Annotated in this window: 87 protein-coding genes and 5 tRNA genes; 16 read left to right on the top strand and 76 right to left on the bottom strand. The window is 41.8% G+C overall.

Going from position 1 to position 101,289, the window contains the following annotated elements; genetic code table 11:
• Positions 1-247: 247 nt before the first annotated feature.
• The 4 genes from PGQ33_RS12335 to PGQ33_RS12320 all read right to left on the bottom strand — a co-directional run bounded on the left by PGQ33_RS12335 (position 248) and on the right by PGQ33_RS12320 (position 4,215).
• Positions 248-1,159 carry a CvpA family protein gene (locus tag PGQ33_RS12335; RefSeq protein ID WP_270205824.1) on the bottom strand — a complete coding sequence of 304 codons (912 nt, stop codon included), beginning with the start codon at positions 1,157-1,159 and terminating at the stop codon, positions 248-250.
• Between the two features lie 9 nt (positions 1,160-1,168).
• Positions 1,169-2,347 (bottom strand): DUF5711 family protein, encoded by a 1,179-nt coding sequence (locus PGQ33_RS12330; RefSeq protein WP_118199588.1) that lies wholly within the window; start codon positions 2,345-2,347, stop codon positions 1,169-1,171.
• A gap of 68 nt (positions 2,348-2,415) precedes the next feature.
• Positions 2,416-3,549 carry a LysM peptidoglycan-binding domain-containing protein gene (locus PGQ33_RS12325; RefSeq protein WP_118199587.1) on the bottom strand — a complete coding sequence of 378 codons (1,134 nt, stop codon included), beginning with the start codon at positions 3,547-3,549 and terminating at the stop codon, positions 2,416-2,418.
• A 66-nt stretch (positions 3,550-3,615) separates the two neighbouring features.
• Positions 3,616-4,215: an HD domain-containing protein gene (locus tag PGQ33_RS12320; RefSeq protein ID WP_117836386.1), complete on the bottom strand. Its 600-nt coding sequence runs from the start codon at positions 4,213-4,215 to the stop codon at positions 3,616-3,618.
• A gap of 193 nt (positions 4,216-4,408) precedes the next feature.
• On the opposite strand from PGQ33_RS12320, the gene PGQ33_RS12315 reads away from it, so the two are divergent.
• On the top strand, positions 4,409-5,209 hold the full coding sequence (locus PGQ33_RS12315; protein WP_118199585.1) for a hypothetical protein: 801 nt from the start codon (positions 4,409-4,411) through the stop codon (positions 5,207-5,209).
• Positions 5,210-5,385: 176 nt separating this feature from the next.
• On the opposite strand, the gene PGQ33_RS12310 is transcribed toward PGQ33_RS12315, so the two are convergent.
• From PGQ33_RS12310 to PGQ33_RS12275, 8 genes are all read right to left on the bottom strand, one after another.
• The gene (locus tag PGQ33_RS12310; RefSeq protein ID WP_022220697.1) at positions 5,386-6,327 is read right to left on the bottom strand and encodes a transketolase family protein; all 942 of its coding nucleotides are present in this window, start codon (positions 6,325-6,327) and stop codon (positions 5,386-5,388) included.
• Entirely contained in the window at positions 6,315-7,151 is an 837-nt protein-coding gene (locus tag PGQ33_RS12305) for a transketolase (RefSeq protein WP_055158468.1), read from the bottom strand. Before PGQ33_RS12305 ends, PGQ33_RS12310 begins: the two co-directional genes overlap by 13 nt.
• Positions 7,152-7,245: 94 nt before the next feature.
• Positions 7,246-7,902, bottom strand: coding sequence for a fructose-6-phosphate aldolase (fsa, locus tag PGQ33_RS12300; protein WP_008370963.1), 657 nt, complete (start codon positions 7,900-7,902; stop codon positions 7,246-7,248).
• Between the two features lie 263 nt (positions 7,903-8,165).
• Positions 8,166-9,266, bottom strand: coding sequence for a LacI family DNA-binding transcriptional regulator (locus tag PGQ33_RS12295; protein ID WP_195255219.1), 1,101 nt, complete (start codon positions 9,264-9,266; stop codon positions 8,166-8,168).
• 67 nt (positions 9,267-9,333) lie between these two features.
• Positions 9,334-9,930: a recombination mediator RecR gene (gene recR / locus PGQ33_RS12290; RefSeq protein WP_270205823.1), complete on the bottom strand. Its 597-nt coding sequence runs from the start codon at positions 9,928-9,930 to the stop codon at positions 9,334-9,336.
• A 16-nt stretch (positions 9,931-9,946) separates the two neighbouring features.
• Positions 9,947-10,297, bottom strand: a complete 351-nt coding sequence (locus tag PGQ33_RS12285; protein WP_022220696.1) for a YbaB/EbfC family nucleoid-associated protein — start codon at positions 10,295-10,297, stop codon at positions 9,947-9,949.
• A gap of 21 nt (positions 10,298-10,318) precedes the next feature.
• Positions 10,319-11,887, bottom strand: coding sequence for a DNA polymerase III subunit gamma/tau (gene dnaX, locus PGQ33_RS12280; protein WP_270205822.1), 1,569 nt, complete (start codon positions 11,885-11,887; stop codon positions 10,319-10,321).
• A 14-nt stretch (positions 11,888-11,901) separates the two neighbouring features.
• Positions 11,902-12,978 carry a 6-phosphofructokinase gene (locus tag PGQ33_RS12275; RefSeq protein ID WP_270205821.1) on the bottom strand — a complete coding sequence of 359 codons (1,077 nt, stop codon included), beginning with the start codon at positions 12,976-12,978 and terminating at the stop codon, positions 11,902-11,904.
• 306 nt (positions 12,979-13,284) lie between these two features.
• Between PGQ33_RS12275 and PGQ33_RS12270 the strand changes: the two genes are divergently transcribed.
• A complete protein-coding gene (locus PGQ33_RS12270; RefSeq protein WP_055249318.1) occupies positions 13,285-14,148 on the top strand; it encodes a methionyl aminopeptidase in 864 nt (287 codons plus the stop codon).
• A gap of 73 nt (positions 14,149-14,221) precedes the next feature.
• Here PGQ33_RS12270 and PGQ33_RS12265 read toward each other — a convergent pair whose 3' ends face one another.
• The 18 genes from PGQ33_RS12265 to PGQ33_RS12180 all read right to left on the bottom strand — a co-directional run bounded on the left by PGQ33_RS12265 (position 14,222) and on the right by PGQ33_RS12180 (position 39,441).
• The gene (locus PGQ33_RS12265; RefSeq protein WP_117835928.1) at positions 14,222-15,661 is read right to left on the bottom strand and encodes an MFS transporter; all 1,440 of its coding nucleotides are present in this window, start codon (positions 15,659-15,661) and stop codon (positions 14,222-14,224) included.
• A gap of 98 nt (positions 15,662-15,759) precedes the next feature.
• A complete protein-coding gene (locus tag PGQ33_RS12260; RefSeq protein ID WP_270205820.1) occupies positions 15,760-17,286 on the bottom strand; it encodes a response regulator in 1,527 nt (508 codons plus the stop codon).
• Entirely contained in the window at positions 17,267-18,958 is a 1,692-nt protein-coding gene (locus tag PGQ33_RS12255) for a sensor histidine kinase (RefSeq protein WP_008370994.1), read from the bottom strand. The genes PGQ33_RS12260 and PGQ33_RS12255 overlap by 20 nt, the downstream gene beginning before the upstream one ends.
• The gene (locus tag PGQ33_RS12250) at positions 18,955-20,178 is read right to left on the bottom strand and encodes an ABC transporter substrate-binding protein (RefSeq protein WP_243000058.1); all 1,224 of its coding nucleotides are present in this window, start codon (positions 20,176-20,178) and stop codon (positions 18,955-18,957) included. Before PGQ33_RS12250 ends, PGQ33_RS12255 begins: the two co-directional genes overlap by 4 nt.
• A gap of 1 nt (position 20,179) precedes the next feature.
• Positions 20,180-22,069: a fructose-bisphosphatase class III gene (locus PGQ33_RS12245; RefSeq protein ID WP_008370998.1), complete on the bottom strand. Its 1,890-nt coding sequence runs from the start codon at positions 22,067-22,069 to the stop codon at positions 20,180-20,182.
• 15 nt (positions 22,070-22,084) lie between these two features.
• A complete protein-coding gene (locus PGQ33_RS12240) occupies positions 22,085-24,598 on the bottom strand; it encodes a hypothetical protein (protein ID WP_117835922.1) in 2,514 nt (837 codons plus the stop codon).
• 36 nt (positions 24,599-24,634) lie between these two features.
• On the bottom strand, positions 24,635-25,798 hold the full coding sequence (locus PGQ33_RS12235; RefSeq protein ID WP_270205819.1) for a class I SAM-dependent methyltransferase: 1,164 nt from the start codon (positions 25,796-25,798) through the stop codon (positions 24,635-24,637).
• 108 nt (positions 25,799-25,906) lie between these two features.
• Entirely contained in the window at positions 25,907-28,513 is a 2,607-nt protein-coding gene (locus tag PGQ33_RS12230) for a histidine kinase dimerization/phospho-acceptor domain-containing protein (protein WP_270205818.1), read from the bottom strand.
• An 8-nt stretch (positions 28,514-28,521) separates the two neighbouring features.
• The gene (locus tag PGQ33_RS12225; protein ID WP_117559421.1) at positions 28,522-29,220 is read right to left on the bottom strand and encodes a response regulator transcription factor; all 699 of its coding nucleotides are present in this window, start codon (positions 29,218-29,220) and stop codon (positions 28,522-28,524) included.
• Positions 29,221-29,454: 234 nt separating this feature from the next.
• Positions 29,455-29,712: a hypothetical protein gene (locus tag PGQ33_RS12220; RefSeq protein WP_022220688.1), complete on the bottom strand. Its 258-nt coding sequence runs from the start codon at positions 29,710-29,712 to the stop codon at positions 29,455-29,457.
• A gap of 22 nt (positions 29,713-29,734) precedes the next feature.
• The gene (locus tag PGQ33_RS12215; RefSeq protein WP_117824392.1) at positions 29,735-30,805 is read right to left on the bottom strand and encodes a galactose/methyl galactoside ABC transporter permease MglC; all 1,071 of its coding nucleotides are present in this window, start codon (positions 30,803-30,805) and stop codon (positions 29,735-29,737) included.
• A gap of 30 nt (positions 30,806-30,835) precedes the next feature.
• Entirely contained in the window at positions 30,836-32,332 is a 1,497-nt protein-coding gene (locus PGQ33_RS12210) for a sugar ABC transporter ATP-binding protein (RefSeq protein WP_055249308.1), read from the bottom strand.
• 137 nt (positions 32,333-32,469) lie between these two features.
• A complete protein-coding gene (locus tag PGQ33_RS12205; protein ID WP_270205817.1) occupies positions 32,470-33,603 on the bottom strand; it encodes a galactose ABC transporter substrate-binding protein in 1,134 nt (377 codons plus the stop codon).
• A 232-nt stretch (positions 33,604-33,835) separates the two neighbouring features.
• Positions 33,836-34,855 carry a substrate-binding domain-containing protein gene (locus tag PGQ33_RS12200; protein ID WP_118219331.1) on the bottom strand — a complete coding sequence of 340 codons (1,020 nt, stop codon included), beginning with the start codon at positions 34,853-34,855 and terminating at the stop codon, positions 33,836-33,838.
• Positions 34,842-36,566, bottom strand: a complete 1,725-nt coding sequence (locus PGQ33_RS12195; protein WP_270205816.1) for a sensor histidine kinase — start codon at positions 36,564-36,566, stop codon at positions 34,842-34,844. Before PGQ33_RS12195 ends, PGQ33_RS12200 begins: the two co-directional genes overlap by 14 nt.
• Positions 36,553-38,148 carry a response regulator gene (locus PGQ33_RS12190; RefSeq protein ID WP_270205815.1) on the bottom strand — a complete coding sequence of 532 codons (1,596 nt, stop codon included), beginning with the start codon at positions 38,146-38,148 and terminating at the stop codon, positions 36,553-36,555. The genes PGQ33_RS12195 and PGQ33_RS12190 overlap by 14 nt, the downstream gene beginning before the upstream one ends.
• Before the next feature lie 197 nt (positions 38,149-38,345).
• Positions 38,346-38,834, bottom strand: a complete 489-nt coding sequence (locus tag PGQ33_RS12185; RefSeq protein WP_008371036.1) for a QueT transporter family protein — start codon at positions 38,832-38,834, stop codon at positions 38,346-38,348.
• 536 nt (positions 38,835-39,370) lie between these two features.
• Positions 39,371-39,441: transfer RNA gene (locus PGQ33_RS12180), tRNA-Gly, on the bottom strand.
• A 169-nt stretch (positions 39,442-39,610) separates the two neighbouring features.
• On the opposite strand from PGQ33_RS12180, the gene pepI reads away from it, so the two are divergent.
• The gene (gene pepI / locus PGQ33_RS12175) at positions 39,611-40,492 is read left to right on the top strand and encodes a proline iminopeptidase (RefSeq protein ID WP_270205814.1); all 882 of its coding nucleotides are present in this window, start codon (positions 39,611-39,613) and stop codon (positions 40,490-40,492) included.
• A 123-nt stretch (positions 40,493-40,615) separates the two neighbouring features.
• Here pepI and PGQ33_RS12170 read toward each other — a convergent pair whose 3' ends face one another.
• From PGQ33_RS12170 to PGQ33_RS12140, 7 genes are all read right to left on the bottom strand, one after another.
• Positions 40,616-41,197, bottom strand: a complete 582-nt coding sequence (locus PGQ33_RS12170) for a xanthine phosphoribosyltransferase (protein ID WP_022220300.1) — start codon at positions 41,195-41,197, stop codon at positions 40,616-40,618.
• An 80-nt stretch (positions 41,198-41,277) separates the two neighbouring features.
• On the bottom strand, positions 41,278-42,156 hold the full coding sequence (locus PGQ33_RS12165; protein WP_270205813.1) for an aldose 1-epimerase family protein: 879 nt from the start codon (positions 42,154-42,156) through the stop codon (positions 41,278-41,280).
• Between the two features lie 263 nt (positions 42,157-42,419).
• A complete protein-coding gene (locus PGQ33_RS12160) occupies positions 42,420-42,752 on the bottom strand; it encodes a DUF3784 domain-containing protein (RefSeq protein WP_117455464.1) in 333 nt (110 codons plus the stop codon).
• A gap of 50 nt (positions 42,753-42,802) precedes the next feature.
• Positions 42,803-43,120 (bottom strand): hypothetical protein, encoded by a 318-nt coding sequence (locus PGQ33_RS12155; RefSeq protein WP_005611085.1) that lies wholly within the window; start codon positions 43,118-43,120, stop codon positions 42,803-42,805.
• A 154-nt stretch (positions 43,121-43,274) separates the two neighbouring features.
• Positions 43,275-44,021, bottom strand: a complete 747-nt coding sequence (locus PGQ33_RS12150; protein ID WP_117455466.1) for an alpha/beta fold hydrolase — start codon at positions 44,019-44,021, stop codon at positions 43,275-43,277.
• 53 nt (positions 44,022-44,074) lie between these two features.
• Positions 44,075-44,410 (bottom strand): DUF3784 domain-containing protein, encoded by a 336-nt coding sequence (locus PGQ33_RS12145; protein ID WP_117455468.1) that lies wholly within the window; start codon positions 44,408-44,410, stop codon positions 44,075-44,077.
• A 128-nt stretch (positions 44,411-44,538) separates the two neighbouring features.
• A complete protein-coding gene (locus PGQ33_RS12140) occupies positions 44,539-44,754 on the bottom strand; it encodes a helix-turn-helix domain-containing protein (protein ID WP_004845965.1) in 216 nt (71 codons plus the stop codon).
• 111 nt (positions 44,755-44,865) lie between these two features.
• On the opposite strand from PGQ33_RS12140, the gene PGQ33_RS12135 reads away from it, so the two are divergent.
• Positions 44,866-45,183, top strand: coding sequence for a hypothetical protein (locus PGQ33_RS12135; RefSeq protein ID WP_040015282.1), 318 nt, complete (start codon positions 44,866-44,868; stop codon positions 45,181-45,183).
• A 158-nt stretch (positions 45,184-45,341) separates the two neighbouring features.
• Here PGQ33_RS12135 and PGQ33_RS12130 read toward each other — a convergent pair whose 3' ends face one another.
• The gene (locus tag PGQ33_RS12130) at positions 45,342-45,758 is read right to left on the bottom strand and encodes a helix-turn-helix domain-containing protein (protein WP_005424130.1); all 417 of its coding nucleotides are present in this window, start codon (positions 45,756-45,758) and stop codon (positions 45,342-45,344) included.
• 159 nt (positions 45,759-45,917) lie between these two features.
• Here PGQ33_RS12130 and PGQ33_RS12125 point away from each other — a divergent pair, with 159 nt between their 5' ends.
• The 3 genes from PGQ33_RS12125 (at position 45,918) to PGQ33_RS12115 (ending at position 48,463) form a co-directional block, all read left to right on the top strand.
• The gene (locus PGQ33_RS12125; protein WP_055195245.1) at positions 45,918-46,238 is read left to right on the top strand and encodes a hypothetical protein; all 321 of its coding nucleotides are present in this window, start codon (positions 45,918-45,920) and stop codon (positions 46,236-46,238) included.
• A 142-nt stretch (positions 46,239-46,380) separates the two neighbouring features.
• A complete protein-coding gene (locus PGQ33_RS12120) occupies positions 46,381-47,214 on the top strand; it encodes a rolling circle replication-associated protein (protein WP_173822866.1) in 834 nt (277 codons plus the stop codon).
• Positions 47,207-48,463: a tyrosine-type recombinase/integrase gene (locus PGQ33_RS12115; protein WP_173822868.1), complete on the top strand. Its 1,257-nt coding sequence runs from the start codon at positions 47,207-47,209 to the stop codon at positions 48,461-48,463. Before PGQ33_RS12120 ends, PGQ33_RS12115 begins: the two co-directional genes overlap by 8 nt.
• Before the next feature lie 83 nt (positions 48,464-48,546).
• On the opposite strand, the gene PGQ33_RS12110 is transcribed toward PGQ33_RS12115, so the two are convergent.
• From PGQ33_RS12110 to PGQ33_RS12090, 5 genes are all read right to left on the bottom strand, one after another.
• Positions 48,547-48,632 (bottom strand) — tRNA-Leu (locus tag PGQ33_RS12110).
• A gap of 68 nt (positions 48,633-48,700) precedes the next feature.
• A tRNA-Tyr gene (locus tag PGQ33_RS12105) sits at positions 48,701-48,782 on the bottom strand.
• A 90-nt stretch (positions 48,783-48,872) separates the two neighbouring features.
• A complete protein-coding gene (locus PGQ33_RS12100) occupies positions 48,873-49,799 on the bottom strand; it encodes a C39 family peptidase (protein WP_173826160.1) in 927 nt (308 codons plus the stop codon).
• Between the two features lie 394 nt (positions 49,800-50,193).
• Entirely contained in the window at positions 50,194-50,949 is a 756-nt protein-coding gene (locus PGQ33_RS12095) for a tRNA threonylcarbamoyladenosine dehydratase (protein ID WP_008371088.1), read from the bottom strand.
• Positions 50,950-51,023: 74 nt separating this feature from the next.
• Positions 51,024-51,686 carry a 4'-phosphopantetheinyl transferase family protein gene (locus PGQ33_RS12090; protein ID WP_118219320.1) on the bottom strand — a complete coding sequence of 221 codons (663 nt, stop codon included), beginning with the start codon at positions 51,684-51,686 and terminating at the stop codon, positions 51,024-51,026.
• Positions 51,687-51,921: 235 nt separating this feature from the next.
• On the opposite strand from PGQ33_RS12090, the gene asnB reads away from it, so the two are divergent.
• The 3 genes from asnB to PGQ33_RS12075 all read left to right on the top strand — a co-directional run bounded on the left by asnB (position 51,922) and on the right by PGQ33_RS12075 (position 54,682).
• Positions 51,922-53,757, top strand: a complete 1,836-nt coding sequence (gene asnB / locus PGQ33_RS12085) for an asparagine synthase (glutamine-hydrolyzing) (protein ID WP_022221050.1) — start codon at positions 51,922-51,924, stop codon at positions 53,755-53,757.
• Positions 53,758-54,119: 362 nt separating this feature from the next.
• The gene (locus tag PGQ33_RS12080) at positions 54,120-54,401 is read left to right on the top strand and encodes a type II toxin-antitoxin system RelB/DinJ family antitoxin (RefSeq protein WP_055155989.1); all 282 of its coding nucleotides are present in this window, start codon (positions 54,120-54,122) and stop codon (positions 54,399-54,401) included.
• Positions 54,398-54,682, top strand: coding sequence for a type II toxin-antitoxin system YafQ family toxin (locus PGQ33_RS12075; RefSeq protein ID WP_118219318.1), 285 nt, complete (start codon positions 54,398-54,400; stop codon positions 54,680-54,682). The genes PGQ33_RS12080 and PGQ33_RS12075 overlap by 4 nt, the downstream gene beginning before the upstream one ends.
• Positions 54,683-54,756: 74 nt before the next feature.
• Here PGQ33_RS12075 and PGQ33_RS12070 read toward each other — a convergent pair whose 3' ends face one another.
• Positions 54,757-55,701 carry an AEC family transporter gene (locus PGQ33_RS12070; protein WP_270205812.1) on the bottom strand — a complete coding sequence of 315 codons (945 nt, stop codon included), beginning with the start codon at positions 55,699-55,701 and terminating at the stop codon, positions 54,757-54,759.
• A 137-nt stretch (positions 55,702-55,838) separates the two neighbouring features.
• Between PGQ33_RS12070 and PGQ33_RS12065 the strand changes: the two genes are divergently transcribed.
• Positions 55,839-55,913: transfer RNA gene (locus PGQ33_RS12065), tRNA-Pro, on the top strand.
• A gap of 114 nt (positions 55,914-56,027) precedes the next feature.
• Here PGQ33_RS12065 and PGQ33_RS12060 read toward each other — a convergent pair.
• Together PGQ33_RS12060 and PGQ33_RS12055 are read right to left on the bottom strand one after the other, a co-directional pair.
• Positions 56,028-56,600 (bottom strand): HD domain-containing protein, encoded by a 573-nt coding sequence (locus PGQ33_RS12060; RefSeq protein WP_181988901.1) that lies wholly within the window; start codon positions 56,598-56,600, stop codon positions 56,028-56,030.
• A gap of 143 nt (positions 56,601-56,743) precedes the next feature.
• Positions 56,744-57,976 carry a replication initiation protein gene (locus PGQ33_RS12055; RefSeq protein WP_117558134.1) on the bottom strand — a complete coding sequence of 411 codons (1,233 nt, stop codon included), beginning with the start codon at positions 57,974-57,976 and terminating at the stop codon, positions 56,744-56,746.
• An 822-nt stretch (positions 57,977-58,798) separates the two neighbouring features.
• Here PGQ33_RS12055 and PGQ33_RS12050 point away from each other — a divergent pair.
• Together PGQ33_RS12050 and PGQ33_RS12045 are read left to right on the top strand one after the other, a co-directional pair.
• Positions 58,799-60,166, top strand: a complete 1,368-nt coding sequence (locus PGQ33_RS12050) for a sodium-dependent transporter (RefSeq protein ID WP_118218722.1) — start codon at positions 58,799-58,801, stop codon at positions 60,164-60,166.
• Positions 60,167-60,382: 216 nt separating this feature from the next.
• Positions 60,383-60,455: transfer RNA gene (locus PGQ33_RS12045), tRNA-Lys, on the top strand.
• A gap of 187 nt (positions 60,456-60,642) precedes the next feature.
• Here the strand turns inward: PGQ33_RS12045 and PGQ33_RS12040 are convergent.
• The 10 genes from PGQ33_RS12040 to PGQ33_RS11995 all read right to left on the bottom strand — a co-directional run bounded on the left by PGQ33_RS12040 (position 60,643) and on the right by PGQ33_RS11995 (position 69,838).
• Complete coding sequence (locus tag PGQ33_RS12040) at positions 60,643-61,257, bottom strand: adaptor protein MecA (RefSeq protein WP_008371107.1); 615 nt, start codon at positions 61,255-61,257, stop codon at positions 60,643-60,645.
• Between the two features lie 121 nt (positions 61,258-61,378).
• A complete protein-coding gene (locus PGQ33_RS12035; RefSeq protein WP_008371109.1) occupies positions 61,379-61,996 on the bottom strand; it encodes a V-type ATP synthase subunit D in 618 nt (205 codons plus the stop codon).
• 12 nt (positions 61,997-62,008) lie between these two features.
• The gene (locus tag PGQ33_RS12030; RefSeq protein ID WP_008371111.1) at positions 62,009-63,382 is read right to left on the bottom strand and encodes a V-type ATP synthase subunit B; all 1,374 of its coding nucleotides are present in this window, start codon (positions 63,380-63,382) and stop codon (positions 62,009-62,011) included.
• 14 nt (positions 63,383-63,396) lie between these two features.
• Complete coding sequence (locus PGQ33_RS12025; protein ID WP_270205811.1) at positions 63,397-65,166, bottom strand: V-type ATP synthase subunit A; 1,770 nt, start codon at positions 65,164-65,166, stop codon at positions 63,397-63,399.
• The gene (locus tag PGQ33_RS12020; protein WP_117558124.1) at positions 65,159-65,749 is read right to left on the bottom strand and encodes a V-type ATP synthase subunit E; all 591 of its coding nucleotides are present in this window, start codon (positions 65,747-65,749) and stop codon (positions 65,159-65,161) included. Before PGQ33_RS12020 ends, PGQ33_RS12025 begins: the two co-directional genes overlap by 8 nt.
• 25 nt (positions 65,750-65,774) lie before the next feature.
• The gene (locus tag PGQ33_RS12015; protein ID WP_008371119.1) at positions 65,775-66,083 is read right to left on the bottom strand and encodes a V-type ATP synthase subunit F; all 309 of its coding nucleotides are present in this window, start codon (positions 66,081-66,083) and stop codon (positions 65,775-65,777) included.
• A gap of 2 nt (positions 66,084-66,085) precedes the next feature.
• On the bottom strand, positions 66,086-66,520 hold the full coding sequence (locus tag PGQ33_RS12010; RefSeq protein WP_008371120.1) for an ATP synthase subunit C: 435 nt from the start codon (positions 66,518-66,520) through the stop codon (positions 66,086-66,088).
• Between the two features lie 25 nt (positions 66,521-66,545).
• Positions 66,546-68,480 carry a V-type ATP synthase subunit I gene (locus tag PGQ33_RS12005; protein WP_270205810.1) on the bottom strand — a complete coding sequence of 645 codons (1,935 nt, stop codon included), beginning with the start codon at positions 68,478-68,480 and terminating at the stop codon, positions 66,546-66,548.
• Positions 68,477-69,523 carry a V0D/AC39 family V-type ATPase subunit gene (locus PGQ33_RS12000; protein ID WP_117835888.1) on the bottom strand — a complete coding sequence of 349 codons (1,047 nt, stop codon included), beginning with the start codon at positions 69,521-69,523 and terminating at the stop codon, positions 68,477-68,479. Before PGQ33_RS12000 ends, PGQ33_RS12005 begins: the two co-directional genes overlap by 4 nt.
• Positions 69,524-69,526: 3 nt before the next feature.
• A complete protein-coding gene (locus tag PGQ33_RS11995) occupies positions 69,527-69,838 on the bottom strand; it encodes a hypothetical protein (protein WP_008371126.1) in 312 nt (103 codons plus the stop codon).
• Between the two features lie 215 nt (positions 69,839-70,053).
• On the opposite strand from PGQ33_RS11995, the gene trmB reads away from it, so the two are divergent.
• Positions 70,054-70,710 carry a tRNA (guanosine(46)-N7)-methyltransferase TrmB gene (gene trmB, locus PGQ33_RS11990; RefSeq protein ID WP_008371128.1) on the top strand — a complete coding sequence of 219 codons (657 nt, stop codon included), beginning with the start codon at positions 70,054-70,056 and terminating at the stop codon, positions 70,708-70,710.
• A gap of 341 nt (positions 70,711-71,051) precedes the next feature.
• Entirely contained in the window at positions 71,052-71,375 is a 324-nt protein-coding gene (locus PGQ33_RS11985) for a thioredoxin family protein (RefSeq protein ID WP_008371132.1), read from the top strand.
• Between the two features lie 60 nt (positions 71,376-71,435).
• Here the strand turns inward: PGQ33_RS11985 and glgB are convergent, their stop codons facing one another.
• Positions 71,436-73,481, bottom strand: coding sequence for a 1,4-alpha-glucan branching protein GlgB (gene glgB, locus PGQ33_RS11980; RefSeq protein ID WP_270205809.1), 2,046 nt, complete (start codon positions 73,479-73,481; stop codon positions 71,436-71,438).
• Positions 73,482-73,661: 180 nt separating this feature from the next.
• Positions 73,662-76,670 (bottom strand): tetratricopeptide repeat protein, encoded by a 3,009-nt coding sequence (locus PGQ33_RS11975; protein ID WP_270205808.1) that lies wholly within the window; start codon positions 76,668-76,670, stop codon positions 73,662-73,664.
• Positions 76,671-77,986: 1,316 nt separating this feature from the next.
• Here PGQ33_RS11975 and PGQ33_RS11970 point away from each other — a divergent pair.
• On the top strand, positions 77,987-79,396 hold the full coding sequence (locus PGQ33_RS11970) for an amidophosphoribosyltransferase (protein WP_195502424.1): 1,410 nt from the start codon (positions 77,987-77,989) through the stop codon (positions 79,394-79,396).
• 285 nt (positions 79,397-79,681) lie between these two features.
• Here PGQ33_RS11970 and PGQ33_RS11965 read toward each other — a convergent pair whose 3' ends face one another.
• From PGQ33_RS11965 to PGQ33_RS11880, 18 genes are all read right to left on the bottom strand, one after another.
• Positions 79,682-81,691 (bottom strand): beta-propeller domain-containing protein, encoded by a 2,010-nt coding sequence (locus PGQ33_RS11965; RefSeq protein ID WP_270205807.1) that lies wholly within the window; start codon positions 81,689-81,691, stop codon positions 79,682-79,684.
• A gap of 28 nt (positions 81,692-81,719) precedes the next feature.
• Positions 81,720-82,187, bottom strand: coding sequence for an RNA polymerase sigma factor (locus PGQ33_RS11960; protein ID WP_270205806.1), 468 nt, complete (start codon positions 82,185-82,187; stop codon positions 81,720-81,722).
• A 119-nt stretch (positions 82,188-82,306) separates the two neighbouring features.
• Positions 82,307-84,598 (bottom strand): hydratase, encoded by a 2,292-nt coding sequence (locus PGQ33_RS11955; protein WP_270205805.1) that lies wholly within the window; start codon positions 84,596-84,598, stop codon positions 82,307-82,309.
• Between the two features lie 11 nt (positions 84,599-84,609).
• Positions 84,610-85,713 (bottom strand): PucR family transcriptional regulator, encoded by a 1,104-nt coding sequence (locus tag PGQ33_RS11950; protein WP_117835936.1) that lies wholly within the window; start codon positions 85,711-85,713, stop codon positions 84,610-84,612.
• Between the two features lie 141 nt (positions 85,714-85,854).
• A complete protein-coding gene (locus PGQ33_RS11945; protein WP_270205804.1) occupies positions 85,855-86,382 on the bottom strand; it encodes a signal peptidase I in 528 nt (175 codons plus the stop codon).
• Positions 86,383-86,412: 30 nt separating this feature from the next.
• Positions 86,413-87,432, bottom strand: coding sequence for a hypothetical protein (locus PGQ33_RS11940; protein ID WP_270205803.1), 1,020 nt, complete (start codon positions 87,430-87,432; stop codon positions 86,413-86,415).
• Positions 87,433-87,436: 4 nt separating this feature from the next.
• Positions 87,437-88,192, bottom strand: a complete 756-nt coding sequence (locus tag PGQ33_RS11935; RefSeq protein WP_270205802.1) for a sortase B protein-sorting domain-containing protein — start codon at positions 88,190-88,192, stop codon at positions 87,437-87,439.
• 13 nt (positions 88,193-88,205) lie between these two features.
• Positions 88,206-88,955 (bottom strand): hypothetical protein, encoded by a 750-nt coding sequence (locus PGQ33_RS11930; protein WP_243000055.1) that lies wholly within the window; start codon positions 88,953-88,955, stop codon positions 88,206-88,208.
• 12 nt (positions 88,956-88,967) lie between these two features.
• On the bottom strand, positions 88,968-89,480 hold the full coding sequence (locus PGQ33_RS11925) for a hypothetical protein (RefSeq protein WP_270205801.1): 513 nt from the start codon (positions 89,478-89,480) through the stop codon (positions 88,968-88,970).
• Between the two features lie 15 nt (positions 89,481-89,495).
• The gene (locus PGQ33_RS11920) at positions 89,496-90,530 is read right to left on the bottom strand and encodes a DUF5979 domain-containing protein (protein ID WP_270205800.1); all 1,035 of its coding nucleotides are present in this window, start codon (positions 90,528-90,530) and stop codon (positions 89,496-89,498) included.
• A 28-nt stretch (positions 90,531-90,558) separates the two neighbouring features.
• The gene (locus tag PGQ33_RS11915; protein WP_270205799.1) at positions 90,559-91,425 is read right to left on the bottom strand and encodes a class C sortase; all 867 of its coding nucleotides are present in this window, start codon (positions 91,423-91,425) and stop codon (positions 90,559-90,561) included.
• Positions 91,426-91,458: 33 nt separating this feature from the next.
• Positions 91,459-92,328, bottom strand: a complete 870-nt coding sequence (locus tag PGQ33_RS11910; protein ID WP_270205798.1) for a class C sortase — start codon at positions 92,326-92,328, stop codon at positions 91,459-91,461.
• A gap of 88 nt (positions 92,329-92,416) precedes the next feature.
• Positions 92,417-93,859, bottom strand: a complete 1,443-nt coding sequence (locus PGQ33_RS11905) for an isopeptide-forming domain-containing fimbrial protein (protein ID WP_270205797.1) — start codon at positions 93,857-93,859, stop codon at positions 92,417-92,419.
• A gap of 109 nt (positions 93,860-93,968) precedes the next feature.
• On the bottom strand, positions 93,969-98,858 hold the full coding sequence (locus tag PGQ33_RS11900) for a SpaA isopeptide-forming pilin-related protein (protein ID WP_270205796.1): 4,890 nt from the start codon (positions 98,856-98,858) through the stop codon (positions 93,969-93,971).
• A gap of 12 nt (positions 98,859-98,870) precedes the next feature.
• Positions 98,871-99,071, bottom strand: a complete 201-nt coding sequence (locus tag PGQ33_RS11895; RefSeq protein ID WP_008371181.1) for a hypothetical protein — start codon at positions 99,069-99,071, stop codon at positions 98,871-98,873.
• 615 nt (positions 99,072-99,686) lie between these two features.
• Positions 99,687-99,914, bottom strand: coding sequence for a hypothetical protein (locus PGQ33_RS11890; RefSeq protein ID WP_270205795.1), 228 nt, complete (start codon positions 99,912-99,914; stop codon positions 99,687-99,689).
• A 34-nt stretch (positions 99,915-99,948) separates the two neighbouring features.
• Positions 99,949-100,188, bottom strand: a complete 240-nt coding sequence (locus PGQ33_RS11885; protein ID WP_195502434.1) for a hypothetical protein — start codon at positions 100,186-100,188, stop codon at positions 99,949-99,951.
• A gap of 34 nt (positions 100,189-100,222) precedes the next feature.
• Positions 100,223-101,134 carry a hypothetical protein gene (locus PGQ33_RS11880; RefSeq protein ID WP_270205794.1) on the bottom strand — a complete coding sequence of 304 codons (912 nt, stop codon included), beginning with the start codon at positions 101,132-101,134 and terminating at the stop codon, positions 100,223-100,225.
• Positions 101,135-101,289: the final 155 nt, after the last annotated feature.

Here is a 101,289-nt window from a genome sequence, read left to right as displayed (position 1 = left end):
TTTTATATTATATCAAAGTGTTTCATGTTTGTCAACAACTTTTTTAAATTATTTTTTGTCGCTTTTTATTTTTATTAGCGACAACCTCTATATAATATCATGTGTATTTTGTTTTGTCAACACATTTTTTGAGGTTTTTATTTTTATTTTCAAAGGCTACCTTACATCCCTTATTATAAATAAAAACCCATCACTTTTCCGTGATAGATTTTTATGATACCATTATCAGTTTCTATTGTCAAGCCTTTTATCTCAACATTGTTGCAATTTTCATAATTATATTATTATCATATAAAAAACTAAGGATCTGATCTTCTCTGATCATTCCCATTGCCTGCTTTCCTATCGTTGTTGTATACAGAAGCGTAATTACGATAAACAGGATCCCTACTATAATAAATGAAATCGTCGACCCTACCAGAACTCCTGCCAGCCTGTTCAGAATTCCCAGAACCGGAAGTGCTGTCACAAAATCAAGCGCAAACACAACCGCTCTTATCACAATGGTTGCAAACAGGAATGTTACCAGAAACGCGACAATCTCGATAACCAGCTTTGCAAAATATTTGCTTACATATTCCGCAAATGTCGTTACCCCAAGCTTCTGATAAACTTCACTGTTATTATTTTCCAGAAGAAGATTCTTAAATACATCCGGAAGATCTGCCCCCTCGATTGCCACTATCTGCATTTGCTTTGGAACCTCAGCCTCCATGATTGACTGCTCTGCCTCTTCCGTTGGCACATGTCCATCGAAGATATTTGGTGAAATTCCATACTGCTGCAGCATCTCATCTGACACATTACCATTTACAATATCTTCCACGGTAATTCCTGCTGCTTCCAATGTCTGCTCAGATACACCTGCCGCCGAGAGGATTCCCCGTACCTGCTCTTCCGTAAATCCCGAATTTGTATCCGCTTCTCCCGTGAAGGCTTTTGTCATCGTTTTTATACACTGCTGTTCTACCATCTCATCAATCGGTGTAAGCGAATAAATTGCCTTGCTGACATACGGCGTTGCAAAATACACAACCGCCAGTGTAAGGATCGTCGCCCCAAGCGATACAGCAATCCTGACAGCACCTTTGGCAAATCCTACAATGGCTCCTATTGCTATAATGCCCCCGACAATTACCAATAAAATATTTACTTCCATACTCTACTCCTATTTTACAAGCCGTACCTCTGCAAGTCCGTCTGCATTCATCACCAGGTACTTATTGATTCCGAAAACCGGAATTACTTCTTTTATCTCATATTCTGTCGTTCCTTCAAATTGCTTCACACCAAGCTTGGAATAAATCAGGCAAGAAGTCCCATCATACATGATAACATTTCCATCTGCAATCTTTACATTTCCATATTCCCCGGTAAATGTTTTAGATAATTTCTGATTTCCTTCCATATCATACAGGCGAAGCTCATATTCTCCGCTTTCTTCTTTCAGTATGAACCCAAGATATTCATCGTCATGGAAAAAGCTTTTAATCTGCTTATCCAGCTTTACTGTTTTAGAAAGCTTCGGCTTGTCCGTTTCCTTATAGATCATAAACGACTGATCTCCGACCAGTACAGACTTCTTCTCATCTATAAAAAACGAAGTCGGAACAATTGTGTTTTTGTAAACATCATCAGCAACCTGATATTCTTTGTTTGCTTCTTCTGTATTATCAAAATTCAGGTATCCGACTCTTGTTGCCTCGACACCATCCGCTACACACAAATATGAAATCTGAAGTCTCGTTCCGTTCGGCGAAAGTGCGATTCCAATCGGGTATCCGGTTCCGGTAAGTGAAGCTCTGTGCTCTACCAGTACATTTCCTGTCGCATCATAGCACACAACCATTGGTGAATTTTCGTTATTTAAAATCGTACTGACAATTCCATTTTCCGCAACAGCTATCTTCTCGATCGGATAATTCGTATGGATTTCTCCCTTCGCGCCTTTTTCATCCATAACATAAATATCATTTCCACCGCGCTCTGCGACCGCCATCGCTTTTCCCGACACATTGATAACCGGATCCTTAATCTGATAAGACTGGTTCCACTGCTCTACACCTTTTTTATTGATATACGCAATTCCATCCCGTCCATATTTGAGCATTCCGTCTGCATATTGCAAATATTTCAGATCACTTGATTCTGTCTCTTTATTTTTATAGCTTTGCAGAGTCCGTAAGCTTGTATATGTCTGCAATTTCACAAGCAGATAGCTGCTGATCAGTGCAAACACAAACGCCAAAATCGTTACCGCCGTCTTTATTCTCTTTTTTACTTTGTACGCCTTTATCTTCTCTTCCAGGTTTTCGTCCGGATCACGTACCTTTACTATCACATCCATAACCTGTCCTTTTCCTGTCGTTAGTTTGTTGTTAGTATACCACAGTTTTTATTCATATGTACAGAAAACTACGGCAGAATCAATTTCTGTCCGATAAAAATCAGGTTTCCGTCCGACAACCCGTTCATTCTGCAGATCGCATCTACATGTCCACTATCCCCGTATACTTTCTTGCTGATTTTGGCTAGCGTATCGCCTTTTTCTACAATATAAATATCTTCACTCATTTCCTGCATTGCGCTCATCGAAGAATCATCGACCTTTTCTTCCTCTGTCGAAGCAGAATCAGAGCCCTCTCCCTGCTGTGGCATCGGATCCTGCTGTTCCTCTGTCTGCGGATCATTCGTCTGCTCTGACTGAACGGTATTCTCATTTTGTTGCTCATTTGCTTCTTTTACTGTGCCACTGGTTTTCTGCGTTTTTTCCTCGCCCTGCTTCATGATCGAATTACGTATAAATTCCAGGGATGACTGGACACTTTTCATTTTCCCATAATTGTTCAGGGTTGTCACGCCCATAATCAGAACCACAATTACCAGAAACACGCTCGCCACGTATGTCAGCCTGGAAGTTTTCTTCTGCTCCTGCGCCTCAAATCTTTCTTTTACAAGGTTGCGAAAATCTTTTGCAGCCTTATCTTCCACAACTTCGCTGGGTGTCACGCCAATCTTTTTCCGTGCCGTAATCATATAACTCTGCATTGCAGCATTTTTTTCATAATAAACATAATGCCCGCCAATCTGCATCAGCTCTTTATATTTGTAACAATAATACTGTTCTTCCACCTCTGCATTATCTTTTAATATAAAAATAGTATTTCTTTCGGAAAAATATTTTTCATGGGTATTGAATATCTTCGTATCTATCACCATTCGCGCGCCCGGTCTGCAGAGCATCCAACCAATCATCGTACCCTCTTCAAAATATTCCTTTTTCTCCTGCTCTGCTTTTTCAAAATTCTCCTGTGAAATGATTTCATTTTCATCATCGGAAAATTCCATGCAGATCGCGCCAAAAATATAGAGACACTCCTGACCTTCTGTTACTTCTTTTTTACCGACCAGAAATGCACCTGCCTGTTCCTTATCTGCTTTATCACAAATCTGATTCAGAAATGTATCTACATAATCTTCCACGTAAATCTTCGGAGTATCACTCACATTTCCTATCTGACGTACATTTTTTGGAAATTTGTTTTCCATAATACTCTCACCTCATTCTGCATATTTTGTAGTTTAGGCTATCGTATCATATGGAAAGCACACTTTTTATCGCTTTGTGTCTACTAAATAGGAAAATCGTTCGACAATCCTGTCCATTCCCCGTTTTTTCTTTACCGGATCGCTCTCCTTCCGCTGTGCAGTCTCAAAACTGCCGCAATACTTGTCAGCAAGTGTCGTAATCCATCCTTCTTTTGTCCGCGGCACAGAAAAAAGTGTGACCGGCCACATATGGTTGATGATAATATCCCGTTCGATGCTATTCAGATCAAAAAATTTCTCTGCGTTCATGAGCGCTCTTTTCGGATGCGTCATCCCATGAAAATGATCCCCTGTCCGCTTTGCATGGGTATGCCAGTCGTACAAAAACAAATCATGCAGCATTCCCGCACGCGCTGCTGACCTTGCATCCAGTCCAAGTGCCTTACACCAGATATAATTATAGTAAGAAACATGAAGACAGTGCTGATAACAGTTTGTCACTCCATGATGCGGATAAAGCTTCATTCTCAGCACTACCGGATGGGTTGCGATATCTTTGATGCATTCATAAAACTGCTCAAATTCTGCATCCTGCTCCTCCGGTGTTTTATTTTCCTTTTTTAATTTATCATTTAATTCAGTTATCGTTTCCTGTAATTTTTCCATTTTGGGTATCCTCTTTTTTCTGCCGTGTTCCTTTTCCCGGCGTACTTTAAGTATACCAAAATTTCTTTTGTTCCACCTCATTCTTTTCTAAAGAATTCCTTATGATTTTGTGATGTTTCTGTGATTCATATTGTTTCTTTCAAATTCCTGGTATAAAATAGGGCGAAACAAAAATGAGGAGGCTGATTGTAACATGAAACAAATTTATGAAGACCTGTCAGACGATACTGACTTTGATATCATTGATCTGGATGACGTACCGGATCGGGATACCGTAAAAAGGCGTAAAAAGAAATCTCAAAGAGATGTAAATAAAACCAACAAAAGCGAGGAAGTAAAAAAGAAGGAACACTCTTCCTCCGAAGATCCTTCAGAGGATTCACGAAAGGAGCGGTCTAAAAAAGCCCGGAAACGTACTTCCGGAAACTCTGGAAACGGCAGTTCAAAAGCTTCCGGGAAAAAGCGTTCCACTCCATCCGCTTCGATCATCACCACTCCGGTGAAAAAGACCGTGCAGACAGGCGCAAAAATAACCGGCAAACTCCTGCAGACCGGAGCCCGTGGCGTAACGCTTCTGATGATCGCCGTAATTGCATTTAATATTTTCAAGAATTTCTGGAGCTGTTATCCAGTATATGGTTCACTTGCCACAGCGGTAAATGCCAAGAATTATACGCTCGGTGCCTTCCTTGGCGTCGCAGCATTTCTGCTGATTATGGAGATTATTTTCTTCCTGTGGGCGCTGACCGGACCATGTGCTTATGGAGACAGGGGTACAAAGCGTGTCGATACCGGACGGGGGCTTTTCTCTTTCCTGTTCATCGGTATAACTGTAATTGCTGCCGGAATATTCTGGAATCTGATTCCTTCTTCTCCATCACCACTGACCGGTCTTGCCGGCGGTCTGCAGCTGTATGGAAGTCTGAAAGGAATCCTTCTTCCATTATGCGGAATTGGACTTGTAAGCTGTATTATACGGAAAATATTTTCCTAGAACGGGAAATATGCCACTCTCAAAATATAACTGGTTATAGTGCCACTGGTCTGGTGCTGTATCCTTCTCACTCCCACAGCGGATCAAGAACTTTCCTTTCATCCATAACAAAAATGCCAGTCCCGATTTACACCGGTTCTGGCATTTTTATTATAGATTCTCAGAATCCTTTTTTATTATTTTACAAATGCTTTTACTTTTTCGCAGATGCTGTCTGCATCAAGTCCGTATTTCTTGATCAGTTCAACTGCCGGACCAGATTCCCCGAACGTATCCATAACACCAATCTTCAGAACAGGTGTAGGAAGTTTTTCAGAAAGCACATCACATACAGCACTTCCAAGTCCACCGATAACAGAATGTTCTTCTACGGTAACAACTTTTCCTGTCTCTTTTGCTGCTGCAACAATAAGTTCTTCATCAATAGGTTTGATCGTATGGATATTGATTACTTTTGCATCGATTCCGTCTGCTGCAAGCTTTTCAGCTGCTGCAAGAGATTCGCTCACTTCAAGTCCTGTTGCAACGATTGTTACATCTTTACCTTCGCGAAGTACGATTCCTTTTCCGATCTCAAACTTATAATCCGGATTATCATTGATTACCGGCACTGCAAGTCTTCCGAAACGCATATATACCGGTCCCTGATGTTCATATGCTGCAAATACAGCTGCTCTTGCTTCTACATCATCTGCCGGGCTGATCACTACCATACCTGGGATTGTTCTCATAAGAGCGATATCTTCGTTGCACTGATGGGTAGCACCATCTTCACCAACGGAAATACCTGCATGTGTAGCACCGATCTTAACATTGTTCTTCGGATATCCGACAGAGTTACGAACCTGTTCGAATGCACGTCCTGCTGCAAACATTGCAAATGTACTTGCAAACGGAACTTTGCCTGTTGTAGCGATACCAGCTGCAACTCCGATCATGTTGCCTTCTGCGATACCACAGTCGATAAATCTTTCCGGGAATGCTTTCTTAAACATTCCTGTCTTTGTAGCTCCGGCAAGGTCAGCATCAAGTACTACTACATCATCATGCAGTTTTCCAAGTTCAACTAAAGCATTACCATAGCTTTCTCTTGTTGCGATTTTCTTTACTTCTGACATAATGCTTCACCTGCTTTCTCTAAATCTTCCATAGCGATCTTATATTCTTCATCATTCGGAGCTTTTCCATGCCATCCAGCCTGGTCTTCCATGAAAGAAACACCTTTACCTTTTATGGTCTTGGCAATAATAGCTGTCGGCATTCCTTTTGTTTCTTTTGCTTCTTTGAAAGCAGCTGCAATCTGATCAAAATCATGTCCATCGATATTGATTACGTGGAAGTTGAATGCTTCAAATTTCTTGTCGATCGGGTATGGTGAGTTAACTTCATCAATACGTCCGTCAATCTGAAGGTTGTTATTATCTACAATTACTACCAGATTGTCCAGTTTTCTGAAGCCTGCTAACATAGAAGCTTCCCAAACCTGTCCTTCCTGAATTTCTCCATCTCCGAGAAGTGTGTATACACGATAGTCATCATTACTCAGTTTTGCAGAAATAGCCATACCTACTGCTGCTGAGATTCCCTGTCCCAGAGATCCACTTGACATATCAACACCCGGGATGTGCTTCATATCCGGATGTCCCTGAAGGTAAGATCCTGTATGACGAAGTGTCTTGAGGTCTTCTACCGGGAAGAATCCTCTGTGTGCCAGTGCAGAATAGTATCCCGGAGCTGTATGTCCTTTGGAAAGAACGAAACGGTCGCGGTCTGCTTTCTTAGGATCCTTAGGATCGATATTTAACTCTTCAAAATATAAATATGTGTAGATGTCTGCTGCTGACAGAGATCCGCCCGGATGTCCGGATTTGGCAGCGTGTACTGCTGTCACGATGCTCTTACGGATTTCATTTGCAGTTTTCATAAGTTCTGACTTGTTCATGAAAATATGCCTCCTGAAATAGTTTATTTTTAGTCACTTTGTCGGAAGCGCAGATTAGTGCTCTTCCGACAGTAAATTATTCCGATTGTAAATTTTATTCTCCGAATACTGCTTTGTAATCAGCCTGGAATTTTGCGATACCAGCATCTGTAAGCGGATGATGTGTCATCTGTTCAATTACTTTGTAAGGAACAGTTGCAATATCAGCACCTGCAAGTGCACATTCTGTAACGTGCATTGGGTTACGGACGCTCGCGCAGATGATCTGTGTATCAATATCTCCGGCCGCTGCAAACATCTCAGCGATTTCTTCGATCAGTTCTGTTCCACGTACAGAAATATCATCCAGACGTCCAAGGAACGGCGATACATATGTAGCCCCTGCTCTTGCTGCAAGAAGTGCCTGGTTTGCTGTGAATACCAGTGTTACATTTGTCTTGATTCCTTCAGCTGTAAGAGCTTTACAAGCTTTCAGTCCTTCTACAGTCATCGGAATTTTAACTACCATGTTCGGATGGATCTTAGCGATTTCTCTACCTTCTGCAATCATACCTTCTGCATCAGTAGTTGTTGCTTTTACTTCTCCACTGATCGGTCCGTCTACGATAGATGCGATCTCTGCGATAACTTCTTTAAAATCACGTCCCTCTTTTGCGATCAGTGACGGATTTGTTGTAACTCCGCAGATAACTCCCATATCGTTAGCTTTTTTAATGTCTTCCACATTTGCTGTGTCGATGAAAAATCTCATTTCGTTTTCCTCCTTATGAACATGAAAATTCGTATTTCCCGTTATCAGGAATCTCTCTTTTTATCTGATTGCCTGACTTGGTTAAATTATATCGCAATTTACTCTGACAGGTCAATAGCCATATGTTTTTATTAGTAATTTTTCACATTAATATTAACTATTTTATTAGTAATTTTTTGATACCGTTTTTGGATAATTCTTTATTTTATAGCGTTTTCAGAGACATAAACTATGAAATATTACTAATATTTTTTGAATTTAAACTAATTTTTCCCTTTTTTTGTTTTCGCATAAGACGTCGTTCCACGAACGATCAGACGAGGTTCATATTCTACATGGTAGGTGCTGATCGGCTGGATCTCTGAATACTGGCTGTTCTGAGAAAGAATCTTTTTCATAATGATATCACAGGCATCCCGCCCTTTGAAAACGACAAAATGCTCGATCGTTGTCAGCGACACCTTATGCATCTTCGCAAACAGTGTATTATCACATCCCATTACGGAAATATCTGCCGGAACTTTATATTTTTCTTCGTGAAGTGCATCCAGGATTCCAAATGCGATCATATCATTTAATCCGACGATCGCAGTAATATCATTATGCTCTCTCAAAAGCTCTTTCGTCAGATCATATCCGATCTTATACTCCGAATCGATATTCGGGATGCTCATATCGATCGACTCATTTGCTGCCTTGATGATCACATTGCCTTTTAATCCAACAGCATCAAATTCTTTCAGAAATCCTTCCACCCTTTTGGATCGCTGCTTCTGTCTGGTTGTAAGAGGTGGCGCAATATACGCTACTTTCCGATGCCCCAGATCCAGAAGATGCTTTGCCATCATCCTTCCGAGTTTGGAATTATCCAGTTCCACTGCATCTACATTCAGATGCTCATTCTGGTTATTGATAATTACGATCGGAATTTTTTCTGCCAACTCTTCTATCGTATCCATAAAACAATGGCTTGGATTGCAGGTATAGATAATGCCAAGCGGTTTCAGCTCATGCATCATCCTGAGATACCGCTCTTCCATCTTCAGATCCCTCTGGGTATTGCACACAAACAGTCCATATCCCTGCTCCTTTGCACGGGATTCAATCCCCTGAAGCAACATAACATAATAAGGGTTCGTGAGGTTGGAACAAAATACGACAATCAGTTTTTCTTTCCTGCTTTCTCTGCGTGTCTTTCTTTTCGGTACTTCGTATCCCATCTCTTCTGCGATCTGTTCCACTTTACGGATCGTTTCTTTTGAAAATGATACATTATATTTTTTATTCAGGATCATGGATACCGTTGCCTGCGACACACCTGCCGCATGTGCGATATCCGAAGAGGTTACTTTCTTCTTTCTCATATCTTTACTTCTTTCAAATGCATACGTTTCCGGCACTCCTCGCAGTCCTTAAGTCACGTTAAGTCACCTAAAGTGCTGTACGTCCTTCCAGTGCACGCAGAAGCGTCACTTCATCAATATATTCCAGATCGCCGCCGACCGGCACGCCGCTTGCGATCCGACTGATCTTGATTCCTGTCGGCTTGATCAGTTTGCTGATATACATCGCAGTAGTCTCCCCTTCCAGGCTGGAATTGGTTGCGATGATCACTTCATCCACATCCCCCTGAAGGCGCTCCATCAGCTCTTTTAGCCGGATATCTCCAGGTCCGATCCCAAGCATCGGGGAAATTGCGCCATGAAGTACATGGTACACACCGTTATATTTTCCAGTCTTTTCATAAGCTGCAAGATCTCGGGAATTTTCCACAACCATGATCGTCTTATGATCCCGCTCCTCGCTGGCACAGATCGGGCATAATTCTTTGTCAGTAAGCGTGCAGCATTGCTTGCAGTATCTTACATTATTTCTTGCATCTACCAGTGTCGCTGCAAGCTGTTCTACCTGTTCCTTCGGCATATTAATGATATGAAAAGCCAGCCTTCCGGCTGACTTTGCTCCGATACCAGGCAGTCTTGATAATTCTTCGATCAGTTTACTGATCTGACTGCTGTAATAATCCATCTTTTACACTCCCGTTCTAGAACATTCCCGGCATTCCGCCAAGTCCGCCAGTCAGCTTGCTCATAGCGGAAGTATTTGCCTCATCGACCTGACGAAGTGCTTCATTGACTGCTGCCATGATCAGGTCTTCCAGCATCTCTACATCATCCGGATCCACAACTTCTTCCTGAAGTTTTACTTTCTGGACTTCTTTTTTACCGCTTACGGTCACTTCTACAGCTCCGCCGCCTGCAGTTGCTGTAAAACTTTTCTCTTCCATCTCTTTTGCCTGCTCTTCCATCTGCTTCTGCATCTTCTGAGCCTGCTTCATTAAATTTGCCATATTTCCCGGCATTCCGCCTCCTGGAAATCCTCCTCTTTTTGCCATAACTATAAATCCTCCTAATTATTATTCATCTTCAATCGTGATCTCCATATTGATCACTTTTTCTATATCCACAAAACTGTCTTCAAAATGGCGTCCGTTCTCCACCTGACGCACATCAATCTCCACAGTCTTGCCGATTTTTTTCTCAATCAGATCTTTTAATTCCTGCTTATGTTCTTCGCTTCCTACCACGCTGGCGCTGATCTCATCCGGCAGAACGATCAGAAGTCTGTCCTGATTGTCCACGCTGAGTCTTGCCTGCTTCAGATAGCCTCTAAGCATTCCTGATGCTTCGTTTGCAATCTTCCGGAAATTGGATGTCACCTGCTTTACATCTTCCTTCAGTGCTTTCGGAAGCTGCGGTTTTGGCTGTGGCTTCGGTGCTTCACCATTTACATAAACAACCCTCTCCTGTGGCTGCGCAACTGCAAAACTTCTTTCTTCTACCTGTTTTTCCAGTGCACGGATCCGGTCCAGAAGACTGTCCTTCGTACTCTCCATCTGCGGTTTGCAAAGCTTGATCAGTGTTACTTCCAGAAGCACTCTTTTCTGTGTTGCATATTTGAGCTGATTTGTCAGCTCGGAAAAAATACGGATATACCGGAGCAGCACCCCGGATTCGATCATCTGTGCTTCCTCTTTCAGCTGCGCCAGATTCTCCGTCGATACATCCAGCACATCTTCCATATTATCCGAAGTCTTCACCAGAAGAAGGTTGCGCAGATACCAGGTAAAATCTGCCGCAAGTTGCGTCAGTTCTCTACCCTGCATCACAAGCTCTTCTACGGTAGCAAGTACCTTTCCCACATCCTGGCTGATGATCTGTCTGAGAAGCCGGCTGAACACATCCGTATCCACCGCGCCAAGAACCTCAAGAACATGATCGTAGGTCAGCTTCTGTCCGAGGTAAAACGCAATGCACTGATCCAGAAGACTTAGTGCATCTCGCATGGATCCGTCCGCCGCTTTCGCAATATAGCGGATTGCTTTTTCTTCTACCTCAACTTGTTCTTTTTTCATCAGTTCATCCAACCGCGCTGCGATCGTATCGATCGTAATACGCTTGAAATCGTAGCGCTGGCATCTGGATAAAATCGTGATCGGAATCTTATGTGCCTCTGTCGTTGCAAGAATAAAGATTACATATTCCGGAGGTTCCTCCAAAGTCTTTAACAGAGCATTAAATGCACCTATTGAAAGCATATGCACCTCATCGATGATATACACCTTATATCTTCCCTCCGTCGGACGGTAGGATACCTCTTCCCTGATCTCACGGATATTGTCCACACCGTTGTTGGAAGCCGCATCGATCTCAATGACGTTCATGGAAGTACCGGCTGCAATATTTTTGCACATGGTACATTCCCCGCAGGGACTTCCGTCTACCGGATGCTCGCAATTGACTGCCTTTGCAAAAATCTTCGCTACTGTTGTCTTTCCGGTTCCTCTTGTGCCACAGAACAGATATGCATGTCCGATCCTGTCCGCCTTTATCTGATTCTTCAGCGTTGTGATAATATGATCTTGTCCTTTTACGTCTTCAAATTCCGCAGGACGGAATTTACGATACAGGGCAGTATATGACATGTTAAATTACTCCTTTACTCATCACCAAAACTGATTCCGACAATCTTGGCTTCTTTGATGATATCCGCTTTCGGATCTACCATCTTCAGCTTTCCGGCAACCTCTCCAAGCGGAACCTTGCGGATGTTGCCGTTCTTGATTCCTACCATATATCCGTAGTCCTCTTTTAAGATCAGGTCTGCTGCTGCTGCTCCAAGTCTGGTTGCAAACACACGGTCATACGGACACGGGCTTCCACCTCTCTGCGTATGTCCCGGAACCGTGATACGAACCTCCTGATCCATACGGTTCTGGATCTTCTCTGCAAGCTCATATGCCACAGACGGATAGCCCTTCTTTTCCTGTTTTTCTTTTAATTTTTTCTTCGGAAGGGCTGCATCTTCTTTTGTGATCGCGCCTTCTGCAACCGCGATGATCGTAAAATGCTTTCCTGCCTCTGTACGGCTCTTGATCGCACGCACTACGTTATCCACATCATACGGGATCTCCGGGAGAAGAATAATATCTGCTCCGCCTGCGATTCCGGCATGAAGTGTTACCCATCCTACTTTATGCCCCATAACCTCTACAATAAATACACGGCTGTGTGAAGTTGCAGTTGTATGGATTCTGTCAATTGCTTCCGTTGCGATATCTACCGCACTCTGAAAGCCAAATGTCATATCTGTTCCCCACAGATCGTTGTCGATCGTCTTCGGAAGTGTAATCACATTCAGTCCTTCTTCTCTTAACAGATTCGCAGTCTTATGGGTTCCATTTCCTCCCAGTACTACCAGGCAGTTCAGGTTCAACTTGTGATAAGTATGCTTCATCGCTTCGACCTTATCGATTCCATCCGGTCCAGGTACGCGCATCAGTTTAAACGGCTGTCTGGATGTTCCGAGGATTGTTCCACCCATCGTCAGTATTCCCGAAAAATCTTTTGCTGTCAGCATCTCAAAGTTCGAATAAATAAGTCCTTTATATCCATCCTGAAATCCATAAATTTCCACATCGTTTCGTTTTGAACAAAGTCCTTTTACAACACCTCGCATGGCTGCGTTCAGTGCCTGACAATCCCCACCACTGGTAAGCATTCCAATTCTAAACATAATTGCCCATCCTTTCCCTGTTCATCTTTTCCAGATCAGTCTGTTATTTTCAGTTATAATCCCTTTGTATTATAACCGATTCCTGAGTCCTATACAAGCAATAGTTCTGCTGCAAAACTGATACATACCGCATCCTGGTCTGTCATTTTGAATCACATCTGGCGAAATGCACAGCACAGATTGACTTTTTGTTCCGGAATGGATATATTATAGAAGTGAAACAGTTAGTGCAGGCATACATCTGATTTTTTGTGATCACATCAGACTCTGCACGTAAAAATTTATAAAAGAAAGTCAGGTATTCTCATGGAAAGAAATGAATTGTGCTGGTGTGGCAGCGGAAAAAAATACAAAAAATGCCATCTTATGATCGAAGAAAAGATCGCATATCATGCAGATAAAGGAGAAATCGTTCCGACAAGAGATATGCTCAAGACCATTCCTCAGATTGAAGGAATCCAGAAAAGTGCAGATCTCAATACTGCCGTACTTGATCATGTAGCTGCCCATATCCACGCAGGCATGAGTACAGCCGAAATTGATAAATTAGTTTATGACTATACAACCGAACACGGCGGAATCCCGGCACCGCTTAATTATCAGGGATTCCCAAAGAGTGTGTGTACTTCTATTAACAACGAGATCTGCCATGGTATTCCGGATGAAAATATTATTCTGGAAGAAGGCGATATCATCAATGTGGATGTATCTACCATTCTGGACGGATATTTCTCAGATGCATCCCGTATGTTTATGATCGGCAAGGTCAGCGAACGTGCCGAAAAACTGGTTCGTGTCACACAGGAATGTGTCGAACTTGGACTTGCGCAGGCAAAACCATGGAACCATCTCGGAGACATTGCAGATGCGATCAATTCACATGCAAAAGCAAATGGCTATTCTGTTGTAGAGGAAATCGGCGGACATGGTGTTGGTCTTGAATTCCACGAAGAACCTTGGGTAAGCTATGTTACACCAAAGGGAAGCGAAATGCTTCTGGTTCCGGGTATGATCTTTACCATCGAACCAATGATCAACGAAGGCAGTCCGGAATTCTTTGTTGATGAAGACAATGACTGGACGGTTTATACCGAAGATGACGGACTTTCTGCTCAGGTAGAATACATGGTCCGCATTACGGATGATGGCGCTGTCGTTATGACAAAATAATTTTCTATTACAAAAAGGACCGGATGGCGAACTGCCATCCGATCCTTTTACTATTACTATTTATCTTATATTTCTAATTCTGTTTTGCGTTTTTTCTACGTTCATCCAGTTCTTTTCTAACTGTCGGATATACCTTATCGATTCCCATAAATAAATACCAGATGATTAAAACAACGACTGTGATAGCCAGTGGCAGATATAAGAACAGACTCTTAATTGCAAAGATCGCACTGTCCGGCTGAACAGCTGCCGTTCCATTATAATTTCCTGCCGCAAGGATCCATCCAAGTGCTGCCGTCCCAAGACCTGTTCCGATTTTCTGTCCAAAGCTGGTTACACTGTAAGTAAGTCCTTCTTCTCGGATTCCGTCTTTCCATTCACTGTAATCCACTACGTCTCCAACAATTGCGAACAGGCAGGAATACAATGCCGCATGACCAATTCCCTGTAAAACCAGTCCTCCATAAATCATCGGAAGATTGACCGGTCCTGCAATTTCAAGAATAAGTCCTGCTCCATAGAACAGGAAGCCCACAAATAATGCTTTGATCTTTCCAAATTTTTTTGCAAAAATAGGGATCAGCATGATCGTAAGGATCGTTGGGATATAGTTAAATAATGTCATTGTACTGTTGATCATCTCATTGCCAAGTACATATTTTGCATAATAAATTCTTGATCCACCGGTAAGTCCGAGTGATGTATAAATAATTGCAAATGCTAATGTGATCAGAATAAAGTATTTATTGCTGCAAAGAATTTTAATAGTCTTAACCGGATGTTTTTTCTTCTTTTCAGTCACTTCCGGTTTGATCGGTTTATATCTTTCTTTTGTTCCGGCAAATGTTGTAATAAACATTCCAAGTGCTACGATCGCATAAATAATACTCATGCAGGTCCAGCCCTTCTGGCCGTTTCCAAGGAAATGTACCAGCGGAATCGTAATCACATTGATTACCAGCTGTGCGATCATTGTAAATTCAAACCGGATTGTATTCATTACATTTCGGTCATGCTGCTCGGTTGTTACCAGCGAAAGCATGGTATTGTAAGAAAGATTTGATGCAGTAAAACAAACTGCTGCAAGGAAAATATATACAAGCAGCATATAAATTGCTTTTCCGTTTGCTCCGATATTCGGAACTGTAAAAATCATAATCAGACTGACAACAAGCGGAGGTGCACTCCATAATACCCACGGACGAGCCTTTCCCCATCTGGTATTTGTCTTATCGATAATAACACCCATAAAAAGATCGGATACTCCATCAAACAATCTTGCGATCAGCATCAGGGTTCCGACTACTCCTGCTGCAATTCCTGCCACATCTGTACAGTAAATCGTCAGGAATGAAGCTACCGTTGTCCACACAAGGTTTGCTCCGATATCACCAACTCCGTAACAGACTTTTTCTCTGGTGGAAACCCGCATACCTTCTGCTTCTTTTTTGACTGCTTTACTTTTTGTTTTTTCTTTAATTACTCCGACGGAAATTTTTTCGACTGCTTCCATCTTACTTCCTCCTCTTCTCAATTTCTGAACCTACTATAGCAAATTCAGATTTTTAAAAAGGAGAAATTTTTTATAAAAAGAGGAATTTTACAAACTGATTATGTATTCATCCTCCGATATTCGTTCGGAAGCATTCCTACTTCCTGTTTAAACACCTTACTCATGTACTTGGGATCCGAAAAACCTGCCATTGAAGCAATCTGATTCAGCTTTAATTCCGTATCCAGAAGTAATTGTTTTACATGTGCGATTTTATATCGCCTTATGATCTCCGTAAAAGAAGAGCCTGTTTCTTTTTTTAACTGTGTACCCAGATACTGTTCGGTAACATGCAGTCTCCTGGCTGTTTCCTCCAGATTGATTCCGTCACTGTAGCATTCTTTAATAATAGAAAGAGCTTTCTGTACCAGAAGCTCTGCCGAAGTCTGTTTTTTTTCATCATTTTCTATGCAGACAAATAATTCCAGCATTGCATCCATGATTTCTTCCCAGAAAACAGCATTTAAAATCGTATGTAATATTTTTTGGACAAGCAGATCTTCATCCCGTAATGTTCCACACTCTTTTGCAGTATTGATCACAGCGTAAGCAAAACGGATACAAACCTCTCTGATTTCCTGCGGGCTGTGGACTTCACGTAATCCTGCCTCCATAAATTGCTGAAAGCACCGGGTAAACGCAGGATAATCCAGATGGATTACCGCACTCCTTGCCTGATTCTCCAGATCTGCCGGATAAGTAAAACGCTTTGTCCTCAGTTGCGCGATTTTTTTGCACTTGATCAATACCCGGTTGCCAAGTATTAAATGCCATCCGCATGCTTCGGTCAGCGCATTTTCAATCTCCACCAGTTCTCCCAGCCCTTGACACTCTTTTCCCGCAAATGCCCCATGATCATGGATTCTCATAGAAAAAGCCGGTACTACCGATTGCTTCAAATACTGTATAAAATTTTTTTTTGCTTTCACATCATAAAAACAGATAAAAACAGACTGCCTCTTCTCTCTCCATAACCAGCACATTTTTTTGTCCGGATTATGTTCCCGGAATTCTTCTAAAAAAAGCTCTGCTTCTTTTTGTTCGGAATCATAATACTTTCCCATAAAAAGATACATACAGTAAATTTGTTTTCTGCTGGAGAACCCATATTTCTCCAAAAGCGTCTCCTCTAACCTAGAATCCTCTTCATACTCGCCTTCTAACGCATCTTTTATGACCGTTTCAAGTGAAAGAGAATTTTTCCCTCTCTGTTCTACGAATATCTCTTCCTTGATTTTAGAAAGGGTGTTCTTCAGTTCCGTAAGATTAACCGGCTTTAGCAGATAATTTTCTATTCCGAGTGCAATTGCCTTTTTTGCATAATCAAAGTCAGAGTATGCCGTAAGAATCACAACCTTAGTCATACTTCCTCTTTCTCTTGCTTCTTTTAACATCTGCAGACCGTTCATATCCGGCATCTGGATATCAAGCAGGATCAGATCCGGATCCTGTTCTTCAAGAAGAATTAAACCTTCTCGCCCATTTTCCGCGCTTCCTACCACCTGGTATTCCGGACTGATTTTATTCAAAATATGTACAAGTCCCTCACGAATCGGTCTCTCGTCTTCAATGACTGCTATCCGCATCGTCATTTCCTCCCTGTATCGGAATAAATAAATGTACTTTCACGCCACCCGAAAGAATATTTTCAAAATAAACTGCTGTATCTTCTCCGTAATAGAGTTCCAACCGCTTTCTCACATTGGAAATTCCGAGATGATTCTTTATCTTCGTTCCTTCATTGAGTTCTTTTAATCTGACTTTCTCAATACACTGCCCATTATTTACAATGATCAGATGTAATTGTTCTTCTGCCTTCGCAGCTTCGATGGTAAGCCGGTGTTCGCCCTTACATCCGCGGAAACTGTACTTGATCGCATTTTCCACAAAAGGCTGAAGCAGCATTTTATGAATTTTATAAGTTTCCAATTCCTCCGGTATTTTAAATATCAGCTCGATTTTTTCTCCTAATTTTTCCTGCTGCAGAAGAATATACTTTTCCAGCCATACCTTTTCCGCTTCGATCGTTGTCAGTTCCCCTGCATCATTAATGGCATAACGCAGGATTTCGGCAAGCGCCACTAACATCTCACTGATTTCATACTGCTCATTTTCAATGGCTTTCCAGTTGATGGTATCCAGGATATTATATAGAAAATGAGGATCGATCTGTGCTTCCAACGCTGAGATTTCTGCATTCTTCTGCTCCAATGCAGATTGTTTCACCTGACCGATCAAATGATAGATCCGTTCAGTCATATCATTGAAGCCTTCCGATATCTTCTGTATTTCTATACTGTCATTTTCTTTGATTGCAAGCTTCTCCCTGAAATTATCTTTCTCCAGATTTTTCATCGCATCTACAATCTCATTTACCGATACCATGACTGGTTCTGTAACTTTATAGATCAGAAATACAAAAACAAGCAGCACTGCCACTGCCAGCAGCAACCAGAATACGATCTGTTCTCTGATTGCTCTCTGATATTCACTCAGCGACTGGCACAATACGATTTTCCAGCCGCTCCGGGTATTTGTAATGGATTTTTGACTGACCCTTTTCGTCTCTAAAATATCTTCCGTCCTGCCCAGTAATTTTTCATTTTCCGCTCCGACGATCCTTCCGTCATCTATCAGATATATTTCCGATCCTTTTCCAACATCCAGCACGGAACTCAGTTCATCTGCATCGACTGACAGAATCACTTCTCCCAGATCTTCACTGATATCCCAGTAATTTACTACCTTACGGCTGATATGAAACATCCTTTCTGGATTTTCATTCTCTTGATCCATCGTATAAGACAGCATCTCTTCTGTCTCCGGAACTGCAACCTTTTCAATCCAGGAACTGTTCACCGAAGAAGAAGAAAGCCTGTCATAAAAGATTCTTTTTCTATCTGCCAATACCAGCTGAATCCCGTCCACACCCTGATTTCTGTTACAGATATGTGAAAATTCACTTCGCATATTATAGGCATCTGTCTCCATAATATCAGCAGATTCTTTCGCGGTAACCGCAAGATTTAAAAAGTCTTCAGCCGTAGTGATATCATACAGAATCGTCTCATACTTATCCAATGTCATATTCAGACACTGATTTGACTTCTGAAGATCTGCCTCTGCCTGATTGTTCATATTATCAAGGGTGCTTTTTTTCAGACGCGCCTGCGATATCACTGTAAAAATAGTGATCGGAATGCATGCCGTAATAATAAATGCAGGAATCAGAATCTGTCTCAGATTTTTCTTTTTCATTTCTCTGCTCCGATTTTCTCTATCTTTTCTGCACTTTTATTCAATATTGTCTGCGGATCCTCTTCCTCCACCAGTATCTGTCTCAGAGTATCGGAAAGGGTCAGGGAAATCCGTGGCCATTCCGGAGAAATCTCACGAATCCCGGCAGCCTTATACATTTTTATAAATGTTCTCTTTTCCGGATCTTCGGCAAATTGTTGTTCCATAATATCCTGACGCGGTGCAAGAAAACCAAATGCATCAATATATTCTTTCATTCGGTCTTTATCTGCCAGAAACTTTAAAAAACGGATTGCATACTCTTTCTTTTCATTCTCCGCTACTGCCAGAATTTCTCCTCCGGCTACCGAAACCGATGTCTCTCCTCCCGGAATCGGTGCAACACCGAATTCCAGATCCGGATTTCCTTCCCTGATACTGTCAATCGCCATAGAGGAATTGAACATGATCCCAATTTTTCCTTTTAGAAACTGATTTGTCAGATCTCCCATGGTAAGAGAAATGCTCTGCAAACTCAGACTTCCTTCTTTTTCCATCTGATCCAGCAGAAGAAATGCTTTTTTACTGTTTTCTTCTGCAATTCTATACACGTCCCCTCCCATTGACCATAAGATCGGCAGAAATTCATACATACTTTCTTCTGTCTGTAAAGCAGTGATCGCAAACCCTTTTACATCTTCATTGCTGATCTTCGCCGCTGTCTCTTGAAATTCTTCCCAGCTTTCCGGAACTTCGCATCCATTTTCTTCCAGGAGTTTTTTATTATAGAACATCCCTGTACAGTTCACACCAAAAGGCTGCCCATAAATTCTTCCATCTATCGTACATGGTTCCAATGCTTTTTCGTTATATTCCTTTAATTCCGGAATAGCATCTGTAAGATCAGCAAACGCTTTCATATGATGTAGAAATTGAAAGTCCGAAGAGTCCACTACGGCAATATCCGGCATCTTTTCTTCCGACATCGCCAGGGCAAGCTGTTTTTTAAAATCTTCATCCGGAATATAAGATACTTCTATCTCAATATCCTCCTGCATCTTATTAAACTGCTCTACCAGCTCTTCCAGATGTCTCTGATTATCCGGTATATCCCAGTAATGCCATAATTCAATGGTTTCTTTCTCTTTCGCTTTTGTTTCTTCCTTTTTCCGGCATCCTGCACAGCTGCATAAACTAACTGTCATGACAACACATAAAGCGCATGCAAAAATCTTTTTCACTCTATTCCAACTCCCCTTCACGGTATGCACGGAGCAGCATTTTAAGTGCCTCAATATCCTCCTTGATCTTCTTTCCGCTATCTGTATCCCGCACCATCAAACGTTCTTTTTCGGTCTCGACCAGTTCTGATTTTGACTCGATATCCTTATTTTCCGTAAGTGCCGCATACACACTCAGGAAAGGCTGGTGGGATTTGATCCGGATACCATGGGAATTGAAGATCAGTGTATACCCGGCAATTCCGGTAGTCTTATGGTAGCTCTTGCAGAAACCTCCATCAATGACCATTAATTTTCCATTCGCACGGACCGGATGCTCTCCTTTTGAAGTTCTGACCGGTGTATGCCCATTAATGATATGAGCACGCTCGGAATAAAGGCCAAACTCATGCAGAATCATATTGCAGACCTTTTCTTCTTCGTAAAATTTATAATATGGATTTGATTCTTCATACCATGTCGACTCATCCAGCACATAAGTACGCTCAAAGGTTTTCGTATTTCTTCCGGAAAGTGGAGACTTTCTTCCGCACCACAGATACCACATAAAGTCTCTGTCTTTTTCTTTCGCCTCCTTCGACCAGGCTCTTCTGGCAACATGCTCTGCATAGTCCAGATATTCTCTTCCTCGATAGCATCTCTTCCCAAATACAACGCCGTCAAAGTTTCCGCTCTCATCCAGCGGCACACAGCCGTGATACAGAAGATTATCGTTGAAGATCCGGTACATACTTCCTTTTTTATACAGGAAATCTATATGCTGTCGCAGACGGATACTGTTCACAAAAGCCATCTGAAGACCTTCCATTACATTTTCTTCCTCTTCGGTCAGCTGATAGACTTCTTCCACGCTTTCAGCTGCAAAACTTACAGTTGGAAATTCTTCCTTCTTGATCTTATATTCTTTTCCGCCAATTTCAACAACCTGACGTTTCACATCCACTTTATGAAGCAGCAATTTATCTTCCATCTTGTAATCCGGATTACGCAGGATCACCTGGCCTTCCAGTTTAAAAAGAAGTACAGAAATTGCTTTCAGTGCCGCTTCCATCGGATCGATCTGCGGGTATATCTTTTCTGCAAATAAGGTCAGATTTCGCAGACTGATCCCATAGCTATTCTCCATGATCTTCATATTATCATATTTCAGATTGTTACGGATAACTGTTGCGATACAGGCTCTGCTTCCTGCCGCTGCCCCCATCCACAGGATATCATGATTTCCCCATTCAATATCAATGGAGTGATAAGTCGTAAGCAAATCCATGATCCGGTCTGCACAAGGACCTCTGTCAAAAATATCTCCGACAATATGTAGATGATCGACTGCCAGCCGTTTAATCAATCCGGCAAGCACCTCGATAAATTCATCTGCATTCTGTAGTTCAAGGAGCGTATTCAGGATATTGCGGTGATACACCAGCTGATTATCATCTTCATCCTTCTGTACATGGATCAGTTCATCCAGAATATAGGCATATTCTTTCGGCATCGCTTTTCTTACTTTTGAGCGGGTGTATTTGGATGAAAATAATCTTGCGATATCGATTAGTTCTCCTAAGATCACACGATACCACTCTTCATTATTTTTTCCTTCCTTTTTTATCATTGCAAGCTTTTCAACTGGATAATAGATCAGCGTACAGATTTCTTCCCGGTCCAGATCTGATAAAGTATCTTCAAACAACAGATCTACTTTTTCCCGAATCACACCGGAGCAGTTATTTAATATATGGCAAAATGCCTCATATTCTCCATGCAGATCACTCATAAAGTGCTCTGTCCCTTTTGGCAGGCTGAGGATTGCTTTAAGGTTAATAATCTCTCGGCAGACCGCCTGCTCAGTTGGGTATTTTTCTGCCAGAAGTTCTAAATATTTCTCGTCTCTCATTTGCGTCCTCCAAATTTATTTTACATAACCAAAAAATACATTTCCGCTGCCGCTTACCATTTGCGCCATCTCTTCAGGCGTAGCCGAATGACGTTCTCCGTCTGCCGGATCCAGATAAGCATACTTCGCATCCGTGTATCCGATGACCAGTACCGCGTGATCCACACTGAGCATTGCGATCACCGGTGTCTCATGGCTGATCGTATAGCGGATTTCTTCCGGTGTACATCCGGTCAGATCAAACCCTTCTCCACCGGTTGCTTCTGTCAGGATTTCTGCCGGCGACTTTCCGTTTTCCAGCTCTGTTGATGCATTTATATCTTCTGCGCCTTCCAGCTTCAGGATCCGGTTCAGGCACGCTGCAAGTGTACTTTCACCTTCTCCTGTCCGGAACTCATCCATATTATTTACTTCATAAATATCCGGCGTATTTCCGGACTCCCATACATATTCCTGTGATGAAGAAATGACCACACCTTTTATCTTCTCCGCTTCCTGGATCGCATAAGATGCTTTTTCATACACCCCCTGCAGACTGCCAAGTGCATATACATAATACTGATTCTTTACCTTCGGTTTGTCAAAGCTGACAACCATCGGTTTATCAAACAGTACCTGCTTTGGTTTTAAAATTTTTGCTTTGCTGTCTTTGATCCCATTTTCATAAGTAAGACGAACCAGAGTTCCCCGCAGATCATCATTGTAGGTCTCAACTGTGATATTGCTCTCTTCCTTCTCCTGATTGTTGGTAATATAATCTGCCGTTGTTGAAATATAGGTATTCTCATTTCTGTTTACCCGATTAAGTGTCATCATATTGTCTGCCACATAGCCATCCAGAATGTAAAAATCCTGTACCTCATAGGTCTTGGCTATCTCCTGTTTCTGCGTGATGATATCCACTTTATACATCGGGTACACACTCTGTCCGGATATATTGGTTCCTGCATCGCTTCCACGCAGCGTGCCATAGGCAAAATCATTCCGGATAAATCCGATCGGTTTGACATATTCGTCTCCTTCGGATGTAATATCAAAGGATTTTCCCGTCTTCAGATTCAACACGATAATCTTCTGCGACTCATTGATCTTTCCGCCCTCACTCTGGTAAGCAAGCAGATGTCCGTCTGGTGAAACCTGATACTGCCCTTCCTCCAGATCTTTCACCAGCACCTCTCTGGTGTTGTCCTTCAGATTCACAAGATACAATGTACCATCTATCATTACATAAAGATTCTCATCAGAATTGCTGTAATATACAAATTTACCCAGATCCTCTTTCATCAGATAATATCCGTCTTCACTAGGGACAAATGCTTTTTCCGTAACGGAATTTTTTTCTGCGTCAAAATAATAGACTGCTACACCTACCTGCCCTTCATGTACACCGCGATTCATATAACCCACTACAGTAAATGTGGTATTGCCTTTTTCATCTACTGAAATCAGGCGGATATCATGCAGGTCGCATAATGTACGCACATCCATGTTTTCCGCATCTGCGAAGCCGAATACCAGTGACATTTCATCCTCTTTTTTATCATAATGCCAGAGCTGGTTATCCTCTATAAATGCTACAATGGTTCCATCTGTATTAGTCTCATACTCCAGGTCCGTCGGCGCAATCCCAACAAGAACACCTTTCTGGTTCAGCGCAGTTGTCTTACCATCAAATCTCTGATTCATCGTGCGATCATAATCAAGCAGATACTGTTGTGCATCTTCCCCGGTGCGGATCCGGAAGAATTCCTTTACACTGTAAAGCCGATCAGCATAATCAGTATCCCCGGTGCACTTTACCTGGTATTTGAGGACAAGTGATGTGTAATTCTCATTGCATTCCTTAATTTCCCAGTATACATTTCCCGATACCTGCGGTGCAAGCGAACCCCATGTCACCTGTGACTGTGTCGATGCAAGTGTAACCTCCTGATAGGTGGAGCTGTCCTCACTGGAATCTGTTTCCAAATAGCTTTCGACCTTATCACCCTGATTTTCGAGTGCCGCATTGTGGAAATCATTTGCGAAATCCAGGCTTTTCTTATAGTTGCAATCTGCCGAATTCTTGATCCTGGTATAAAAATAAATATTTTGATTATCCAGGTACAAGGTTACTTTCAAAATCCTCTCTTCTTTCAGGATCTTCGTATTCTTGAAATTTAAAGTTACTGTATCCTGAACATCTTTAATGGTTCCCTCCTGAATACATTTTTTCCCATTCAGTGTATATACCTGCCAGTAAACCTTCTGGATCTGGTTATCATATTTTGCAATGTTCATATCCAGCTGGTTATTTGTGACGGGTGTCAGTGTATCACGCATTGAAGTAAGCGTCATATCGCTTTTATATCCCGGCAGTGAGTTCACTTCATATCCTTCTGTCGTAAAGGATATTCTTGGCAATGTCGCACCTCCCATATCTGCACTCATATCAGTGTTGCCTCTGTTCGTCACATAACTGGATACGATAACTGCAAGAATAAATACAGTAGTCAGTACCCCTGTCTTTATTGCTATCTTTTTAAACATTGTAATTATAGTCCCCTTTATCTTAATCTGCTAAATTTATACTCCTTTTTCTCCCTCTTCATTCTGCTGATCCAATAATCTCCCCAGCATTGGATCGATGTGAAGCATTTCTTCACATGTGCGGATTGCCTCTGTATTTTTTCCTTTATTTCCCGTGTAAATGGCCCGTATCAAAATATTCTTCGGTGTATGCTCCATATCGATAAACTCCAGGATCTGTGTGTCATATCCCTCCCTCTTGAGATATTCTGCACGCATAGCATCCGTGACAAGAGCTGCCATTCGCTCTTTGATCAGTCCGTAAGAAAACAGCGGTGCAAGTGTTTCATTTGCAATCTGACGGTTCACTTCATGCTGACAGCACGGAACCGAAAGAATGACCTTCGCTTTCCAGCCAACTGCTTTTGCAAGTGCAAAATCGGTAGCGGTATCGCAGGCATGCAGCGTCACGACCATATCCACTTCATCAGAGCCGGTATAATCTGCAATATTTCCTTCCATAAACTTCAGTTTTCTATAGCCATATTTTTTTGCAAGCTGGTTGCATGCATAAATGACATCCGTCTTCAGATCCAGTCCGATGATCCGGATATCATAACCTTTTAACTCATGCAAATAATAGTAAATTGCAAATGTCAGATAGGATTTACCGCATCCAAAATCCAGAATCGTTACTTCCCTGTCCTTCGGGAGCTCCGGAAGAACATCCTCGATAAACTCCAGGAAACGGTTGATCTGGCGGAACTTATCAAACTTTGTCCGCACGATTTCCCCTTCTTTTGTCATAACTCCCAGATCCTGTAAAAATGGAACTGCTTTTCCTTCCTCCAGGATATAATGCTTCTTCCGGTTGTGTGACAGATCAATCTCTTTGAACCTCCCGGTCTGAAGCCGTCTCTGAATCGTCATTTTCCCTTTTTTGCTGACCAGAACCTGATAGAGGAATTTTCTCGTCTCCATCTGCATCTGTTTGAATTCCTGCATGGCATTTTCAATATATCCTGCTGCTTCTTCATTCAGATTGTGGTGAAATACCTGGTTGTTCCGGTGCTCTTCGCACTGGTACAAAATATTGTCTTTATGCTCCACAGGGCGGATCTTAATCTTTACAATTCCGCCTTTTTCACGTGGATTGCTGATTATTGCTGATAAAAATTCTTTATTTAAACTCTTTTTTAAGATATTATTCAATGATTCCATTTTAATTTCCCCTTACATTTTAGGTTATATGTACGAATCCAGTTTTTATTGTAAAGCGAAATAAAATAGAGCGCAAGGGAAATTTCCCTTACGCCCCATATTTACCTGTTACTGTTCGACTTCCTGATAGACATCTTCCGTTTCTTTTGGAACCGGGAAACGGATCAGTACCTTGAACAGATCTCCGTCGAGATATAACTCGAATTTTCCCCCTTGAAGCTTTGTCAGATTCTGTGCAATCGAAAGACCAAGCCCGCTTCCTTCCGTGCTTCTGGATACATCTCCGCGGATAAATCTTTCTGTCAGCTCATCTGCCGAAATATTCAGCGGCTGCTCTGATACATTCTTGATCGTAAACTGTACTTCCTCACCTGTCTGAACCAGATCCACGTAGACCCGGCTTCCCTCCATTGCATATTTTGCCGCATTGTTAAATACATTTGCAAGAACTCTCCACATTCGTCTGCCGTCTGCGTAGATTGTTGCCGGTTCGGTCGGAAGATTCATGATCATTTTCAGATTCCTTGCCTCAAATTTTTCTTCAAACTCTGCACTGGTCTGGTTAACCAGCTCAACCAGATTCAGATTCATCATTTCCAGGCTGATATTGCCACTGCTTACCTTGGAAGCTTCTACCACATCCTCGGTAAGTGTCTTCAGACGATATGCTTTTTCTTCCAGAACCTGAAGATAATTCCGGATCTTCGGATCCTCAAAATCCTCTCTCTTTAAAAGGTCCACATAATTAATGATTGATGTAAGCGGCGTTTTGATATCATGGGATACATTTGTGATCAGATCCGTTTTGAGGCGTTCATTTTTTACGCTCTCTTCTACCGCCCGGTCCAGTCCATCTCCGATCTTATTGATGCTGACTGCTGCTTCAAGCTGTCCGCCTTTGAGTCCATTTAACGGAATCTGATAGTCAACCTGACCGTCTGCGATTGCTTTTACCCCTTTGATGATCCGCGCTCTTCCGATGGCTCTGCGCATCAGGCAGAAAAATGCCCCCGCCTCTGCCGCAAGCATTACGAACAGCCAGATTCCCGGCTCCCACATGGCGATCGCGATCCAGTGAACTACAACCAGTACTCCAAACAAAATCGCAGCTTTCCAGACCTCCCCCAGATGCCGGATTCCAATCCGGACGTATTTGATGATCAGACATAAAATACTGTTCTTCCACAAGGTCTTTGCCTTGATCCTTCTTACCATTCCAAGCCAGAAAGTAAGTCCTGTCATGCAAACGCTTACCGCAACAATCCCTGCAAAAATCAGTACCGATGTGCCATTGAAACCATCTCCGCTAAACCAGACTCCGTTCAGCAGACCGTAACTTAAACTGATTTCCCCGTAAATACATATCACCATAACTGCAACCGACAAAAGAATAAAGAGTTCTGTCTTCATTTTATCGACCCGATTTAACACAATGCCTTCTTCCCGGTTTGATCTGCCTGCAACAATTGTCAGCCATGCCAGAATTACAAGCATTGCAAATCCGGTTGCAATCGCAATCCAGAAGGTAAATCTTACCTGCGGTGCATACTCCTGATAAATCTTGCTCTCCTGATAAAAGTCATCCTGGATTGGATAGGAAGTATCTACCGCGAACACGCATTCGTAATTATCCATCCACATATTGCCACCGATCAGTGATTTCCACTGTGATCCGTCCATATCAATATCACTCTGGTACTCAGTAAGCTTTGGTGTGGCAACCGCATATACTCCCAGCTTTTTCATACTTTCCAGATTCTTTTCCCATTCATCAAATCTCTGATATGCAAGACGGTTGGTATAAACTTTTTTATTGTCCAGATCTACAATCATATATGCAAGATTGGTATTACCTTCTTTATATTCTTCCGTTACATACTGCCACGTCAAAAAATTATCCCGTACACTGTCCACAGTATTTCCAAGCATGGACATCGCATCACTTAACTTGCCGTTCCATCTGGAATCCTTGTTCACAACTTCCAGAAGATTCTTCGCGCCCACCGGTGCACAGTTTTCGGAAACTTTTTCTCCGTCATACCGCCAGCACTTTGTGTAGACCTGGCGATTTTCACTGTCCAGAATATTGCGGTAAATACTTGCGGAGTTCTCGATCCAGTCATTGATCAGAGAATCGATCACTTCTCCGGTGCTTTCCAGTGAATATTCATCTTTTGCCTCATCCATATTACCAAACTGAAGGTTCCCGTTTTTAAATTCTCGACGAAATTCTTTTTCATAGTAATAATGGTAGGTTCCGTCATCCTTCTGGCAGACGATGATCTCATCATCATTGTCTCCATCTGCCATCTTGGTCCCGTCTGCGTAGTACATCTCCTGATCGTTTTCCCAGTAATTCACAAGATCACCAAGACGGTATGCAAGCCCATTTACATTTTCATTTGAAATCTTACGATCTGAATCATATTCTTTCAGATCTACAATTCTGTTTTCATCATATTTTCCTTCTGTTTCAAAATTGCTGTCGTATCCTTCCGCAGCTGTAATATCATTTGCAGCACTCATCAGCTTGTCGGTAAACCCTTTTGACTGTTCATACTTCTTATGTGGCTTTTCAAACAGGATTCCTGCCAGATTATCGCCCGGATAACTGAATGTAAAAACCAGACATGTGATCATCACCACCGCTAAAATATGCTCCAGTACGATCAGGATTCCTTTACATGGTGCGCTCTGATACCATTTGTTATTCATAAGACCTCCTAACCGATCTTCTCTACCTTATATCCGACACCCCATACTACCTTCAGGTAACGTGGCTCTTTCGGATTGATTTCGATTTTCTCCCGGATATGGCGGATATGTACGGCAACGGTATTGTCCGCTCCGATTGCTTCTTCATTCCAGATATTTTCGTAAATCTGATTGATAGAGAACACCTTTCCCTGATTTTTAACGAGTAACAGTAATATATTGTATTCAATCGGTGTCAGCTTCACTTTTTCGCCGTCCACAGTCACTTCTTTCAGATCATCCCTGATCACAAGTCCCCCGGTCCGGAACTCACTCTGGTTGTCAGATCTCGCCGTACTTCCAAGCTGGGTGTAACGTCTGAGTTGGGATTTTACCCTTGCCACCAGCTCCAACGGATTGAACGGTTTGGTTATGTAATCATCTGCACCGATATTCAGTCCTAAAATCTTGTCCGCATCCTCTGATTTGGCGGATAAAATAATAATCGGGAGGCTCATGTTTTCCCGGATCTTGAGTGTCGCCCGGATTCCGTCCAGCCGCGGCATCATCACATCCATGATCAGAAGATCAACTTCATTACTTTTCAATACCTTGATCGCTTCGTCGCCATCATACGCCTTCAGGACTTCGTATCCTTCCTGCGTCAGGTAAATATCTATTGCTTCTACAATGTCTTTATCATCATCACATACTAATATTTTCGCCATCTTTTTCACCTCCTCTATACTATACAAGATTAGCAGAGATTTTTTAAGAGATAGGGCGGGATTTTCTTAAGATTTTTTTGAGATTTGAAAATGTGGTGCGAGATGATCTATATTTGTCAGATACAGATTCTTGTGCAAGCACCAATCTGCACCTGACTCATCATATACGCAAAAAACTCCCGGCAAGTTTTACTTTACCGGAAGTTTTCTCTTGTGAGGTAATATTTATGATTTCTACTTTTCGTCTTCTCTGTGATCTGCTTTTATATTGCGGTATCCTGCGATCAGTCCAAACCCGATCAGTCCAACACCAACTATCAGAAACAGAATCGTCGCCACGATCATAACAAGCTGTTCATTACCATGACTTGTGGAAATCGCCCTGAACATCTGGTATGCCAGTGTCAGCAGATAAAACCCGGCCATTGCATAAATCGCCAGTCTTGCATTTTTCTTCCATCCGTCATTCTCCGGCATCTTATTCTCGTCCATAACATTTCCCAGCCTTTTCTTTTTATTTTCTTACCAGATATTTTCTCATATCAATTGCACATGCGATCAGAATAATCAGACCTTTGATCACATACTGCATATTCTGACTTACTGCCAGGAACTGCAGTGCAACGAAGATGATTCTCAGAATGAACACCCCTAAAACAACGCCGCTGATCTTACCGGTACCACCTACAAAAGATACACCACCGATTACACAGGCAGCAATCGCATCACACTCGTAGTTCAGACCTGTATTTGCCTGGTTGGAACCGATACGTGCAGATTCAATGAATCCAGTGATACCATACATGCATCCTGCAAGTGTATGTACCAGAATGGTTGTTCTCATAACATTTACACCAGATACATTGGCAGCTTCCGGGTTGGAACCAACTGCGAACATATTCTTTCCAAATGTTGTCTTATTCCACATGAACCACATGAATACAACTACAACACAAGCGTACCATACATAGTTCGGGATCGGAACGCCACGGATCTTTAAGAAACTTCCTGTTACAAAATTCTTAAAGGATTTGTCCAGTCCGGAAAGTGGCTGTCCGTTGTTACCGTTCAGCATAATGTACATCAGAAGAATTCCGTATACGATCAGCTGTGTTGCCAGTGTTACAATGAATGGATGTAAGTGGAATTTCGCTACGAAGAATCCATTTACCCATCCAACAATACCTCCGACTACGATTACGATCAGAATAACCAGTGGTATCGGAAGAACCGGAAGATCCGGGAAAATTTTGGTTGCATAAGTTACTGACTGCAAAAGTGATGCAGAAATACATGCTGTAAGACCTACAACACGTCCGGCTGAAAGGTCTGTACCGGTAAGTACGATCGTTCCTGCAATACCACACGCGATCGGAATGTTCGCTGCAGACAGCGAGATAATGTTAACAATAGATGCCACGCTCAGGAATCTGCTGTTCTGTGTGTAAGTGTAAATAACTGCGATAATGATCAGAAGATAAATCGCATTATTGATAAGTCCTTCTTTCCACGCTTTTGCCTTGTCTGCGGAATCCAGTGCTTTGTATTCTGCATAGCGTGATTTTATATTTGCAAATGCTTTCATCTGGGAAGCCTCCTTCTTTTTGTTTGAAAATTACACATACTTTGCTGCGTAAGTCATGATCAGTTCCTGCGTCGCCTCTTCAGCGTTAATCTCTCCGGCAAGTCTTCCACCGGACATAACCATGATACGGTCACAGATTCCGAGAAGCTCCGGCATTTCTGAAGAAACTACAATAACTACTTTGCCGCGGTTCGCAAGATCGATGATGAGCTGATAGATCTCATACTTTGCACCGACATCGATTCCTCTTGTCGGCTCATCCAGAAGCAGTACTTCCGGATCGGTAAGAAGCCATCTTCCAAGGATAACCTTCTGTTGGTTTCCACCGGAAAGTGCACGGATCTTTGTCTCCTGCGACGGTGTCTTTGTCCGCAGCGCATCAATATATTTCTGCGTATCTTCTTTCATGGATTTTTCACTCAGATAAAATCCTTTTTTGTGTCTCTTTAAGCTGGAGATAACGGTATTTTCACGAATGTTCAGGATGCCGAAGATACCGGTTGCTCTTCTCTCTTCTGTCAGAAGTGCAAATCCGTTCTTGATCGAATCCTGTGCATTCTTATTGCTGACTTGTTTTCCGTCAAGTTTTATCGTTCCTGATTTCCTGGTTGCAATTCCAAAAATTGTCTCCAGAGTTTCTGTACGCCCACTTCCGTCAAGTCCGGCAATTCCAAGAATTTCTCCTTTTCTTGCTTTGAAGGAAACATCATTCAGGATCGAATACATTCCGGAAAGGTGTTCCACTTCAAGCGCTACATCGCCCGGTTTATTTGTCTTTGGCGGGAACTGATTGGTAAGCTCACGTCCAACCATCAGGCGGATGATATCATCCATCTCCAGATCATCTGCTTTCTCTGTTGCTACCCAGGTTCCGTCACGCATGATCGTGATTTCATCTGAAATCCGTTTGATCTCTGCCATTTTATGTGAAATGTAAATGATTCCGCATCCTCTCTTTTTCAGCATCTCAATGATATCAAACAGATGCTCTACTTCCTGCTCTGTAAGGGAAGAAGTCGGCTCATCAAATACGATGACTTTTGCATTCACAGATACTGCTTTTGCAATCTCTACCATCTGTCTCTGTGATACCGGCATCGTACTCATGATCCTTTTCGGATCTACATCAATTTTCAATTCTTCAAATACTTTTTTTGTGTCGTCATAGATTTTTTTCTCATTTACCATAACGCCGCCCACTTTCGGGTAACGTCCGAGCCAGAGATTATCCATGACGTTTCTTTTGAGCGCCTGGTTCAGTTCCTGGTGAACCATTGCAACTCCATTTTCAAGAGCTTCTTTCGAATTCTTGAAATTAATCTCTTTTCCCTCCAGCTCAATCTTGCCACTGTCTTTGTCATAAATTCCGAAAAGGCATTTCATCAGTGTTGACTTTCCGGCTCCATTTTCACCCATCAGTGCATGGACAGTGCCTGCTTTAACTGTCAGGGACACATGATCTAATGCTTTTACGCCCGGAAATTCTTTACAGATATCCGTCATCTGCAGTAAAACATCCTGTTTCATAGCTGTCCTCCTGTCTCTCATCTTCTAATCTCGCATACCTTTCGAACCTGCCACTATGCAGTTCCATCCGGCTGCGTCACAACTTTAGAAAAGGTGGCTGGCCAACCACCTGGCCGCCACCTTTATTTTTTACATTTTTATTTTCCTGAGTATTCCTGGTAAGGAATGAAGATCTTGTTGCTTACTTTATCAGAAATGTTGTAAGAATCTGTTCCATCCATCAGATCTTTTCCATCTGCTGCATTCTTAGCAAGATCTGCGATACAAGCTGCCATACCATCTGCATCCTGTTTAACAGTTGCTGTCATCTTGCCATCTCCGATCAGCTGTTTTGCTGCATCTGTAGCATCAACACCAAATACCGGAATCATCTTTCCGTCTTTGCCTGTTCCAAGGTTGTATCCCTTATCATTCAGAGCAGAGATTGCGCCTTCTGCCATACCGTCGTTGTTGCAGATAACAAGCTCGATCATGTTATTGCTTCCTTCGTTGTACTGGGAAAGGTTGGTTGTCATATAGTTGTTTGCTGCTGTTGCACTCCAGTTACCATCCTGGTCAACCTGGTATTTGTCACTGTTAGAAGCATCGAAATATTCCAGTGCCGGTTTGCCAGCTTCTGTGATGATCTTGTCTGCATCTTCTACAGCAAACTGTGTACGGTAAATAGCTTCTGCATTTCCAAGCTGTCCCATAAACATTGCGTAAGAGATTTTTCCATCTCCGTTGAGATCCATTTCATCAAAATGTTCTACTACATAGTTACCGATCATTTCGCCCTGCATATGTCCTGCTTCCGGAGCGTCTGTTCCTACGAATGCGCACTTTTCATAGCTTCCAAGTACATCGCCTTCTGTCTTGTCATCTTCGATCGCACGGTTAAAGAAAATAACCGGGATTCCTGCTGCTTCTGCTTTTTCAACGATCTGAGAAGAAGCATCTACAGAACCGGATGTAACGATGTTGACGATCAGTGCTGTAGCACCTGTCTGGATCGCTGTATCAATCTGTTCGTTCTGTGTTGTCTGGTTGCTGTTTCCATCATAGTCCTGATATTCAACACCCATCTCGTCAAGTTTTGCATCGAGTGCTGTACGGACAGATGCGATATAAGTATCAGAATAGGTATAGTAGAATACTGCGATATTAGCGTCTGATGATTTCTTATCACTGCTTCCACCATCACTGTCACTCTTACCGGAGCCCCCGCATCCTGCAAGCATTCCAAGTGCCATCACACCTGCGAGCATCGCTGCTACAATTCTTCTTTTCATAATTTCGTTCCTCCTTGTATAACGTTTACTTGATGATACGAGTATAACAAGAAGAGAATAAAATACCCATGTGAAAAACTACGAGGGGTTTGTGAATTTCAACGTTTATATAAATTTTTACTTAATTTCGTCCATAAATGTTTCAAATGCCCAATTCTTTAAAAAGCTGTAGTCCAAATATTTTTCAGACTACAGCTTCTATACTTCCGAGCAGCTACAAACATTCCACCCGTTACTTTTCTTCAAATGAAAAGAGCGCCTTCTGGCTCTTATCATCATACATATTTTCTCTTGTCACCAAAATACTGCTGGTTGCCGTCTCTTTCTTTTCCGGCTTCTGACCATTCAGTAGTGTATTGATCTGCTCAATCCCCAGGTATCCCATCGCATATGGGTTTTGGACGATCAGCGCATCTACATTTCCTTTTTCCAGCATTCCAATGGATTTTACGTTACTGTCAAACGCAACAACCTGCGTCCGCTCTCCTGCGCCAAGTGCTTCTACCGCATCCCCGACTCCAAGTGTTGTCCATTCATTAAATGTCACGATCACATTGATCTGCGGATTGTCAAGCAACATCCTCTCGGTGCCCTCTCTTGCGTCGGTGATCGTAGACTTCACATTGATGGACGCCGTAATATTTGCCCGGTCATCATTAAGAACCGTATCCCGGAATCCCTTTTCACGAAGCTGCCCGTTCTCCGTACTCTTATCAAAATTTACGATTCCGATATTTAGATTTTCCGCCGGATTACCAAGCACTTCTTCTCCTGCCATACATCCGGCTTCATAATTGTCTGTACCAATATAGCATTCCACAGCCTCACTGTTTACCGGACTGTCCACAACCACAATTCTGATTCCTGCCTTTGCCGCACGGTCGATTGCTTCCGCATTCTTTTCAAAATCAATGGCAGAGAACAGAAGTGCATCTACCTGTTCCCGGATCGCCCGGTCTATCATTTCATTCTGCGCCTCATAATCTTCCTCACCGTCTCCATCCGGTCCTTCGCACACCAGATCCAGATTATATTCCGCACTTGCCGCACCGGCTCCCGCATATGCGGACTGCCAGAAAGAAGAATCCATGGATTTTGTCAGAAACACTACTTTTTTCTTCTCGATGACGCTATTTGTACTGCCTTCTTTTCCTTCCCAAAGTCCGTCACCCGTCAGGACAAAAAACAGAATTGCAAGTAGGATCACACCTGCACCAATTGCAATAAATGGTTTTCTTCTACTTTTTCTCATATTCTTCCTCCCTGACCTTCGGCATACGGATCGTCACACAGGTCCCTTCATCCAGCTCACTTGTGATATTCAGTCCATAATTGCTTCCAAAATAAATCTTGATCCGGTCATTTACATTCTTGATTCCGATTCCGGTACGGTCTCCCGGCTCTTTGCGCAGAATCTCCCGGCACTGTTCTTCCGTCATACCGATTCCGTTATCCTCCACCTGGAAAATAATATCTTCTCCGTCCTCAAAAATACGGATCCAGATCTCACCCTCATCGATCATCTGCTTTACACCATGATAAATTGCATTCTCGATAATTGGCTGCAAAGTAATTTTGTTACAAAGATACGAAAGACACGACTCTTCCACCTCAAATGAATAGGTAAATTTGTTCTTATACCGATAATTTTCAATCTTCAGATAACTCTTTGCATGTTCCACTTCTTTTTCGATCGGAATCAGCTCATGCCCTTTACTGATACTGATACGGAACAGCCTTGCAAGTGCCGTAACCATCTCTTCTGCATCTTCATTTTTCCCATCTTCACACATCCATGCAATCGCATCCAGTGTATTATACAGGAAATGTGGATTGATCTGCGCCTGAAGCGCTTTCAGCTCTGTTTTCCGCAGTGTGATTTCTTCCTGTCTGACCTGCTCCATCAGCTTCTGGATCTTCACAACCATGTGTTCAAACGAGTTGGATAAAGTCGTGATCTCTGTAGTTCCCGCCATCGGCTCAAATACAAAATTTTCAGCATTTTTTTCAAACCGGTGCATGTCATCGGCAAGCTGCCTTACCGGTGCTGAGAACAGTTCTGAAAATGCCCATCCGAGAAGAAAGACTGCTCCCATAACCAGACACAGGACGATCAGAAGTCTGGATACCGCACTGCTTACCTTCTCCGTAATCATTTCATCTACATAGCAGACACCTACAATTTTCCAGTCACAGTTCTCCAGATTTTTTACAGTATAGATCGCCTGTTCCTGAATATGTGTCCCTTCTTTTAAATCCATTCCCTTCTCTTCTTTTAACCCGGAATAAATGAGCTGCTGCTGTGGATGATAGATCAGATTGCCTTTTTCGTCCGCAATATAGGCATAGCCGTGCTGCCCGATCCCTACATCATCAACATAATTGGCAATGTCAGAAAAACGGATGTCAATATTTACCTGTATACTGGTTCCGTCTTCTTTCTGAATCTTCTGGTAAACGGTTACAACCCATGGATAATATCCCTCAAACAAAGATTCCACATATGGTTTGGTTATACGCAGCCTGCCATCGTCATCTTCCATTTCGGTACTCTGAACAATGCGATAATTCTCTTTCAGCTTCTGCCCTCTGTTCCAGTAACGCAGAAGCTCCCCATCTTCACCACAGATTGTTACCGCTACTACATCGGAACGGATATTTACCAGATTCTGGATATATTCCTCAGAATGATTATTCTCATGACGCATTCTCGCCACGATCCCTTCCAGTATGATCCGCATATCCTGTGTATAATTCTCAACCGTATTCTGTACCTGTTCACAGCTCTGGGAACTGCTTGTCACTGCACTTTGCTCCATTGCATTCCGGTAAATCTGAACAAAAATAAGCGTTGCAGCCACTACCGAAATCAGGACGATTCCCATTACCATTGCAATAAACACACCGGAAATAGATATATTCCATCCCTTGTGCTGATCTGCTTCTTTTTTACGCCTGTTCATGTTCCCTCCTGTATTTGTTCGGTGATACTCCAGTCAGCTTTTTGAAGCAGTGGCTGAAATAATACTGATCCTTATAACCACACAGCTCTGTAATCTCACCGATCTTCATACCGGTACACTGCAGAAGCTCCATTGCCTTTTCAATTCGTTTTTTCGTCAGGATCTCAACCATTGAACTGCCTGTCGTCTTTTTTATCAGACTGCTGAGATAATTCGGCGACACCCCGATCTCTTCACTGATGATCATAACAGACAGATCCTGTTGGGCATAGCGGTCCTGTATGATCTGCACTGCCTGCTCGCAGATCACCTCGCTGCTCTTCTTTCTCTGATCCATAAGCATTTTTTTAGCCTCCATACACAGCATTTTTATGATCTGAAAATTCTCTGCCATACGTTCCATTTCACGCATCTGCTGCATGGAATATTTTTTCTGAAGAACTTCTACACCACATTCCCCGATTGCCATATAAATAACCTTATATACTGCCGCCCCAATCTCGGTCAAAAGTATCGTACTAAGTACCAGTGTATTCTTGCCTCCATTTCGCAGCTTCTTTTCCAGATCATCCAGATAAATCTCCAGATCCTCTGCCATTCCACCACGTAAAAAATTCTCCATCGTTGCTGTAATTTCCTGTATTTCTCCCTGTTCCAATCCCGATCCGTGCTCTGCATCGGAAATGAAATAGACACTGCTTTTATCCTTTCTGGAATAACTGAGCGCATTCATCGCCTCCAGATAGCTCTCTCTGCATTTTCCAAGAGTATTCACACTCCTGCTTACCCCGACCTGACAGCAATATCCCATAATACGCTCCACACTCTGAACAATTTCTTCTACAATAATATGTAAATACTTACCCATACCTCCCGGAGTCGTCGCGATCAGCGATACCACTCTTCCTTCCAGATGGCAACTTACATAATGAACATATTTTTTCAGGATCATATCAACTGCATTTACACTGCTATAGCTTGTCTGATCCTTTCCATTTGCATCACGGATTCCGGTTACAAGCACCACATACTGCATATTATCCGGCTTCGGATTACGGATCAGCTCACATTCCTCTGCCCGCTCAAGAAGTGCCTCTTCGGACACCCGTTCATTCTGAAAGCTGTCGAGCAAAAGCGGAATAAGGAATTGCGTCTTGCGGATATCCAGCTTCTCTTTTCTTTCTTTTGTAAATTCTTCCACTCGCTGATCCATGGCTTTTTTAATCTTTATCAATTCCGCCTCGATCTCTTTTGCTGAAATTGGCTTCAGCATATAACTTACAATATTATATTGAATTGCCTGCTGCGCATAGGTAAAATCATCAAATCCACTTAAAAATGCGATCTGTACCATCGGGCGAACTTCCCTGACCGCCCGTGCCAGCTCAATCCCCGATAAAAATGGCATCTTGATATCGGTAAGGAGCAGATCTGGTTCCATCTTTTCAACCAGTTCCAGCGCGTCTGCACCGTTTTCAGCTTCCCCGACCACTTCAAAACCAATCTCTTCCCACTTTACCCTGCGAACAAGACTTCTGCGGATTTCCTCCTCATCATCAGCAACAACAACTGTATATTTCATATTTCTCCCTTTTTCACTTACTGTCAAATTTTCATCTGGTTACAGTTTCTCTTTTTATATTATAGAAGATTCATATCCACTTTTCCATAAATATATCTCCACTCAAATTTGTAAAATTCTACGATTGTATACACAACAATAGTATAAAAAACGGACAGGCTGAATAGCTTTTCAGTCTGTCCGCTTTTTACATCTTCTTATGCTGTTTTAAAAATTACATTTTTATAACGATTCAATGCAGTATAAAGGACTAATCCAAGCACACCACATCCGACAACTTCTCCGACACCAACTGTCAACATCATAAACGGAATCGGAAGTGCTACTCCATATCCGTAACGAAGTACAAACGGAACGATTACTGTGTTAGCAATAATCGGTGGTAACGGTGCAAGGAAACGGTTTTTGTTACGAAGCTGATAAGTAAAAAATGCTCCGATCAAAGTTGCAATGCTTCCGAAAATGATATCCGGCAGGATTGCTCCTCCGAGAATGTTTCCAACAATACATCCAACGAAAAGTCCAGGAATCGCTGCTGGTGTAAATACCGGAAGGATCGTAAGTGCTTCTGCAATACGTATCTGTACTTCTCCGAATGAAAATGGTGCAAATACATAAGTAAGCACCACGTAGATTGCAGCGATCATCGCTGCCTGAGTCATAAATGCTACATTCTTGTTCTTCATATGAAATTCTCTCCTCTAGTTTTGTTTTACGAGTGGAAGGTCACGAACACTCGATTCATTTTCGCGCAGCAATGAGTCTGGCATCCATGCTTGCATGGACATCTGACGAATGCCACGGAAGGCACATACTGTAAGTATATGACCTTACGCCGGGAATCGGCGAAACCCTTGTAAGACCTTGTTTTTAGGGGTTTTGTAACGGGTGTTAGTATAGCATGGTGGGGATGAAAAATCAAGGTAAGTACCAAAAAATTTACGACACTGGTAAACATTTCGTTCCCCCCTTGCGTCCTGCTGCCAGATATGCTATATTTAAGACATAAAGAGGGAAACCGCAAGCGGCTACCCGCAAATAGTGTCAACTATTACTAATGTCAGTCGTCAACTATTCCCAGTAGTTGGCGGCTATTTTCGTTTACCCTTATAATCGAGCCGACATTTTAACGTACCAGTCAAAAATGACTAAATTTTTCTCTATAAATCAGGAGCCCGGTCACCACTTTGGCGACCGGGCTCCTGATTTAAAACATAACAAAAGCGGGTGATGGGAATCGAACCCACGTATCCAGCTTGGAAGGCTGGTGTTCTACCATTGAACTACACCCGCGTGACTCTTATTATTATATTCATCATTCAACTGTTTGTCAACAACTTTTTTATTTTTTTTATTTTTTTATATTTTTTTTCGTTATTTTTTTATTTTTCCACTTTTTCTTTCCCTTACTTCATTTTGATGTTATAATGAAGAAACTTAATGTACTGAGGAGGGATTAAATATGAAAATTACAGAAGGCTACATGCCTTATCTTGGATACAAAACCTACTACCGTATTGCAGGCGAATGCTCCGACAATAAAAAACCACTCATTCTGCTTCACGGCGGGCCTGGTTCTACACATAACTACTTTGAAGTACTTGACCGGCTTGCTGATGAAGGTCGTGCAATTATTTCCTATGACCAGCTCGGCTGCGGTAATTCTTACGTAGAAGGACATTCAGAACTCTGGTGTTCTGAAACTTGGATGAATGAATTGATCGAACTCAGAAAATATCTCGGACTTGATGAACTTCATCTTCTCGGACAGTCCTGGGGCGGAATGCTCTCAATCGAATACTTATGCGATCACAAACCAGAAGGGATCAAATCCGTTATTCTTTCCAGCACCCACCCATCTGCCAAATTGTGGGCCCAGGAACAACACCGGATGATTAAATTCATGTCCCAGGAAGATCAGGACGCCATTGCCAAGGCTGAAGCAACCGGCAATTTTGACGATCCGGCATATCTCGCAGCCAATGAACGCTTTATGCTTCTTCATGCCGCCGGCGTACCAAAAGACACCGATCCTGAATGCCTGCGCCGTCCAAAAAAAATCGGAACAGACTCTTATATTACCGCGTGGGGACCAAATGAATATACGCCAATCGGAAATCTCAGCAACTACGAGTACCGTGACAAACTGAAAAATATCAAAGAGCCGGCACTTATCATCAACGGAGCCAACGATCTGTGCACTCCACTGGTTGCAAAGACCATGTATGACAGTATCCCTAATTCACGCTGGGAACTTTTTGATGACTGCCGTCATGTATGCTTCGTTGAAGATACCGACCGCTATTGCAGACTTTTAAATGAATGGATGGAGCAAAATGACTAAACCTGCTTATCAAAAATGCAGATCCCTTTGAAAATACAAATCTGCACTTAGCTCATCATATACGCAAAAGACGCATATTCCCGACAAAATTTTTGTTCAGGCATATGCGTCTTTTTGCACTTTTTACTGCTCTCTGAAAGTGATCTCACCCGTCTCACTGTCCATAGCTTCTACAATCGCAAGTGATTCCAGCGGATATCCAAGGTTGCGGATGATTCTTCCGCCGGACTGGAATCCTTTTTCGATCACAATTCCAATTCCCTCTACAGTTGCACCTGCCTCTGTAACCAGCTGAATCAGCCCCTGCAGCGCACATCCATTCGCAAGGAAATCATCAATAATGAGCACATGATCTTCCTCTGAAAGAAATTTCTTTGCTACAATTACCTGGTTCTTGCATTTGTGGGTAAATGATTCGACTTCTGCTACATACATCTCCCCTTCCAGATTGATGCTCTGTGTCTTTTTTGCAAATACAACCGGTACATGAAAATGCTTGGCTACAATACAGGCAATCCCGATACCAGAAGCTTCGATTGTCAGGATCTTGTTGATATTCTTATCTGCAAATCTCTTCTTGAATTCCGCTCCGATCTGGTCAAATAATTCAATATCCATCTGATGATTCAGAAAACTGTCCACCTTAAGAACATTTCCCTCTTTCACGATTCCATCTTTGACAATACGTTCTTCCAAAAAGTTCATCTTACGTTCTCCTCTTCCTTTAATATTCCATGTATTTTTTTCATTGTATCAGTCTGAGCCATGAAACGCAACCCTCTGCGCTATTTTACCAGAATCTTATAATCCTTTTCAAAAATATCGCCCGGTTCCAGTTCATTCCCCCACTCCCTGTTTTCCAGAATATGGTCAAAATCTTCTCTGTCACTTCTTCCATACCATGGCTCAATGCATACGAAAGGTGCGTGTTTTTTTACCGGAGACCAAATTCCAAAAAGCGGTGCATCAAATTCTACTTCCAGATAAACCTTTCCATCTGCATCCGCAAGACCGATCCTCTGTGCCTGATGATTTTCAATAATAAGTGCATCCTCATCAAATAAATGTTCCTCAAGCTTCAGACATTTTCCGAAAAGATTTAAGATTTTTGTCCGTGGACAAAGTGCACCTTCTTCATTCACGATGCTGCTCGTGAGCGGTCCTTCTGTATCAAATATTAACTGACAATCCTCCTGCTTTTCTCCTTCTTTCAAAGGACAGTTAAATGCCGGATGCCCTCCGATCGAAAAATACATCTTCTTATCATTTGGATTTTCTACTTTCCACATTACTTCCACCTGACGTCCAGAGAGTCTGTATCCTACTTTCAGAATAAAATGAAATGGATATTTTTCCAAAGTACTTTCTGTATCTTTCAGTACAAACCAAATCTCTTCTTCTGTCTGGCTCTCCAGATCAAATTCCATGTCTCTTGCAAAACCATGCTGTGACAGCGTATATGTCTTTCCTTCGTATACCGACTGCTTCTGCGCATAATTTCCTACGATTGGGAAAAGAACCGGTGATGTTCTTCCCCAGAACTTTGGATCTGCCTGCCACAGATATTCCTGCTCTGTCTTATTGTCTTTTAGCGATTTCATTTCTGCGCCTGCTGAAATAACAGTCAGTGTAAGTTCTTCATTTTTCAGTTGATATGCTCCCATTTTTATGCCTCCATTCCTTTCTGTATCTACTTTTCTGCCTCTACGCCGGCAAATTGCGTATTTAACAGAATCCCGGTTAAACAAAAAGCAGGAGAAATGCTGTAAATTCAACGTTTCTCCTGCTTTTCAAACACTGCCGCAGACCGGAATCGAACCGTTTTTCTTAATCTCAAATACTGATAGAAAGGGGCTTTGAAGACTTCATCACGGTTGCGGTGTTCAAAAAGTGTTCAAACGTTTGTCGCATACAAACTAAAAAGTTGTTACTTTCTGCATAGTGTATTTTCTAAAATGATAATTACTACGACATCAACCAAAATAATCCCCAATGCAATATATACAAAAAATGCAGGCAAAATATTTTCAAGCAAGCCCATTGTCAATGCAAGAATTGCTATAATAGACATTCCAATTCCCATTGTTCTGCATAACTTCTTTTCATCATATTTTTCCTTTTCTTCTTTTGAAGCCGTATTATATCCGGAAATAAACCAACTCCCGTGTCCAGAAAGTAAAATAATAGAAAATACAGCAAATATCACAAAGACAATCCACACTATCCAATCAGAACCTGTTGCTAAATCTACTAATTTCATTTATAAGCACCTCCTTAAATTCCGTTTTTCTTAATTCGATAAACTTGAATTTATACCCGGTACTTGTCTCGATTTATAGTCATATCAACCAAATGAAATACAAGTAAGATAATAAAAAAAACGGAAACTATTATTATTCCTGCGCCCAGCTTGATAAAATCAATTATACCGCCAAGACAAAAGAGCATTGCCCATGTCTTAATCCGTTTTCCAGTAACTCTGCATATTTTCTCTGTGTTTAATCCAGTATAATCTCCTGATAAAAACAGCACACTTCTTTCTGTATTCCTTGATTTGATAAAAAATCTTCCAACAAAAAAGAGAACAGTTGCCATCAGTAAATCAATAAATATAATTATTATTTTCATTTTCAACACCTCTAATTCTAAGTTCACAACTTCAAATTGTTTTAATTCTTCTCAGTTCCACCTTCTTTCCCTTCGGACAAGAAGTATCCCTCGCTCAAAGAGCTCGGTCAATTCAAATCTTCTATTGCTTTCAGTCTCTGCTGAAGACTGAAAGTTACCTTCGCTTTACTATTTCTAATAGTTTTCTCACATAATCATTTGCGTGGTTTATTGAAAACTCTCCATGATACATATTAGGAAGAACTTGTATAAAACTATCCTGCAATTTTTCATGAATGATTTTAGCGGATTTTTTCATTGATTGCTTTTCTTTTTCTCCAACATAAATTTGAACGGTTGCTTCACACTCTCCAATGCCATCTTTTAGTGAATATACTGAGTTTTCCTGTAAAAAGGCAATCATATCACTCTTTCTAATAGCACAAGTATCTTTGTAATATTCATCAAACAAATTCGACTTTATTCGTAGTGATTTGAATTGCAATTTTGAAAACCACTTATACTTTATTAAGCCATAGCAACTTCCAAACGCCGGTTTAATCATAGAATATGTAAATTTTGAAGGTATCACAAGTACACTTTCCACTATTGCATACTTACATATATCTTTGCGTTGAGATAAAATTTCAAGCAAAATCTGCCCTCCAAGCGATAGTCCTCCCATCATTAAAACAGAACCGCCCAATTTGCTATTTACAAATTCTATAATATCCAAAGCATTATTCTCTATCGTTGTAAACTGCTTATCACATCCTGCATGACCATCTAATATAGGCAAAACCACATGATAATCTGTTTGAAGTCTTTCAGCAACCTCTTTGTAATTCCACCATGATAAACCGCCTCCGTGTAAGAGGATAATTACATCGCTGTTTTCTTTTCCATATTCTACATAATTCAACCTCTTTCACCTCACTGTAAACTTCCGATTTTCTCAATTCTCCAAACTTGAATTTACTTTAATAAATATTTTTCAAACGCTTTATGATTATCAAAGTGGACTTCTCTAAAAAACAGAACTAACCAAATAATATAGGTTGGTATAGCTATATATGGGGTTAAAAAGCAGGATAATAATGCTCCTGCCAACATTATAATAGCCCACATAAAGCACTGATTTCTTATATCACGAGAGATATGAGCTTTATCATACAATGCCTGTTCTTCTTTAGAAAATGAATTAAATCCTGAAACAAATTTTGCTGCTTTTGCCTTAAAAATCGCAAATAAAACACCTATAATCAGAAATGGTATTACCAAAATTATACACGACCAAAATCCTATATTCATAATACATACCTCCGCTTCAAACTTTGATTTCTCTGTTTCATGTTATTCACAGTATAATTCCATTTTATAAAATATTCAATTAAAAAGGTATGCGAATATTTTTTATTTCCGCATACCCATTTATCACTTTATTCTTTTACATATCGAATTAACTCACCAATTTCACATTCAAAATAGTTGCATAGTTTACAGATTAAATTTGCATCCAGTCTTTGAAATTCATTTCTGCAATATCTATTGAAATTTGACCTTGGGATATCGAGTTCCTTACAAATCATATTCTTACTGATACCTTTTTCTTGTAACAGTTCTTCTATTCTTAATTCTAAATGTCCATAATTCATGTTCCGCACCTCTACATAAAGTATATTTATTAAATCTTTATGTAGTAATTCACTATATAGTGAGGTACTATATAGTCAGTCCCTTGTTAATAACACAAAAGAGGTATGTACATGAAAAAGAAAATCATAGCAACAATCACAATGCTCTGTTTACTGACCGTTCTCTATAATTATCTCAGACTGCCGGACTATCATATTACTAACAGCATATCCTTTAGCAGTGCAGATACCAGAGATACTGAATTGACTGTAATTGTTTACAAATGTTGGGAAATTGATGGATTAATCAAAGACATTGAAAATGAACATAACAAAATCAATGGTACGCCTACCACCTTGGAAATCAAGCTCTATTATCCAACTTATTACTTGCACAATAATAGCAAACCATTCCGAACTACAACCATTGAATATAATAAAAAAGAATAGCACTCTATTACTGCTTTTGAAGTAGTATCGGCTATTCCCTCTCCTTATATTCTTTTGTTCGTATTTTCGCAAACTAACGTTCCGCAAGGATGCCCAGTGCGACGGTTCCTAACAGGGCGGCGGGTCGACTGGGCAAGTGGACGGCTGAAAAGCATTTTCTACTCAACGACATATTTAACGTTTGATTCTCTCCGTCCCTCATATTTCTCCTGTGCCAACAGTTTATCAAGAAATTCTGACACTTCTTCCATGTCTTCACTGTCTATCAAATCCAGTTTTATCAATACATCAAGGTCTGTCTGATTCTTCGGTTGTATTGAGATCGGCTGAGATGTATCCACAACCACTTTCAACTGTTTTGTCTTATTTGCTGTTTCAATATCCGTAGTTAATCCCATAACGTGGCTTTTACTCACGCCGAATATCTGTGATAATTTTTCCCATATAGATTCATCTCTCGGCGTTCCGTTTCCATTTTCATAGTTCGTAAGCATACTTTGTGAAATGCCTAATTCTTTTGCAAGTTCCGCAACGGTTATATTCTTTTCTTTCCGCAATTCTTTTATTTTATTCATAGCGAACCTCCTTTATAAGCACATTATATTTCATCAAATTTTCTCTGTCAATCTTTTTATCGGATATTCAGATATTTTCTATTGACATTCTGCAACGCTTGTTTTATCATAAGATTATCTTAATATCTGATAATCAGATATCTGTAAGGAGGTGAAACGATGATTAGAGGAAATGACTTTATTTTAAATCCAGACAAACTGCAAGAGGAATTTCAGTTAGTAGAAGTTTCCGACTGGATAGACTTTTCTACAAAAGAAAAATTAGGATTCTACTATACAGTTCTTCTTCCAAAATTAAAGTTTGAGAAAGTCAAAGTAGGCATTAAAGCCAACACAGCGATTGTTACCAACGAGGAACTTGAACAAAAAGGGCAGATTCCAGTCTCATTTGATGGCTTACATACTTGGGCTAGTCTCTATAATGGACGTCTTTCTGTCAAAGCAGAAGCTTCCAATATCAGAAAAGTGGAAATGAAATAATTTCCCTACTATGTCAGCCAGTCAGTGCCGGACAACGTCATAGGTGCTGAACTGGCTGACCTCTATACTTGATATATAAAACAACATCTTCCGAAAACAATCGGAACATTCATTACAAAAATTGGGATATGAGGTGATATTCGTGAGCAAAACAAAAGAGTGTTTTGCATACAATACGAAAATCATTGAAACTCCTACTACAAAAGAAGTATATATTTACGAAAACCCTATTTTTATTCACTCGAAAGAAAAGGCAGATTTAACAGACATAAGTAACCGAAAAAAATTTGATGAAATGTCAGCTCATAAGCAATATGACAGTTTAAAACGCAAGCAGAAGCATTACGAACAGGCTCGTTGGGATATTGCCCGTATTGTTGACTGCAACTTTGATAACAGAACAAAATTTGTAACACTGACATTTAAAGAAAACATTCAGGAAATCCTGATAACCAACAGAGAATTTAAGTATTTTATCCAGCGATTAAATTATTATTTGTATCATACCAAAACCCAGTTATTAAAATACCTTGCAACGTGGGAGAAACAGAAGCGTGGAGCAATCCATTATCATGTTATTTTCTTTGATTTTCCGTATATAGCAAAAGAAAAATTACAGAATTTATGGTCACATGGATTTATTAAAATCAATCGCATTGATGTAGACAGCAAAGAAAACAGAGGTCGTTATCTTAGCAAGTATTTTGGAAAAGACCTTGATTTGAAAGAACATAAGAAAAAAGCCTTTTTTAAATCTCAAAATCTGAAAGTTCCACACGAAACAAAAGTCATGCTGACCGAAGACATTTTACATGACTTACAAAAAGAAAATATCGTCTTTCAGAAAGAATACACAAGGCAAATTTACGATACCAACGCTTTCTTATCTACTGGTTCATGCTTAAAGGACAGCAGTGTTATCTACATCAAAATTAAAAAAGAAAATCCTTGCGTAAAGGGGGAATCTTATGGATAATCCCGTTACGTTTTCAGATATAACATTATTGAATACGTTAGCCACCTGTGCTAACATGACCACAGATGAAGTCTTCAAAGATTTTAAAATTATGGCAAATAAAAAAATCTTGAAGAATCACAAATATGAAATTTATTACTCGGAATCAGAAAAAAGCTGGCGTACTTATTTACCCGATGAAACCAAACCTAACAAACGCCGTCCTGTTAAGAGGAAGAGTAAAGAGAACCTTGAAAAAGAAATCATCAGATTTTATATCGAAAAGCAGAAAGCTGAAAACCGTCAGAATGTCACACTAGAAGAATTATATGCTGAATGGCTTTTGTATAAAAGAGATTATACTTCCGTAAAAGCAAAAACAATTCAAGAATATGTATCTGAATGGAATAGATTTTTCAAAGATACAGAACTTGTTAAAATGAAGATAGGCGAAATCAAACCAATCACGCTTATCCGCTTTTTCAGAGAAGCTACAAAAGACCGACAGTTCACGCACAAGCGAGTCAGTAATGCCCGTTCTGTTTTGAATGGAGTAATGAGTTATGCGATCGAAGAAGAAATTATATCACATAATCCTGTCTCTGATGTGAATTTCAAACAGTTTACCTATAAGCCAGTAGAAGTACAAAGTGACAATGTATTTTCTCGTGATGATACGCATAAGTTATTAAATTATCTTCGGTGTATCATAGAGCCATATTCTCTTGCAATACAGTTATCTTTCTATCTGTTTATCCGTGTTGGAGAAACAAAAGCTATCCGTTGGGAAGATATTGACTACAATAACAGGCTTGTATATCTTCACAGACAGGCGACCTGTGAACGTACATTGAATGATGATTTAACATTCTCAAGCCGAAAAGTAAAAGTAGTAAATCAAATGAAAGGAAATACTTCTCATGGATTCCGTAAACAGTTCCTTACAGACGAAGCACTTAAAATTCTTCACAAAGCAAAGGAATTAAATCCAAATGGAATATATGTCTTTGAACCCAACGGCGAGATTATGACAACAGACAGCTTTAATCGCCGTTTGAAGAAATATTGCAAAGAAGCCGGTGTTCCTTATCATTCCAGTCATAAAATCCGCTTTTACAATGCTTCAACAGCTTTTGACGGAAATAATCTTACAACCCTTAGTTATTTAATGGGGCATAGTGAGACAGCTACAACATTGCATTACTTGCGGAATGTCAATAAGAGGAAGAATGACAGGCTTGCTTTTCAGAATCTTGGTATTTCATCATAAAGTGTTCAAAGGTGTTCAAACTTTTTGAAGCAAAAAAATAAGAGAAACGCTGTAAATTCAACGTTTCTCCTACTTTTTACTAATGCCGCAGACCGGAATCGAACCGGTACGGGTATCACTACCCACGGGATTTTAAGTCCCGGGCGTCTGCCAGTTCCGCCACTGCGGCAAGAGATGCTCATACGGTTTTTGCGAAAAGCATACGCGCTCTGCACTGTCTTTTCAACCTCGCATCAATGGGCGGAGGTGGATTCGAACCACCGAAGCAAATTGCAGCAGATTTACAGTCTGTCCCCTTTGGCCACTCGGGAATCCACCCATTTTGTCTCTCGACAATATCTATTTATATCATAAATAAAAGAAAAGCGCAAGGGAATTTATCCAATTCTCCTGCACTTTTTCCAAATTTTTATACCCAGAATGACCACGCTGCATTCATCTGATTTATAATTGTATTCAGATCCCATTTCTTACGGCTGTTGATCTTACTGTTCGGATCATTGATTAGTACCTTGCCCTCCTCTGTCAGCCCGGAAAGGACGATAAAATGTCCCTGGTTTGTAAAATCACCCGGTCCCATACTGCAGATGATCGGATGTCCTGCCGAAAGCTCGGACTTGAGAGTGTCTTCTGACCAGTTTGTAAGCTGTGCAGAGTTTATTCCAAGTTCTGAAGCTCCTGCAGTCATAAGCGTCCAGTCTGTTCCGACTCCATCTACATAATATCCCATATTGACACTCATATCTGCCACATACTTCGGTGTAAATGAAGTATTGCCTGTAAGTCCTGTCGCCACCATGGAAAGACTGGTCGGTCCGCATCCACCCATTCCGATATTCTCGGAACCATAAGATGCATATCCCCATACTTCGCTCCATTGGAAATATACCGGAATATGGTTCTGGATTCTGTAATCTTTCAAATCTACCGCCTGAAGTCCCTGCGCACTGAGTTCTTCCTCTGATCGTGCTGACTGTTCCGGATAATCAATCACCCACTGCAGTGCTTCCTGATGATCAAACAGCCATGTCAGCAGATCATCGGAATACTTTTCTCTGTTCAGAATGATTTCCTTCGTCTCCGGGTTTTTCTTATATAATTCGCCCAGCTGGTCTTTATACTGGTCAGAATCCAGCACCTCCTGGATTTTCTCAGCTTCTATCTCTTCTGGTGTCTTTGTTTCTGTCTCTTCACTTGTCTCTGTCTTTGTCTTGGCAGAGGATGTCTTTTTTGCAGATTTCTTTGCATTTCCACTTCCACAAAGCATCAGGATCACAGCCAACACGATAATTCCTGCTGCTGCAAGAATGCCTGCTTTATATAGCTTTCTTTTCATCCTTCGTACTTCCCGCTTGCGCCTCGCTATTTTTTTCTGGCGCTGCTCCGCTCTTTTCCTATCTTCTCTCATCATATGTCTATGGTTCTTCCTTCCTTAAACGACATCTCGTTAATGTTTGTTCCTTTTTACGCATATTTCAGCCTTACTTTAACATATTTCTTCATGAGAAAACAGTCTTTTCCGACAAGTTTAGAATTTTTTAAGTTTAAAGCTCTGTATAATTACTCTCCAGAGTTACCTCTGTTTCCTGATCTCCGATACAGATCGTATAAGATTTTCCGGAAAATCTGTGAAAAAAAATGAAACAAAAAAACCAGGCATTTGCTGCAAGTTCTGACAGCAAATGCCTGGTTTTGATATGCGCCCCGCAGGGGCGCCCGCGATTTTATTTTTATTTTGCACAGAGGTCCTTCACTACTTCCCCTGCGATAATCAGTCCAACTACAGATGGCACAAATGCCACACTTCCCGGAATATCTCTTCTCTCCGTACATTTATGCTCTGCTCCTGGCGGACAGATACAATGGTTTCTGCAGCTGATTGCCATGTCCTCGATTGGTCTGGTCGGTTTCTCTTCTGAATAAACAACTTTCAACTTCTTAACATGACGCTTCTTTAACTCCCGGCGCATAACTTTTGCAAGCGGACACATCTGTGTCTTATAGATATCAGCCACTTTAAATGCACTTGCATCCAGCTTGTTTCCGGCTCCCATACTGCTAATGATCGGCACATTCATTGCCTGCGATTTCATGACAAGCTCAATCTTTGCAGTCACCGTATCAACTGCATCAACTACATAATCATACTCATCAAACGGAAATTCATCTGCATTTTCCGGAAGGAAGAAGCATTTGTGAATCCGCACATTCACGTCCGGATTGATTTCCAGCATTCTCTCCTTCATAACATCTACTTTGTATTTCCCTACCGTCTTTCTAGTTGCAATGATCTGACGGTTTAAATTGGTCAGACATACCTTGTCATCATCGATCAGGTCAAATGCCCCGATTCCGCTTCGTACCAGTGCCTCACATACATAACCGCCGACTCCGCCGATTCCAAATACGGCAACTCTTGAATTCTTCAGTTTATCCATCGCCTCTTTGCCAAGAAGCAGTTCTGTTCTCGAAAATTGTGTAAGCATCTTCTTCTCCTTCTTCTCTCATAAAATACCTGTAAACTCTTAACCAATCCACTTCTTGTTTCATTGGCTTATTTTCAATCTTTAAGTTCCACAATCATTTCTCTTTTGTAAATATCTGTCATATCCAAAATATTTTCGTCAAAATTCGGATTCGTTGAGCACACCGCAATCCTTGCTCCATCTGTCTGATATTCTTTTAAATAATAAGTTTCCCGGATTTCTTCCGGCTGCCTTAAAAAAACCGGATCTCCCTGCTTCGGAATCTGGATCTCGCTGGTATTCAATCCCATCACAAGACCTTTGCGCGTCGCTTTTAAAAAGCTTTCTTTTAAAACCCAGTAGCGGTAAAACATTTCCGTCCGCTCTGCTTCATCTGCATTCCGGATTCTCTCATATTCAGAAGAACAAAAATATTTTTCTGCCAGTCTTTCATGATAGTTCCGCATGCATTCGATGTCGCAGCCTACCCTCTCTCCGGATACGCCTGCGCTGCACAGAACATATTTCCCAGAATGTGATAAATTAAAGGACTGCCCTGCATCTTGCAGTATCTTGTGTCTCTCCTGTATCTTCATCCAAAGATACCATGCACCCACGCTTTGAGCCTGATCCTCCCTGTGCTTCAGCCGGTCTGCTTTTTCCTGTCTGAACGCCGGAACTTTTTCATAAATTTTTTGATAATTTTTCTCATTAAGCAGATCAGATATATCTGCCAAGAAAGTTTTTACCTTTTCCATTTCCCGGATTCCCCTTTTCTTTGCCGGCTTTTACACATTTATCCGCATTTTTCACTATATAACACCTGTAAAAAATATGCAAGGAATATCCTACTGATTTTATTGGATATTCCTTTCCGGTTTTTTATCCCTTGTTAATCTTATATAGACTATGGTATAATAAATAAATCTACAGGCAAAATTAAGTTACTATAATATTTTTAATATGTATCAATTCAGAAAGGATGTGCAATTTATGTGTGGATTTGCAGGCTATTATGGCGCCGGCGATTTTAATAGAGAAGAAGTCATCGACCAGATGGGTGAACGCATTGCCCACCGCGGACCTGACAGCAAGGGAAGCTTTGTTGATGACTATGTAGCCCTTGGCTTCCGCCGTCTGAGTATCATCGACCTTGAAGGCGGATCTCAGCCGATTCACAGTGCAGATGGCAAACATGTCATTATTTTCAACGGAGAGATTTACAACTATCAGGAAATCCGTAAAGAACTGATTGAGAAACACGGATGTCAGTTCCAGACAAACTCCGATACAGAAGTTATTCTTCAGGGATACAAAACCTATGGCGAAAAAATTGCTTCTATGCTCCGCGGAATGTTCGCATTTGTAATTTACGATAAAGAAACTCACAACTTATTCGGAGCAAGGGACTACTTCGGAATCAAACCATTCTACTATGCACAGATGAATGGAAGCCTTTTATTTGGTTCTGAGATTAAGTCCTTCCTGGCTCACCCACATTTCCATAAAGAGGTCAACAAAGATGCTCTCAAGATGTACCTGATTTTCCAGTACACCCCACTTCTTGAAACCATGTTCAAAGGTGTATTCAAACTGGAACCGGGAACATACTTCACTTATGATGGAAAAGAACTTAAGAAAACAAAATACTTCGATCCGACTTATGCAAAGAAAGACCGCAGCTTTGACGAGACAGTAAAACTCATCGGTGAGACAATTCAGGATTCTGTTGATTACCATCAGATTGCTGATGTAGAAGTAGGATCTTTCCTTTCAGGTGGTGTTGATTCAAGCTACATCGCATCTACTGTAAAACCGATGAAGACCTATTCCGTAGGATTTGAAGTCGGTGGATTCGATGAGACAACCTTCTCCAAGGATCTGTGCGATATCCTTCATATGAGCAATGCAAAGAAAGAAATCTCTTCTGACGAATTTTTCGATGCTCTGCCGGAGGTTCAGTATCATTCCGATGAACCACATGCCAACCTTTCCGCTGTACCGCTGTACTATCTGTCACAGCTCGCAGCCAAAGATGTAAAAGTAGTCTTAAGTGGAGAAGGCGCAGATGAGATGTTCGGTGGATACGAGACATATATCCCAAGCAAATCCGGTGATATGTACCGCAAGATCGTACCGGCATCTATCCGTAAAAAACTCGGAGACTGGGCAAAACACCAGCCAGACAAGAGAGGACTTAACTTCCTCAAGAGAAATGCAACTTCCGTAGAAGATTCCTACATCGGCCAGGCATTCATCATGGACAACGAAGAAGCAGATGAAGTACTCTCTCCTGCATATAAGAGCAAGATGCGCTACCAGGACGTAACCAAACCGTACTTCGACCAGGTAAAAGATCAGGACGACCTTCATAAAAAGCTCTTCCTCGATATGCATCTGTGGCTGCCACACGACATCCTGCTCAAAGCAGATAAGATGACAATGGCACACTCCCTCGAACTGCGTGTACCATACCTCGACAAAAAAGTCTGGGAACTCGCCCGCAGCATCGACAGCAAATACTGCGTAGACGGCATGGAAACCAAAAAAGCATTCCGTACCTCCGCCCTCTCCCACATCCCAATGGACTGGGCAAAACGTAAAAAACTCGGATTCCTCGTACCATTCAGAGTATGGCTCCGGGAAGATAAATACTATAATAAAGTAAAAGAAATGTTCCAGAAAGACTTCGTATCCGAATTCTTCAATCAGGAATTACTGCTGAAATGGCTGGAAGATCATAAGAATAAAGTTGGAAATTATCATAGAAAAATTTATACAGTATATTCATTCTTACTGTGGTATGAACAGTACTTTGTCCTCAGATAGAGCAGTGCCAAAATAAAAGAACACGCAAATTTCATGCTCGCATGAAAATTTGCGTGTTTTTTTATTTTGATAGAGCGATAGCTCGCACAGCGAATGAACCGCCAGGTTCACGAGCTGTGGTGCACTGCTCCTCCCCTAAATCATTCGACCAACAAACCCCTCTTACCTACAACACACATCCATCCAAGGGGAACAGCGCCAGCGCCTTCCCCGCCCCTGGCACCATCCTCTCAAGCGAACAGCGCCAGCGCCTTCGCGCCCCTCTAACAGCAACTCATATATAATGTATTTTTTTGTGCAATATATTGATATTTTCGTGCATTTGCCATATAATATCTATATCATAAAAAGAGGTGATTACTATGGCAAAATCAACAACAAGTAATATCAGCATTCGTATGGACAGCGATCTCAAAGCTGCAGCCGAAGCTCTTTACGAAGAACTCGGTATGAATCTCAGCACAGCTTTCAATATTTTTGTCCGCCAGTCTCTCCGCGAAAGAGGAATTCCTTTCAAAATTACAGAAGGAACTCCAAGTAAAGAAACCGTCTCTGCTATGCTTGAGGCAGAAAGGATTGCAAAAGATCCTAACATCAAAGGATATCATGATGTTAATGAACTTTTTGCAGATCTTGATTCATGACAAAATATGAAATCAAAAATACCACTCAATTTAAAAAAGATTACAAACTTGCAAAACGACGCGGTCTTAATTTAGAACTTCTAAAAGAAATCGTCACCAAACTTGCAAACGGCGAGAGCCTGGATCCTAAACACAAAGATCATCCATTATCCGGCAATTGGGTTGGACACCGAGAATGCCACATCTTACCAGATTGGCTGCTCATCTATCGCTACGATGATGATGTCCTTGTCCTCACTCTTACTCGAACCGGCAGTCACAGCGACTTATTTAATCTTTAAAAAATAGAAGCAACTAGTCAATGGTGTGCTACCACAATTCCCATTTTAACTAGCTGCTTCTATTTTTATTCTTCTTACACCAACCCAAATGACCTCAACACATCCAGCCACATCGTAAGCGTAAACGCACTCAATAACGTCGTCATCATAATCACTCCGGAACTAAGCGTCCCCTCATGTCCCATATTCCTTGCCATAACAAAACAGCTGACCGTCGTAGCAGATCCAAGCATCACCAGAATCGCAATCAACTCTTCATTCCTAAATCCAAGAACTGCTGCTACCGGCAAAAAAACCGCACAAAATCCAACCAGCTTCATAAACACTGCCACAATTGTCGGCTTCATTTTCGATGTCGCTTTCCTCAACTCAAATGTCGCTCCCATCGACATCAGACCCATCGGCGTTGCAGTCGCCCCGACATTGGATACAACCTTATGTAAAATTGTCGGCATCGGAAGCTTAAGTGCAGACCAGACAAATCCCGCCACAATTCCAATAATGATCGGATTCGTTGCAATCCCCTTCAGCGTTTTCTTTACCAGCACCTTATCAAAAGAATTATTCCCCGGTTTAAACACTGAAAGCACCACAACCGCCATAATATTATAAAGCGGCACACTGCCGATGATCATAAGCGGTGCCATTCCCGCAGTTCCGTAAATATTCTGGATAAAAGCAATTCCAAGAAGCGCCGCACTGCTCCGGTAAGTCGCCTGTATAAATTCGCCTTTAATGCTCCGGTCTTTCCACAGCAGTGAAATCAAAGTTGATATCGTAATACTGATCGCCGTCACCATAAAACAAAAAAGAATAAACTTAATATCCCATACTTCCGAAAAATCCACGGTCGCCAGCTGTTCAAACAGCAACACCGGAAGCGGAACCAAAAATACAAACTTGTTCATCTTTGCCGCAAAGACTTCATCCATCCACCCCAGTTTTCTGAATAACATTCCAAGTAACATCATCAAAAAGATCGGAATCGTTGCATTCAAACTGAAAATTAAATTTTCCATAATCGTTCCTCATCCTACTCATTTATATTTGCATATCGTTATTTTGAACTCTTTCCAGAAACCTGTCAACAGCATTTTCTCACATCAAAAGAATGATTGAGATTTAAAACAATTTATACTATAATGAAATAACACTTCGGGGTATGGCTCAGCTTGGTCAGAGCGCACGGCTGGGGGCCGTGAGGTCGCAGGTTCGAATCCTGTTACCCCGATTTATAATTAAATTTTTACTTATCATATATAAAAAATAAGCCGGGACATTCGCCCCGGCTCAGCATGAATATGCAGTATTACATTTCCAATGCAACTATTATGAAAATTTTTTATTAGTCTTTCTGTTTGCTTTCTTCAATCTTCCGCTTGGAATCTTTCCTCACTTCATCCCGAAGCCTTTGGATATATTCCGTAAACTTACATTCTTCATTCCCATATGTCATCTGAAGATCATACTCCAACGGAATCCATGTCGAGATATCCGCCTCATTATGCTGGATCAGCGCCTCCAGCTTATCCAGTGATTTATAAAGCCTCGCCTCCTGTGTCTCCATCGCTTCCATCTCTTCAAATAATGCCTTCCATTCTGCACGGACCGGTTCCGGAAGTATATCCGTCAGCTGCTCCACCTTTTTATTCTCAACCTTTCGGTCCTTATCCGTCTTTTCAAATGCCGGAATATCTCCGGTGATCGCCTCACCCATATCATGGATCAGACACATTTTTATCACCTTATCCATATCCAGCTCCGGAAATTCATCCCCAACCAGCATTGCCATAAACGCCAGCCGCCAACTGTGCTCTGCCACACTCTCCAACCTGCCACTTGAAGTATACGAATGTCTGGTGTTACATTTCAGTTGTTCCGCTGTCTTTAAAAAATCCAGCAATCTTCTTATTTCCATAATTTTCTTCCGTTCCTCCATAATTTAATTTTCCATCATAAAATAAAACAATCGAGTAGGCTGACTCCTACTCGATTCGTATACTTTATCCACTTAACTTGTGTACCATTTAGGTAATAATTCTACTTTTCGCAGAAAATACCCTACTCTTTTTTCACTTTCTCGCGCTCTTCTATGTATTCCTGGTAAAGATCCAGCGTCATCTGCGCTTCTTCCAGCGTCTTTCCTTTGAACTTGGATACTTTTTCGTTCTCATACCACTTTTCTTCGATACATTTTCTGAGCCATCCGACCAGATTATTGATGTATGCCTGCTCCTGTGACAGCTTGAAAGCTTTCCGGATCACATCCGGCTGGTTATCGGATACCTGAAGCAGCACCTTGATCTCCTGGATTGTGATCGGTTCATTTCCAAAAATATCGGCAACTTCTAAAATCAGTTTTTCATTAACCGGAGTTTTCTTTGCAGCCAGTACATTTGGCGCAATCTCTTCGCCCTCTTCTTCTCCGGATGGCATACGCTGAAGGTCTGAATGATGGATACACTTCGGATTCTTCTTCACAAAGAAACGGATTCCTGTAACCTTTCCACCCTTCCCGCTCTTAACCGGCTCATAATCAAAGCAGATCTCGGAATACTCGGATTCTTCCAGCTCTTTTTTCGCAACTTCAAGTACTTTTCTACGGAAATTCCGCCAGTCTTCAAACGGTGCATCCTTAATCTCTGCAAGCGCTTCTTCAAAACGTCCCTGCTCAACAAGACGTTTTACTGCTTTAGATGCATTTGCATCAACTACATTCAGTGTAAATTTAAGCTCTGCGATCGTGTATGGATTCTTCGGCGGTCTCGGTACGATCAGCTGGTCACACTGTTCCCTGTCAAAACGATAATACTGGGTTCTCAGGATTTCGTAAACACGGGTTGTAAACAGGGATTTAAAAGAGCACAATACATCAAGACTCATACGGGTATAGTCTTTTTTCAGGTTATAGATATGAGGTTTCATCTCTTTAGTAAATCTGGTCGTAAACACGCCATCTCTATATTCACATTTATTCACTACATTGAACATGATGAAGTTCTCTTTTTCATCGTCCTCGATACTTACTACATGTCCCAATGTCTCTTTTGATACTTCTTTCAGACGGGAATAGATGGAGTTTCCTGTTATATGAAGATAATTCTTAACATCCTTGGTGGAAACCTTTGCGATCAGCTCACCGTCTTCTACATATGCTTTTGCGATTGCAATATTAAGAAGCTTTCTTTCAAATAATGATGTACTGGATTTACTTTCGATCAGCACATTGGACCGGGAGACCGTATCACGATCCAGCAATTGTTTCTCTTTTGGTTTTTTCTGTGTTTCCTTCATCGCTCATACCCCTTAATTGTTTTCTTCTGTATTATTGTGTACTTTTGAGGTGTATTAAAATCCCCTCTACACCCCATATAATCCCTTATTGTGTACCATTCGGGGTAACCAACCCCTTTATATTGGGGATTTGTGTACCAAAAAGGAACACCCTCCCCTAAAAAGTACCCCATAAAATGGGGTTTCTGCCTTTTTTTACGTTTTGTGTACGTTTAAGGTGTGTATTGTTCTTTTCGTGTACCATTAAGGTACCTTTTTTGATAAAAATTGTGTACCAAAACGGTACGTCTAGGTTGATTATATACAAGAACCCCCCTCTTGTAAAGCCTTTTTTTAAATTTTTTCGACACTTGTGTACAGAAAAGGTAAAATTGCCAACCCTTCAAGTACACTGCGTAACCCCGCAAAGTAAACAACAACCCCCATATATGTACACCTCTTTGCCCTCTGAAGTAAACAACCTCCCCCGTTTCCGTACACAAAATATTCCCCGAAATGCGTCAACCACGGGCTTTTTCAGCCCTCCTAATATAAACAAAGGAACTTTAATAAGCTGTTGTTATCTTTAATATATATATACATGCAAATTTTTACCCCAAAAGGTACACATCTGGCGATTTTGTGTACTAAAAAGGGGAAAATTAAAATTATCAAGTGGTTTCGCCAATGAAAATATAAACAATCATAGACAATTTCCCAGTAATTCAGTATAATTCCTCTGTGGATATTCTGGAAAAAAGTTGTCCACAAGCTTGTCGAAAAATGGGGATAAGTATCATTTTGGCAAGTTATCCACAATTTAATAGAATGAGAGGATTTTTTATGCAACGAGAAAAATTTTCTTCAAGACTCGGATTCATCCTTATTTCTGCAGGATGTGCAATCGGTCTTGGTAATGTCTGGCGTTTTCCTTATATTGTAGGAAAATATGGTGGAGCAGCATTTGTTCTTATTTACCTTGCATTTTTACTGATTCTTGGACTTCCGATCATGGTAATGGAATTTTCTGTCGGAAGAGCCAGTAAAGTAAGTGCGGCGCTTTCCTTTGACCGTCTGGAGCCAAAAGGAACGAAATGGCATTGGTATAAGTATGGAGCTATGGCCGGAAACTATCTGCTGATGATGTTCTACACAACAATTGCAGGCTGGATGGTCCAGTATTTCATCAAGATGATGACTGGTGAATTTGAGGGAAAGGATACTGCCGCTGTTGCAGGTGTGTTTTCCGATATGCTTGCAAAACCCGGAACAATGACTTTCTTTATGATCATTGTTGTTGTTGGATGTTTTGCAATTTGTGGAATGGGGCTTCAAAATGGAGTGGAAAAGATCACAAAGGTTATGATGCTGCTTCTGCTTGCACTGATGTTGATCCTTGCAGTACGTTCTGTAACGCTTGATGGGGCTTCTGAGGGGCTTCACTTCTATCTGGCACCGGATTTCCACAAAGTCGTGGAATATGGCTTATTTGACACGATTTTTGCCGCTATGGGACAGGCTTTCTTCACATTAAGCCTTGGAATCGGCGCAATTGCTATTTTCGGAAGCTATATCGACAAATCCCGCAGTCTTACAGGAGAAGCAGTCCTGGTAACACTTCTGGATACCTTTGTTGCTTTGATCGCGGGTCTGATCATTTTCCCGTCATGCTTCGCATATGGGGTGGATCCGGGAGAAGGCCCGAGCCTGATCTTTATCACACTTCCGAATGTATTTAATTCCATGGCAGGCGGAAGAATCTGGGGAGCCTTATTCTTCTTATTTATGATTTTTGCTGCGGCATCGACCGTAATCGCCGTTTTTGAGAACATTTTATCCTTTGCCATTGATTTGACCGGATGCAGCCGGAAAAAGGCTGTAATCGTCAATATCGTGGTTGTGGCGGTACTTTCCATGCCTTGTGTTCTCGGATTTAATGTATGGAGTGGATTTATGCCGTTCGGAAAAGGTTCCGGAGTACTGGATCTGGAAGATTTCCTGGTAAGTAACAACCTGCTTCCACTTGGAAGTCTGATCTATCTTCTGTTCTGTACAAGCCGTTATGGATGGGGATGGAAGAACTTCCTGAAAGAAGCGGATACCGGAGAAGGATTGAAATTCCCGAAATGGGCGAAATTTTATGTAAGCTATATCCTGCCGCTGATTGTATTATTTATCTTTGTACAGGGATATATCAGTAAATTTATGTAGGATAAGAAAAAAACCACCCTAAAAGGTACACAAAAAAAGATCATGTGTTCGAATTTCGGACGGTACACATGATCTTTTTTATATGTGCCTTGGCACATTCTTTGTCAGCAAAAAAATCTATTTAAAAAAATTTTAAAATTTATGAAAAAAAAGCTTGCATTTTTTATAGCTGTCTTATATAATAAATCTTGCGTTACGGAAAACCGAATAATGTATGCGCTTTTAGCTCAGTTGGTAGAGCAGTAGACTCTTAATCTATTTGTCCAGGGTTCGAATCCCTGAAGGCGCAGTATCAGCACTGTTTTTGATGAATTAGCATCGGGGACGGTGCTCTTTTTTTAGAATCTGTTTCTACAGATGGAGACATATGTAAAAGTAATCGTTTATTTCATTTGTGGAAAGTTACTGGATATGTGGAAAAATAAAGGAAAATCTATTTCGTGTACTAAAAAGGGGACTATTTCAGTCCCCTTCTACTACATCTTGCATAAAATATTGATTGCATCCTTGTTCAGGAGGCATTTTTCATGTTCATTCAGATAAGCTTCAGAAATTGCATCTTTTTCGACCATGCCACCGAATTCACCGGCGGATACGATGCGCTGAGCCTTTTTATTGCCGTCTTCTGTATTCGGGAAGTCTACCATCAGGTAGTAGACACCGTCATCTTTATACAGACGGCTTTCTGATGCCTGGCCGTATCCAAGGATTTTGCAGAAGTCGATTGCATTATCCAGACTTGGAAAGAGAATCTGCCAGCGAACGGTCTCTTTCTCACTGCTGTCAGGCTCAATCAGCATACCGGAAGCTTCAGAACCATCTTTTTGGATGGATTCCAGAGAATTCTCAGCCTGGCAGGAGATCGACAGCATCAGGCTCCGGTCAGGAAGAAATGCACCGTAAAATCCCTGGATTCCATTGTCTGTGTTAAGCCCAAGGACTTCTTTCCCTTTCTTGAGAAGAAGATTCAAAAATTCTTCGGTACGCTCCCTGTCCTGTGTCAGATCTTCCAGTGAGTAGCCAAGTGCGGCAATCTCTGCTTCTGTGATAAGGCAGTTCATTCTGGTGTCGGATACTTTCCAAAAAGTCATATGCTCACCCCCTGATTTGTAAAATCTATTGCTTTTGTAATCTTATTTGTTCTATAAGTTATATAACAAAACGGGTGTAGTGTCAATATATTTTCTATATTTTATGATTTTTTCAGAAATATTATTTGTTTTTCATTCGTTTGATCACTTTCAGTCGGGTAAATTCTTCCCGTTCCTTCTCTTCCAGTGCATTTGTAATCGTATATACGAGATTGTCATACATCGGAATCGTAATATTTTTCAGGGCATTTGCCCTTTTCTGTGTCTTTTTGATACTTGAAGCCAGCCGGTACGCTGCATTTTCTACCTCAGAAAGCTTGAGTGTCAGCTCTTTAACACGGCAGAATGCATCACGGGCGATATCGATGGATTCTCTGGAAGTACTGAATGCATAGGTTGGTCTGGTATTTTCTTTTTCGTACTTCACTTTCGGGATTTCTGTTCCCATAATGCTTCGCGTCTGGATGCGGATAGAATCCTCGATCGGAACTGTATAGGCAAGTTCTTCTACTGTACTGATCCCGTGCTCGATATTCGCCCTCTGAAGGCACTGATAGGCATAGGTGAAGGTTTTATCGATTTCTTCCTGAATATCCTTTGCTTCGTCGATTAAGCCCATCAGCTCGCGGATCAGAATGTTCCGCTTCTTGTCCATCAGCTCATATCCCTGTCTGGCAAGTGTCAGTGAATTTTTCGCAAGTATCAGATTTCCCTTGGTGGGAAATGAACGTGGATCCATAGACTTCCCTCCTTAGCCTTTGTAGTATACGTCAAGAATCTTGGTATCGACACGGTCAAGTTCTTCTTTTGGAAGGATTCTAAGCAGTTCCCAGCCAAGATCCAGGGTTTCCTCGATGGTACGGTTTTCATTCGGTCCCTGGCCGATATAACGCTCCTCGAATGCCTTTCCGAATTCCAGGTATTTCTTGTCAATCGGAGAAAGCTCATCTTCTCCGATAACGGAAGCAAGATTCCGAGCCTCTCCTACTTTAGCATATGCAGAGAAAAGCTGGTTTGCCAGGTCCTGGTGGTCTTCCCGGGTATATCCTTTTCCGATACCGTCTTTCATCAGACGGGACAGGGACGGAAGAACGCTGATCGGCGGGTAGATTGCCTGTCCGTGAAGATTCCGGTCAAGTACGATCTGTCCTTCGGTGATATAACCGGTCAGGTCAGGGATCGGGTGGGTAATGTCATCATTTGGCATGGTCAGGATCGGGAGCTGTGTGACAGAACCATTTACTCCTTCTACGATTCCTGCACGTTCATATAAGGTGGCAAGTTCACTGTACAGATATCCCGGATATCCTTTACGGCTTGGGATTTCTCCTTTGGAAGAAGAAACCTCACGCATGGCTTCGGCAAAGGAAGTCATATCGGTAAGAATGACCAGAATGTGCATATTTTTTTCAAATGCAAGGTATTCAGCGGCGGTCAGCGCAACCTTCGGGGTGATCAGACGCTCGACGACAGGATCGTTGGCAAGGTTCAGGAACATTGCCACATGGTTTGCAACACCGCTCTCCTCAAAGGTTCTGCGGAAGAAATCAGCTACGTCATGCTTGACACCCATTGCGGCGAATACGATGGCGAAATCCTCATTCGTGCTGCCGCCCAGAGAAGCCTGCTTTACGATCTGTGCGGCAAGCTGGTCGTGCGGAAGACCGTTGCCGGAAAAGATCGGCAGCTTCTGTCCACGGATCAGTGTGGTCAGTCCGTCAATCGCAGAAATTCCGGTGCGGATATAGTTACGAGGGTATTCACGTCTGACCGGATTTAACGGAAGTCCGTTGACATCGCGCACCTCTTCAACCGTGATCGGTCCAAGGTCGTCGATCGGTTCGCCGATTCCGTTAAAGGTTCTTCCAAGCATTTCTTCGGACAGACCGATTTCCATCGGATGTCCGGTAAGTCTGGTGTGGGTATTGTTAAGAGACATATTTTCCGTGCCTTCAAATACCTGGATGATTGCTTTGTCCTTGTAGACCTCCACAATACGTCCCATTTTGTGTTCTTTGCCGTTTACGACAAAATCTACGATTTCATCATAAAAAGCATCCTGAACGCCTTCCAGCGCGATCAGAGGGCCGTTAATGCTGCTGAGGCCTAAATATTCAATTGCCATTTTGTTTTCCCTCCTTACGCGTTCTTTTCCATGATGCGGTCATGGAAAGCATCAATGTCTGCCAGATACTGGTCAAGAAGCTGAAGATTGTCATTTGGAACATTGTATTTGATCGCAATGACACGTTCAAAAATATTTTCCTCCTTGAGGACAGACATTGGCATATTCATGGCTACCAGTTCGCGGCAGCGTTTGTATAAATATAAAATGATTTCCATCATTTTGTACTGCTTCTGCAGAGAGACACAGGTATCATCCTTGTGAAATGCATTCTGCTGCAAAAATCCGAGACGGATGACTCTTGCAATTTCCAGAACCAGTTTCTGATCGTCCGGAAGTACATCACTTCCGATCAGCTTTACGATTTCCATCAGGCTGCTCTCCTGGTTCAGAAGTGCCATGATGCGGTTGCGGTAGTCAACGAATTTGGGTGATACATTGTCGTGGTACCAGGCGGCGAGATCGGTCAGATACTCGCTGTAGCTGGTCAGCCAGTGGATCGCCGGAAAATGTCTTGCGTAGGCAAGGCTCTTGTCCAGACCCCAGAAGCAGCGGACGAAACGTTTGGTGTTCTGTGTGACCGGCTCGGAGAAATCGCCTCCCTGAGGCGATACGGCGCCGATAATGGTCACGGATCCGTCACTGCCATTTAAGTTATGCATCATGCCTGCGCGCTCGTAGAAAGCAGACAGACGGCTGGCAAGGTAAGCCGGGAAACCTTCTTCTGCCGGCATCTCTTCCAGACGGCCGGAAAGCTCACGTAAGGCTTCTGCCCAGCGGGAAGTAGAGTCGGCCATGATCGCTACGTCATAGCCCATGTCACGGTAATATTCAGCCAGGGTAAGTCCGGTATAAATACTTGCTTCACGGGCAGCTACCGGCATGTTGGAGGTATTGGCGATCAGAGTGGTTCTGTCCATCAGAGGATTGCCGCTCTTTGGGTCCACAAGTTCTGAAAACTCTTCCAGCACCTGTGTCATTTCATTTCCACGCTCGCCACAGCCGATGTAGATGATGATATCGGCGTCAGACCATTTGGCGATCTGGTGCTGGGTCATGGTTTTTCCGGTACCGAATCCGCCTGGGATTGCTGCAGTTCCACCCTTTGCGATCGGGAACATGGTATCCAGGATACGCTGTCCGGTGATCAGAGGGACACTTGCCGGGAAACGGTAGCTTGTCGGGCGCGCCTTGCGGATCGGCCAGTGCTGTATCATGTTGAGCTGTTTTTCTGTTCCGTCGGAAAGCCGCAGAGTGACAAGTGTATCTTCGATTCGGTATTCTCCGTCCGACGCGCAGCAGATTACTTCACCTTCCACATCCGGCGGAACCATACATTTGTGTACGATCGCACTGGTCTCCGGAACCTCCGCTATAATATCTCCGCCATGAAGATAATCTCCTTTGGCCACGGTGACGTGGGTATCCCATAATTTGTCGCGGTCAAGCGAATCAACGCTGACGCCGCGGGTGATAAATGCACCGCCGCCTACATTTGCGATCTGCTCAAGCGGGCGTTCGATTCCGTCAAAAATATTGTTCAGGATTCCAGGTGCCAGAGTTACAGATACCGGGCTTCCGGAAGCCTCCACGATTTCTCCCGGTTTCAGCCCGGAAGTTTCTTCATAGACCTGAACAGTCGTGATGTCTTTGTCCAGGGAAATGACTTCGCCAACCAGCTTTTCCTTTCCCACATAGACCATTTCCGACATCATGAATCCGGTGTCACCCTTCAGATAGATGACCGGACCGTTTATTCCATAAATAGTTGCTGTCTTATTCAATTCCTGCACCTCCTGCTGCAAAACTGAACTGATGATATTCGTGATCGACTGCAGCCTGGAAGCTGTGATCGATCAGAATATTACGGCCTCGGATTACAGCACGCATACCGCCCATAAAATCATATTCACTGATGGTGATCGTCATGCCGGTACGTTTTTCCAGTTCTGTCTGTTTCTCCTTATCAGAAGGAGAAATATAAATGGTCATCTCCTCGCCATCTGCAAAGCGTGCGGCTTCGCGGATTTTGCTGCAGAGATAGTCCAGATATTCGTCTGTTTTTGTAAAGTCAGAAAGAAGTTCCTTTACTTCATCAAACAGCCTGACTTTTAATTCATTTTGTGTTTTGCCAAGAGCACGTTTCAGTTCGGTTTCGGCTTTTGCCGCAGCTTGATTTACCTGTCTTCTGGCTCTTAAGGTTTCGGATTTGATACGGACCTCAGACTGTGCGGTCGCTTCTTTTTTATGCTTTTCAAATAAAGATTCAAGCGCTTTTTTGTGATTGTCAATGATCGCATTTCCTTCAGAACGGGCTTCAGTCATGACCGTTTCCTGTAAATGCGCTATTTTCTCTTCAAGCGTCATTGTCTCACCTTCTATGCCTTTCTAGTTAAAGTTTCAGTCCAATCGCTTCATTGACGTATGAGGTAATGAAATCCTTTTTACGTCCTGTTCCGTGTCTGTCCGGAATTTCGATCAGAAGAGGCATCTTTCTTTTTAACTTGATCTCATCGATGAGATCCGGAAATTCTCTTCCAAAGCGTTCCGTCAGAAGAATGATACCGATCGACTTGTCGTTCATGGCAGTTTCCAGCGCATCACGCAGCTCCTGCTTTTCATGAACTACGACACCGTCCACGCCGGCAAGCCGCATTCCGGTATAAGTATCCACGTTGTCACTGATCAGATACATTTTCATGATTACAGTCGGCTGATGATCATGAAGGAGATGATAAGACCGTACAGGCATACACCTTCTGCAAGACCTACGAAGATAAGGGATTTACCAAGGACGCTGGAATCCTCGCTGATAGCTCCAAGAGCTGCGCTTGCTGCACTTGCTACGGCAATACCGCCACCGATGCAGGAAAGACCGGTAACAAGAGCTGCTGCAATGTAACCAAGACCGGTTGCAAGGCCTGCGCCTGAGGCAGCGGCGTCTGCCGCATGTACCGGTACACTTCCAAAGAGCATGATCCCTGCTACAAGGAAGGTTCCAAAGTAAGAAAGAACATTGAAGGCAAGTGCACATTTATAACGTCCTTTATTTTTTTCTCCGAGCAGGTAATATCCGAATGGAATGAAAATGCTTAAAACCAGTGCGGCAATGAGAATAAGTTTAGTTGCTAAAGTCATGATAATTTCCTCCTAAAATGAAAAACTAATTTTTTGCAGTACCTGTATAAGGTTTAAATTCGCGGCCGCTGCCTTTGTAGAAACGGCTGAACATCTCGTAATAGACAAGTCTCAGGACCTGGATTCCAACGATCAGTCCTTCGAATCCACATACAAACAGGTTGCCGAGTACGATCACTACCCAGTTAATATGCCCGCTTTCGGCACCGGCAAGCATCAGTACAACCTCCATGATGGAAGCGTGGCTGACTGCGAATGCACCGATACGGATAAAGGAAAGCGTATTTGAAAAATAGCTGAGCAGGGTTTCAAATAATTCAAAGAATGCCTGGGTGACAAACATTGCTTTGCTTTGTTCCATTTTTTCGGTTTTCTTTTTGATCTTGTTCGTCAGCGGCTCTTTCAGTGCGATCAGAAGAAGCGGTACTCCGAACATCACTGCAAGAACGATTCCACCCGGCAGAGAGTGACCTGTCATGAAAAGAACGATGCAGGTAACTGCTGCCCCGTAGAATATCAGCCCTGCCACGCCGTTTGCATCAAACCAGGTTGCTTCGGTATCTTTGGCACGGATGCCGTTGATAATATGGAAAATCATAGAAATCAGGATGATTCCCATACCAAAAGCAATCGATACGATAAATACAGTATTCAGCTTTCCGATAAACGGTAAGGTGGTCATATGATTGATTGGTCGGATCCATTTGGCTTCTATAATGTCTTCAAATCCAAACACACTTCCAAACATAAATCCAAAGAAGGTGGAGAAGATTCCGGCAAGTGATACGATTCCGGCAAGGTTCATTTTCTTTGTGAAATACAGGATCGCACCGCCGATAAAGAGCAGCAGCCCCTGACCGATATCCCCGAACATGGCGCCGAAGATAAAGCTGTACATGATACCTACAAAAATGGTCGGATCCATCTCACCGCTCTTGGGAAGTCCGTACATCTTGATGAACATTTCAAATGGTTTGAAAAGCTTTGGATTCTCAAGCTTGGTAGGAGGTTCTCCAAAATACTGTTCCCGGTCCTCTTCTACTACGATATAAACCTTGTCATCTCCCTGTGCCTCTTTGATAAATGCATTTGCATCTTCTTCGGACATCCAGCCGCAGAGGATGTAGTATTCTTCCTGCTCGTCTGTCTCGGTTCGTGCCGCAAATTTCCGAATATCAAAGTTATCGGAAAAACGTTCCAGCTGAATTCTTGCACCGAGTAGTCTGGAAGCGTTCTTGCGGAACATCTCCTGACGTTTATCCTTCACTGCCTGGATTTCATCGGTCAGATTCTGGACTTCTTTATCCAGGCTCCGGTAAGCTTCCAGCGGGGTTCCGCCAAAGTCTTCCAGCAGATCGACTTTTTCAAAGTGGAGAGACCGCATGATCGAATCGACCTTTCCTGCATCAGCATCCGATACAAAATAAACGCCATAGACATAAGAGGCATCTCTGGAGCCTTCCAGAAATAATGCATCAATATCTTCAAGAAGCGCTTTTTCCAGCCGGTGATAATAATCCACATTGATTTTTCCAAATCTTGTGCGGATGTATTTGTACTGCATGATCTCATGCAGGTCAAAATCCAGAGAAGTAAAAGGTTCCAGGACTTTCATACGTGCCTGGATATTCTCTCTCTTTTTTTTCAGTTCTTCTTTTTGCTGCTGCAGATCCATGTAGTCATGATTGATAGAACGAATCATCTCAAGGATCTCGTCTTCGCTCTGATCAAAGGATGGCTCTGCTGGCATGTCTTTCATATATCCCAGAAACTGTGTCACTTTTGCGAGTGGATCACGGTAAGGGTTCATTTCCAGAAATGGCATCAGATTATCTACTGTCTTGAGCTCCGTGAGTGCATTTTCAAGCTGCATCTCATATTTGGAAAGATACCGGTTTGTCATGCGGTCGATGTCGGCGCGTGGTCCGGTAATGCTCAGGAACTTCATCTTAACAATCATTTCGCTGTTCCTCCTATATAAGTTAATGTCTCACGTGCAGGAAGTCCGTAGCGAACACATTCGAGCACAGTTGTAAGCTTATCAAGCTCCTCCTCTTTCAGAAAAAGATAGGTATTCACGGTTGCGATGGAATAAGGGTTACTTCTTCTGTCTGCCAGGTAGAGACGGTACAGGCAGTCTTTGTAAATCGTTTCGATGGACGCTGGTGTCTGAGTATCCGTGTGACGCAGATAAGGCGTTCTGGTAACCAGCTTTAAAAATTCATCGACAGACGGTGCTTCTACAAGATCCTTCAGCTGATCTACATGAATCCGGTAGTGTACCGGGATCAGCAGTGTGGAAATATCCGGCGGAAGCATGTTGTAATATTTTTTAGCACGGTAGATCCACTGCAGATTCAGCAGGTCGATCTTTGCTCCGGCATCTCTGGTGAAAATTTCCAGTTCCTTATGCTTCAGAATCTTTTTGCGTTTCTTCCACATGGTTGTAAAATAGTACAGATTCAGTGCCAGATCGTAATCAAAAAGGGTAGGGTTCTCCGCATTTTCCAGACGTTTTAACGGTGCATAGTATTCTGTGCCCTTTAAATTTTCCACCAGCTCACCGATATTCCCCGAAGTGATCAGTTTATCGATGGAGAGATCCGAATATTTGTCGAAGAATATTTTCTTATGATCCAGATCAAAAGGCTTCTGATAGTGGTTGAATACAATACGCAGACAATAGTTGATCAGATTCATCTCGTAGCGCTTCAGATAAAGCTCCAGGAATTTTTTCTGATCCATTCCGGAAAAACGGTACAGGCGTGTATAATCACTGTAAAGTGACTGCACAAGAAGCTTCTCGATCTCACCGCGGTGAAGACGGTTTTCGTCCATATCTGCAAGGACATTCCGATATCCGGGATGTTCCTTGAGATAAGCAGCAACTTCGGTTACTGTATGAAATGCGGCGATGTTCTGGAAATCTTCATCAGTGAGCAGTTTCGCCTGCATGGCGCGTACTTTTGTTACGATGCCACTGTATGCAAGTAAATTTCCCATATGCTATCCCTCTATGATACGTCTGACAATTTTCTCGGCATATGCCGTATGCTTTTCTTCAAAATCTTTTTTAAGTTCTTCGATCGCTGTCTGGTTCTTGCGGTTCTGCCTTGCAAGAATCTCATCCATCTGACGGTTTAATCCTTTGTGGATATCGTTCAGCTCCTTTTGGGTGTGATCTTCAAGTTGTTTGTCGAATTGATTGCGTTCATTTTGAATGCGTTCTTCCAGTTCTGATTTCTCCAGTTCCGCGTGTTCCACAACAGCTTCGGCTGCGTGTTCGATTTCGGAGAGCTTTTTAACAATATGATCCATTGTCCGACTCCTTTCTTAGAAATTATTTATACATTTTTAATAATGCATACATATTCTACTACTTTAAATTAGAAAAATCTACTAAATAATAAGAGAATATCATAAGAATATTTTATACAAAACTTATAAAATGTATTTTTGGGTTTTCAAATATTTCAGAATAGTATAAAATAAATAAGGTTATACATATTTTCACTAAAGGAAGAGAAAGATATATGAGGTTAAGAAATGTACCAGGAGCAGATGCTTATCTGACAGCTCATCCCCTTGTAATTAAAAATGAGACCAGATATCGCGGCACCTGGAAAGAGACTTTTCAGAATCCGGAGAATCCGATCCATATTGAGATCGGGATGGGAAAAGGACAGTTTCTTCTGACGCTTGCAAAGGAGAATCCATCCATCAACTATATCGGTATCGAACGTTATTCAAGCGTACTGCTTCGGGCGCTGGAACGCTTTGACAATGACGAGGAATACAAGGATGTCAACAATATTCGTTTTATCTGTATGGATGCGACAAATCTGCCGGAGGTTTTTGCTGTCGGAGAAATTGACAAGATTTATCTGAATTTTTCAGATCCGTGGCCGAAAGCACGTCATGCAAAGCGCAGACTTACTTCCAAGCAGTTTTTTGAGCGGTATGACAAGATCCTTGCCTTTGACGGAGTCGTTGAATTTAAGACAGACAACAGAGAGCTGTTTGACTTTTCACTGGAGCAGGTGGAGTTGGCAGGCTGGGTACTTCTGGCGAAGACCTATGATCTTCACAATGATCCGACACTCAGCAGAGGGAATGTTATGACTGAGTACGAGGAGAAATTTTCCGGGCAGGGACATCCGATCCATAAACTGATCGCAATGCGCCAGTAAGACAATTGAATAAAATGCAACAGGCAGATCATAAAGGCGCTGAGTGCGTAAGATGATTCCTGGCAATATAAGAGACAGCAGATACGGAGCAATCCGCACATCGGCTGTCTTTTTGCATATATTGTAGAAAGAGGAAATCAGGAAGGAACAGATATGCGGAAAAAGCATCATTTTCAGAATTGTATGCGGGGGTTTTGCTATAAGAATCCAAGATTTAATAAAAAGCTGATCTGTTTCAGAAATTCTTTTCAGGAAGTCTATAAAATCTTAAACCCGAAATGTGGATGCCACTAATCCAGTCCTTTTTACATAGCCTGAGATGGCAGAAATGAGGAAAGTGTATGGGTATCGCATTGATCACGAAGGATTATGAAAATACAGTCGGAAAGCAGAGGATGCCGGTAATTGTGGAGTTTTACGCATCATGGTGTCCAAAGTGCGGAATGATGTATCCTGTTGTGGAAAGGATTGCCAGCCGGTATCAGGGAAAATGGATTTTTTATAAGATTGATATTGATATATCGAAAGAGATTGCAGAGTATATAGGCATTGAGATCGTACCGACGTTTGTGGTGTACAGAGATGGAAAAATCTGTGGATATACAACCGGAGTTCTTCCAGAAGAAACTCTGGAAGAACGAATCCGGGAAATGTTAAGAAAATAATTGGTGGAATCAATTATTCGTATGATGAATATTTTGCGCAGATTGCATTGACTTGCTATGTTAAAATTCGAATACAGCAACACCGTATGGCGGAAGATCGTAACCAAATGAATATGGTCTTCCATCACATTCCTGTTTCTTTGCTTTATATACTGCCGGGCGGGCTTTTCCGCTTCCGCCATACTGCAATTCATCACTGTTCAGTACCAGGCGGTACTGTTTGCCGCGCGGTACGCCGACACGGTACTCCGGTCGTTCGATCGGTGTGAAGTTACATACGAATAAAAGGTTCTTTTTTGCGCCCTTTGAATGACGGATGAAGCTGTAAATACTTCGTGAGCTGTCATCTGCATTGACCCACTCAAAGCCTTCCATGCAGGTATCCTGTTCATACATGGCTTTGTTGTGTGTGTAAAGATGCAGCAGGTCACGGTAGAAATTCTGGAGTGCCTGATGCTCCGGCTCTGCAAGGAGATACCAGTCAAGCTCGCGCGCCTCGCTCCACTCGCGGAGCTGTCCGAAATCCTGTCCCATGAAGAGAAGTTTCTTTCCAGGATGTCCCATCATGAAAGCATAACCGACCTTCAGGTTGGCGAATTTCTCAAATCCAAGACCAGGCATCTTATTGAGCATAGAACATTTTAGATGTACCACTTCATCATGTGATAATACAAGAATATAATTCTCGCTGTATGCATAGGTTAAGGCAAATGTCATACCGTAGTGGTCGCCTTTGCGGAAATATGGATCCAGCTTCATGTATTCGGTAAAGTCATGCATCCATCCCATGTTCCACTTCAGGCTGAATCCAAGACCATCATCTTCCGGTTTGCCTGTTACTTTTGGCCATGCGGTGGATTCTTCTGCGATCATCAGTGCGCCAGGGTTACGTCCGGTAGTAACGGAATTCAGATGCTTGAAAAATTCGATTGCTTCCAGATTCTCATTGCTGCCGTATTTGTTGGCGATCCACTGACCGTCTTCTTTACCGTAATCAAGATACAGCATGGAAGCAACAGCATCTACGCGGAGACCATCGATGTGATAATGTTCGATCCAGAACAGTGCGTTGGCGATCAGGAAGTTCTTAACTTCTGCTTTACCATAATCGAAGATCTTGGTTCCCCAGTCCGGATGTTCCCCTTTCTTAGGATCTGCATATTCAAAGGTAGCTGTGCCGTCAAAATCAGCGAGTCCGTGTGCATCGCGTGGAAAATGTGCCGGTACCCAGTCAAGGATTACGCCAATCTTATTCTTATGGAAATAATTGATCATATATGCGAAATCTTCCGGCGTACCATAACGGGAGGTCGGAGCATAATATCCGGTCACCTGATATCCCCAGGAGCCGTCAAATGGGTATTCTGAAATTCCCATCAATTCGATATGAGTATACCCCATCTTTTTTATGTAGTCTGTAGCTGCATGCGCAAATTCACGGTAGCTGTAGAACCCCTCATCTTCACGTCCCGGATGGCGCATCCAGGAACCGATATGTGCTTCATAAATGGAAATCGGTGAGGAATGGAAATCCCATTCTGCCCGGTGCTTCATCCAGACACTGTCACTCCATTTTAAATGGGAGATATCAGCAATCCTTGAGGCAGTTCCCGGTCTCAACTCTGCACTGTTCGCAAATGGATCAGCTTTGTAAAGCTTATCTCCGGTCTGTGTCTCGATACAGTACTTGTAAAGCTGTCCGAGCTGTGCTTCCGGAACAAATGCGGTATAGATTCCAAGCGGTTCCTGACGCTTCATAACGTTTGCATCTTCACTCCAGCCGTTGAATTCACCGATTACGGAAACTGATCTGGCATGTGGAGCCCATACTGCGAAATATACGCCGGATTTTTTGCCATCTTTTACAAAATGTGCACCCATTTTTTTATAGATTTCATAATGGGTTCCCTGTCCGAATAAATATTGATCTAATTCGCCGATTCTGTAATCAGCGGGTTTATCTTTTGTTACAGTTTTTACAGACTTTTTAGCTGTAGACTTTTTAGCAGCAGTTTTAGCAGCTGCCGGTTTTTTTACAGTAGATTTTTTTACGGCCGTCTTGTGGGTCGTGTTGGTCTGTTGTGCTGTTGTTTTTTTTACTGCCATCCCATTCACCTTCTATCAAAGATATTTAGGAATATTATACTAGAAATAGCGATAAAAAGAAAGAGTTTTGGACAACTTATACACTTCTTATGTAAGATGTCTAAAACTCTTTGTTTATAGTTATCGGTTTGGTCTGCATATACAAAAGAACGCGCCGGAAGCGCGTTCTTTGTAGAAATCTTATGATTTAAAATCATCTTCTTTCAGGATGATGTGGTCTGAATTATCAGTGCTTCTTCCAAATACCCGTTTCACAAGATGTTTTACATTTGCTTTCTGGGAATGTGAAATTGCTTCATCCATGATCTCTTTTACTTCTGCAACAGTAACCGCATGATCTTCTCTCTGCATCATATCGATCCGGCTGTATAATGCAAGGATTCCCATTTCATCGATACGGTATCCGTTTTCCTTAGCATAGGTCTGACCGAATGTAACCAGTTCATCATTGATGAATACCGGAAGCTCCAGTCTGGAAGTAAATTTACGTTTGAATTCGCGATGGGATGCAAACATTCTTTCCAGCGGTTTCTTCTGGTCTTCCAGAAGGAAGAGAAGTTCGCCGGTCTGTTCATCCATCATATCATTCAGTTCACGGATGGTTCTGTCATTCATCTTGGAAGCTTTTTCGATGATCAGTGCGCCACCGTTCAGCTTATCGATGATACTTCCGATGTCCTTTTTGTTCAGAGAATCACCGGTTACGATTGCAACTTTACCCTGTTTGAGTCTGCGCTGTTTCTGGATTGCTTTTACAATATCAACTGCGAGGACTGTTTTTCCGCTTCCCTTGCGGCCAAGGATCAGGATGTTGCCTGTGCGGGAAGTTCCATAACGGTTACGGCAACGTTTGTCGTTATCAAGGATTTCAACAAGCTGTTCACTGACACCACGGATCGGTACAAAGTAAGAGAACAGCTGCTTCTGCTCTTCAGTAAGTCCAAGCTTCAGTCCGATCTCACTTGTTGCACTCAGATCGTAACGACCCTGTACAACGAATCCGGTATCGAATTTACCCATGCGTTCGGTGATTTCATCTTCTGACGGTTCTTCGATTTCAAGAACTTCGTCAATATCCGGAGTTGGCTCTGATTTTGAAGTTTCTTTCTTTGGCTCAGGAGCCGGTTTCTCGTCAAATTCAAGATCAAGATAATCATCACTGCTATCTAATTCTTCTTCATCTTCAAAGGAATCAAGGTCTGCAAAATCACCATCATCCTCGTCAGAATCATGATCATCGATATCGAGAGCAGATTCTTTTTCAAAATCAAAATCCTCTTTATGATCTTCATCTAATTCATCATCGATCTGGTAGTCATCTTCGTCTTCATCCTCGTATTCTTCGTCATCGTCATACTCGGAATCATCTTCATCCTCGTATTCCTCGTCGTCGTCATACTCGGAATCATCTTCATCTTCGTATTCCTCGTCATCGTCATATTCGGAATCGTCTTCATCTTCGTATTCCTCGTCATCGTCATACTCGGAATCGTCTTCATCTTCGTATTCCTCGTCGTCATCATACTTGGAATCATCCTCATCTTCGTATTCCTCGTCGTCATCATACTCGGAATCATCTTCATCCTCGTATTCCTCGTCGTCGTCATACTCGGAATCATCTTCATCCTCGTATTCCTCGTCGTCATCATACTCGGAATCATCCTCATCTTCGTATTCTTCCTCGTCATCATACTCGGAATCATCTTCATCCTCGTATTTCTTGTCGTCGTCATACTCGGAATCATCTTCATCCTCGTATTCCTCGTCATCGTCATACTCGGAATCGTCTTCATCCTCGTATTCCTCGTCATCGTCATACTCGGAATCATCCTCATCCTCGTATTCAGCTTCTTCATCGTAAACCGCATCCGATTCATCATCTTCTTCGGAGTCAACGATTTCTTCAAAATCATTTTCTTCCGGATCTTCCTCGTCAGTGTCTGAAGCTTCTTTGGATGAATCTTCCGGGCTTTCAGGCGCTTCATCCTCTTCATCATCAACGAAATCTTCAGCATCTTCATCGGTGATTTCAGGCTCTTCACCATTTTCAAGCTGTTCCATCAGTTTGCGGATATCATCAGAAAGGATTGGTTTTGTAGCTCCAAGAACTTCCTCTTCTTCTTCTTTCTTCTTCTCGCGCAGGGCTTTTTCTTTCTCAGCTTCCTCCTGGCTCTTTTCAAGAATCTTTGCATTTTCACGCTGGGTTGCTTCCCAGTTGGCAAGAATTTCTTCAATCTTCATCTTACCGGTCATCTGTGAATCGTCTGAAGCAGATTCAGGAGCAACTGCACCACTTGCAACGGCAACACCGGCTTTCAGGGCATCTGAAAGGGAAGCACCGGAAATGGTTGTGGAAATATCGGAAGTGCTTCGAATCCGGGTTTTTGGCTGTGACTCAGCTTCTGGTTCGGAAGCATGTGTCCGGGCCATTGGCTCTGGAAGATCCGGAAGATCAATACTGTCTGTGACATGTACATCTTTGCGGACCTTGTCTGCAATTCGTGGATTCGGTGCCGGACGTTCTTTGGATTTTCGGAAGGAAGGTTTTCTCTTGGAAGAATCCTTACGGCCGATACCATCATTTCGATGATCGTATTTTTCCTGCTGAAGTGGAGTCAGCGGTTTGTATTTCATTTTAAGTTCCATTGCCTGGTATACATAAGTACCTTCGCTGAACCAGAGAATCAGATCATCACATTCATCAAGACATTCGGAAGTCATACCAGCTTCAGCGTATAATCTGGCAAGTTCATATGCCCATTTTTCAACGTATTCAGAATGCTTGAAATCTTCAAGAGCTTCAATCTGTTCTTTGACTGGCGCTTTCTGTGCTTTTAAGATCTTATACCGGAGAATGTACTGGTTTGGATCTTTCGGAGCAAGCTTGACAAATTCTTCGTAGCAATCAGCTGCTTCATCGAAATGTCCCAGCTTCAGAGAAATAATTCCCAGGCGGTATACAACCTTTCTGCTGGAAGGTGCTTTATCATACGCAATAAATAAGGTATCACGTGCTTTACCAAGTTCCCCCGCATTTTCATAGATTTCGCTTACGGTAGAGAGCATGGCGGTATTTTTTACTTTACGCCAGTCGATCGTATCTGCAATCGACATCGCTTTCTGGTAAGACTTCTGTTCGGCATACGCAAGCATCTGCTCTGTCTTTGCGCGATATTCATATTTATCCAACGTTTCTCACCTCATATGATTATTATTAATTATTTTACTTTTCCTCAGTAAGTCTGACTTTTGTACCAGAAACGGAAAACAAAAGTCTTATAATTTTACTTACTAAGTGTATCATAGAGCGTTGTCAATGTCAAAAATTACGGCTGATATTTTTCAGAAATGTTAAAAAAATATTACAAAAAATTCACAAATTGGGAGCTGGTAACAGAAAAAAAGGAGACAGCCATCTTTTGAATGGCTGTCTCGGAATATTCAATTGTAATTTTTATTTTTATATCGGAGGAATTAAGTAATTCTTATTCCTGTAAGTTCTTTGAGCATTTCATATGATATTCAGATTTTATAAAATTTATAAAAATGAAATCATATGAATCGATTTTGATCAATTCTGATCGTTCGTTATTTTATATAATCAGGTAATCCAATTTTGGTATTTATCAGCTTTCTCGTCACTGTTAAATTTACTTATCAATGAATGTTTCTTTACACATTTTCTGATCTTGAATTACTGTGGTATTTACTTCAATATGTCAACAAATGCTGAATCTTTTTATATCTTATAATCGCTTCCGGTTTATCTACTACTCCGACCTTTTTTATCATTAACTTTTCTCTTACCGGATTATAATCTATGGTTAAGGCTCATCTCACAGGAATTTACATTTGCCATACCATTAACATATTGAGTTTTAGATGATGAAATATCCAACGGTCAAAGCCTCCTTCCTTTCGTTCTCGTTCCAAAATTTTATCCGGATATTCTTTTTCTCTTATACTTTTTTCTGTTCAGAAGTCAGATATCAATTTTCTCTTATTATTATAAATTATCAATTTAAAAAATTGTTCTCTACACACTCCACTTACAAAACGCTCATAACCAAAATGTATAGTTGCTTTTTTAAAACTTTCTAACCTTCAAATAACAATTATTCTTGTTACCCTTTTCTGATCTGGTTCTTCATCTTATACTCTTGGCGAGTATATATGAAACTATGTAACAGATTAAAAAAATATCTTTTTGAAATTCCCTTTCTCGTCAGGAACTTCTTTTCTTTTGGATTGACTTAATAATAACACCCAAATACTTATTTGTCAATATAATTTTAAAATAATTTTAATAAAATTAGAAAGAACTGAAATTGCAATATATATATCAGAAAATTCAAACAATTATAAATACGATTAGAAATAGTTATAGCCATTTGCAATATATTCGGGGTTTTGCTATTGTTTCCGTCCATAAATGCATGATACACTAAAAAATAGATGAAAAATACAGGCTATGGCATTGGGATAAAGAAAGGAGACCTACAGATATGGGAGGATTTTTTGGCGTTGCATCAAAAGAAGCATGTAATCTGGATCTTTTTTATGGAACAGATTATCATTCGCATCTTGGAACCCGCCGCGGAGGTATGGCTACTTACGGAAGTGATGGCTGGAAGAGAGCGATTCATAATATTGAAAATTCGCCGTTCCGTACAAAATTTGAGAAAGATGTTGATACAATGAAGGGAAATATTGGAATTGGATGTATTTCAGATTATGATCCACAGCCAATTCTGATCCAGTCGCATCTGGGGTGCTTTGGAATTACGACAGTAGGTAAGATCAATAATGCGGATCAGCTAATCCGGAATCTTTATGAAAATGGACATACACATTTTCAGTCTATGACCAGTGGACAGATCAATTCTACAGAGCTGGTTGCGGCATTGATCTGTAAAAAGGATTCGTTTGTTGAGGGAATCCGTTATGTGCAGTCAGTAGTTGAAGGCTCGATGACACTTCTGCTTCTGACAGAGAATGGAATTTATGCAGCCAGAGACCTTCTCGGACGTACACCGGTTGTGATCGGAAAGAAAGAAAATGCATACTGCGTTTCCTTTGAAAGCTTTGCATATATCAACCTTGGATACACAGATTACAAAGAGCTGGGACCTGGGGAAATCGTCTACGTGACACCGGAATCTGTGGAGACTGTAAGTCCTGCATGTGAAAAGATGAGAATCTGTTCGTTCCTGTGGGTATACTATGGATATCCTACTTCTTCTTATGAAGGGGTTGGTGTAGAAGAAATGCGTTACAACTGTGGAAAGCTTTTAGCACAGAGAGATGACCATTCGATCGACGTGGATATTGTTGCAGGAGTTCCGGATTCAGGTATCGCTCATGCGATAGGCTATGCAAATGAATCAGGTATTCCGTATGCAAGACCATTTATCAAATATACTCCGACCTGGCCAAGATCCTTCATGCCGACAACACAGAGTCAGCGTAATCTGATCGCCAGAATGAAACTGATCCCGGTACATAGTCTGATCGAAGACAGAAGCCTTCTGCTGATCGATGATTCGATCGTGCGTGGCACACAGCTCCGTGAGACGACAGAGTTCCTGTATCAGAGTGGCGCAAAAGAAGTGCATGTCCGCCCGGCATGTCCACCGCTTCTGTACGGTTGCAAATATCTGAACTTCTCGCGTTCCAAATCAGACCTGGATCTGATCACAAGAAGAATCATCCGTGAGTGGGAAGGCGACAATGATGTCAATGTGCTGGATGAATATGCGGATCCGAACAGTGACCGGTATGCAGCAATGCTGGAGGAAATCCGCAAGAGACAGAATTTCACTTCCCTTCGTTATCACAGACTGGATGATCTGATCAAATCAATCGGGATTGATGCATGCCAGGTATGTACCTATTGCTTTAACGGTGTGGAATAACAGGTAAATGAAAATAGAAAACAGGTGTCCACGTAAGTATATCTTAGTGATATATCCCAGTGGGCACCTGTTTTTGTGTATACGATGAGCCAAGTGCAGATTTGTGCTTGCACAAGGATCTGCATTTGGCGAATGTACATCATCGAGCTGTTAAGCGAGATGATGTACAAAGTATAAGAATCGAGTAGGAGTCAGCCTACTCGATTATATACGATTTTGGTGTATACAATGATGTGGAATGGTGTACAAAGTATGCGGAGCGGCAGCTCCTTCTGCAAAGCTGCACTATAGCAGCAGATCATCTATCTTCACATAGTCTCCCATCCGGTATGCTTCAATTGCATTTCCATTGATCACATAGAACTTTTCGTTTGCATACACACCGCGGGTTCCAAGGTAAGAATTACCGTTGACTTCCTCCTGCATCTGTACCTGGAAGCCCTGATCTTTATCGTAAGAAAGGATCACATACTGGTTGGCAGATCCGGAAAGCGGAAAGCCGATCAGATTCTTTTCCGGATCAACCAGTGCTGCACGGTAGTCAGAAAAAACATCCGAGTAATAGTACTGATCCAGGGTGTACTTGCTGACTTCCTTCACATCCGAAGGATCACTGATATCAAACATGGAGATCTTTACCCCGTTTGTAATGCCATTTTCATCGGTATCCATACCGATGCCAAGAAGCAGGTTATCACTGTAAAAATGCAGGTATTCCGAAAAGCCGGGAATTTTCAGCTTGCCAAGGATCTTCGGATTCTCCGGATTGGAAAAGTCTACGGAGAATAAAGGATCTGTCTGTTCATAAGTTACAAAGTAACCGGTATCGCCCAAAAATCTTGCGGAATAGACCTGTTCATTTTTGGCAAGATCCTCGATCTTACCGATTGTTTTCAAATCTGCATCCAGCACATAGACTGAATTGGACTGTGAAGAACTTCCGACATTATGCGTAACCGTTGTCACCAGCCGCAACGTATTGTCATACTCATCAATGCTGAAGGAATCGTTCAGATATCCTTTTACTTTGCCCTGTGCAGAGCCGGAAAGTTTTCCTTTATTGTAAGACAGCTTGCGGAGGATCGTCTGATTCTTTGCCGCAAGATTATCTGCGAGGATACTGCTGTTCGCATACTCATAAATATAAATGTTGTTCTCACTCACATAGACTTCGCCATTCTCAGACATGACTGCTTTCTGGTCTGCTGCCTTATCCGGACTGGAAGCGGAAACGGAGCTGACAACAAGGTACTGGTCTGCTGCATGGTTCGTCGGGAGATAGATATCCGACTGCTTCAGAAGATTGTCACCAACAAGCGGAACATAGGAAGGATAATCTTTCTTGGTGATCGTATCGTAAATATAATAGTCGCTGAATACATACAGATATCCGTCTTTAAAACGTGAAGTGCGGTAGTAACCACTCTGATCCACGGTTCCGATGGATTTCGGATTGTTGATATCTGCCAGATCATAAGTCTGGATACGGGTACAGCTGCCGCGGTACAAGGTTTTACTGTCAGAATCAACCTGCGTGTTCTGCATGTTGCCAAGGACAAAAAGCTTCTGGTCACTCAGGTAAAATTCGGATGCCTGAAAATTCTCATTCAGCGAAATACAGGAAACAACCTTCATCTGATCAGACCGGATATCTACAATGGAAATTTCCTGTGAGTTTGCTTTCAGTGTATAAAGATAACTTCCATCCGTTTTTACAATGTCTGCTTCACCGACGCCCTCTGTGCGGACGTTGGTATCGGAAAATGAAGTATCCACAGCACGTGCAGAGGCTGTTGAAGAATCCGAAGAGGAGCTGGAACTATCGGTGCGTGCACCACTGTCGGCTGTTTCAGTTGAATACATAACAATTCCGTTGTCGGTTGAACCGGTAACAGATGAAGAATCCAACTCATCCTGATAAGATTGCAGGTATGTGTAGACTTCATCATAATCGGTTGCCGTCTCTAAAGTATCGGAAGAGGCAAGCTTACCGGAGGATGTATCGATTGAAGAACTGCCTTTTGTGGAAGAAGTGGCTGAGTCTGAAGAAAGATTCTGCTGGCGGATGTGGGCGCCAATGCCGACAACCAGTACCAGTGCGGCAGCGATAAGTCCTCCGCGCATCCGGTGGCCGCGGGAAAATCCATGCTTTTTCTGGATATGTCCGGAAGCCTGAGTGCTGTTATGCTCTTCCAGCATTTTCATAATCTGATCCGGTGCAAGGCTTTCCGGAACAGGAGTTTTTTCCGTAGATTGTTTTATTTTATCCAGTATTTCTTTTTCGTGATCTGTCATATGAAACACCTCCTATTACTCTTTTATCCTACTCTTTCAGAAGCCAGCTCATCTTTTCGAGGGCACGCTTTCTGCGGGAGCGGACTGTATTCGGGTTCATTTTTAGCATTTTTCCGATCTCTTTACTGTTGTAACCGCCATAGACGGATAAGCCGATGATCAGCTGATCGTCTTCATCGAGAATAAGAAAAGCACGTTCGACATCTGTGCGGAGTCCGTCACAGTATGTGGCAGAAGCATGATCTTCTTTCAGCTCGGTCTCGGTCTGTTCACGGCTCTTTAACTTCCGGCGGCACACATTTGCCAGAATCTGAAAGATCCAGGAACGGAATGCTTCTTCTTTGCGTAATTTATGTATGTTCTCATAGGCGGAAAGAACGGCTTCACTGACGGCGTCTTCTGCATCCTGCGGATGATGCATCATGCAGAGCGCAAAACGATACAGATCCTGATAAACCGTCTTATATAATTCTTTAAATGCAATTGCATCGATCATAAGGTCCCTCCTCTCATAACAGGTTCTTTGTATATAAGAGTATAAAAAAGTCGGAAGTGTTGCAAAAAGGGACAGAAAAATTTCCGTCCCTTTGAAATCATATTATTGTCTGAGAAAAATTAACCTCTGTAATAATTGATCAGACATCCTTTGAGGATGATCTCACGTTCTGCATCCGTCAGATCACCGAGCTTCAGATCGATCTCCTTCAGATCATCGCCTACGACATAAGCCTTGATCGTGGAAACTTTATCTTCTACTGCTTTGCGGATATCCGGCACGAAGAGATAGTCACCGTTCCTGAAAGAAAGCTTTGTGTGTTCCTCTTCGGTAATAAACGGAAGCATGCCCCAGTTGATCAGGTTCGAGCGGTAACGTTTGGTTGCGTACTCATTCGCGATATTCGCCCAGCCGCCGAGGACCTTCTGGCAGGAAGCAGCCTGCTCACGGGCAGAACCATCACCAGGTTTGACCGCGAAAATGGTACTTCCGACACCGATATTTCCTTTGCCGACTTCCGGATAAGACTTCTGGATTGCTGCCATCACCGGTTTTAATTCATCCAGTACATCCAGTGGACAAGTACCTGCTTCAATCGCTTTCTGGGCTTTCTGGACCTCTTTCGCGCGTCCTACATAGGCAGGATCCTTTCTGGAAAGTGCAAATTCAGCAAGTCCAAGCGGGTTGGAACGATAAGAAGAAGTCTCGCCGGACGGGATCAGTTCGTCTGTCGTTGTAACCGGATCGTGGATCTCAGATACGACCTTCAGAATCAGATTCTCAGGAAGAGCGCTCATTGCCGGCCAGTCTTTGATGTTCGGTCCGAATTTGATCTCAACCGAAGGATCAGCAACGCCGTGGCTGTCAAATACACGGTTGGCGTAAATTCTGGAATCAAAGTGGTAGGTCGGGTTCTTGTATTCAATATCAAAATCTGTTGCCGGAGTAAGGAAACCTTTGTTTGCAGCAGTTGCGGCAATGGAACGTGCATCCATAAGGGCAACAGATGCGATCTGTCCACTCTGCAGCTTGCTTCCTTCACGGTTCGGGAAGTTACGGGTAGAGTGACGGATGGAAAATGCATTGTTTGCCGGGGTATCCCCTGCACCGAAGCACGGTCCGCAGAAGGCTGTCTTCACGATCGTACCGGCTTCCATCAGGTCAGCAACCGCACCATTTTTCACAAGCTCCATGTAGATCGGTGTACTTGCCGGGTAAACACTGAAGGTAAATTCATCTGATCCGATGTATTTGCCACGGATGATGTCTGCGGCAGCACAGATATTTTCAAAACCGCCACCGGCACAGCCTGCGATGATACCCTGATCGACATAAAGCTTACCATTTACGATCTTGTCCTGAAGAGAGTAATTCACAGCACCATCCAGGCTTACCAGCGCGCGCTGCTCTACATCGTGGAGAACATCTGCAAGGTTGGCATTGACATCCTCGATGGTGTAGACATTGGACGGATGGAACGGCATGGCGATCATAGGCTTGATCTCACTCAAGTTGACGTATACAAGACCGTCATAGTAAGCGACTGCGCCAGGATTCAGTTCCTTGAAGTCATCACTTCTTCCGTGGATATCGTAGAACTCTTTGATCTTGTCATCGGTTCTCCAGATAGAAGAAAGGCAGGTTGTCTCTGTCGTCATAACATCGATTCCGATACGGAAGTCTGCACTTAATTTGCCAACGCCAGGTCCGACAAATTCCATGACCTTGTTATTGACATAGCCATTGCCGAAGGTTGCGCCGATGATCGCAAGGGCAACGTCCTGCGGTCCGACACCTTTCACCGGTTCGCCGTCCAGATAGATTCCGACAACGCCCGGCATCTTGATATCATAAGTCTTGTTCAGAAGCTGTTTTACAAGTTCCGGTCCGCCCTCTCCCATTGCCATGGTACCGAGTGCACCATAACGGGTGTGGCTGTCAGAACCAAGGATCATCTTGCCGCCGCCTGCGAGCATTTCACGGGCGAACTGGTGGATAACGGCCTGATGAGGCGGAACATAGACACCGCCGTACTTCTTTGCACAGGTCAGTCCAAACATGTGGTCATCTTCATTGATCGTACCGCCGACTGCACACAGAGAGTTATGGCAGTTGGTCAGAACATAAGGGATCGGGAATTTCTCCAGTCCGGATGCTCTTGCAGTCTGGATGATTCCGACAAAGGTAATGTCGTGCGAAGTCAGCTTGTCAAATTTGATCTGAAGCTGCTGCATATTACCGGAAGTATTATGCGCACTTAAGATCCCATAAGCCATTGTCTCTTTTGCAGCAGCTTCTTTTGTTGTCTCAATCCCTGTCTTGCTTTTTACGGCAGCAAGTGCATCGGGTGCATCTGCAATTACCTCAGTACCGTGTAAAAGATAGGCACCGCCTTCGTATAATTTCACCATATCATGTCCTCCTATTTTCTGTTTTCTATGAATTTCATGTGGTCTGCGACCATCAGAGCAATCTTAAATGTCAGGGCGTCCTCAAACACTCTGACATCCAGCCCGGTCTGCTTCTGGATCTTCTCCAGCCGGTAGACGAGCGTATTCCGGTGGACGAAAAGCTGTCTCGCTGTCTCCGAAATATTCAGGCTGTTTTCAAAAAATTTATCAACTGTGGATAAGGTTTCTTCGTCAAACTGATCAACGGTATTTCCGGCAAATACTTCTTCCAGGAACATCTCGCATAAGGAAACGGGAAGCTGGTGGATCAGCCGTCCGATACCGAGTTCGCGGTAGGATAAAATATTGCGTTCCGGATAGAAGATACGTCCCACATCCAGAGCCATGCCTGCTTCTTTGTAAGACTGTGAGACCTCTTTGAGTTCGGGAATGATGGTTCCGAAGGAAAGCCGGACATTGACCATAGCTTCGGTGTTGATCGCATTCACCAGCATATCGGCAGTCGAACGGATCGTATCATAATCATCCGTACTGTCAAGGGACTTGATCAGAATAATATGTCCCTCATCTACGGCAGTAACAAAATCGCCGGTTCCCGAGGAATAAATCCCACGGATCATATCCAGGACGATCGTGTCATCTGGATTCTTCGGTTCGATCAGATAGACGACTCTGCGCTGCTCCACTGTGATACCAAGCTTTTTCGCCTGGTTGTAGATATCTACGAGAAGCAGGTTATCCAGGAGCAGGTTCTGGATAAAACGGTTACGGTCAAGACGTTCGCTTCCGGATCTTAAAAGGCTCTCCAGCTGGCAGACACTTAAGCGTCCGCTGGTATGCACATCAATCTCATTGTTGTGCTCGATCACGAAAATATAAGTCAGTTCATCATCATCATAAACCGGAAACAGACCATAGCATTCATCCAGGTGCTCCTCCGATACGCCGGTAACCTCCAGCTCTTTTAAAAATGAGCAGACAGCTTTTTTTACTGCAGGTTTCTCCTTACCTACAGCTGCAAGCATCACTCCGTCTGTGTTCCAGATGGAACAGTTACACTCGATGATATCCCCTATTTCATTGATTGTTCTCTGTAAAATCTGGTTGGATAACAATCCATTCACCTCTCCATTCTTTTCAATATATGACAAATGGGAGAATTGTGAAATTCCCCCATCTTCTTCTGACAATACAATCTGATATTATTTTAGCAAATGTTTCACACTTTAGCAAGCTAAAATGAAAAACGTTCTCTCTTATTCGTCTTCGTCATCGCGTCTGTCAAGCATGGCAGCAACGATTTCAAGAATCACAGCAAGACCGATCATAGATGCAGCGGCAATCTTTCCTGCAGTGCCGGTTGCAGTCTGTGCGATACCGCCAACAACCGGAACAGAAAGCTTTACTTTTCCGATGTAGTTGTTGTAAGGGATCGGATTCATATCTTTTTCCTTATTGGCATCCCCTTTTGTGATAAACTGTCCCATCGCCGGGCTGTTGGATACTACACGGTGGGTGATGATCGAGCCGTCTGCATTGTTGCTGTAAAAAGCAATGACATCATCTTTGACGATCGTGTCTGGTTCTTCATACCGGACATAGACCAGGCTTCCCGTCGGGATCGCCGGTTCCATGCTCCCACTGATCACGGTATACATCTGAAAACCAAAAGCTTTCGGAAGCGTCAGCGGAATACAGGCAAGAATCAGTACTGTCAGTAAAACAGTGCCCAGTGCACTGCAAAATGCAGCCACTGGGCTTTTCTTTTTCTTCGTTCTCTTCAAAAAAGACTTCTCCTTTAGTGCCGCGCTTTTTTATTTTGCACGTTTTTTCAAGAATACGATCAGTCCTGCGAGAGCTACTACTGCAACAACGATAATGCCGATCCCTGCTGCGATCGGAGTCTTGCTCGTCTTGTCTTTCGCATCGATATTTCCTTTTGGAGTGTCTTCATCATCCAGATCTACCAGAGACTTTGGTGTCTGTTCATCCGGTGCGGTGGTCGTATCGTCTGTCGTATCCTGAGAATTGTCTGCATTCGTTGTACCACCGGCAGTACCGCCTGTTGTAGTACCACCCGCTGTAGTGCCACCTGCTGTAGTGCCACCTGCTGTAGTGCCACCCGCTGTAGTGCCACCTGCTGTAGTACCTGTACCTGTACCAGTACCGGCGGCTGCACCTGTTGTACCGGCAGCTCCGGTTGTACCTGCTGCACCGGCAGGAGTTGCGGTTCCAGGAACTGTTGTTGTGACGGTAGTTGTTGTCTCAACGATACGGTCTGTAGCTCCCGGTGTGTAGGTAAACGTAAATACATTCTCAGATTCATTATCACTCAAAGTCTTCGTAAGTGCAAGAGCATCTGGAATATAATTTTCAACGTAACGGTAAGCAACGACCGGCTTGTCGCCGACGTTTCCGTAGAAGGTCTGGCTCTCTGCCAGTGATTTACCGGATGCATCCTGATAATTGACGGTATAGGCAACCATGTTGCCTTTGATTCCATAAGCGACTACATAGTCGGCATCTTTATCAACGGTAAAGGAAGGAGCCGCAAGTGTTTCGTTATTGTCACGTCCGCTGAGACGGATTCCTTTGACATAATACTTGTCGTCTGTTACCTGGATGTCATTCAGATTGAAAGTAACGGTAGAACCGGAAGCAATGTTTGTCTGCTCGATCTTGTTCTGTCCGTTAATTGTTCCTTTGTTACCTGCGGATAATGTTACCTTGTAGGTATACGGTGTAGTATCATCTGCCATAACGCTCATTGTGGATGCACCGAGTGTCATGGATACAGTCAGAAGAGAAACCAGTAATCTTTTCCATTTTTTCATCTGCTTACTCTCCTTTCTGTCTGCGTCTTTTTGTGTTCTTATTGAGTGTGTAGATACCATATGCAAGAAGGATCAGTCCACTGATGAGTGCAAGCACACAGAAGAGAAGAACTCTTGCGGTATCACCGGTTTTAACGGTCTTGGTTGTCTTAACAATCTTATTCTTGGTGATGGTTTTGCCGGCTGAAACCTTTTCTACTGCAAAGTTCATACGGAGCTTTGCGAGTGTGAGCTGATAACCGTTGCCCTGTGTCTCACCTTCAACACCGACGGTAAGGTGTACCGTTCCGGTATTATTGGAAGCAAGTCTTCCGAGGTAGAAATATTCTTGGGTTGAGCTATCAATCTGCTTCAGACCTTCTCCTGCTTTGGAAGCGCCTTCCCCTCCGACAGTTGTACTGTCATATAGTACCTTTTCGGCATTATTACTTCCAACATATGTCAGCTTGTATTCATAAGCACCACCTTCTGCGGAAGACTGTGCATCCTCCAGCGTCTGGATCACTTCATTGGTCATGTACCAGTCGGTATCCGTACTGTCGGAGTTCTTAAGCTGAACCTTGAGCTCGATGCTGTCACCCGGCTGGATATTTGCCAGCTCGTCAGTCACATCGGAGCTTTTAAAATTACTTTCCATCTTGCCGCCGGTGAAATTAACCTGCCATCCGTCGGCTCCCTGATAATCCTTTGCAAATGCAGTTGTGTGTACCCCTGCTGCCATTATCACTGTCATGGCGAGGCACAAAATTTTCTTTTTCATACTCTGTACCTCCCTACTGTAAGCTCATTGTTGTTTCGTCGTCTGATACATTGACATCTACGCCCCAGGCACTCTTGATTGCGTCCTTTGCGTTGTGTGTCTGAACTGCATCCACCTCTGCGTCAATGTGGAAGGTGTAGCCATTGTACTTGTAAGTATAAGTGATGGTTTTACCTTTTGGTACCTTTGTTACATCCGATGCAATCGAAGGATTGATACGGAGTGTATCGGATAATGCCGGTGTCGGTTTACCCGCTTTGAGAGCTTTGGTATAATAAAGAACGGTACGCTCTCTCGTGGACTGTGCATTTGCAACCTGCCATCCGTTGTCTGTGAGGAAGTTCAGCTCGATCAGATCCGGTGAAAGATTCGTGTTCTTATTGCCTTTTTCGTCCTGCCAGCTTTTTGTGATGATCACACGTACAAAGGTGTCGATCGTACCGCTGTTCTTGACGCTGATTGCTTCGTTATATTTCTTGCCGGGTGTAAATGTCTCATCCTTTCCAAGAAGGTTTGTGAGAAGTGTACCATCTGAGGTTCCCTTCCATTCATTGTTCGATACATAATCCCGGCTGCTGACTACTTTGTCATTTTCCAGAAGAGATACGCCGATACTCTGCATATTCATCTGTGCGGAATAATTCTCACTGTAGTAAGTGAGTGCGGCGCGTGTACTGCCGACAGTGCTTCCAACCAGCAGGAGTGCTGCGGCTGTCAGGACCAGGGCAGGTTTCTTTGGAAATGATTTCTTTTTCTTTTTCATTCTCATTACCTCCTACTCTGTCGTCTGTGTGCTGTCGTCTGTGATTACGTGATTCCAGTTGGCGTCTGGATTACCGTCCTCGTCGTAGAGAACCGGGGTGCATTCCTGGATGACTACGATGTTGAATTCTTCCGGTTTGTCATCGCCTGACGGGAACGAGTATTTGATGTTGAGTTCCTTTGTGGTTTTTGCTTTTGCCGGAAGTACTTCATCGTAATACCAGTAGCCGTCACCGCGGTCTGTCCATCCGCCGTCTGGTGCGTTATAAGTAAGCTTTACCGGTGCGAATGCTGTGACTCTTACGAAACAGTCATAATTACCGGTATTTTCAATTGTAATGTGCTTTCCGTTTTCATCAACGTCTTCTTTCGGGACTGTCTCAGTAAATCCCATATTCATTTTCACACCGCCACCGGCTGTCGAATAGGTTGTAAAATACGCCATCGCGCTTCCAACTGCCAGGGTTCCGGTAAGAGCAAGTGTTGCTGCTGCCATGATTAGTGGTTTTTTATGTAACTTTCTCATTCCGATTCCCCCTTTCTAGTTCTTTGCTGCCGGTTTGGTGTACTGATACTGACCATTTTCGTCCAGCTTGAAATTATTTTTTACACCGTAGCCGCCATTGGTACGTCCATCGTGTTTGTTGATAAATGAAACCTCTGCCGGTTTGAATTCTACTTCGGTTTCTTTTTCAGGATTAGCAATGATGTCTGTTTCCTGACTTTTAGCAGAAGCGAGTTCATAGCTTGCACCGCTGTAAACCTCCGTTACCTTGACATGAGATCCAGCAGGAATTTTTTCGATCGTTACAGAATTCTTACCTGCTGCGCTAAATGTAAGTTCTTCGATTCTGGTTTCTTTTTTCTTATCCAGTGTTGTGATATCGATCTGGAATACGAAGGTTGCCTCGTCTCCGAAGGTAGCATTGTGATCTACCAGTTCTTTGTTGATCACCAGATCACCGTATCTTACGTGCTGTTCCGGTTTCAGACCAACTGCACTGTTGTATTCTTTGGTCAGATCGTAGATCCAGTCATCACTTGCACCGTTACCACTGTAGTAATTATTGGTCGGAAGTGATACAAGGTAAGGTGTAAAGGTATAAGTATAATTGGTTGTAATCACTTTTGGTGTATCTACAAGGTAAAGTCCTGTCTCCAATTTATCTTTGTAGCCTCTTCCATTCTGCAGTGTAACGGTTTCGGTTGGTTCAACAACTGTATTTCCATCAGAATCTGTCAGCTTCTCCTTTGCTTTATTGGCACGTTCTTTCCAGGTAGCAGCTGCAGTATCCAAGTTATCAGCACTTACGGATGAAAGATCCAGTTTTGAAAATGCACCGGTTGCGGTATAGTTGCCGGATTCATCAACCGAAGCAACTTTGTACAGATTGACCTGAACAGTAACGCCGTCATTTAGAAGTTCACTGCTTCCCCCAATGTCAAATTCGATGGAACACTCTGCATCGGTATCGATCGCGCTTGCGGCTTTCGCACCCGGAAGAGTGAGCAGTGGAAATGTAAGAGCGACAGCTAAGAGAAAAGTACTTCCCTGTTTTAATCGTTTATTCATCATCGCCTCATGTCCTCCTTAAAAATCTTGGTTATTCTTTGTGAGCTTTTCTCTTGGAAAGGAATCGCAAGAGAATGATCACAAGAATCGTGATTGAAAGTCCTAAAATTAAATAAAGCATATAATAATTCTGAATGGCTTTTACCATAGAATCTGTAACTGATTCGGTAGCATCCTCTTCGCCGTTATATGGAACTCTGGTTCCTCTTACGAGAAGACGATGGGAGTTGACTCCATATGGTGTACAGGTAAATAAAGTTACCTGGTCTTTTCCTTCTTCAATCTGGAGTGCTTTCTCCAGTGTTTCATGATCGTCTTTGTCTACCATCGGAAAAATCTGGTCTACCTTGTAGGCAAGGACTTCGTCTAGTACATGGATGTAAAATTTATCGCCAACTTTGAGCTGATCGATATCGGTAAAAAGCTTTGCGCTTGGAAGTCCACGGTGTGCTGCGAGAACACTGTGGGTACTCTCACCTCCGATCGGAAGCTTTGTGCCGTTCAGATGTCCGACACCGGTCTGCAGATCCTTGTCACCGGTACCATGGTAAATGGCTAGCTTGATGTTGATCTTCGGAATGGAAAGATATCCCATTACTCCGTCATCTGCAACGTTCAGGATCTTCCAGTATTCGGTGTCTTTGATGTCATTTTCATCTTCACCAAATACATCTCCGTAGAGGTTGTTCTGCTGAATGGTATCATTGAAAGCTTTTGCCTTTTCCCACTCAGAGGTGAAGTCCTCCGGTTCCATGTCCTGTATTGTATTGTCATAGCTGCTGATCAGCTGATTCTGTCTGTAGGTGTTCCACTGGTTGGATACCATCGGATAGATCAGAATTCCAAATCCTATCAAGAATAACAGACCGAAAAGGAAGGTTGAGATTTTTCTTTTCATAGGCATATTCCCTTTCTCGTTCTTATTCTCTTTTTAAGAGGTCTCATTTTTCTTCTTTTGAAGCTTCTTCTCCTTTAAGTATAACACAAGGATGAAGATTGTGGTAATTACAAGACCAATAATTACCCATAAAAGATAATTTGTATGAAGACTAATTCCGCTGAGCGGTGTCTTCTCATCGGCAACTTCCTGTTCCACATAAGGTACTCTGTGACCACGGACCAAAAGCCGCTCGGTATTGACTCCGTATGGAGTACAGGTAAGAAGTGTTACAAGATCTTTTCCTTCTTCTACTGCAAGAGAGGAAGTTTCCTCCGGTTTGACCACGGAAATCTTGTCGACTTCATAACATAATGTTTCGTTTAATACATGGATCAGAAAATGATCGCCTTCTTCCAGCTGATCCAGATCGGTAAAAAGAGACGCACTCGGAAGTCCACGGTGTGCGGAGATAACGGCGTGTGTACTTTTACCGCCGATTGGAAGAGAGCTTCCTTCCAGATGTCCGGCTGCCTGTTTGAGAACATCTTCGTCGGTGGTGTGGTAGATCGGAAGCTTGACGTCAATCTTCGGGATTTCCACGATTCCCATCATCTCATCACCGGCAATATTCAGAGCATCCATGTAGGACTGGTCTTCTTTGTCACTGGCTGCGGCTACTGCAAATGAATCAGGAAGGATACTTGGAAGTAATGCTTCGTTGTAAGCTTCTGCTTTCTGCAGTTCTGCGTCATAATCAATCTCATGTGCTGCATCCTTTTCGGATACAGTTTGTTCATAACTGCTGATCAGTTGCTTCTGCCTGTAGTTATTCCACTGGTTTGCAACGAATGGATACAGCAGTAAGGACAACCCGGCTAAAAATATGATGCCAATAATAAGTTTGTTTGCTTTGCGTTTCATCCGAACTCTCCTTGCTGTTGTATTATTTTTTATGAATCCGGGGCGGCCTGCCCCGGATTCAATATCTGGTTATAAATAATTATTGCAATTATTTGTTGTCTGATTTCTTGCGGCTTGCGAAGAACAGACCAGCTGCTGCGATCATGATGAGGCATCCAGCGATTGTGAAGATTGTTGTACCGATACCACCGGTTGATGGAAGAGCGGAAAGTTTTGTATCATTTAACTGACCTTCATTATATAATTTAGCTGTAGCAACATCTCCATTTACAGTAAGTGTAAGAGTTTTACCATCTGTATTGATAGAATATCCTTCTGGTGCTTTAGTTTCTTCGAAATGATAAGAACCAACATCTAAACCTTCTACATCAATCATACCGTTTTCATCTGTTACAAGTGTTGCTGTAGCATCTTCTGCATCCGGAGCATATTTATATTTTCCATTCTCCTGCTTTGTGAATGTTAATGGCACTTCTTCGCCATCTTTATACAATACGAATTCAGCGTTTGCTAAAGCATTATTTACATTGCCATCACCATATTTCAGTAAAACAAGTTCTCCAGTAAATAACTTAACTGGGACATTATCAGCACCGTAGTCTACACCAGCTGCATGACTACCAGCTTTGTTTTCTACTGTTGTTTTGGTTACTTTTGCAGTATAGGTAACTGTGATTTTCTTTCCAGCGTTCGGATTGTCTGTATCAGCAACTAAAGTGTTTAAATTAACGGTAAATCCTTTACCATCTTCATTTACTACGATTTTTCCAACTTGCCCATCTTTGCCTTCCATAGTTACACTATTAACTGCATTTGGACCTGCTAAATAATATTCAGCACCTTTAATTTTATCAGTAATTGTAAATGTTCTGTTTTCAGTATTAGCTGCATCAAGAAATGGTACATATGCTTCGATTGTATAAGTTACGATATCTCCGATTGCTACTACATGATCGTCATCAGCTACTGTTTTGTCCACAGTTGTTGGAGATTTTTTAGCTGTTACTTCTGCATTTGTTAATGCTGGATATGGTTCTCCAAATCCTACATATGCTGTTGCTGTTTTATAAGTAAATCCTGTTTCTTCTGCTTTGATTGCATAAATACCAGCTGCGCTTACTTCGATTTCTGTTTTATCTGTTGATGCTGTGAAACCAGTAAGTGCTGCAACTTTACTTAATGCTAAGTCAATTTTTGCTGCTGTAGCAGTTTCTGCAGTTACACCTGTTGGTAATTTAACATTATTATCATTGTACTTAATTAATCCCCAGATAACCTGCTGCTGTGCATCATCTGAATCTTTAAGTCCGAATGCTGCTGTAAAGCATGCTCCTGCACCATTAGTAAATGCCCAACCAGAAGTTTTTGTTTCATCTTTCTGGATAATCTGCATGTATTCAACTTTATTAGCTTTGTCAAAGTTTTTAAGTGTAATTTTTGCTTTTGCATCCGCTGCAAACGATGTCATACTCATTCCGAGCACCATAGCCAGTGTTAATAACACTGCAAAGATTTTTCTCATCTTTTTCATATTTTGTCTCCTTTTCTTTTAAGGGCTTTGCCCATTTTTTATTGTCCCCTCATATGGGATAATAACGTTTTTGTGTGGCAAGAAGCCACTGAAAAATTAATTCTTACAATTATTTTCCCAGCACCTCCTTGCATTTGTTTTTATATAAGATCCATACGGCTGCAAACATAAGTAACATGCCGCCAATCATATACAAGTAAATTCCGGTGCCTCCAGAATGTGGGAGGGCGTATACAGCTTCATCTTCAAAATAGTAATGAACGATTGAATCTGTTTTTGTACCTATAATTTCTGTACCATCTGCTTTTGTAATAGATTTTAAATATCCATTAGTAGATGAAATCTTTATGGTCCAGGTTTCTGGGTTTACAGCATATCCTACAGGTGCTTTTGTTTCTTTAAATGTGTAGGTACCGCCTGGTAACTTAGAAACTGATTCAGAATTAGCATCTTTCCATGTGATTTTACCATTGCCATCAGATGTTCCAATATATGTTGTATTTTTTGAATCAGTTAATGTAAATTCTGCACCTTGAAGTTTTACGTCTTTACTACTTGTACTTACTTTTACAATATCCCAGTTTTTAATTACTTTTTCATTTGTAAAAGTTACATATCCACGAGTTCCACCTGAGGAAGGATCATATGTATAGTCCTTGATTACATTTTCTTTTTTGTCTTTACTGTTTCCTAATACAAACGTTACTGAGTTATTCTTTGAACTATTTTCGCAATTTGTGTTCTCATTAACTGCTGAGCCGTTCAAGATATATCCTGTGTTGCTATCCTCTTTCTCAGTAACTGTATAGGTACCTCTCGGAAGAGTAGTAAGCGTTTTAAGAACGTTGGTATCTGTAATGGTTGCAGTATCGCTACCTTTTTTAACTGTTATTGGAACTGTAATTACGGTATCTCCACATTTTACTTCAAAATTGAAAGTTTGATCTTCTTTTGCAGGGTCTGTCAAATTCTTTGTAATCTTAATTGTTCCAGAGATTACATGAATAGTGTAAATACCATATCCTCTGTTTTGGTCACCGGCTGCAACTACTTGATACGTCGTCTCGTTACCTGCATATTTTGGCTCTGACAATCCATCAGCGTTTGTAATAGTTGTGTTGGTATTACTTTCAGGTGATGGAGCTCCGGCATTATAAGTTACAGTCAGATAATACGTTGTATCATTTTCAACTTTTGTACCGATTACCGCAGTATCTATTTTTTTATTTTCTTCAAGCTGTTCACTAGAGTACCATTGAACTGTAAAGCTATCTTTTGATATACCATAGCTTGTGGTGTTCTTGGTATAATTCTGAACCATATCAGCTAATACTGTATCAGCAGTAGGAACATCATCACCTTTGTAAATAGTAATCTCTTTGTCATTTAATGTTAGTTCTGCTTTTACGTTTACCTTAGGCTGCGGAAGAGGGGTATCTCCAAATTCAGTAGTGGTGATTTTGGAATCAGGTGAAATATTAGTTGGTACATTATTTCCACCGATGTAATCTGTCTGTGCCTGAACGTGAATAGTTTGTTTCCACTGTTTATTTTCACTGTGTTTTGGAAGAGTTTGTTTCGTCCATTTGATGTATTGAATTCCATTTTCATAGTAAACAGTGCCACCATTTTCCAATGTTACCTGTTTATTAGGTTTTTTGTCCAAATATTCAGGTGTAATTTGATTACCTTTATCATCCAAAATTACAAATCTAGGATCAATCGCATCGACTATCGTGGCATTGTGGATTTCAAGGCTATTGGTTATTGTTTCAGAAATCTTATTAAAGATATCAAGCAAACTATCTGCGGTATCTGCAGTTTTTGCACATCCAGGAGAGGCAATTCCAGGATACGTTTCACCGTTATATGTACCACCAGCTAAGTAGGTTTGAGCACGGCTGTCTAATGCAAAGCCTATGGTATATACAGTTACACCATTGTTTTTTAAATTAGAGGCTGCCATTTCAGAATTACTTTTTGCGTTTGAATCCCAGTTATTATCAATTCTGTTTCCGGTAGGAGCACCATCTGTAAAAAGAATTACATATTGAGGTAAATTATCAGTTTTTACTGATTCTAATTTTTCTTTTGCATCGTTAAGTCCTATTTGAGGATCTGTACCTCCACCTGTATATAAGTTATTTATAAATGAGGTTAATTTGGTTGTATTGTTCGGGATTCCTACTTGCAACAAATCTTGGCTTTTACCGTTACAACCTTTATATTTACCAGATTCCTTGTCATACCCATTTGAACTAAATACAGAAATACCAATTTTACTATTTGGTGATTTTTCAGCAGTATTATTAATAAATTGAATAGCAGCTGCCTTTAAGGCATCCATTCGGGTAGTATTAATAGTAGTTCTGGTATAAATTTCATAGTCTGGATAGTTTTGGTCTAAGCGCATATTATTAGCATACCAATTCCTGTTTCCCCAACTATAATTAATTTTAATATACTCATCATTTATTTTTAAATAATAAGTATTGTACCAAGTCATTTTATCTCTTGTAGCAGCTGTATTTGTTCCAAAAAGTGTATAGGTATGACTTGACAATGTTTCGTCCATCGAACCAGATGCATCCAATACTAACATAACATTTGCTTCACCACCGGTTTCCTGAGTGGTTTGGCTCGTTATTTTTGAAGAAGCAGTAATATCAATGTCATATTTTCTAGCATCCCAATCTGTTACATGAGCAGTTTTATTATATTCCATTAACTGCTGAGTATGCTCTCCTTGGGTAAGATTTACAATATGATATGTACCATCAGTATTTTTCTCTTTAGCAGTTTCCCCGGTAGTATCATATAATACTGCAGTAAGAGCAGTTCCTTCTGGTTTTGTTACTTTTACTTTCCAGGTAGAAGTTTCTCTTACATATGGCTTAGGAACAGATTCTTCTGATAAGGTATAGGTTCCTTCTCTTAATTCTTCAAAAGTAATATTTCCATCTGTATTAGATGTAGCTGTTTTCATATCTTCTGGATCTTCATCATTTACAAGCTTAAAAGTAGTGTTTTCAATACCTTTATCAGAAGTATTTACTTTTTTTAGAGTAAGATCAGCTGTTGGAATAGTACTAGGTGTTACAATGCGGCTATTAGGAAGAGTAAAGTTCATTTTACAGTTAGACTCATAAGCACCGCGTTCCATATAAAGGATTGTTAATGTATGCTTCTTATCCTTATCTTTATATTCTCGTTTCTCTTTTTCAGTACAATTCTCATCATTATCTTTCTTTAAAAGGATCTTCCATAAATCTACTTCTTTAGATAAAGCAGAATGGATACCACCAAGATCGATTACGACTTGGCCACCATCTTCTTTTGCATCTAAAATAGCCCAAAGATCATCATCACCGGTAAAAGAATAATTCAAATCACCAAGATAATCACCGATCGTAAATTCGATGTCATAACGCATACCAAAAAAGCAATTACGCCATTTAGGGTTATTTGCGTTATCTTTATAGAGGTCGTGTATTGAATCAAGAGGAAAGAAATTAGAACCATCGTTTGAATTATAATCACGTAAAGCAGGTTCTCCGTTCGGCTTGTTTACACCTGTTAAAGTATAGGTATCACCTGTACGTGAAAAATTAAGTTTGTAACCATCTAAAACATGTTTGCCACTTTTTTCATTCGTCGTAAAAAATCCCGGTTCATACAATTGCTCCCCGGCTGAATTAAGTCCCATTTTAAGTTCACCGGTCTTAAAATTAACACCTTTCACTATGCCAGTCATGGCATTGGAGGAACCAAATGCAGTGTTGTTATACTGGTTAACTTGAGTATTTTCAGAGTTTGTATCCCAAGTATTAATGTGAAAATTTTGATTATTAATTTCTATTGTTGTATCATAACCATTTCCAGAATACTGGTTATTGGCAAGTCCACTTGCAAAACGGGTGGTCTTTGTAGAGCGTGGATCATAATTTTTTTCAGCATTAATACTAGTATTTTTTTCACCTTTTACCTGATAGTCAAACATTTGTACAGCTTCGTTAGAAGTAGCTGTTGTAGGTGTGTAATACACTCTATATGTTTGGTCAGCAATAATTACTTGGTCATTAGATATTTGTTCTCCTTTTGAACCATCAGCCTCTATCTTAATAACCTCTTGTGAAGTATAGTTTTGCAGAGAACTAAGATCTGTGATTACTTGATTCTTATTCAGATGAATCTTAGAGTCTCTGTATAGTGCTTTTTCAACAAGGTGATTATTTGAATCTGTATATTTTATATAATGTTGGACAGTGATATCAACACCATCCGGTTGAGTTGTAGTGATTACATAGGTTGAAAAATGATTAGTAGTCATTGTGACTGTATCATCAACTGCAGTTTTTTCAATGTCATTTGCGATTTGAGTAGTTTCATCTACATGATATACTTCAATGTTTTCAGCGGTTTCAAGATTTTCCTGTACTTCGCCGCCTTCAAATTTAACATTTACATTACCTGTTGGCTGAGACTCAATACCATCAACTAAAAGCTTGATATCATATGCCTTATATGTGGCAATCTTTGTATTGATTTCATCCTCTTTTTTCTTTAAGGCAACTTCAACATTTTTTGTTTCTTCTTCATTTAATTCAGAAGCAAGGATTTCGTAGTTACTACCTTCTGGAAATGATGAATACGGACCGCTCATTGTGATGGTAGTTCCGTTGATAGTAGTCTGGATCGAAATATCATCTTCAAGATTTCCTTCAGGAGTACTTTCTGTCTCCGGTTGCTGCTCCTCTTGTTGCTGTTGTTCTGAGGAGTTCACCGCTGCCTCATCTTCTGTAGCCTCATCTCCTGTAGCCTCATTTCCTGTAGCCTCATTTCCTGTAGCCTCATCTGCCACCGGTTCTGTTACGACTTCGGCTTGGCTCTGGCTGTCTGTGTTCTGTGGCTCATCAGCGAATGCTGATGTCGCACTGCTAAGCACAAGTACCATGCAAAGCATGAATGCTATTAAACGTTTCTTTGTATTACTTTTCATGGCGTCCTCCTTCTATTCCTCAATTCTGACTTCATAATTGTTATCAAGTGCTCCGTCTATCAGCTTCAATAATTCAAGGGCACTGCGGAAATGCTGCTCTCGCTGCTCTTCCACCCAAGTAACGCTGCCCTGCCAGGTACCGTTCTGCTGATCCATGATTTTTATTAAAAAAGTTCTTGTATTTTTTTGCTTTTTATTCATGTCAGTTTTCATCTGCCCTTCCTAATTATTTAGACTTTTTTATCTTATATAGGTATTGTATCTGACAAAGCATTACGTGAATCATTACCAATAACGAAAAATATTAACTTTTTTAAGCTATAACAAGAAATAGTAATGTTTTTGTAATAATATAATGATTTGATATCAGGGTCAAAATGTCAGAAAGCCGATGCAAGCTTGCTTGCAAGAGGATTTTTGACCTCTTGATCCGCCAAAAACATGAGTAAGTAGCCATTTTTCAAAGAAAAATGAGCGGATTACGAATGCTTTTGAGGACTGCGAGAGTGCAAAGCACGTAGCAATCTGGTATCAAAGGGGTCAAAATACCTTTGAACCCCAACATCAGGATTTGTAGGAGTGCGTAATATTTGTGTCTGACTCTACTATATGTATTGGGATATTAGAATAGAAGTAAAAGTTGGGAATAATGTGATGGAAGTGCAAAAAGTATAGCTTGTGGGGAGCGCATAGAAAAGGAGCAATCTGGTTATAGCGGTGAGGGAGAGGGATTTTCCGGACAAAAAGATCCCATGACTGATATTGGGGAGATGCACTGCATCTTAGACGGTGATCAGTCACGGGATAGGGGGAAGGGTTATTTATTTTTTATTCGATGCCAAATTCTTTTAATAATTTCTTTTGGTATTCGATATCTTCGGTAGCGCGTTCGAGGTCGCTGTAGCGTTTGGCATTTAGAAGACATATGGTTAACTGGTTTAATTCTGCTCTGGTTTCAGCGCGTCCTTTCGTAAGCCCTTCCTCTCTGCCTTCCTCTTTGGCATCTTCCTTCAAGGTTTTCTCATATAAGTCTTTATCATATGTCGTCAGGATCATATTTGTTACCTCCATTTGGCATAACGTAGATAAATTACTTAGTTCCATTCAATTCAATGCCAAATTCTTTTAATAGTTTCTTTTGATATTCGATATCTTCGGTAGCGCGTTCGAGGTCACTGTAGCGTTTGGATTTTAGGAGATATTTGTTTAGTAGTTTAAATTCATTTAATTCTGCTCTGATTTCAGCGCGTCCTTCCTCTCTGCCTTCCTCTCTGGCATCTTCTTTCAAGGTTTTCTCATATAAGTCTTTATCATATGTTGTTAAGATCATATTTGTTACCTCCATTTGGCATAACGTAGATAATTTACTTAGTTCCATTCAATTCAATGCCAAATTCTTTTAATAGTTTCTTTTGATATTCGATATCTTCGGTAGCACGTTCGAGGTCATTGTAGCGCTTGGATTTTAAGAGATATTTGTTTAGCTGATTTAGATATTCCATACCTTCTTCTCTGCCTTCCACTCTGCCTCTAGCGCGTCCTTCCATAAGCCCTTCTTCTCTACCTTCCTCTCTGGCATTTTCCTTCAAGGTTTTCTCATATAAGTCTTTATCATATGTCGTCAGAATCATATTTGTCACCTCCGCTCGATGTTTTTTCAGAAAATCTGCCAACACGTCCTGATTAATACAGGTATCAATTGCTTTTTCTAATGCATCTTCTACAGAAGGTTCTGACTGTATATATTCCCTGACACATTGGACGAATATGGAATATTCTTTAAGCCTTCTGCAGTGCTTCATCAGTTCCTGATTGTGACCATAGTTGATATTCAACATGGTTGCGGTGCATTCCAGGCAAGGTGCTTCGTTATCTGTATTTTCAAAGCAGTCTGAAAGCCTTAACTCCATAGAATCTGGCTGGTTTTTTGTACCATTGTAAAAGACAATATATTTCGGCTTTGGAAGCCGGACTCTTTTTTCATGGTAGATCATCAGATTATTATCTGCAACATACCCTTCATATAACCGGGAGAAATAAAAGACTCCGCGAAGTGGCATGTTTGGGTTAAAAGTGCTTTGATGCTCATACAGATTCATGGTTCCGCCAACCAAAAAGGATACATCATTTTTCATGGACAGATAAAGGACATCTTCCAATGTATTTACCTCCAGGTCATCGGGATTCTGATAGTCCGTGTGGTTGATCGCATTATAAAGCTGCAGCAGATCTTCTTTGTTATTAAAGATCATTCTTTCTACAATCAAAGAATTCATATATGATATATGATTCGATTTTCTACATACGCCTATTCAAATGGTACTGGAGTCTTTTGTGAAAAGCAATTAAGAAAGAATAAAATTTTCTATAGAATAAAAAAGAAAAATTCCATGCCGGATGACAGGAAAAGATGAATTGCATCTTAGTTTGT

This window comes from Coprococcus sp. AM100_B19A, from assembly GCF_027662015.1.
In the GTDB taxonomy this organism is placed as follows: Bacteria; Bacillota; Clostridia; order Lachnospirales; family Lachnospiraceae; genus Allocoprococcus; species Allocoprococcus comes.
This window is presented reverse-complemented; position numbering and strand designations above follow the sequence as displayed.

Bases quoted from the DNA above. Each gene is read 5' to 3' on its own strand.
- PGQ33_RS11895 (WP_008371181.1), bottom strand. From the start codon at position 99,071: ATGAAAACTGACATGAATAAAAAGCAAAAAAATACAAGAACTTTTTTA.
- PGQ33_RS12000 (WP_117835888.1), bottom strand. From the start codon at position 69,523: ATGGGAAATTTACTTGCATACAGTGGCATCGTAACAAAAGTACGCGCC.
- PGQ33_RS12270 (WP_055249318.1), top strand. From the start codon at position 13,285: ATGGAAAGAAATGAATTGTGCTGGTGTGGCAGCGGAAAAAAATACAAA.
- asnB (WP_022221050.1), top strand. From the start codon at position 51,922: ATGTGTGGATTTGCAGGCTATTATGGCGCCGGCGATTTTAATAGAGAA.
- PGQ33_RS12040 (WP_008371107.1), bottom strand. From the start codon at position 61,257: ATGACTTTTTGGAAAGTATCCGACACCAGAATGAACTGCCTTATCACA.
- PGQ33_RS12260 (WP_270205820.1), bottom strand. From the start codon at position 17,286: ATGCGGATAGCAGTCATTGAAGACGAGAGACCGATTCGTGAGGGACTT.
- PGQ33_RS11880 (WP_270205794.1), bottom strand. From the start codon at position 101,134: ATGAATTCTTTGATTGTAGAAAGAATGATCTTTAATAACAAAGAAGAT.
- PGQ33_RS12205 (WP_270205817.1), bottom strand. From the start codon at position 33,603: ATGAAAAGAAGAATTGTAGCAGCGATGCTCGCAGGTGTGATGGCACTT.
- PGQ33_RS12315 (WP_118199585.1), top strand. From the start codon at position 4,409: ATGAAACAAATTTATGAAGACCTGTCAGACGATACTGACTTTGATATC.
- PGQ33_RS12190 (WP_270205815.1), bottom strand. From the start codon at position 38,148: ATGAAATATACAGTTGTTGTTGCTGATGATGAGGAGGAAATCCGCAGA.
- PGQ33_RS12210 (WP_055249308.1), bottom strand. From the start codon at position 32,332: ATGAAACAGGATGTTTTACTGCAGATGACGGATATCTGTAAAGAATTT.
- PGQ33_RS12265 (WP_117835928.1), bottom strand. From the start codon at position 15,661: ATGGAAGCAGTCGAAAAAATTTCCGTCGGAGTAATTAAAGAAAAAACA.
- PGQ33_RS12050 (WP_118218722.1), top strand. From the start codon at position 58,799: ATGCAACGAGAAAAATTTTCTTCAAGACTCGGATTCATCCTTATTTCT.
- PGQ33_RS12255 (WP_008370994.1), bottom strand. From the start codon at position 18,958: ATGAAAAAGAAAAATCTGAGACAGATTCTGATTCCTGCATTTATTATT.
- PGQ33_RS11985 (WP_008371132.1), top strand. From the start codon at position 71,052: ATGGGTATCGCATTGATCACGAAGGATTATGAAAATACAGTCGGAAAG.
- PGQ33_RS12080 (WP_055155989.1), top strand. From the start codon at position 54,120: ATGGCAAAATCAACAACAAGTAATATCAGCATTCGTATGGACAGCGAT.
- PGQ33_RS12215 (WP_117824392.1), bottom strand. From the start codon at position 30,805: ATGAAAGCATTTGCAAATATAAAATCACGCTATGCAGAATACAAAGCA.
- PGQ33_RS11885 (WP_195502434.1), bottom strand. From the start codon at position 100,188: ATGATCTTAACAACATATGATAAAGACTTATATGAGAAAACCTTGAAA.
- fsa (WP_008370963.1), bottom strand. From the start codon at position 7,902: ATGAGATTTTTCATCGACACAGCAAATGTGGAAGACATTAAAAAAGCT.
- PGQ33_RS11930 (WP_243000055.1), bottom strand. From the start codon at position 88,955: ATGAAAAAGAAAAAGAAATCATTTCCAAAGAAACCTGCCCTGGTCCTG.
- PGQ33_RS11955 (WP_270205805.1), bottom strand. From the start codon at position 84,598: ATGGTGAAATTATACGAAGGCGGTGCCTATCTTTTACACGGTACTGAG.
- trmB (WP_008371128.1), top strand. From the start codon at position 70,054: ATGAGGTTAAGAAATGTACCAGGAGCAGATGCTTATCTGACAGCTCAT.
- PGQ33_RS11890 (WP_270205795.1), bottom strand. From the start codon at position 99,914: ATGATCCTGACGACATATGATAAAGACTTATATGAGAAAACCTTGAAG.
- PGQ33_RS12160 (WP_117455464.1), bottom strand. From the start codon at position 42,752: ATGAAATTAGTAGATTTAGCAACAGGTTCTGATTGGATAGTGTGGATT.
- PGQ33_RS12305 (WP_055158468.1), bottom strand. From the start codon at position 7,151: ATGAACAAGTCAGAACTTATGAAAACTGCAAATGAAATCCGTAAGAGC.
- PGQ33_RS12030 (WP_008371111.1), bottom strand. From the start codon at position 63,382: ATGGCAATTGAATATTTAGGCCTCAGCAGCATTAACGGCCCTCTGATC.
- PGQ33_RS12195 (WP_270205816.1), bottom strand. From the start codon at position 36,566: ATGAACAGGCGTAAAAAAGAAGCAGATCAGCACAAGGGATGGAATATA.
- PGQ33_RS12075 (WP_118219318.1), top strand. From the start codon at position 54,398: ATGACAAAATATGAAATCAAAAATACCACTCAATTTAAAAAAGATTAC.
- PGQ33_RS11915 (WP_270205799.1), bottom strand. From the start codon at position 91,425: ATGAAAAGAAAAATCTCAACCTTCCTTTTCGGTCTGTTATTCTTGATA.
- PGQ33_RS12220 (WP_022220688.1), bottom strand. From the start codon at position 29,712: ATGGACGAGAATAAGATGCCGGAGAATGACGGATGGAAGAAAAATGCA.
- PGQ33_RS11960 (WP_270205806.1), bottom strand. From the start codon at position 82,187: ATGATCGATGCAATTGCATTTAAAGAATTATATAAGACGGTTTATCAG.
- PGQ33_RS12090 (WP_118219320.1), bottom strand. From the start codon at position 51,686: ATGGAAAAGGTAAAAACTTTCTTGGCAGATATATCTGATCTGCTTAAT.
- PGQ33_RS12295 (WP_195255219.1), bottom strand. From the start codon at position 9,266: ATGAGAAAGAAGAAAGTAACCTCTTCGGATATCGCACATGCGGCAGGT.
- PGQ33_RS12005 (WP_270205810.1), bottom strand. From the start codon at position 68,480: ATGATTGTTAAGATGAAGTTCCTGAGCATTACCGGACCACGCGCCGAC.
- PGQ33_RS12335 (WP_270205824.1), bottom strand. From the start codon at position 1,159: ATGGAAGTAAATATTTTATTGGTAATTGTCGGGGGCATTATAGCAATA.
- pepI (WP_270205814.1), top strand. From the start codon at position 39,611: ATGAAAATTACAGAAGGCTACATGCCTTATCTTGGATACAAAACCTAC.
- PGQ33_RS12035 (WP_008371109.1), bottom strand. From the start codon at position 61,996: ATGGATCCACGTTCATTTCCCACCAAGGGAAATCTGATACTTGCGAAA.
- PGQ33_RS11995 (WP_008371126.1), bottom strand. From the start codon at position 69,838: ATGGATCATATTGTTAAAAAGCTCTCCGAAATCGAACACGCAGCCGAA.
- PGQ33_RS12275 (WP_270205821.1), bottom strand. From the start codon at position 12,978: ATGTTTAGAATTGGAATGCTTACCAGTGGTGGGGATTGTCAGGCACTG.
- PGQ33_RS11965 (WP_270205807.1), bottom strand. From the start codon at position 81,691: ATGACAGATCACGAAAAAGAAATACTGGATAAAATAAAACAATCTACG.
- PGQ33_RS12010 (WP_008371120.1), bottom strand. From the start codon at position 66,520: ATGACTTTAGCAACTAAACTTATTCTCATTGCCGCACTGGTTTTAAGC.
- PGQ33_RS11970 (WP_195502424.1), top strand. From the start codon at position 77,987: ATGGGAGGATTTTTTGGCGTTGCATCAAAAGAAGCATGTAATCTGGAT.
- PGQ33_RS12230 (WP_270205818.1), bottom strand. From the start codon at position 28,513: ATGAATAACAAATGGTATCAGAGCGCACCATGTAAAGGAATCCTGATC.
- PGQ33_RS12330 (WP_118199588.1), bottom strand. From the start codon at position 2,347: ATGGATGTGATAGTAAAGGTACGTGATCCGGACGAAAACCTGGAAGAG.
- PGQ33_RS12245 (WP_008370998.1), bottom strand. From the start codon at position 22,069: ATGAGAGACGAGAAATATTTAGAACTTCTGGCAGAAAAATACCCAACT.
- PGQ33_RS11925 (WP_270205801.1), bottom strand. From the start codon at position 89,480: ATGAGAAAGTTACATAAAAAACCACTAATCATGGCAGCAGCAACACTT.
- PGQ33_RS12325 (WP_118199587.1), bottom strand. From the start codon at position 3,549: ATGGAAAACAAATTTCCAAAAAATGTACGTCAGATAGGAAATGTGAGT.
- PGQ33_RS11900 (WP_270205796.1), bottom strand. From the start codon at position 98,858: ATGAAAAGTAATACAAAGAAACGTTTAATAGCATTCATGCTTTGCATG.
- PGQ33_RS12185 (WP_008371036.1), bottom strand. From the start codon at position 38,834: ATGAAGAACAAGAATGTAGCATTTATGACTCAGGCAGCGATGATCGCT.
- PGQ33_RS12285 (WP_022220696.1), bottom strand. From the start codon at position 10,297: ATGGCAAAAAGAGGAGGATTTCCAGGAGGCGGAATGCCGGGAAATATG.
- PGQ33_RS11940 (WP_270205803.1), bottom strand. From the start codon at position 87,432: ATGAAAAAATGGAAAAGATTACTGGTTTCTCTTCTGACTGTATCCATG.
- PGQ33_RS12100 (WP_173826160.1), bottom strand. From the start codon at position 49,799: ATGAAAAGAAAGCTATATAAAGCAGGCATTCTTGCAGCAGCAGGAATT.
- PGQ33_RS12140 (WP_004845965.1), bottom strand. From the start codon at position 44,754: ATGAATTATGGACATTTAGAATTAAGAATAGAAGAACTGTTACAAGAA.
- PGQ33_RS11910 (WP_270205798.1), bottom strand. From the start codon at position 92,328: ATGAAACGCAAAGCAAACAAACTTATTATTGGCATCATATTTTTAGCC.
- PGQ33_RS12020 (WP_117558124.1), bottom strand. From the start codon at position 65,749: ATGACGCTTGAAGAGAAAATAGCGCATTTACAGGAAACGGTCATGACT.
- PGQ33_RS12125 (WP_055195245.1), top strand. From the start codon at position 45,918: ATGATTAGAGGAAATGACTTTATTTTAAATCCAGACAAACTGCAAGAG.
- PGQ33_RS11935 (WP_270205802.1), bottom strand. From the start codon at position 88,192: ATGAAAAAGAAAATTTTGTGCCTCGCCATGACAGTGATAATGGCAGCA.
- PGQ33_RS12165 (WP_270205813.1), bottom strand. From the start codon at position 42,156: ATGGGAGCATATCAACTGAAAAATGAAGAACTTACACTGACTGTTATT.
- PGQ33_RS12055 (WP_117558134.1), bottom strand. From the start codon at position 57,976: ATGAAGGAAACACAGAAAAAACCAAAAGAGAAACAATTGCTGGATCGT.
- recR (WP_270205823.1), bottom strand. From the start codon at position 9,930: ATGGATTATTACAGCAGTCAGATCAGTAAACTGATCGAAGAATTATCA.
- PGQ33_RS12060 (WP_181988901.1), bottom strand. From the start codon at position 56,600: ATGGAAATAAGAAGATTGCTGGATTTTTTAAAGACAGCGGAACAACTG.
- PGQ33_RS12115 (WP_173822868.1), top strand. From the start codon at position 47,207: ATGGATAATCCCGTTACGTTTTCAGATATAACATTATTGAATACGTTA.
- PGQ33_RS12135 (WP_040015282.1), top strand. From the start codon at position 44,866: ATGAAAAAGAAAATCATAGCAACAATCACAATGCTCTGTTTACTGACC.
- PGQ33_RS12145 (WP_117455468.1), bottom strand. From the start codon at position 44,410: ATGAATATAGGATTTTGGTCGTGTATAATTTTGGTAATACCATTTCTG.
- PGQ33_RS12310 (WP_022220697.1), bottom strand. From the start codon at position 6,327: ATGTCAGAAGTAAAGAAAATCGCAACAAGAGAAAGCTATGGTAATGCT.
- PGQ33_RS12240 (WP_117835922.1), bottom strand. From the start codon at position 24,598: ATGTTTAAAAAGATAGCAATAAAGACAGGGGTACTGACTACTGTATTT.
- PGQ33_RS12155 (WP_005611085.1), bottom strand. From the start codon at position 43,120: ATGAAAATAATAATTATATTTATTGATTTACTGATGGCAACTGTTCTC.
- PGQ33_RS12320 (WP_117836386.1), bottom strand. From the start codon at position 4,215: ATGGAAAAATTACAGGAAACGATAACTGAATTAAATGATAAATTAAAA.
- PGQ33_RS12225 (WP_117559421.1), bottom strand. From the start codon at position 29,220: ATGGCGAAAATATTAGTATGTGATGATGATAAAGACATTGTAGAAGCA.
- PGQ33_RS11905 (WP_270205797.1), bottom strand. From the start codon at position 93,859: ATGAAAAAGATGAGAAAAATCTTTGCAGTGTTATTAACACTGGCTATG.
- PGQ33_RS12015 (WP_008371119.1), bottom strand. From the start codon at position 66,083: ATGAAAATGTATCTGATCAGTGACAACGTGGATACTTATACCGGAATG.
- PGQ33_RS12070 (WP_270205812.1), bottom strand. From the start codon at position 55,701: ATGGAAAATTTAATTTTCAGTTTGAATGCAACGATTCCGATCTTTTTG.
- PGQ33_RS12235 (WP_270205819.1), bottom strand. From the start codon at position 25,798: ATGGAATCATTGAATAATATCTTAAAAAAGAGTTTAAATAAAGAATTT.
- PGQ33_RS12170 (WP_022220300.1), bottom strand. From the start codon at position 41,197: ATGAACTTTTTGGAAGAACGTATTGTCAAAGATGGAATCGTGAAAGAG.
- PGQ33_RS12095 (WP_008371088.1), bottom strand. From the start codon at position 50,949: ATGCTTACACAATTTTCGAGAACAGAACTGCTTCTTGGCAAAGAGGCG.
- glgB (WP_270205809.1), bottom strand. From the start codon at position 73,481: ATGGCAGTAAAAAAAACAACAGCACAACAGACCAACACGACCCACAAG.
- PGQ33_RS12130 (WP_005424130.1), bottom strand. From the start codon at position 45,758: ATGAATAAAATAAAAGAATTGCGGAAAGAAAAGAATATAACCGTTGCG.
- PGQ33_RS11920 (WP_270205800.1), bottom strand. From the start codon at position 90,530: ATGATGAATAAACGATTAAAACAGGGAAGTACTTTTCTCTTAGCTGTC.
- PGQ33_RS12200 (WP_118219331.1), bottom strand. From the start codon at position 34,855: ATGAGAAAAAGTAGAAGAAAACCATTTATTGCAATTGGTGCAGGTGTG.
- dnaX (WP_270205822.1), bottom strand. From the start codon at position 11,887: ATGTCATATACTGCCCTGTATCGTAAATTCCGTCCTGCGGAATTTGAA.